Below are 112,266 nucleotides of genomic sequence, written 5' to 3' on the forward strand. Positions count from 1 at the left end.
GAGCGGCGGTACGTGGTCGCCAGCAGGAGGGCGGCGTCGTTGGCCTCGGTGCCGGAGGTGGTGAAGAAGACCCGGGCGTCGGGGATGCCGGACAGGGCGGCGACGCGTTCGGCCAGCTCGACCATGTGGCGGTCGAGGTAGAGGGTGGAGGTGTGCAGGATGCGCCCGGCCTGCTCGGCGACCGCCTTGGTGACCTCGGGCAGCGCGTGGGCGGTCATGGTGGTGAGGATGCCGCCGAAGAAGTCCAGGTAGCGGTTGCCTTCGGCGTCCCAGACGTGCCGGCCCTCGCCGTGGGTGATCTCCATCGGGCGGTCGTAGTAGAGGGCGAGCCAGTCCGGCATCACGGCCCGGTGCCGGTGGTGCAGGTCGCCCGCGGAGTGCAGGTCGCCCGCGGAGTGCACGTCGCTCACGGCTGCACCAGCCCGTCGTAGGCGTCCGGCCGCCGGTCGCGGTAGAAGGCCCACTGCTGCCGGACCTCGTCGATCATCGACATGTCCAGGTCGCGGACGACGAGTTCCTCCTCCTTGTCGCTGGCGACCTCGCCGACGAACTGGCCGCGCGGGTCGACGAAGTAGCTGGTGCCGTAGAAGTCGTTGTCGCCGTACTCCTCCTGACCGACGCGGTTGATGGCGGCGATGAAGTACTCGTTGGCGACCGCGGCGGCCGGCTGCTCCAGCTGCCACAGGTAGGCGGACAGGCCGCGGGAGGTGGCGGAGGGGTTGTAGACGAGCTGCGCCCCGGCCAGGCCGAGCGCGCGCCAGCCCTCCGGGAAGTGGCGGTCGTAGCAGATGTAGACGCCGACCTTGCCCACGGCCGTGTCGAAGACCGGCCAGCCGAGGTTGCCGGGCTTGAAGTAGTACTTCTCCCAGAAGCCCTTGACCTGCGGGATGTGGTGCTTGCGGTAGGTGCCGAGCACCGTGCCGTCGGCGTCGATGACGGCCGCGGTGTTGTAGTAGAAGCCCGACTGCTCGACCTCGAAGACCGGTACGACGATCACCATGCTCAGCTCGCGGGCGAGGTCCTGCATCCGCCGCACGGTCGGCCCGTCGGGTACCGGCTCCGCCCACTTGTAGTGCTCGGGGTCCTGCACCTGGCAGAAGTACGGCGCGTTGAAGACCTCCTGGAAGCCGATCACTCTCGCGCCCTGCCGGGCCGCCTCCCGTGCGTGCTGCTCGTGCTTGTCGATCATCGACTCGGTGTCGCCGGTCCAGGTGGCCTGTACGAGTGCGGCGCGCACGATGTCGGGCATGAGCTGCTCCTCGAGTCCGGGCGTAGGCGGTGGCCCCGCGGTACGAACACGCGGATCGACTCGCGTAGATCAGCGTGAGGATGCGACCGTAGATCCCGTCACCGACGGTGGCAAGGGCATCGACGCGAGGTCGCCGGAACGATCTTCCCGGTGTACGGCGTACGGAGCAGTTCGCACGCGAACAGGGGTGTGTGGTCCGTGCCCTGCGGCGGGCACGGACCACACACCCCTGGCGGTGCGGGCGCTACGCCTGGCGGCGCGTCACCGGTCCTGGCGCACCGGGTGGGGGACCATGGCGGAGCCGGCGCCGCGGCGCTCCGGCTCGGCGGCGGCCAGCCACTTGCCACGGCCCAGGCGCTCGATGCCGGTGGCGGCGCCGATCTCGCCGGTCTCCGCGAACAGGTGGCCCATGTCCTCCAGTTCGCCGCGCACGGAACTGTCGTACAGGTCCTTCTCCAGCAGCGTCTCCTCGGTGTTGCGCTGGGTGGCACGCGGCGCGGCGATGGCCTCGGGGAGGCTCATGTCGCGGTCGACGCGGTTGACCAGCGTCTGGAGCACCGTGGTGATGATGGTGGAGCCGCCCGGCGAGCCGAGGGCGAAGGCGGCCTTGCCGTCCTCCAGCACGATGGTGGGCGACATCGACGAGCGGGGCCGCTTGCCGGGGCCGGGGAGGTTCGGGTCGGGCACGTCCTCGGCGGCCGGGGCGAAGGAGAAGTCGGTCAGCTCGTTGTTGAGCAGGAAACCGCGGCCGGGCACGGTCATCGCGCTGCCGCCGATCTGCTCGATGGTGAGGGTGTACGACACGACGTTGCCCCACCGGTCGGCGGTCGTCAGGTGCGTGGTGCTGGTGCCCTCGTAGGTGAGCGGGGCGACCTGGTCGCCGCGCTCGCAGCCTGCCGGGTCGCGCGGGTCGCCGAAGGCGACGGGGCTCTGCATCGCCTTCTCGTCGTCGACGAGGCAGGCGCGGGCGTCGGCGAACTCCTGGGACAGCAGGCCCTCGACGGGCACGTCCTCGTAGGCCGCGTCGCCGAGCCACCGGCCGCGGTCGGCGTAGGCGAGCTTGCTGGCCTCCAGGTAGTGGTGCAGGAACTCCTTCTTCGACGCCTCGGAGAGGTCCTGGTTCTCCATGATGTTCAGCGCCTCGCCGACGGTGGTGCCGCCGGAGGACGACGGCGCCATGCCGTACACGTCCAGGCCGCGGTAGTCGACGTGCGTCGGGTCCTGGAACTTCACGTCGTACGCGCGCAGGTCGCGCGCCGTCATGTCGCCGGGCCGCACGACGCGTTCGGCGCCCTCGGCGACCTTCGGGTCCTGGACGGTGTCGGCGATGTCGCGCGCGAGCGGGCCCCGGTAGAAGGCGTCCACGCCCCGACGGCCGAGCTTGGTGTACGTGCGGGCCAGGTCCTTGTTGCGGATCGTGGAGCCGACCTCGGGGAGTTCGCCGCCGGGCAGGAACAGTTCGGCGCTGGCGGGGAAGTCTCGGAACCGCTCCTCGTTGTCGGCGACCTGCGAGCGGAAGGTCTCGTCGACGGTGAAGCCGCGGTGGGCGAGCTTCGCCGCGGGCCTGACGGCCTTGCGCAGCGACGTGGTGCCCCACGCGTCGAGGGCCGCGTCCCAGGTGGCGGGGGTGCCGGGGGTGCCGACGCTGAGGCCGCTGGTGACGGCCTCGTCGAACGGCAGCGGCTCGCCGTTCTCCAGGAACAGCGACTCGTCGGCGCTCAGCGGGGCGCGTTCGCGGCCGTCGAGGGTGTGGACGCGGCCGCTGTCGGCGTCGAAGTAGACGAAGTAGCCGCCGCCGCCGATTCCGGCGGAGAACGGCTCGGTGACACCGAGTGCGGCGGCGGTGGCCACGGCCGCGTCGACGGCGTTGCCGCCTCGTCTCAGGACGTCGACGCCGATGGCGGAGGCGTCGGGGTCGACGCTCGCCACGGCGCCGCCGTAGCCGACGGCGACCGGCTCCTTGGGCGGCGTCCCGCGGTCGGACGGCGGTGGTGCGGCCGGCGCGGCCGCGACGGACAGGGAACCCACTGCCGCCACTGCGGTGATCAGGGCCGACAGGCGGACGGAACGACGGCGCATCCGAGGAACCTCCAGTCACGTGCGTGCGCGCAGCGTAGACCCGCCTCCTTCCCGGCGTCTGCATCCCGGCCCGGACCCGCCGAAACTCGTGACATGTACGCTCCCGCCTCATGACAGATGACATGCGCGAGATCGTGCTCGGGATACTGGCCGCGGGCATCACGGCGGCTCTCGGCTGGTTCGCCCGCACGTACCTGTGGCGGCGCAGACTTCGCCGCAGACAGCGGTTCTACGGGCTGCTGCCGCACTCCGAGTGCCTGCTGATCGTCAACCGTGATCCGGCCGCGTCCTCCTGGTCGGTGGCGCGACGCGACGTGTTCGCCCTGCTGGAGCTCTCCGCCCTGATCAAGGACTGCGGGGCGCACGCCGACATCGTCACGCACGACACCGCGCTGCAGGGGTTCGGGGAGCGCACCGAGTTCTGCGTCGGCGGGCCCGCCTCCAACGCCCGCACGGCGGCGCACCTGCAGTCGCTCCTCCCCGGCGTCCTGGTGAACACCGATGCCGAACCGGGTCCCGGGCGGGCGGCGTTCACCGTCGGTGGCGAGCGGTACGTCATGGACAAGGGCGGTGCCGAACACGTGCTGCTGGCCCGGCTCACCGCCGGCGGCGGCGAAGAGACCCGGCCGGTGTTCCTCATCGCCGGGCAGACGGGCATCACGAACCAGGCGGCGGCCCGCTACCTGGCCCGTCACGAGACGCGGCTGATCCGCAAGTACGGGCGGAAGGGCACGTTCTGCCTGCTGCTGAAGGTGCTCAACTCGTCGGCCTACGGACCGGACGTGGTCGAGCTGGTCGGGGACGTGACGCGGGCGGCGACCACTCCGGCTCCCCGGCCGGCCGACGAGGATCCGGAGGAGGAGCGCGAGGCTCAGTCGTCGGAGAGTTCCGCGTAGAGCTGGGCGAGTTCGGGGGTGCCGGTGGCCGCCCACGCGCGGCCCTCCTCCAGCACGTCCACCTCGAGCCCGGACGGCAGCCGGACGACCGGCTGGCCGGTCTCCCACAACTGCCAGGAGGAGCCGGGCACGGTCCGCACCAGCACCGTGCCCAGGTAGAGGCCGGCGTCGCTGCCGAGCCAGTTCGCGGCTTCCGTGTCGTCGCGCCACAGCGGGAAGAGCTGGTCGAGGGCGGCCAGCGACTCGGCGGAGTCGTCCAGTTCGACGCCGGCGCGTTCAGCGTGGTCACGCAGCAGCTCGCACTCCGAGAGCAGCTCGGCGACGCCCTCGGGGTCGTCGGAGAGCGCGTTCGCGAAGCCCGTGCCGTGCGTGGTGTCGCCGTGCCGTCTGCGCCAGTGCTCGAGGAATGGAATGTGCATACCGCCAGCGTGTCACCCCGCGTGCGGTCTGCACCACAGGGCGCGCGGCCCGCGGCGCCCGCCGGTGTTCCCCTACCGCCCGCCCTCCCTCCGGGGCGGGCGGTCTCAGAGCTCCAGGTCCACGACGACCGGGGCGTGGTCGGACGGCCCCTTGCCCTTGCGGGCCTCCCGGTCGACGTAGGCGTCCCGTACGGCCGAGGTGAACGGCGCGTTGCCGTACACCAGGTCGATGCGCATGCCGCGGTTCTTGGGGAAGCACAGCTGCCGGTAGTCCCAGTAGGTGAACGGGTGGTCGTACTTCAGCGGCCGCGGGAAGACGTCGGACAGGCCGGCGTCGCGCAGCGCGGCCAGCGCCGCCCGCTCCTCCTCCGTGACGTGGGTGGAACCCTCGAAGGCGGCGACGTCGTAGACGTCGTCGTCGGTGGGGGCGACGTTGAAGTCGCCGAGCACGGCGTACGGCCGCGCACCGGCGGCGTCCGGCTCGGCGGCCTTGCGCAGCGCCTCCAGCCACTGGAGCTTGTAGGCGAAGTGCGGGTGGCCCACCTCGCGGCCGTTCGGCACGTACACCGAGGTCACGCGCACGCCGTCGCAGGTGGCGGTGAGGGCGCGGGCCTCCTGCCCGCCGTCGTACTCCGGGCCGCCGGGCAGCCCGGGCACCGCGTCGGTCAGGCCCACGCGGGAGAGCACGGCCACGCCGTTCCACCGTCCCGAGCACAGGGTGGCCGACTCGTAACCCCGCTCGCGCAGCTCCGCCTCCGGGAAGGCGTCGGTGTCGCACTTGAGCTCCTGGAGGCACACGACGTCCGGCGCGGCGGACTCGAGCCAGTCCAGCAGACGGGGAAGGCGGGCCCCGACGGAGTTCACGTTCCAGGTGGCGATGCGCATGCCCGCAAACCTACCGCCCGGCACTGACGACGACGGAGTCGCCCGGTTCCAGCCGCGTGTGTGCGGCGCCGCCGACACCGGGTCCGTCCGGGCCCAGCATCCGCCCGTAGACGCCGTGCGCCTGCTGCGAGAGGAGGCCGTCGTGCACGTCGTAGGCCAGCCGCGGCCGTACCTCGCGCAGGTAGTCGATGACCTCGGAGACCTTGCTCCACGGGGCGTGGACCGGCAGCAGCAGCGTGTCCACCGGACGGCCGGGCACGGTCAGGGCGTCTCCGGGATGGAAGACGGCGCCGTCGACGACGTAGCCCACGTTGGTGATGCGGGGGATGTCGGGATGGATGACCGCGTGCAGCTCGCCGTGCACCTCGACCTCGAACCCGGCGGCGTCGACCCGGTCGCCGTGGCCGACGGTGTGGACCCGGCCGGGGAAGGCGCCGGCGAGCTGCTCGGCGACGCTGCGGAGCGTCCAGATCTCGGCGGCGGGGTTGGCCTCCATCGCGGTGCGCAGCCGCCCGGGGTCGAAGTGGTCGGGGTGCTCGTGGGTGACCAGGACGGCGTCGGCGCCGAGCGCGGCGTCCTCCTCGGAGAAGCCGCCGGGGTCGACGACGAGGGTGCGGCCCTCCTTCGTCAGCCGTACGCAGGCGTGGCCCTTCTTCATCAGCTCCATGCGGGCCATTGTGTACCGCCCCGCACGTCCCGCACGCCGCGCAGGTCCCGTACGCCCCGCACGTCCCGCCGTCCCGCACGCCGCGCACGCCTCGTGGGACGTCGGGCGGTCTCAGGCGTCGTCCGGGTCGTCCTCGGGCGCGGTCTCCTCACGGACGACGTCCCGGGCGACGGCGAAGGCGGCCCGCGCGGCGGGAAGGCCGCAGTAGACGCCGGCGTGCAGCAGCACCTCGGTGATCTCCACCGGTGTCAGGCCGTTGCGCAGCGCGGCCCGTACGTGGAGGGCCAGCTCGTCGAGGTGGCCGCCGGCGGTGAGCGCGGTGAGGGTGACCACGGAGCGCGTGCGGCGGTCGATGCCCGGCCGGTCCCAGACCTCGCCCCAGGCGTAGCGGGTGGCGAAGTCCTCGAAGTCGCGCGTGACGTCGTCGGCCTCCGCCAGCGCGCGGTCCACGAAGCCGTCGCCGAGCACCTCGCGCCGCACCTTGAGCCCCGCCTCGTACGGGTCGCGGCGGATGCCTGCGGAGGCGCCCGCCTCCAGCTCGGCGACGGCCACGGGCGGCGGCGGAGGCATCACCGGCCGCACGGCCGGGGGCGCACCCACCGGCTGCGGCCGGCCGGTGCCGCGCTGCGGCTCGCCGGGCGTCTCGGCGCCGAGGTGGGTGACGAGCAGGTCGGTGACGGCGGCGGGCTGCTCGACCGGCACCAGGTGGGAGGCGCCGGGCACCAGGGCCAGACGCGCGTCCGGGATGCCGGCGACCAGGGCGCGGGCGTCGGAGGGCGGTGTGACGCGGTCGTCGGCCCCGGCCACCACCAGGGCGGGCACGCCGATGCGGGGCAGGGCGTCGCGGATGTCGAACGCGGCCAGCGCCTCGCAGGCCGCGATGTAGCAGCCCGGGTCGGTCGTGCGGACCATCTGCACGGCCCAGTCGACGATCGCGGGCTGCGCGGTGGCGAAGCCCGGCGTGAACCAGCGCTCCGGGGTGCTGCGGGCAACCGGGTCCAGCCCGTTCGTACGGATCACCACGCCGCGCTGCCGCCACGCGTCCGGGGTGCCGTAGCGCGGCGCGGAGGACAGCAGCGCGAGCGACGAGACGCGGTGCGGGTGGGCGAGGGCCAGTTCGGCGCCGACGGCGCCGCCGAGCGAACAGCCGGCGTAGGCGAAGCGCTCGACCCCGAGGGCGTCGAAGGTGACGATCAGCCGTTCTGCGAGTTCGGCGGCCGACAGGGCCGGGTGGGCGGGGGCGCCGCCGTGCCCGGGGAAGTCGAAGCGCAGTACCCGCCGGTGCCGGGTCAGCTCGGGTATCTGGCGGTCCCACATGTGCCACGTCGCGCCGAGGGCGGGACCGAGGACGATCAGCGGCGCGCCGTCGGGGCCGTCGGTCCGGTACTGGAGGGTCTTGGTCTCGCTCACCCGGGTCACGGTATCGACCGCGCGGCGTGCCCCGCGCCCCGGGTGGCGGAGCTTCCGGGACGCGGTGTCGGGGCCGGGTCAGAAGCCGACGGTGGAGACGACGTAGACGCGGGGGCGCTTGTCGGGCGTGGTGTCCACGGCGATGCGCAGGTCGGGCGCGGGCTCGGGCTGCTCGTGCACCACGCCCGCGTAGGTGCGGCCGTCGGCGCGCAGGTCCCAGCCGACCCGCTCGGCCTGTTCCCGGCTGATGGCGACCTCGCCCTCGCGCAGCGCCTCGCGGTCGGTGCCGACGTCGCGGAGGAAGCGTGCGAGGTTCTTCTGGGAGGTGCGGAACTGGACGTGCAGGCTGCTCTTCTCCCAGGCGTTGGACTCCCAATAGGCCACGTAGCTGGAGCCCTTGGGGATCGGCACCTCGTAGACGCGTCGCTGCACCTTGCTGGGCCATTCGTAGTGCAGGTTGCTCAGAGCGGCCTCACGCTGCTTGTTCTCGCCGCTGTCCCGGCTCACGAACGCGGACTGCACCAGGTAGCCGGCGGGGATCGCGATGAGCAGGACCACGACGCACAGCGCCAGCACGCGGTGCTTGGGGCGGTGCGGGGGCCGGTCGGCGGGCGGGACGGCGGGCGGGGCGGTGGTTCTCACTGGCCCACCGCCCGGCGGATGTTGTCGGCGGCGCGTTCGTAGCGTTCGTAGCGTTCCAGGCGGCGCCGGTTGGCGCGGCGGAAGCGGCGGGCGACGAGCCGGGCGAGGTCGGCGGCGCCGACCATGCCGGCCTCGGGGCCGAGCTGCGCCTTGACCAGTCGTGCCTCGGGGCGGTAGCCGCGTCCGGTGAGGTGGCGGCGGAAGGCGTCACGGGCGGGCCCGATCAGCAGGTCGTCGGCGGCGCTGACGCCGCCGCCGATGACGAAGCAGGACGGGTCGAGGGCGGCGGCGAGGTTGGCGATGCCGATGCCGAGCCAGTGGCCGATCTCCTGGAGCAGCTCGACGCACATGGCGTCGCCGCGCCGGGCCAGGTCGGTGATGAGCGGGCCGGTGATCTCCTCCACCCGGCCGCCGACCTCGTCGAGGATGCCGTAGGCGACCGGCGACTCGGCGGCGGCCAGTTCGCGGGCCTCGCGGACCAGGGCGTTGCCGGAGCTGTACTGCTCCCAGCAGCCGCGGTTCCCGCAGGGGCAGCGGTGGCCGGAGGGCACGACCTGCATGTGGCCGAACTCGCCGGCGACCCCGTACTTGCCGCGTTTGACCCGTCCGTCCTCCAGGATGGCGCCGCCGATCCCGGTGCCGAGGGTGATCATGACGAGGTGGTCCTCGCCGCGCCCGGCGCCGAAACGCCATTCGCCCCAGGCGGCGGTGTTGGCGTCGTTGTCGACCATCACCGGCACGGCGAGGCGGGAGGTGAGGGCGTCCTTGAGCGGCTCGTCGCGCCAGGCGAGGTGCGGGGCGAAGAGCACGCGGGAACGGTCGGCGTCCACCCAGCCTGCGGCGCCGATGCCGACGGCGTGCACGTCGTGCCGGTCGGAGAGGTCCAGCACGAGTTCCGCGATGGTGTCCTCGACGACCTTGGGGCTCTTGGACTTGTCGGGGGTCTCGGTGCGCACCCGTTCCAGGATCTGCCCGTCGGCGTCCACCACCCCCGCCATGACCTTGGTGCCGCCGATGTCGATGCCGACGGTGGGCACGCGGGGCGCGGAGTGCGGCGAGCGCCGTTCGCGGGTGCTGACCGTGCGCAGCGCGCTGGTGCCGGTGGTGGCACGCCGGTAGACGCGGTCGCCGCGGCTGCTCACGGCCCGGCCTCCGGACCGCCGGCGGTGCGGGGGCGAGGGCGGGGCCGGATGCGGCCCGGGCGGGGCGTGGTTGCGCGCACCTTCTCGTCTCGTCTCTGCCTGGTCACGGTGGTCTGTGGGCTGGGCGGACCGGCGCCCGGTCAGCGCCTCCCGTGGCGGGCGCGCCGGGACTCCGGGCGGACGGTGCCCGCGGAAACCGATTGTGTCACGAGCGCTCCAGTTCGTGGCTGAGCTGCTCCAGCTCGCTGCCGCCCGCCATCTGGCGGGTCAGCTCGTCCAGGCTGATCGCGTCCCGGGCGTGGCTGCCGGCCATCTCACCCCGCTTGAGCAGCACGAACCGGTCCCCCACCAGGTACGCGTGATGCGGGTTGTGGGTGATGAGGACCACGCCGAGGCCCTGGTCGCGGGCGGTGGCGACGTGCTTGAGCACCATCCCGGACTGCTTCACGCCGAGCGCGGCGGTGGGCTCGTCGAGGACGAGCACGCGGGCGCCGAAGTGCACCGCCCGGGCGATGGCGACGCACTGCCGCTCGCCGCCGGAGAGGGTGCCGATCGGCTGGTCGACGTCGCGCAGCGTGATGCCCAGGCGGGCCAGCGCGTCGCGGGTGGTGCGGCGCATGGCGTCGACGTCCAGCCGGGCGAGGGGCCCGCGGCCGCGCCGGGGCTCGGAGCCGAGGAAGAAGTTCCGCCAGACGGGCATCAGCGGGACGACGGCGAGGTCCTGGTAGACGGTGGCGATGCCGCGGTTCAGGGCCTCGCGGGGCGAGGCGAACCGGGTCTCCTCGCCGTCCACGAGCAGGGAACCCGCGTCGTGGCCGTGCAGCCCGGAGACGATCTTGATCAGGGTGGACTTGCCGGCGCCGTTGTCGCCGAGCACGCACGTGATCGCTCCCGCGCGGACCTGGAGCGAGACTCCGGTCAGGGCGGTCACGTTGCCGTACGCCTTGTCGACGTCCCGCAGCTCGATCAGGGGCTGGTTCTCGGTGGTCATGTCAGCTCGCCTCCGCCCGTTTGCGGATCCACGCGTTGAGCAGGGTGGCGAGCAGCAGCATCGCCCCCAGGAAGAACTTGAACCAGTCCGGGTCCCACTGGGCGTAGACGATGCCCTTACTGGTCATGCCGAAGATGAACGCGCCGACGGCGGCGCCCACCGCGGAGCCGTAGCCGCCGGTGAGCAGGCAGCCGCCGATGACGGCGGCGGCGATGTAGATCAGCTCGTTGCCGACGCCCTCGGAGGACTGGACGACGTCGTAGTTGAAGAGCAGGTGCTGTCCGGAGATCCAGGCGGCGAGGGCGACGCCGAGGTACAGGCCGATCTTCGTGCGGGACACGGGGACGCCGACCGCGCGGGCGGCGGGGGCGTTGCCGCCGACGGCGAAGACCCAGTTGCCGACGCGGGTGCGCAGCAGGATCCAGGTGGCGACGGCGACCAGCGCGAACCACCACAGGATGGTGATCGGGAAGTCCACGCCGAACAGGGTGAGCTGGGAGGCGAAGACGGCGTGCGCGGAGTCGAAGCCCTCCATGTCGGCGATGCTGCGGGTGGAGACGGTGCCGCTGATCAGTTTGGTGAGGCCCAGGTTGAGGCCGGTGAGCATGAGGAAGGTGCCCAGCGTGATGATGAAGCTGGGCAGCCTGGTGCGGGTCAGCGTCACGCCGTTGAAGGCGCCGAAGGCGAGGGTGACCAGCAGCGAGACGCCGGCGCCGACCCAGACGTTGGCCGTCATCTGGTAGCTGAACTGCGAGGACACCAGCGCGGAGGTGGCGACCATGACGCCCGCGGACAGGTCGAACTCGCCGCCGATCATCAGCAGCGCGACCGGCACGGCCATGATCCCGATGGTGGACGAGGCGTACAGCACGGTGGACAGGCTGGCCGCCCGCAGGAAGCTGTCGGCGACGAGGGCGAAGAACACGAAGACGGCGACCGCGCCCATCACCGCGCCCAGCTCCGGGCGGCTCATCAGGCGGCGCGGCAGCGAGCGGGCCCGCAGCGGGCCGTCCTCGTCCGTCTTGTCCGGAACGGGAAGCGGAGCAGCCGTCACCGGGTACCCCGCTTGGTGTACTTCTCCAGTTCGGGGGCGTCCTCGGGGGTGACGATCTGCGGGCCGGTGAGCACCGGGCGGCCGCCGCCGAGCACGTCGTCGTTGTAGAGCCGGAGCCACATCAGGTCGACCGCCTCGTAGCCCTGGAGGTAGGGCTGCTGGTCGACGGCGAAGCGGATCGTACCGTCCTTGAGGCCGTCGACGACCTGGGCGTTGAGGTCGAAGGTCGCGACCTCGGCCTTGCTGCCGGTCTGGTCGACGGACTTCGCGGCGGTGGCGGCGAACGGGGCCCCGAGGGCGACGACGGAGTCGATCTTCTCGTCCGACTGGAGCTTGGCGGAGATCGACGACTCCACCGACGGCATGTTGGTGCCCTCCACGTAGAGCCGGTCGATCTCGCCGTCGAAGGTGTTCTCGACGCCGGTGCACCGCTGGTCGAGTCCCACGTTGCCCTGCTCGTGGACCACGCACAGGGCCCGCTCGCGGCCGCGGGCGTTCAGCTCCTCGCCGACCGCCTCGCCCGCGACGACCTCGTCCTGGCCGATGTGGGTGAGGGCGCCGAACTCCTCGTACCGGTCCTGCCCGGAGTTGATGGTGATCACCGGTATGCCGGCCTTCGTGGCCCGGCGCACGACGTCCTTCATCGCCTCCGGTTTGGCGAGGGTGACGATCAGCCCGTCCACCTGCTTGTCGACCATGGACTTCACCAGCTGCGCCTGGCGGCCGGCGTCCTTGTCGTGGGCGTAGAGGAACTCGATGTTGTCCTTGCGGGCGGCCATCTCGGCGCCGTTCTGCACGATGTCCCAGAAGGTGTCGCCGTCACCGGAGTGGGTCACCATGGCGACCTTCCAGCGCGGCGTGTTCACCGCGGTCCCGCCGCCCTCCAGGGCCTGCTCCCGCCGTTCCTCCGCCTGCTTGCCGCCCGTGCTGCTGCACCCGGCGAGTCCGGCGACGACGACGGCCGCCATGGCCGCTCCGGCGACCCGGGCCCACCCGGCACGCCTGCGGCGGCGCTTCTCCACCCTGGACACGCGTAGATCCACCTCCTGTGACCTGGTCCGCGGGCCGTGGGGGCGCCCGGCGGACTTCCCGGCAAGTATCGGCCACCGGTGCCCGGCGGGCGGACACCGGGTCCCGCGCCCGTACACTCCAGCGGCAGCCGACCGTCCCGTCAATGGTCCGGGCGGGCCGGGCCCGGACCCGCCTGACCATGGAACGGCGCACCGGTGCCGGGGGCATCCGCGGCGTCGGGCGGCGCGGGCCCTCAGGCCGAGCGGCTCACGAGCTGGAAGAGGCGCGCCGTGTGCACGTAGGGGTCGCGGTCGGTGAGCGCCAGTTCGAGGGCTTCCAGACCGGCGTAGAAGCCGGGCTCCCGCTTGCGGTCGTCGTCGGTGATGTGGTCGGCGACCGTACGGATGCCGTAGTGGGCGGGCTCATGGTGGCCCAGTGTGCGCAGGACCGCGCGGACCTCTTCCGCGGTGTGCAGGACGACCGGGGCGTCGAAGGTCACCGTCCGGCCGCGGCGGTCGTCCAGCGCCTCGAGCGCCGCGGCCGGGTCGAGGTCGCGGACGGCGAGGGCGAGCGGCACGGAGTGGCGGTTGATGGCCATCAGGGACAGCAGCCCGCCGGGGCGCAGCGGGGCGGTGGCGGCGCGCAGCGCGGGTTCCACCTCGGTCACGTACTGCAGCAGGTTGTGGCACAGGACCGCGTCCCAGCCGCCGTCGCGCAGCGGCGCGGGGAGGTCGAAGACGTCGGTCTCGACGGTGGTGACCCGCTCGGCGACGCCGGCCGCGGCGGCACGCTCGCGGGCCGCGGCGAGCATGCCGGGCGAGTAGTCGGCGATCGTGACGCGGTGGCCGGCTCGGGCGAGCGGCACGGCGTCGCCGCCGTCGGCGCCGGCCAGGTCCAGGATGCGCAGGGGCTGCTGCCCGCCCGGCGCGGGCAGGTGGCGGGCGAGGTTGTGCGCGGCCAGGGTGTAGCGCAGCCGGCCCCACGGGCTGCGCTGCCAGTCCCGCCACTTCTCCAGTGCGCCGTCGAAGGTGTCCGCCGTGGTGACCATGGGCCGAACCTATCGCCCGGGGCGCCGGGTCCGGGACGGATCAGGTGGCGAGGTGCCCGAGTTCGAACCAGACCACGCAGCCCGCGCCCGGGCCGGCCCGGTCGACGCCCCACTCCTCGGCGAAGGTGTCGACGAGGAGCAGCCCGCGGCCGTGCTCGTCCTCCGGGGTCGCCCAGCAGGGCAGCGGATCGCGGGCGCCACTGCCGTCGTCCCGCACCTCCACCCGCAGTTGGCTGCCCCCCGCGCGCAGTACGCAGCTCACGCGCGAACTGTCCGTGTGCAGTACGGCGTTGGTGAAGAGTTCGGAGACGAGGAGCTGGGCGGTGTCGCAGACGTCCGCGGGGAAGGCCCAGCGGCGCAGCTGGCGCCGGACGCGGCGGCGGGCGTCCGCGACCGCGGTGCCCTCCGCGTCGAGTTCGAAGTCCGCGGCGAGGAAGCCCGGTCCGGCGTCGCCCGGGAGCGTCAGTACCGCTGTGCCACGAGATGGGGGCACGACACTTCCGCCTTCCGTCCGCAGGGGCGCGCGCCGTCCGCAGAGGCGCGCACGGCGCTGCCGCGCCGGGCCGTCGGTTCTCACTATCCATTCCCGGGAGTTGGGATGGCAAGACCCGTTCTGCAAATTGCAGAATAGCGAGGGCAGTCTGTTCGTTGCCCGGACGGCGTGTCACACTTTCCGGCAGCAGGGGCGGTTGAGGCGTTGGGGGACGCCGTGTGCCGGGCCGCCCGTCGAGGCGAGGGGAGGGTTCCGCCGTGCCGGAGACACGTTCGGCCCCCACGGTGGGGCAGATCGTTCTGGGTCTGCGGCTGCGTGACCTGCGCGAGAAGGCCGGGGTCAGCTTCGACCGGGCCGCGGAGGCGCTGCGCGTCAACCCGACCACGGTGCGCCGGATGGAGAAGGCCGAAGTCGGCCTGAAACCGGTGTACGTGGAGAAGCTGCTCCAGGTCTACGGCGTCGGCCACGCGGAGGGTCTCGCCTTCCTCTCCCTCGTCGAGGAGGCCAACAACCCCGGCTGGTGGCACCGGTTCCGCGACGTGCTGCCGAGCTGGTTCAGCCTGTACGTGAGCCTGGAGGAATCGGCGTCGGTCATCCGCGCCTACGAACCCCAGTGCGTTCCGGGGCTGTTGCAGACCGAGGACTACGCCCGGGCCCTGCTGCGCGTCGGCTTCCCCGGCGCCCCCGACGAGGAGCTGGACCGGCGCGTCGCGCTCCGCATGGCGCGGCAGTCGCTGCTGGCCCGGCGGAAGGACGTCCGGCTGTGGGCGGTACTCGACGAGACGGTGCTGCGGCGCCCGGTCGGCGGGGCCGCGGTGATGCGCGGGCAGATCGACCGGCTGGCCGAGGCGGCGGCCGCGCCGAACATCTCCCTCCAGATCCTGCCGTACGCCGCCGGGCCGCATCCCGGCATGTTCGGCCCCTTCCAGCTCTTCCGCTTCGACATTCCCGAACTCCCGGACATCGTCTACACCGAGAGCCTCACCGGCGCCGTCTACCACGACGAACGCGCCGACACCGTGGCCTACCTCGAGGCGCTGGACCGGATGGGCGCACAGGCCGCGCCCCTGGCGGACACCGGACGCATCCTCGGTGACCTGCGCAAGGAGCTCTGAACCACCCCCCATGGAACACCTGTCCCCCACCGAACACCGCCCCCGCAGGCAGGACGGCGCGCACGTCCGCAACGGCCCGCGCGTCTACAACGGCATGCCCGCCCGGGAGCTGGGCAGCGTCGGCTGGCGCAAGCCGTGGAGCGGCCCCAACGGCGGCAACTGCGTGGAGGCGCTGAAGCTGTCGGACGGCCGGGTGGCCCTGCGGCAGTCCAGCGATCCCGACGGACCGGCGCTCATCTACTCCCCCCACGAGATCGAGAGCTTCATCGCCGGAGCCAAGAACGGCGAAGCCGACTTCCTCCTGCCCACTTCGTGACCCGAGAGGCCGCCATGACCGGCAACCGCTACTCCGCCGACCGCATCGACACCACCGCCCCGCACTCCGCCCGGATGTACGACTACTGGCTCGGAGGGAAGACGCACTACGAGGCCGACGCGGAGGCCGCCGAGGCCGTCATGGCGCTGTGGCCCGGCGTACGCACCGGCGCGCAGGTGAACCGCTGGTTCATGCGGCGGGCCGCGCGCTGGCTCGCCGAGGAGGCCGGCATCCGGCAGTTCCTCGACGTCGGCGCGGGCATCCCCACCACCCCGAACCTGCACCAGGTCACCCAGGCCGTCGCCCCCGACTGCCGGGTGGTGTACGCGGACAACGACCCGATCGTGCTGACGTACTCCGAGGCGCTGCTGGAGAGCAGCCCGGAGGGCCGGACGGTCTACGTGCACGCCGACGTCACCGACCCGGCGAGCATCCTGGCCGCGCCGGCGCTGCGCGAGACGTTGGACCTCACCCGGCCGGTCGGCCTGTCGATGATGGCGCTGCTGCACTTCGTCACCGACGAGGGCAAGCCCTACGACCTGGTGCGCGAGCTGATGGAGGCGCTGCCGTCCGGCAGCTACCTGATGCTCTCCCACTGCACGCCGGAGCTGGACCCGCCGGCGTGGGAGCGGCTCTCGCAGCTCGCGGCGTCGCGCAGCGACATCACCGGCCAGGCGCGCAGCCACGCGGAGGTGTCCCGGTTCTTCGACGGGCTGGAGCTGGTGGAGCCCGGCGTGGTCGTGCCGCACCGCTGGCGCCCGGACGGCGACGAGTCCGTCGCCGACCTCACGGACGCGGAGGTGTCCCTGTACGCGGGGGTGGCGCGCAAGCCGTGACGGGCGCCGACCCCGGCCGCACCGGCCCCCCGCAGCGGGGCGGCCGGGGTCGGGGGTGGACGGAGGGCCGCGCTCAGGCGCCGCCGGGCGGTCCGAAGCATACGGGCAGCCGTACGGGCCCGCGCATCAGCATGCCCGTGCGCCACGGCAGCGTGTCCGGGTCCGCGTCCAGGGCGAGGTGGGGCGCACGCTCCAGCAGGCGCCCGATGGCGACGCGCGCCTCCAGCCGCGCGAGGGGGGCTCCCAGGCAGAAGTGCACGCCGTGGCCGAAGGCCAGGTGGCCCCGGGTACCGGCCGCTCCCCCGCCGTGTGCCGGCGCCTCACCGCGGCGGATGTCGAAGCGGTCCGGCTCGGGGAACCGCTGCGGGTCGCGGTCGCCGTCGGCGAGCACGGGCAGCACCACCTCGCCGCCGCCGGGGATCGTCACCCCACCGATCTCCACCGGCTCCACGGTGAAGCGGTACGTCGGCGTCTCCACCGGTCCGTCGTAGCGCAGCATCTCCTCGACGGCGGCGTCGATGAGCGCCGGGTCGGTGCGGAGCGCCGCGAGCTGGTCCGGGTGACGGAGCAGGGCGAGCACGCCGTTGGAGATCAGGTTGACCGTGGTCTCGTGCCCCGCGACGAGCAGCAGCCAGGTCATGCCCAGCAGTTCGTCGGGGGCGAGCCGGTCGCCGTCCTCGTCCGTGGTGCGGATCAGGCCGCTGAGCAGGTCGGTTCCGGGTTCGTCGCGTTTGCGGGCGATGAGCGCCTGGAGGTAGTCGGTGAGCGCGGCGACCGCGGCCCGCGTCTCCTCGTCCGAGGCGACGCCGACCACCGTGTTCGACCAGCGGCGGAACAGTTCCCGCTCCAGGCCGGGCACGCCCAGCAGTTCGCAGATGACGCCGATGGGGAGCGGGAACGACAGCGCCTCCACCAGGTCGCCGCGTCCGCCCGGTGCCGCGAGGAGCGCGTCCAGCAGCGCGTCGGTCATCTCCCGCACGCGGGGTGCGAGCGCCTCGACGCGACGCGAGGTGAACTCCCGCGCCACCAGCTTGCGCAGCCGGGTGTGGTCGGGCGGGTCGGACGCGAGCATGTGCCTGCCGGATGCCACGGACCGCATGCCCAGACGCGGCGACGCCCTGTCCCACTCCTTCGACAGCCGCGGGTCGTTGAGCGTGGCGCGGGCGGCGTCGTAGCCGACCACCAGCCAGGCCTCGAACCCCTCCGGGGTGCGCACCCGGTGCACCGGGCCCTGCGCACGGAGCTTCGCGTACACCGGGTACGGGTTCCGGGCGAACTCCTCGCCCAGCGCGCCCAGATCGACCAGGCGCTCCCGGTCTCCCCGGGCACCGTGCTCTTGCCCGTCCGCGTGCTCCCCGTGGTCTCCGTGCTCCCCGCCGTGAGCGGTGTCGTGCGCGTGCGTCGTCATGCTCCCCCTCGCGTTCCGGTCCCCTGGACCGATGCTAGGCCGCCGGGACGCACCGGTGCGAGAGGCGCATTTCGGCCACCTCCCCGCCCGGGTGAGCCGTCCCGCCGCGGTCAGCCGTAGAGGGAGAGCGCCCGGGCGAGGGCGGCCCGGGTGGGGAGGCCGTCGGTGTCACCGGGGGCCTGCACCGCGAGGGCGGCGACGCACGCGGCCTCCGCCAGGGCGCGTTCCGGGTCCAGCTCGCGCAGCCAGGCCGAGAGCCAGCCGGCGGTGAAGGCCTCCCCCGCGCCCGAGGGGTCGGTCACCTGGACGCCGAACGGCTCGTGCGTCCACTGCCCGTCCCGCGTGACGGCGAGGGTCGAGTGGTCCTGCCGCTTGACGACGACGGTCCGCGCGCGGCCCAGCTCCAGCAGGGCCTTGGCGGCCTGCTCGGCGCCGCCGCCGAGCAGCATCTCCAGCTCGTCCTCGCCGGCGACGACGAGGTCGGCCTCGCGCAGCAGCGGGCCGGCGATCCGCATCCAGTCGTGGTCGGTGCCCAGGCTGTGCTGCACGCTCGGGTCGAAGCTGACGGCGGCGCCGGACTGGCGGGCGAGCTCGATCAACCGGTGCACCGCCTGCGCGGCGCCCGGGGCGAGCATGGGCGTGACGCCGGAGACGTGCACCAGCCGTGCGCCGGCGACGGCCTCGGGCGGGAGGTCCTGGGCGGTGAGCCGGGAGCCGGCCGAGCCGGCACGGTAGGAGACGGCGTCCAGGGGGCGCTGCGGGTGGCTGTCTCTGAGCAGCAGCCCGGTGGGCGCGTCCGGGTCGGCGACCGCCCAGGAGACGTCCACGCCGTCGGCGCGCAGCTCACGCAGCACCGCCTCGCCGGCCGCGTCGGCGCCGACCCGGCCCAGCCACCGGGTGGGGTGGCCGAGCCGGGCCAGCGCCGCGGCGACGGTGGACTCCGCTCCGGCGACGGAACGGCGGAAGTGCACCGCGCGGTCGAGGGGTACGCCCGGCTCGGCGAGCATGAGCAGCATCGCCTCACCGCATGTCACGGCCTCCGGTCCGGTCGCCACGCCGCTCTCCCGCCTCTCCACTGCTGTCCTGTCCGGGCGAGGTTACCCGGTGCGGGCGGGCCGCCCCAGGGTGTCCTCTTCCCCCTCACCCCGGGGCGTGTGCCCGCCGCCGGCGGCGGGCACGGGCCGGGACGCGAAGTGCGGCCGTCAGCCGCCGAGTTCGCGGTGGCGCCGGCCCAGGCGCCCCGCACCCTCTTCGGTGAGGGAGCCGTGCAGCCGGAGCCGCGCGATACCGCCGTCGGGGAAGATGTCCAGCCGCACGTGCGTCACGGCGGGGGCGTCGTCGAGCAGGAAGCGGTGCACGCTGTCGGGCTGGAGCCGGGTGCGGGGCAGCAGTTCGCGCCACGCGCCGTCCTCGCCGTCACGGCCGACGAGCGCGGCCCAGCCGGCGGCGTTGCCCTTGAGGTAGCCGGTGTCGATCTCGACGGCGCGGATCACGGCCTGCGCGGTCAGCGCGTAGCGGATCCAGTCGTTGCCCCGGTCGCGGCGGCGGCGCGTCTCCCAGCCGTCGTCCATCTTCCGGCTGCGGCCGGGCTGGATGGTGTGGGCGGGCGGGGAGTAGAAGCGGTCGGAGGCGTCCTCGACGGCGCCGCCGTTCTCCTGTGCGACGACGTCGAACGTGCCGAGCGCCGCGAGCCACGCCGGGTCGGGGGCGACCTCGCCGTGCACCCGCAGCCGGGCGACGCCGCCGTCGGGGTGCTGCACCAGACGCACGTGGGTGAAGCGCTGTTCGGCGGTGACCTCGAAGCCGTTCGCGGCGTGGCCGCCGATCTCGGTGCGGGGCACGATCTCGGTCCACTTCACGTCCGGGCCGAGGAGGTCCGCGGGCGAGGGGGTGCCGGGGACGGACGCGGCCTGGACGGAGACGGCGCGCGGGTAGTTGCCGCGGAAGTGGGCGGTGTCGACGACGACGCCGCGGATGACGCCGGGGGCGCCGAGGCGCACCAGGGCCCAGTCGTGGTCGTCGGCCTCCGGGTGCGGCGTGTCCGCGCCGGTGCCGCGACGGCGGCGGGTCTCCCAGCCGTCCATGATCTTGCCCTTGTGGCCGAAACGCTCGGGGTCGAACGCGGCCGGTTCCGGCGTGAGGAGGTTCTCCCGCTCGGCGAAGAACTCGTCGTTGGCGGCGACGACTCCGGCGCCCAGCCGCCGGTCGGCCAGGTCGGCGAGGTGGGTGAAGGGCAGGTCGGCGTCGCGGTAGTCGGCGTACGGGTCGCCGCCGGGGTACGGGTTCGCGTCGCCGGTGTGGCGGGGGATCGCGGGGGTCGCCGCGCTCATGTGCTGCCTTCCTTTCGGTCAGCCGGCCCGGTGGGCGGTCGGACGGGCGATGAGCTGCCCTTTCCTTTCCAGGGGCCGGGAGTGGTCGGTGATCTGTTCGCCGCGCAGCCAGCTGGACCGGACCACGCCGTGCAGGGTGCGTCCGGCGTAGGCGGTGACCTGGTTGCGGTGGTGCAGCGCGGCGGGGTCGACGGTGAACGTCTCCTCGGGGGCGAGGACGGCGAAGTCGGCGTCGTGACCGGGGGCGACGGCGCCCTTGTGGGCGAGGCCGGCGAGCCGTGCGGGCCCGGCGGACATCCACCGCACGACGTCCTCCAGGGAGTGGCCGCGCTCGCGAGCGGCGGTCCACACGGCGGGCAGGCCGAGCTGGAGGGAGGAGATGCCTCCCCAGGCGTCGGCGAAGTCGGGGGTCTTGAGGTCGGTGGTGCAGGGCGAATGGTCGGAGACCACGCAGTCGAGGAGGCCGTCGGCGAGGCCCTGCCAGAGGGCGTCCTGGTTGGCGCGCTCCCGGATGGGCGGGCAGCACTTGAACTCGGTAGCGCCGTCGGGGACCTCCTCGGCGGTCAGGGTGAGGAAGTGCGGGCAGGTCTCGACGGTCAGCCGCACGCCGTCGCGGCGGGCGTCCGCGATCATCGGGAGGGCGTCGGCGGAGGAGAGGTGGAGGACGTGGACGCGGGCGTCCAGGCGGCGCGCGAGGTCGATGAGCAGGGCGATGGCGTCGTGTTCGGCCTCGCGGGGCCGGGAGGCGAGGAAGTCGGCGTAGCGGCCGCCGGCGCGCTGCGGGGCGGCGGTGAGCCGGCCGGGGTCCTCGGCGTGCACGATGAGCAGGCCGTCGAAGGAGGCGATCTCGGTGAGCGCGGCCTCCAGCTGCTCCGGGTCCAGCTCGGGGAACTCCTCGACGCCGGAGGGGGACAGGAAGCACTTGAAGCCGAACACGCCCGCCTCGTGCAGCGGCTTGAGGGCGGCGACGTTGCCGGGCACGGCGCCGCCCCAGAAGCCGGTGTCGATGTGCGCCTTCTCGCGGGCGACGTCCTGCTTGGTGCGCAGGTGGTCGACGCTGGTGGTGGGCGGCAGCGAGTTGAGCGGCATGTCCAGCAGCGTGGTGACACCGCCCGCGGCGGCGGCGCGGGTGGCGGTGTAGAAGCCCTCCCACGCGCTGCGGCCCGGGTCGTTGACGTGCACGTGGGTGTCCACCAGGCCGGGCAGCAGGGCGTCGTCGCCCAGTTCGGCCAGGCGCGCACCGTCGGGCACCGGGGCGTCGTGGGGCAGGACGGCGTCGATCCGGCCGTCCTGCCCGACGGCCACGGACGCCGCCCGGACGCCCTCCGGGGTGATCACACGGGTCGAACGCAGCACCAGCCGGACGTCGGCCACCTCGGTTCCTCCTCTGGGCCTCCGCCGGGGCGGAGATCGGTTCTTCCGCGAAGCGGAATTTCAACGTTCTGTTGAGAAGTCTTCCCGTCCGGGATGCGGGTCGTCAAGCCTCCACGGATTCCTGGAGGTTTCCACAAAATGGAAGACGGTTGCCGCATCCCGGTATGGACGTCCTGCCACTGGCGGCGCCCGGACACCCTCTTCGTACCCGCCCGCAGCCGTCGTGACCGGCGACGACGGGCCCCACGGGGCGGTACCCGCCGGGGCGGGGCCGGTAGCATGCGCCACACACCGCAGGAAAGGAACGCGACGTGCCGTCGTCCGCCGAGCGCAAACCCGCCACCCCGTCCGCCCCCGCCTCGAGTGGCGGGGTGCAGTCCCTGGAGCGCGCCTTCGACCTGCTGGAGCGGATGGCCGACGCCGGCGGCGAGGTCGGGCTGAGTGAACTGTCCGGCAGCAGCGGTCTGCCGCTCCCGACGATCCACCGGCTGATGCGCACCCTCGTCGCCTGCGGCTACGTGCGGCAGCAGCCCAACCGCCGGTACGCGCTCGGGCCCCGGCTGATACGGCTCGGCGAGAGCGCCTCCCGGCTGCTGGGCACCTGGGCGCGCCCCCACCTGGCCCGCCTCGTCGAGGAGACCGGAGAGACGGCGAACATGGCACTGCTGGACGGCGACGAGGTCGTCTACGTCGCCCAGGTGCCGTCCCGGCACTCGATGCGGATGTTCACCGAGGTCGGGCGGCGCGTGCTGCCGCACTCCACCGGAGTCGGCAAGGCGCTGCTGGCCGACGCGCCGCCGGAGGAGGTGCGGGCACTGCTCGCCCGCACCGGGATGCCGGCGGCCACCGAGAAGACCCTCACCACGCCCGAGGCGTTCCTCGAGGCGCTGGTCGACGTGCGGGAGTGCGGGTACGCCACGGACGACAACGAGCAGGAGATCGGGGTGCGGTGCATCGCGGTGACGGTCCCGGACGCACCGACGCCCGCGGCGATCTCCATCTCCGGACCCGCGGGCCGGGTGACGCAGGCGGCGACGGACACCTTCGTACCCCTGCTCCGGGAGGTGGCCCGGGACCTGTCCACCGCACTGGCCACCACGGCGAACGGCGGGTAGCCCGGCCCGTCCGGCCGGGCGGCGCGTTCGCCGGACGGCACCGGCAGCCGTGCGCCGTCCACGGCGCGCGGGAGGGCGCCCCGCCGCCCTCATCCGCCCCCCGCGGGCGCGGCGGACGGGCGGCGCCTCCCCGGGCCGGCCCGGCGGCAGGCAGGTCGCCGGACTACCCGGCGCCGGAGTGAGGGGGACGGGTACCGGAACCGAAGGCGTCGACGGCCTGGCGGAGTTCCTCCAGGGCGGCGCCGAGGGCGCTGACCGAGCCGAGGGCGGCGGCGACGAGGAGCAGCGAACCGCGCAACCGGGCGACGTCGGGCGGCTCACCGGCCGCCAGGACGCGGAGGCGGCCGAGTTCCTCCTCGGCGGCCCCCCGGTCGGAAAGCCGGGCGGGGTGGGCGGCGAGCTCCCGGCTCACGCGGTCCACGGCCGCACGGAGCGCACCCGCGGCTGCGGGCGCCGACTGCGTCACGGTCTCACTTCGCACGATGCTCCTCTCCCCCATGGGCAGCGCCGTCTGTCCCCTTCTCACCCGGTCGGGCCCGAAAGGTTCGCACAGTAAACGCCACTCTCCGCACAGCGCGCTACACGGAGGGCGAAATTCAGGCCGGTAATGTTATCGGCTCACCGCACACAGTCACCGGACGGGGAAAGCCGGGAGCACCATGGACCCGATGAACGACCGCACCGACCAGGACGTCGGGCACGGCAGGAAGATCACCGCCCTGCTGCTCGCAGCCGGGGGCGGACGCCGCCTGGGCGGGCGCCCCAAGGCACTCCTCTCGCACCACGGCCGCCCACTCGTCGAACACGCGGTCCGCACACTGCGGGACGGCGGCTGCGCACCGGACGTGCGCGTGGTGCTCGGCGCAGCGGCGGACGACGTGCGGGGGGCCGCGGACCTGTCCGGATGCGTACTGCTGGAGAACCCGGAGTGGGAGGCCGGCATGGGCACCTCGCTGCGTGCCGGACTCGACGCGCTGACGGGCTCGGGCACCGCCGCCACCCTGGTGTTCCTGGTGGACCAGCCGGGCGTCGGACCTCAGGCGGTGGCCCGGGTCCGGGCGGCGTACCGCTCCCCCGCCACGCTCGCCTCCGCCGCGTACGGCGGGCGGCGCGGCCATCCGGTGCTGCTGGGCGCGGACCACTGGGCCGGGGTCGCGGCAGCGGCCTCGGGTGACCGGGGCGCACGGGGGTACCTGACGCGGCACGAGGAGGAACTGCGGCTCGTGGAGTGCGGCGACGTCGCGGACCCGGCCGACATCGACACCCCGGAGGACCTCCCGCGGCTCTCACCCTGACCTGCGGGCGACGGCAGTGAGAAGTATCTCGACATCAACAAACCATTGAAGTTCCACGATAAGGAAACTAGCCTCCACTGATCAGAAGCGTCCGCTCCACCGGGCGCTCCTCCGCCACGACAGAGCACGCACCATCCGCAAGGAGTGACCAGCATGTCCGCACCAGCGCCGTCCCAGCCGGCCCGCGTCGACGCCGAGCACGTCGCACGTCAGGAGGAGGTCCTGACGGACGAGGCGCTCGCCTTCGTGGCCGAGCTGCACCGCCGGTTCACCCCGCGCCGGGACGCACTGCTGGCCGCGCGCGCCGAGCGGCGGGCCGAGATCGCCCGCACCACGACGCTGGACTTCCTGCCGGAGACCGCCCACGTCCGCGAGGGCGACTGGCGGGTCGCCGACTGCCCGGCGGCTCTGCAGGACCGGCGGGTGGAGATCACCGGTCCGACCGACCGCAAGATGACGGTCAACGCGCTCAACTCGGGCGCCCGGGTCTGGCTGGCCGACTTCGAGGACGCCTCCGCCCCCACCTGGGAGAACGTCATCGGCGGGCAGCTCAACCTGACCGACGCGTACGAGCGCCGTATCGACTTCACCGACGAGCGCGGGAAGGCGTACGCGCTGCGCCCGGCGGAGGAGCTGGCGACCGTGGTGATGCGGCCGCGGGGCTGGCACCTCGACGAACGGCACCTCACCGTCGAGGGGCGGCCCGTACCGGGCGCACTGGTCGACTTCGGCCTGTACTTCCTGCGCAACGCCCAGCGGCTGCTCGACCTCGGAAAGGGCCCGTACTTCTACCTGCCCAAGACCGAGTCGCACCTCGAGGCCCGCCTGTGGAACGAGGTCTTCGTCTTCGCCCAGGACTGGTGCGGCATCCCGCAGGGGACCGTCCGGGCCACGGTGCTCATCGAGACGATCACCGCCGCGTACGAGATGGACGAGATCCTCTACGAGCTGCGCGACCACGCCTCGGGGCTCAACGCGGGCCGCTGGGACTACCTGTTCTCCCTCGTGAAGAACTTCCGCGACGGCGGCGAGCGGTTCGTCCTCCCCGACCGGAACGCGGTGACGATGACCGCGCCCTTCATGCGGGCCTACACCGAGCTGCTCGTGCGCACCTGCCACAAGCGCGGCGCGCACGCCATCGGGGGCATGGCGGCGTTCATCCCGAACCGCCGCGACCCGGAGGCGAACGAGAAGGCCCTGGAGAAGGTCCGCAGCGACAAGGACCGCGAGGCGGGTGACGGCTTCGACGGCTCCTGGGTCGCCCACCCGGACCTGGTGCCGGTCGCGCAGACCTCGTTCGACGCGGTCCTCGGCGACCGCCCGCACCAGAAGGACAGGCTGCGCGAGGACGTCGACGTGAAGGCCGCCGACCTCCTCGCCGTCGACTCCCTCGAAGCCCGTCCGACCCGCGAGGGCCTGCGCAACGCCGTGCAGGTCGGCACCCGCTACATCGAGGCGTGGCTGCGCGGGCTCGGAGCGGTGGCGATCTTCGGGCTGATGGAGGACGCCGCCACGGCCGAGATCTCACGCTCGCAGATCTGGCAGTGGGTGAACGCAGGCGTGGTGCTCGACACCGGCGAGCGGGTCACCCCGGAGCTGGTGCGCGAGATCGCCGCGGAGGACCTGGCCGCGATCCGGGACGAGGCCGGCGAGGAGGCGTTCGCCGCCGGACGCTGGCAGCAGGCCCACGACCTGCTCCTCCGGGTGTCCCTGGACGAGGACTACGCGGCCTTCCTCACTCTCCCGGCCTACGAGCTGCTGGACTGACGGCTCCCCCGGCCCCCGGCGGGGAGGCGGGCCCGCCTGCGGGCGGGCGCTCCTCCCCGGCCGGAGCCCGGCCGGGGAGGAGCGGCCCGGAACGAAGCACCCTGGTCGCGAGCGGCGCGTGCCGGTGACACCCTTGTCCGCATGGACGCTCGAGGGGCGCCGCCGGGCGGCGGGCCGCCGCCCGTGCCCTGGCCCGCCGGGCCCGAAGAGGCCCTCGCCCTGAACCACACCGGGTCCTTCGACTGGGACCTGGACCGGGGAGTCGTGCACATGGACCCCTCGGCGCTGGCGCTGTTCGGGGTGGCGCCGGAGGAGTTCGACGGCGACCCCTCGATCCTCACCGCCCGCGTCCCGGCCGCGGAGGCGGCCCGCCTCGATCTGCTCGTCGCCCAGGCCCTGAAGGGCGGCCGCTCCTCCTACGGCGCGTACTTCCGGATGGACGCGCAGCACGGCACTCAGCGCTGGACCCACACCCAGGGCGCGATCCTGCGCACCCCCGACGGCCGTCCGTACCGGATCGTCGGCATCCTGCGCGACGCCACCGAGGAGCTCGGCCAGTCCTCCGAACGTCTCACCCTGGACGCCGAGCGCTCGCTGCACACCGACGTGGTCGACGCGACCACGGCGGGGCTCGCGCACGCCCGTACGGTCCGCGAGGTGCTGGACGCCCTCGGCAGTTCCCGCGGCCTGGACCAGCTCGGGGTGATCAGCGTCGTGGTGGGGCTGGTGCAGGACGGGCGGATGCAGCTGTACGGCGAGGGCGAGCTGAGCGGCATGCTGCCGATGAGCCGGCGGCGCCTGGACGAGCCGCTGCCGCTGCCGGAGGCCGTACGCACCCTGACCCCGCGCTACATCGCCTCCCGCGAGGAGTTCGCCCGGCGCTACCCGCCGCTGTGGTCGTGGGCGAAGGAGCTGGGCTGGAGCGCGGCCGCGTTCCTGCCGCTGATCGCCCAGGGCGAGGCGCTCGGCGCCATCGGGCTGGTCTACCGCGACAAGTACTCCTTCACCAGCGAGGAGCGGACCCTGCTCACCGCGCTGACCAGCAGTATCGCCCAGAGCCTGGAACGCGCCCGGCTGTTCGAGCAGGAACACGAACTGGCCGAGGGGCTGCAGCGCGCGATGCTGCCGCACTCGCTGCCCAGCATCCCCGGTGTGCACGCCGAGGTCCGCTACCGCGCGGCCCAGCAGGGACGGGACATCGGCGGCGACTGGTACGACGTGATCCCGCTGCCCGGAGGCAGGGTCGCCGCGGTGGTCGGCGACGTGCAGGGCCACGACACCGACGCGGCGGCCGTGATGGGACAGCTGCGCATCGTGCTCCGGGCGTACGCGGCCGAGGGCCACTCGGCGCCCACGGTGATGGCCCGCGCCTCGTCGTTCCTGCACGACCTGGACTCCGACCGGTTCGCGACCTGCCTGTACGTGGAGGCGGACCCCGCGACGGGCTGGCTGCGGATCGTCCGGGCCGGGCACCCGCTGCCGCTGCTGCGCCGGTCCGACGGGCGCTGCCGCCCCTTCCCCGTGATGGGGGCGCTGCCGCTGGGGTTGTCCACCCAGTTCGGGCAGCCGAAGTACCCGGTGACGACGATGGAGCTGGAGCACGGCGAGACGCTGGTGCTGTTCACCGACGGCCTGGTGGAGCAGCCCGGCGGCGACGTGGAGCAGGGCATCGAGGACCTCGCGGAGGCGGTGCGCACCGGCCCGGCCGAGATCGCGAAGCTCGCGGACCGGCTGTGCGAGGTGCCGGAGGCGTGGAACGGCACCGACGACCTGGCGCTGGTGCTGCTGCACCGCGAGGTCTCCGCCCCCACGCGGCCCGCCCGGCGGCTGCACCAGCACGTCGCTCCGCGCGACCCGGAGTCGCTGGCCACGGTCCGGCACATGGTGCACGCCGCGGCGCTGTCCTGGGGAGCCGGCGACCGGGCGGACGACCTGTCGCTGGTCACCGACGAACTGGTCGCCAACGCGCTGCTGCACACCGGCGGCGGGGCGGTGGTGACGGTGCACCCGCTCTCCGGGGCGCAGCGGCGCATCCGGGTCGAGGTGACGGACCGTTCCAGCACGGTGCCGCAGGTGATGCACCCGGGCGCGTCCAGCATCTCCGGCCGGGGCCTGCTGCTGGTGGACCATCTCGCCGACGTGTGGGGCGTGGAGGCGCGCGGCACGGGCAAGGCGATCTGGTGCGAGTTCGTGGCCGACGGCCGGTGAGCGCCGGCAGCGGGGGCCGGACGCCGCGGGGCGGGCGCGGCGTCAGGCGCGCAGCGGCTCCGGCTCGGTCCAGGACCCGTGCATCAGGTTGACCAGCCGCGCGACGGTCTCGGGGTGCTCGGCCGCGACGTCGTGCCGCTCACCGGGGTCGTCGCGCAGGTTGTAGAGCTCGACGTCCCACCGGTGGTCGGGCACGGTACGGTCCCGGCCGGGCGCGAACCGCACGGCCTTCCAGTCGCCGCGCCGAACGGCCTCGCACACCTGGAGCCCCCGGCCGCCGTCCGCGGCCTGCGAGGTCGGGGTGGCGAACGGGTCGTTGCGGTACCAGTACAGGTGCCGGTGGTCGCCGGGCGCGCGGACGCCGCCGACCAGACCGGCCAGGGAGAGCCCGTCGACGTGGTCCGGCGTGCGGGCCCCGGCGAGTTCGGTGAGGGTGGGCAGCACGTCGGTCAGCGGCGTCTGCCGCGAGGTCTCGGTGCCGGCGGCGACCCGGCCCGGGCCCCAGGCGAGGAGGGGGACGCGGATGCCGCCCTCGTACAGGTTGCGCTTGACGCCGCGCAGGGAGGAGGCGGCGTCGAAACGGGTCGGGTCGACGCGGCCCTCCTCGTGCGGCCCGTTGTCGCTGGTGACCAGGATGACGGTGTCGTCCGCGATGCCGCGGGCCCGCAGCAGGTCCACCATGGCGCCGACGGTGGTGTCGAGGTGGCTCACCTGCGCCGCGTGGCCCTTGTTGGCCTTGGTCCAGGGGCGGGAGGCGTAGCCGGCCTGTTCCAGCCGGCGACTCGGGGCATGGGGGACGTTCGGCGCGAAGTAGAGCAGAAAGGGGCGTTCCGTCGCGGCTGCGCCGCTCCCCGTGCCGGAGTCCTGCCCGTCGTCCGGGCGGCGGGCCCGCTGCTGCCGGTCGGCCTGGTCCTGGATGAACTCCAGGGCCCGGTCCCGGAACAGGTCGGGGGCGTAGGTGCCGCGCCGGCCGGCGACGTTGCCGGGAACCGGGACGCGCCGACCGTTCTCCCACAGCGCCGCCGGGTGGAAGTCGTGTGCGTGGTGGTGGCCGATGTAGCCGTAGAACGCGTCGAAGCCGCGGTTGTTGGGGTGGCTGGGCTGGTCGGGCTCCTCGGGTCCGAACCCCCACTTGCCGATGCAGGCGGTGCGGTAGCCCTGGTCGCGGAGGAGTTCGGCGAAGGTGGTGTCCTCGTCGCCGAGTGAGCCCTGCGGCCCGCCGAGCGGATTGGTGCGGACGGCGGCGTGGCCGACGTGCAGGCCGGTGAGCATGGAGCAGCGGGACGGCGCGCACACCGGCGCGGCGGCGTAGGCGCTGGTGAAGCGGAGCCCTTCGGCGGCGAGTTCGTCCAGGCGCGGGGTGAGGATGAGGTCCTGGCCGTAGGAGCCGAGCTCGCCGTAGCCGAGGTCGTCGGCGAGGACGACGATGACGTTCGGCCGGCGGGGCTCGGGGCGCGCGGCGGGCTTCGCGCGGCCCTCTCCGGCCAGTGCGGTCACGGCCACGGTGGTTCCGGCGAGACCGAGAGCGGCGGCCGATCCGGCGATGAAGCGGCGTCGGGTGGCGTGCACGGGGTCGGGGCTCCTTCTTCACGTACTGAAGGATCATCTTGAACCAGCACGCGAGGCGGCCGTGACCAGGTTCCCGCCGTGCGGGGCCTGTTGGGTGTGACGCGCGGCACGCCCCGGGGACTGCGCCGCAGGTCGCGGCGGCGCGGAGGGTCCGGGGCGGGCACCCGATCCGATATGGATTCGGTATGCACGCGATGCGGTGCACGCGGGCGTGCGGCCTGCACCCGCGCACGCCGCTCGCCCGCGGCCGGGTGTCCGGTCGCGGGCGGTCGCGGGAGGTGCGGCGGGCGCGGGCGTCAGCCGCCGGCCCGGGACGCCTCCGTGGCGGCGGTGCCGTCCCGTTCGGCTTCTCGCGCCGGCGGGACGGAGGACGCGGCGGCCGGGTCGGCGCCCGGCTCCATGGGGTGGGCGACGGTCTCCTCGTCCCGGCGTCCGCCGAAGTGGTTGAAGAGCAGGTTGAGCACGATGGCGGCGATGCAGCCGGTGGAGATGCCGGAGTCCAGCACGATCCGCGCGCTCTCCGGGAAGGCGTGGTAAAAGCCCTCGGCGGTGATGGGGATGATGCCGACGGCCAGCGAGACGGCGACGATCACGACGTTGTTGTCCTTCTCCAGCCCGCCCTTCACCAGCGTCTGGATGCCGCTGGCGGCGACCGACCCGAAGAGCACCACACCGGCTCCGCCGAGCACCGGCAGGGGAACGGTGGCGATGAGGGCGGCAGCGACGGGACACAGCCCCATCAGCACGAGGATGCCGCCGCCGGCCGCGACGACGAAGCGGCTGCGGATGCGGGTCATGGCGACCAGCCCGATGTTCTGGGCGAAGGCGCTGCACGTGAAGCCGTTGAAGAAGGGACTGACGAACGACCCCAGGGTGTCGGCGCGCAGCCCGGCGGCGATGGTGCGTTCGTCCGCCGGCCGGTCCACGATCTCGCCGAGGGCGAGCATGTCCGCCGTGGACTCGGTCATGGACACGATCATGACGATGCACAGGGAGAGGATGGCCGCGAGGGAGAACTGCGGGGCGCCGAAGTGGAAGGGCGTCGGGAAGCCGACCACGTCGGCCGCGCCCAGGGCGGCGAAGTCGGTGAGCCCGAGCGGGATCGCGAGCAGCGTCCCGGCGACCAGGCCGATCAGGACCGCGATCTGCTTCACGAAGCCGCGGGTGAAGCGGCGCAGCACCAGCACGATCGCCAGCGTGGCGGCGGCCATCGCCAGGTTGCGTGCGGAACCGAAGTCGGCGGCCTCGGGGTCGCCGCCCTGCGCCCAGTCGAACGACACCGGGAGCAGCGAGATGCCGATGAGGGTGATGACGGTGCCGGTGACGACGGGCGGGAAGAAGCGGACCAGCTTGCTGAAGTAGGGCGCGAGGAGGAAGCCGACGGCGCCGGCGACCATCACCGCCCCGAAGATCACCGGAAGGGCGTCCTCCTTCGCCTCGCTGCCGACGATGGCCAGCATGGGGGCGACGCCGGCGAAGGTGACGCCGTTGACGAAGGGCAGCCGGGCGCCGATGCGCCAGATGCCGAGCGTCTGCAGCAGGGTGGCTATGCCGGCGGTGAAGAGGCTGGCCCCCATCAGGAAGGTCAGTTCGGTGGGCGTGAGTCCGACGGCGACGCCGACGACGAGCGGCGGGGCGACCACTCCGGCGTACATGGCGGCGACGTGCTGGAGTCCGGTGGTGAGGAGTTTGAGGGGAGGCAGCGAGCGGTCGACCGGGTGCTTGCCGGCCCCTTCCGTCTCGTCCTTCGGCGGCTTCCCGCCGCCCTCGTCCGTGTTGCTCTGCGCGGTGAACCCGGGCGTCTCGGCCACGGCGGTTCCTCCTGTCGGTTGAACGAGTGCCGCCGAACGGCACGCGGTTTCAGGGAGGTGATGCGTCCTGTTGGTGGTTGCTCGCTGTGCGAGGGGGTGTCCGTCGCGCCCGGGCCCGGGTGTGGGCCGTCCGTTCCCGGGACGCGAGCGTGCCGCGTCCCGGGAACGGTGTGTCTGAGCATCCCGCTCGGCTGCTCAGACCCGGCCGGGAGCCGTCCCTCCCGGCCGGAGTCGTGGTGGCCGCCGCGGGGGCGGCCGCGGGTCAGCCCGCGTCGGCGGCGATGCGCGCGAGCCGGCGCGCCTCGTCGCGGGTGGTACGGGCGACGGCGTCCTCGTCGACCGTGGTCAGGCGGCCCTGATCGACGACCGGGCGGCCGTCGATCAGGGAGAGCGTCACGGGGGCGGCCGCGCCGAGGACGAGTGCGGCGACCGGGTCGGCGATGGAGGAGTGGCCAAGGCCGTCCACCTTCCACAGCACCAGGTCGGCCAGCTTCCCGGCCTCGAGCGAGCCGATCTCGGCGGTGCGGCCGAGTACCTGCGCGCCGCCGTAGGTGCCCAGGCGGAGCGCCTGCCGGGCGTTCAGCGCCTTCTCGCGGTGCGCGCCGAGGCGGTTGACCAGCAGCGCGTTGCGCAGCTCGGTGTGGAGTTCGCCGGACTCGTTGGAGGCGGTGCCGTCCACGCCGAGGCCGACCGGGACCCCGGAGGCGAGCATGTCGGGGACGCGCGCGATGCCGGCTCCGAGGCGGGCGTTGGAGGAGGGGCAGTGGGCCACACCGGTGCCGGTGCGGGCGAAGGCGGCGACGTCGGAGTCGTTCATGTGGACGCAGTGCGCCATCCACACGTCCTCACCGAGCCAGCCGGTGGACTCCAGGTAGTCGGTGGGGCCCTTGCCGAAGAGTTCGTGGCAGAACTTCTCCTCCTCCACGGTCTCCGACCCGTGGGTGTGCAGCCGTACGCCCTTGCGGCGGGCCAGTTCGGCGGCCCGGCTGAGGAGTTCGGTGGAGACCGAGAAGGGCGAGCAGGGAGCGACGGCGATGTGCAGCATCGACCCGAAGGAGGAGTCGTGGTGCCGGTCCACGGCCTCCTCGGTGGCGCGCAGCGCGTCCTCGGTGGTCTCGACGGCGAAGTCCGGGGGCAGACCTCCGTCGGACTCGCCGCGGTCCATGGAGCCCCGGGCGGCGGTGAAGCGGACGCCCATGTCGCGGGCGGCGCGGATCTCGGCACCGAGCAGGTCGCCGGAGCCGCGCGGGAAGACGTAGTGGTGGTCCATGGCGGTGGTGACGCCGCCGCGGGCCATCATCGCCAGCGAGCCCTGCGCCGCCGCGTGCACCATGTCCTCGTCGATGCGGGCCCAGGTCGGGTAGAGGGAGACCAGCCAGTCGAAGAGGTTGCAGTCCTGCGCCAGGCCGCGGGTGATCCACTGGTAGAAGTGGTGGTGGGTGTTGACCAGTCCGGGGGTGGCCAGGTGGCCGGTGCCGTCGACCCTGCGGACGACACCCGAAAGCCCTTCGGGAGCCGGGCCGGCACCGACGGACTCGATGACGTTCCCGGCGATGACGAGGTGCCCGGAGGCGTACTCCGTGTCGTCGGCGTCGACGGTCGCGATCGCGCAGTTCTCGATGACGAGGCGTTCTGCGCTCGGGGCTCGCTCTGTCATTCGGTGTTCCTCGTTCTCTTCTCGGCTGGGGCGCGGCAAGGGCCCGGGGATTTGAGTGCCGGAGCCGGCGGGGCGGCTGACAGTTACCGCCCCACCGTGCCCGCTCCGGGTGCCGATGCGTCGCCTCCGCGACCGGTTCGCGGTCGGGGGCGGCGCGGTCAGAGGTTGGTCATGTCGACCGGGATGCGCGGTTCGGCTCCGTCCCGCAGCACGGTGGCCTCGATCAGTCCGTACGGGCGGTCGGCCGCGTAGTACACGGCGCCGTCGGCGGCGTCGTTCTTCAGACCGAAGGGCTCCAGGTCCACCCGGAAGTGGTGCTTGTTGGGCATGGAGAAGCGGATCTCCTCGATCTCCGCGCGGCTGTTGATCACGCGGGCGCCCATCTGGTACAGGGTCTGCTGGAGGGACAGCGAGTAGGTCTCGGCGAAGGCCTGGAGCATGTGCTTCTTCGTCTCCGCGTAGGACCTGTCCCACCGCGGCATGCGCTGCTCGTCGGTGCTCCAGGTGTGCCGCCACACGGCCGCGACCTCGGTGGCGAGGATGCGGTCGTAGTCCTCCTTGAGGGTGGTGTAGCGGTCCTTGACGTAGCCCCAGAACTCGCTGTTGGTCGAGTTCATCACGGTGAGGCCCTTCAGGCCGGACAGCACCTCGAAGTGCTCGCCGTCGTAGGTGACCTGGGCGGTGCGGGTCTCCTGGCCGGTGCGGACGAAGGAGTGCTGCACCTCGTCGGCGCCGATGAAGCGGGAGTTGGCGTCCGAGGTGGCGATGCGGTCCCAGGAGTACTCCTCGATCCGGATGCGCGCGCGGTGTATGCCTTCCTGGCTCTCCACGAAGTGGCGGGCGAGGTGGACGCCGAACTGTTCCGCCGAGGAGATGCCGTGTTCCTTGGCGAAGGCGAACACCGTGTTCTTGGTGGTGTCGGTGGGCAGGACGTTGCTGTTGGACCCGGAGTAGTGCACGTCGTCCATGGCGCCGGACAGGGCGACGGAGACGTTGAGATCCTTGATGTGGTGGGTGTCCCCGTCGCGGGTGATCTTGACGACGCGGTTCTCCGCCTTGCCGTACTGGTTCTGGCCGAGAACCACCGGGCGGGCCGGGCGGGACGTTGCGGTCATGGGGTGTCAGCTCCCTCGGTACACGGAGTAGCCGTACGGGTTGAGCAGCAGCGGTACGTGGTAGTGCTCGCCCGGGTCGACCGCGAAGGTGAGGACGACCTCGGGGAAGAACGGGCCACGCGTCCTGGTGTCAGGGCCGCTGTCCCTTGCGCGGGGGGCGTCCTGCTGTTCCTCGGCGTTGTCAGGTGTGTCGGGTGTGTCGGGTGTGTGGTCTGCGGTGCGTGCGAAGTAGGGCGCCACCTCGAAGCGGAGCCGTACCTGCGCGGTGCCCTCCGGAAGGTCCGGAAGGTTCTTGCAGCGCCCGTCCGCGTCGGTGCTCGACGCGCCGTGCGGGATCCAGGCGCCGCCGTCCCCGTCGCGTACGGACAGCTGCACGGCGACGCCCCCGGCGGGGCGTCCCCGGCTGGTGTCCAGGATGTGCGTGGACACCGAGGTGCGGTGCGGTGCGGCGGCCGGGGAGGATGCGGCGGTCATCGCGAGTCGTCTCCTTCGTGCGCGAGGCGGGTGAGCCGGATGCGGTTGATCTTCACCAGCTCGTTGCGGACGTTCTCCCGTTCGCGTTCCGGCGTGTTGCCGAGACGCGCGAGGACCGCGTCCCGCATCTGCTCGCCGGTCAGGCCGGTGGCGCAGATCAGGAAGACGTGCCCGAACTTCTCCTGGTAGTCCAGGTTCAGTTCGAGCATCCGCGCCCTGAGCTCCTCCGGTGCGCCGGCCATGCCGCGCTGTTCGCGGGCGGAGGCCGGGTCGCCGGGCTTGGGGCGGCCGATCGGGGGGTGCCCCGCCATCGCCTCGGCCAGGTCCGCCGCGGTCAGCTCGGCCATGGCGGCGTCGCTGGCGGCGAACAGTGCGGCGGCATCGGCGTACGGGCGCCGGGCGAGCACACGGCTCGCCCAGGCGTCCGAGGCGCACACCTCGGTCAGCGCGGTCCGCGCCGCACCTTCCTCGGTGGTGTTCAACCAGGTCAGACCTGGTTTCGGACTCGACGTCACGGGGGCCTCCGAAGCCGTGGTGCTGTTCGGGCTGACGTACAGCTAAGCCCCCGGGACACCGAACGTCAACACTTTGTTGAACTTTTTGCGCCGCACGCACCCGTCGCACGGCCCGGCCCGGCTATTCGGTGGCGCGGGCCGCGTTCTCCCTGTTCAGGTAGTTGTAGACGGTGAAGCGGCTGACACCCAGTGCACCGGCCACCGTCTCGACGCCGTGCCGCACCGAGAAGGCGCCGCGGGTCTCCAGGATGCGCACGACGGACTGTTTCGTCCTGCGGTCCAGCTCCGCCAGCGGCATCCCGTGCCGGCGTTCCAGCTCGGCCAGGATGTGGTCCAGCGAGTCGGACAGGTGCGGCAGCCGTACGGCCAGGACGTCCCGGCCCTCCCAGGCGAGCACGACGTCGTCGCCGGCCGCCTCGTCCGGAGTGACCATCTCGCCGCCCATGGCGTCGACCAGCGGCTTCACCGCCGCCACGAACGGGTGCTCCTGCGGGACGCTCACCGGGCGTCCCCGCTCTCGCCGTCCACGACGTTGACCTGGAGGGACACCCGCGTGGCACCCGCGCCGAGGGCCCGGCGCAGCATCTCGCCGACCGCCGCCAGGACTTCCTCCGTTCCGCCCTCGGCGGTGTTGCCGAACGGCCCGACGTCGACCGCGTCCAGCGGCGCGGCCTGCAGGGTCTCCCGGGCCACGACCGCGTGCTGCGGGGGCTCGTCGAGGTCGAAGGGCTCCGTCGTGAACTCCACTTTCAATCGCACGGGATCAGCGTAAGCGCGGTGGACGGCACTTGACAGCCGACGGGAGACGGTTGCACTCTTCCAACAAGCAGAATTTGACTTCCGCATCGTGAAATCTCGATCGATCCTCACGCGGACCGCTCACGGAAGGGAGCACGATCGACGTGGCCCCCCTCGCAGAAATCGGCAGCAGCGACCACCGGTTCACGGTCAACCTGTCGATCCTCTTCACCGAACTGCCGCTCCTGGAGCGTCCCGCCGCCGCCGCGGCCGCGGGCTTCCGGGCCGTGGAGCTGTGGTGGCCCTGGGTCGACGCGCCCGTACCGCCGCAGTCCGACCTGGACGCCCTGCGCGACGCCCTGCGCGACGCCGGGACGCAGCTGACCGGCCTGAACTTCTACGCCGGGCGGCTCCCCGGCCCCGACCGCGGCGCGCTGTCCGTGCCCGGCGAGGAGTCGGAGCGCTTCCGCGCCAACGTCGACGTCGCGGCCGGGTTCGCCGAGTCCCTCGGCTGCACGGCACTCAACGCCCTCTACGGCAATCGCGTCGAGGGCGTGAGCGACGAGGAGCAGGACGCGCTCGCCCTGGCGAACCTCCAGCTCGCCGCCCGCGCGGCCGACCGGATCGGCGCGGTGGTGCTGATCGAGGCGCTGAACGCGCCCGAGTCCCCCCGGTGCCCGGTCGTCAGCGCACCCCGGGCCGTCGAGGTCGTCGAGCAGGTCAACGCGGCCACCGGGCTGGACAACGCCCGCTTCCTGATGGACCTGTACCACCTGTCGATGAACGGCGAGGACCTCGCGGGAGTGATCGAGCGGTACGCCGGCGTCACCGGACACGTGCAGATCGCCGACAACCCGGGCCGGGGCGCCCCCGGCACCGGCGACCTGGACTTCACCGACCTGCTCGGACGTCTCCGCAAGCACGGCTACGACGGGTGGGTCGGCCTGGAGTACAAGCCGGGCGACGGCCCCAGCGCCGGGTCCTTCGGCTGGCTCCCCGCACCGCTGCGCGGCGCGCGCTGACGCGGCGCCTCCCCGAACGCCCCCGCGCGGACTGACCCGCGCCGCCGCCACCCGACCGACCGACCGAAAGGCAGCGTCACCCTCATGAGCAAGCTCCCGAAGATCGCCTGGATCGGCCTCGGCATCATGGGCTCCCCCATGGCCGAGAACCTGATCAAGGCCGGCTACGACGTCACCGGCTTCACCCTCGAGCAGGACAAGCTGGACCGGCTCGCGAAGAACGGCGGCAGCGCCGCCGCCTCCGTCGCCGAGGCGGTCCGCGACGCCGACGTCGTGATCACCATGGTCCCGGCCGACCCGCAGGTGAAGGCCGTCATCCTCGGCGAGGACGGCGTACTCGCCCGCGCCAGGCGCGGCGCCACGGTGATCGACATGTCGTCCATCACTCCGCAGACCTCGGTCGCGGTCGCGGAGGCGGCGGCCGCGCTGGACAAGGACCTCAGCGTCCTGGACGCCCCCGTCTCCGGCGGCGAGGCCGGTGCGATCGAGGCCGTGCTGTCCATCATGGTCGGCGGCGAGCAGGCCGTCTTCGACCGGTCGAAGCCGATCCTGGACGCGCTGGGCAAGACCGTCATCCTCTGCGGCCCGCACGGCTCCGGACAGACCGTCAAGGCCGCCAACCAGCTGATCGTGGCGGTCAACATCCAGGCCTGCGCCGAGGCCGTGGTCTTCCTGGAGAAGTCCGGCGTCGACCTCGACGCCGCCCTCGACGTCCTGGCCGGCGGCCTCGCCGGCTCCACCGTGCTGGCGCGCAAGAAGGACAACTTCAAGAAGCGCGACTTCCAGCCGGGCTTCCGCATCGACCTCCACCACAAGGACATGGGCATCGTCTCCGACGCCGCCCGCAGCGTCGGCGCGGCCCTGCCGGTCGGCGCCGTGGTCGCGAACCTGGTCGCCTCCCTGCGTGCGCAGGGCGACGGCGGCCTGGACCACTCCGCGCTGCTGCGGGGCGTCGAGCGCCTGTCCGGCGTCCCCTCCCAGGGCTGACCGGCCCTGCCCAGAACGTCCGGACGGCGGCGCCGACACCTGTCCTGTCGCGCCCAGGCGCCGCCGTCCGGATACCCACTCCTCCCACCGACCTGGAGCACCCATGCCTCGTATGACCGCCGCACGGGCGGCAGTCGAAATCCTCAAGCGGGAAGGGGTGGACACCGCCTTCGGCGTGCCGGGAGCGGCGATCAACCCCTTCTACGCCGCCCTCAAGGCGAGCGGCGGCATCGACCACACGCTCGCCCGGCACGTCGAGGGCGCGTCGCACATGGCCGAGGGCTACACGCGCGCCAAGGCCGGCAACATCGGCGTCTGCATCGGCACGTCGGGACCGGCGGGCACCGACATGATCACCGGCCTGTACTCCGCGAGCGGCGACTCCATCCCGATCCTGACCATCACCGGCCAGGCGCCGACCCACCTCCTGCACAAGGAGGACTTCCAGGCCGTCGACATCGAGGCCATCGCCGCGCCGGTCACCAAGAAGGCCACCACCGTGCTGGAGGCGGCCCAGGTGCCGGGCGTCTTCCAGGAGGCCTTCCACCTGATGCGCTCCGGCCGTCCCGGACCGGTGCACGTCGACCTGCCGATCGACGTCCAGCAGACCGAGATCGAGTTCGACCCGGACTTCTACGAACCGCTCCCGGTGCACAAGCCCGCCGCGAGCCGCCGGCAGATCGAGAAGGCGCTCACCATGCTCGGCGCGTCGGAGCGCCCGCTGATCGTCGCGGGGGGCGGCATCGTCAACGCCGACGCCTGCGACCTGCTGGTCGAGTTCGCCGAGCTCACCGGCATCCCGGTGGTGCCGACCCTGATGGGCTGGGGCGTCCTGCCCGACGACCACGCGCTCAACGCCGGCATGGTCGGCCAGCAGACCGGCCACCGCTACGGCAACGCGACCTTCCTGGAGTCCGACTTCGTCCTGGGCATCGGCAACCGCTGGGCCAACCGCCACACCGGCTACCGGATGGACGTCTACACCGAGGGCCGGACCTTCGTCCACGTCGACATCGAGCCGACCCAGATCGGCAGGATCTTCGCGCCCGACTACGGCATCGTCTCCGATGCCGGGGCCGCGCTCGAACTCTTCGTCGAGGTGGCGAAGGAGCTCAAGGCAGACGGACGGCTGCCGGACCGCTCGGCGTGGGCGGCCGCCGCACAGGAGCGGAAGGCCACGCTCCAGCGCCGGACGCACTTCGACGACGTGCCGCTCAAGCCGCAGCGCGTCTACGAGGAGATGAACCGCGCGTTCGGCCGGGACACGGTCTACGTGTCGACCATCGGCCTGTCGCAGATCGCCGGCGCCCAGTTCCTGCACGTCTACAAGCCGCGGCACTGGATCAACTGCGGCCAGGCCGGGCCGCTCGGATGGACCGTCCCGGCCGCGCTCGGCGTCGCCACCGCGGCCCCGGACGCGACGGTCGTCGCCCTGTCCGGCGACTACGACTTCCAGTTCATGATCGAGGAACTGGCGGTCGGCGCGCAGCACCGGATCCCGTACGTCCACGTCCTGGTGAACAACTCCTACCTGGGCCTGATCCGCCAGGCCCAGATCGGCCTGGACATCAACTTCCAGGTCAACCTGGAGTTCGAGAACATCAACACCCCCGAGCTGGGCGTGTACGGCGTCGACCACGTCAAGGTGGCAGAGGGCCTGGGCTGCAAGGCGCTGCGCGTGACCGAGCCGGACGACCTGCTGCCCGCCTTCGAACGGGCCAGGAAGCTGGCGGCCGAGCACCGGGTGCCGGTGGTCGTCGAGGCCATCCTCGAGCGCATCACCAACATCTCGATGAGCCCCACGGCGGACATCAGCGCCGTCAAGGAGTTCGAGGACCTCGCCACCGAGCCGGGCCACGCCCCCACCGCGATCAGGACCCTCGCGCCCTGACCGCAGCGGTGCGCGCCCCGTGTCCCACGTCGCCCACCCAGGCGACTTCAACAAACTGTTGACGATGCCGCGCGCCGTCCCTACGCTCCCAGGATGCGGAAACCGTCTTCCGCGCGCCCGCCCCGCGGCGCACCTCTCCCAGAAGGGTCACCATGACGCAGCCCCAGCCGACGGCGGGGACTCTCACCACGGAGTCCGGCGCCCCCGTCGCAGACAACCAGAACTCCGCCACGGCCGGCGCCGGCGGTCCGCTCCTCCTCCAGGACCAGTACCTGCTGGAGAAGCTGGCCCGGTTCAACCGCGAACGCGTCCCGGAGCGCGTGGTGCACGCCCGCGGCTCGGGCGCCTACGGCCACTTCGAGGTCACCGACGACGTCTCGGCGTACACCGGCGCCCACTTCCTGGGCGAGGTCGGCCGCCGCACGGAGACCTTCCTGCGTTTCTCCACCGTGGCCGACAGCCTCGGCGGCCCGGACGCCGCACGCGACCCGCGCGGCTTCGCACTCAAGTTCTACACCGAGGAGGGCAACTACGACCTCGTCGGCAACAACACCCCGGTGTTCTTCATCAAGGACCCGCTGAAGTTCCCGGACTTCATCCACTCCCAGAAGCGCGACCCGTTCACCGGCCGCCAGGAGCCGGACAACGTCTGGGACTTCTGGGCCCACTCCCCCGAAGCCACCCACCAGGTGACCTGGCTGATGGGCGGCCGCGGAATCCCCGCCTCCTACCGCCACATGAACGGCTACGGCTCGCACACCTACCAGTGGACGAACGCCTCGGGCGAGACCTTCTTCGTCAAGTACCACTTCAAGACCAACCAGGGCGTCCGCTGCCTGAGCAGCGAGCAGGGCGCGGAGCTGTCCGGCACCGACCCGAACAGCCACCAGACCGACCTGCTCCAGTCCATCGAGCGGGGCGTTTACCCGTCGTGGACGCTGTACGTCCAGGTGATGCCCGCGGACGAGGCGGCCGACTACCGCTTCAACCCCTTCGACCTCACGAAGGTGTGGCCGCACGCGGACTACCCGCTGCAGCGGGTGGGCCGTCTTGTGCTGGACCGCAACCCGGACAACGTCTTCGCCGAGGTCGAGCAGTCCGCGTTCTCGCCGAACAACTTCGTGCCCGGCATCGGCCCGTCGCCGGACAAGATGCTCCAGGGACGGCTCTTCGCCTACGCCGACGCCCACCGCTACCGGCTGGGCGTCAACCACACCCAGCTCGCCGTCAACGCGCCGCGGGCCGCCGCCTCGAACCACGGCCGGGACGGCCTGATGGCGGTCAACCCGCAGGGCCGGTACGCGCGCAACTACGAGCCCAACTCCTACGGCGGACCGGTGGAGACCGGCCGTCCGCTGTCCGCGCCCCTCCCCGTGTCCGGCTGGACCGGCACCCACCAGGCGCCCCAGCACACCAAGGACGACGACTTCTTCCAGGCCGGCGAGCTGTACCGGCTGATGTCGGAGGACGAGAAGGCACGCCTGGTCGCGAACATCGCCGGAGGTCTCTCCCAGGTCTCCCGCGAGGACGTGATCGAGAAGAACCTCGCGCACTTCCACGCTGCCGATCCGCACTACGGCAAGCGAGTCGAGGAAGCCGTGCGCGAGCTGCGCGAAGGGTGACGACCGGGGAGAGGTCTGCCTGAAGCGCGTCCCGTCGCCGGCCGGTCCATGCAGGAGGGGTGACCGGCCCGGCGGCGGGGCATTCGCGTCCCCGGCCGCGCCGTCGCCGCCCACCCACGTCACCGGGCAGCACGTCATCCGGCCGCAGACCGTCCGGCGCGTGCTGCCCGCACCGGGCGCCCACGGGATCTCCGGACTCGCGCATCTCGCCGCGGAAAACTCTTCGCCGAACGGCGTCGATCAGGGACGATGGGAACCTACCCGGCCGTACCCCGGCGCGGGTGACCGCACCATCCGCCGCCGTTCGCCACGTCATCCCGCTGGAGCCGCCGAGTGGCCGAGAGCGTGACCGTACGCTGCCCCGACTGCCGTCGCGAGCACGCGTACGCCCCGCCGACCTATCCGTGCGCGTGCGGGCAGCCCGTGACGCTGCCGCTGCTGGCCGGCGGGGTCCCGGTGCGGGTGGAGCACCGGACCTGGGCGTCCTCCTGGGTCGCGGTGCGTTGCCGGGCGTGCGGGCGCAGCGACGAGTGGCCGCAGCCGGAGTTCGGCTGCCCGTGCGGCACGACCGTGCGGGTGCCCACGGCAACACCCCCGCCGCGGCCGCACACCGAGCTGGGGCCGCTGCCCTCCGGCGACGGCCTGGAGACGGGCCCGGAGCCCGGGTCGGCCGTGCGGCAGCGGCCGGCACGCACCCGCCCCGGCAGGCCGCCGACCCGGCGCCCCGCGTTCCGGCCGGTGACCATCCGCACCGCGCAGGACGCCAAGACGGCCGCCGCGCACTACCTGCGCTGGCTCGGCTTCCACGACGTGCGGGTCGCCGGCAACCGCCCCGCGTCCGGCGTGGACCTGCGGGGACCGGCACTGGTCGCGCACGTCGACCCCACGACGACGCCGACGCCGCTGCGGGAGATCGAGACGCTGTGGCTGAACGGGCTCAACGAGTCCGCGACGGCCGCCTGCTTCTCCCTCGCGGGCTACTCCCACGACGCCCGCGTCCGCGCGGACGAACTGGCGCTGCCGCTGTTCGTGCTGGACCTCACGGGCACCCCACAGGCCGTCAACGACGCCGCCGACGAACTGATCCGCACCACGGCCTGACCGTCTCCCCGCCCCGACCGATGCCGCCCCCCGGCCGGCTCCGGGCACTCAGCCGTGACCGGTGAGGGCCGCGAGCCCCCGCTGCGCGTCCTCGACGTTCATCGCGGGCTGGATCGAGACCTCCGCGTCGTACTCCATGAAGAACGGCTCGGTGATGCGCGGCAGCTCCCAGGAGTCCTCCATGTCGAAGAAGATCAGCGCGCACCGCTTCCCCTCGTCGGGCACGAAGTAGGCGGCCTCCGGCTTCAGGTCCTCCAGGAGGGCCAGCAGCGTCTTCTCCATCTCCCCGCTCTGTATCGCCCGGTTGCCCTGCTCGGTGCGCAGGCGGGCCTTCAGCAGCATCCGCATCGCCCTCACCTCGTTCCGGCGACCGGGCCGCGCGCACCGTCGCGCTCGGGCGGACCCGGTCACGCGTCTTCCTCCATCGTCACCCCGAGGGTGCGCCACGGCAACGCACGCGCCCCGCCCGTCCCCGGGCGCGCCGGTCACTCCGGCGGCCGCAGCCGTACCTCCAGCAGGCCGCTCTTGACGCGCGTCTCGAAGGCGGGCTGCGTACCGGTCGCCGGGCCGGTGGCGTTCCAGCCGTCGGTGAGCCGGAAGGTGCTGCCGTGCCAGGGGCAGCGCAAGCAGCCGTCGACGAGATCGCCCTCGGACAGGGGGCCGCCCAGGTGGCAGCACTGCTCGGCCAGCGCGTACCACCGGTCGTCGGCGTCCCGCACGACGACCACGTCGGTGTCGGCGTCCTCCAGGCGACACCGCACGGGCTCGTCCACCGGGATCTCGGCCACCCGGCCGACCGTGTGCCAGTCGCTGCCGACCCGGCTCTCCACCTGGTCGGCGTGGTTCACCCCGGCGCCCTGCCGGTACGCCAGGTGCCCGCCGAGCGCTCCACCCGCGGCGACAGCCGTGAGCCCGGCGAAGCCGAGGGCCTTGCCCGCGCTCTCCCGGCCGCGCAGCCGGGCGGCCAGGGAGCCGGTGTAGAGGGCGACCGCGGTGGCGTTGAGGACCGAGTGGACCAGCCCGACGCGCAGCTGCGGCTTCTTCAGCTCGCCCCAGTCCGCCCATCCGGCGAGCGCCGTGGGCCCTGCGGACAGCAGACCGACGCCGACCAGCGTCCGGGCCGCGCGGCGGCCGCCTCCGAGCACGTCCAGCACGGCGGCAGAGGTCCAGGCGCCGATCGGCACCTGGGCGGACATGGGGTGCACCGGATGCCCCAGCCAGCGGCCGTGCAGCACATCGCGCACCGGACCCGTCGGCACCGCCCGCACGACCCTGCGTACGGACATCACCAGGTCGTCGTAGGCCTCGGTGTGTTCGAGCCTCTCCACCGCGCGCATGACCGCGCCCGGGCGCGGCCGGTTCGGCGCGACGCCCTCCAGCAGGGCACGGACGCCGCGGTGTCCGTTCCGTTCCGTGGTCCTCGTCATCCGTCCGGAGTTTCCCGCCTCGCCCCGGGGAAACCGGCCACCTCCCCGGCGGGGCCCTCACGCGTTCCGATCCCCTGGGCACAGCCGTGAGAGCGCGACCAAGCGTTGACAGGTGCATCGCAGGTTCATAACGTGACGGCGCGCCGGCGGCGGGACGGGGGGCCTCGAACCGTGAGGCGACACCCGGGCCTCCGCGGGTGCACCGGAACCCCGACCCCACGAGAGGACCACCGGTGCGCACTGTCAGAACCCTCGCGGCCGCCTGCACGGCCGCCGCCGCAGCACTCGCCCTCGCCGCCCCCGGGCAGGCGGCCCCCGCCCCCACACCCGCCGACACGCCGTCCGAACGGATGCTGCACGTCGAGTACTTCGGCGAGGACGGCCACCCGCGCCACACCGAGGTACCGGCCGCGGCGCCCGACCGGCTGGCCCGCGACGGCTCCCACACCCCCGGCGCGACAGCCGGCGACGGCGACGTCACCACGATCGTGCAGAACGGGTCGACCGCCGAGAAGCTGGACATCGCCGTCATCGGCGACGGCTACACCGCCGCCGAACTCGACCACTTCCACACCGACGCGCGCGAGAGCTGGGACGCGCTGCTCGGCGTCGAGCCGTACACCGCGCACGCGGACCTGTTCAACGTCTGGGCGATCGACGCCGTCTCCGCCGAGTCCGGCGTCTCCGGCGACCCGGACCAGGGCGTCGTCCGTGACACCGCACTCGACTCCTTCTTCTGGTGCAACGGCACCGAGCGCCTGCTGTGCGTGGACACCAACAAGGTGGAGGACTACGCGGCCTTCGCGCCCGAGGCGGACCTGGTCGTCGTCATCGCCAACAGCAGCAAGTACGGCGGGGCCGGCTACAACCAGGTGAGTTCCGGCCTCGGTTACGACGGGATCGCCACCCACTCCGGCGACAACGCGCAGTCCGGCCTGGTCGCCGTGCACGAGACCGGTCACTCGCTGGGCAAGCTGGCCGACGAGTACGCCTACACCGACCAGACGTACACCGGCCCGGAGACCGCCGACTCCAACACGAGCGTGTACACGGAAGCCGAGATGGCGAGCCGCCAGACCAAGTGGCACCGGTGGCTGGGAGAGCCCACCCCGGACGGCGGCGTCATCGGCACCTTCGAGGGCGCGGCGTACCACACCCGCGGCATCCACCGCCCGAGCGAGAACTCGCTGATGCGGTCGCTGAGCAGCACGGAGTTCAACCTCGTCGGCCGTGAGGCCATGGTCGCCGGCTTCTACCGGCACGCCTCCGTGCTGGCCTCGGACACCGCCCGCACGGCGACGCTGACGCGCGCGGACGAGGTGTCCGTCCGCGTGCCGGACCTGACCGGCGGCGCATCGGTCGACGTCCGCTGGTACCTGGACAGCGAGGAGCTGCGGAAACTGCGCGGGGAGACGACCGTGAAGGTCGCCCGCGCCCTGGCCGCCGCCGACGGCGGCCCGCACCGCCTGCGCGCCCGCGCCACGGTCCGCACCGACGCCGTCCGTGACCCTGCGCTGCGCGGTGACCTCACCGACCAGCGCACCTGGCGCGTGGAGAAGTGACGCACCGTCGACTCGACGGGTGACGCGCTCACCCTGCGTCTTGTCGGCATGGCGGGAGCCGCCCCGGCGTTCTCGCCATGCCGACAAGGGACTTCCCTCCCGGCCCCCGCGCGTACGCCGGAACCTTCAGGGGTGAAAATTTCCTCCGGGCCCCGTGGTCCCACCGCCCCGGCAGAGGTCCGGACCACCGGCGGTGGACGGAACGTCTTTACACGACCGCGCAGAGCAGCTTCGCTTTGACGTGCTCGCGTCATTCCTCGTTCCCTCGCTGCCCCGGAGGCCCGCATGCACCCGCACAGAGCCCGCTCCCCCCGGCGTCGTCTGCACCGCACCGCCCTGGCCGGAGCCGCCGCTCTCGCCCTGATGCTGGGTACGGCAGGCGCCGCCACCGCGGCCCCCGAGAGCACTGGCGACCACGCGATCGAGGAGGGCCACGCCTACATGGGCGTGGGCCAGGAGATCCACGGAGCCCCCGAAGCGACCCCGCCGCCGGGCCTCGGCATCAAGGGCTCCGGGGGCGGCGTCCAGGGCATCGACGTCTCGCACCACCAGGGAGGCATCAACTGGGGCGCCGTGCGCAACTCCGGCATCCAGTTCGCGTGGATCAAGGCCACCGAGGGCACCAGCTTCGAGGACCCCCGGTTCAACACCAACTACACCGGCGCCTACAACGCCGGCGTCATCCGCGGCGCCTACCACTTCGCGCGCCCGAACGTCTCCAGCGGCTCCGCCCAGGCCAACTTCTTCGCCTCCAACGGAGGCGCGTGGTCGCGCGACAACCGCACCCTGCCCGGCGTCCTGGACATCGAGCACAACCCGTACGGCGCCATGTGCTACGGCAAGTCCACCTCACAGATGCGCAGCTGGATCTCCGCGTTCTACAACACCTACAAGTCGCGCACGGGCCGGGACGTGGTGATCTACACCACGGCGAGCTGGTGGAACACCTGCACCGGCCGCTGGGCGGGCATGGGCAACAAGAGCCCGCTGTGGGCCGCCCACTGGACGAGCAGCCCCTCCCCCACCATCCCCGCCGGCTTCCCCACCTGGACGGCCTGGCAGTACACCAGCACCGGCAGCGTCAACGGCGTCTCCGGAAACGTGGACCGCAACAAGTTCAACGGCAGCCGCTCGCGCCTGCTCGCCCTCGCCAACAACACCTGACCCGGCACCCCTCGGGACGGCGCAACGGGGACGGGCGTCCGGCGGTAGCCGGCTCCGCCCCCGTTGCGCGCGCAGGCCGCGTACGGCAGACCCGCGCCCTTCCGGCGACGGCGCCGGGGACGCAGCGCCGGCCCCGCAGTCACGTCATCTTGTCGTGTCCACTACCATCCTGGCCGACCGCTGCACGCCTGCCGAAGAAGGTGTCCTCGTGACCGGCCTCCGACGCTGGGCCGCACGCGCTGCGGCGCTGGCCCTCACCACCGCGCTGATCGGCGCCGGCACGGAGCTGACCGGGGACGGGCCGGCCCTCGACCACGCGGGGCCCGCTCCCGGCCCCACCTCCCCCGAGTCTCCCGAGCCGGACGGGCGGACGCGGCTGCTGGGAGACGGCTCCACCGCCGCGACCGGCCCGCAGCCGCACCAGCCGACTCCGGCCAGGCTCGAACCCGGCACGAAGCCACCGCAGTTCGTGGTCTTCTCCTGGGACGGCGCCGGAGAGGACGGCAACCGCCTCTTCTCCCGCTTCCGCAAGCTGGCGAAGAAGCACGACGCCTCCATGACCTACTTCCTCAGCGGCCTGTACGTGCTGCCCGAGGAGCAACGCGCGCGCTACCACCCGCCCCGACACTCGGTGGGCGCGTCGGACATCTCCTTCCTGTCGGACGGTCACATCCGCGCCACACTCCGGGAACTCCGCCTCGCCTGGCTCGACGGAAGCGAGGTCGGCACCCACTTCAACGGGCACTTCTGCGGACGCGGCGGAATCCGCGACTGGACGACCGCCGACTGGCACAGCGAGATCGGGCAGTCCAAGTACTTCGTCCAGCACTGGAAGACCACCACCGGCTGGAAGGGGATGCCCCCGCTGCCCTTCGACTACGACAAGGAGCTGATCGGCGGCCGCACCCCCTGCCTCGAAGGCCGTGACAACCTGCTCCCCGCAGCCAGGGACATGGGGTTCCGCTACGACTCCAGCGGCAACGGCACCCAGGTGTGGCCCGGCAAGGAGGAAGGGCTGTGGGACCTGCCCCTGCAGCAGATCCCCATGCCCGGGCGTGCGTTCGAGACCCTGTCGATGGACTACAACTTCCTCGCCAACCAGTCCGGCACGGTCAAGGGCGACCCCGCCAGGCGGGCGTACTGGGAGCGCCAGTGGCACGACGGGCTCCTGCAGGGCTTCCGCCGCGCCCACGAGGGCAACCGCGCCCCGATGATCATCGGCAACCACTTCGAACAGTGGAACGCCGGCATCTACATGGACGGCCTCGCCGAAGTCATCAAGACGGTGTGCCCGCTGGAGGACGTGCGCTGCGTCTCCTTCAAGCAGCTCGTCGACTGGCTCGACGTCCAGGACCCGCGCGTGCTGGCGAAGCTCCGCACACTGGGCGTCGGCGAGAAGCCGAAGGACGGCTGGAACACGTTCCTCCGGTGACACGGAGGGACCCGCTGCCCCGCGAACCCGAGCGATGGCTGCGGCGGCCCGGTCACTCCCGGTACTCCGTGCCCGGGGCGTCCGCGGCGTGGGCGCGGAGTTCGACGCGGCGGATCTTGCCGGAGATGGTCTTCGGCAGCTCGGCGAACTCCAGCACGCGGAGGCGCTTGTACGGCGCGAGCGTGGCGCGGGAGTGCTCGAAGAGCGCCTTCGCGGTCGCCTCGCCCGGCTCCCAGCCCTCCGCCAGGACGACGTACGCCTTGGGCACCGCCAGCCGTACCGGGTCCGGCGAGGGGACGACGGCTGCCTCCGCCACGGCCTCGTGCTCCAGCAGCGCGCTCTCCAGCTCGAACGGGCTGATCTTGTAGTCGCTGGCCTTGAACACGTCGTCGCTGCGCCCGACGTACGTCAGGTAGCCGTCCGCGTCACGGGAGGCGATGTCGCCGGTGCGGTAGAAGCCCCCGGCCATCGCCTCGGCGGTGCGTCCGGGGTCGCCGTGGTAGGCGGTGAGCAGGCCGACGGGGCGGCCCTCGGGTCCGTCGAGGCGAAGGCAGATCTCGCCCTCGTCGGCCGGTTCGCCGGTCGCCGGGTCGAGGAGCACCACGTCGAAGCCGGGCGTCGGCCGCCCCATGGACCCGGTCTTCAGCGGCTGCCCGGGGGTGTTGGCGACCTGCACGGCCGTCTCGGTCTGGCCGAAGCCGTCCCGGACGGTGACGTCCCACGCGCGCCGCACGTATTCGATGACCTCGGGGTTGAGCGGCTCTCCCGCCGCGACGACCTCACGCGGCACGTGGCGGAGCGTGCTCAGGTCGGCCTGGATGAGCATCCGCCACACCGTGGGCGGTGCGCAGAAGCTGGTCACACCCGCGCGGTCCATCTCGGCGAGCAGGCGCCCGGCGTCGAAGCGCGTGTAGTTGTGGAGGAAGATCGTCGCCTCGGCGTTCCACGGGGCGAAGAAGTTGGACCAGGCGTGCTTCGCCCAGCCGGGCGAGGAGATGTTGAGGTGCACGTCTCCGGGGCGCAGGCCGATCCAGTACATGGTGGCCAGGTGCCCCGCCGGGTAGGACAGGTGGCTGTGCTCGACCAGCTTGGGCTGCGCGGTGGTCCCAGAGGTGAAGTACAGCAGCAGCGTCTCGTCCGAGCGGGTCGGCCCGTCCGGCTCGAAGTCCGGCGAGGCGTCGTACGCCTCGGTGTAGTCGAGCCACTCGTGGTCGCCGCCGCCGACCGAGATGTGGCTGTAGCGGCCGGAGACGTCGGTGAACTTGGCCGTGTCCTGCGCCCGCACGATCACGTGCCGCGCCTGGCCCCGGGTGATGCGGTCCTGGAGGTCGGCGGGGCCGAGCAGCGGCGTGGCGGGGATGACGACCGCCCGCAGCTTCATGGAGGCGAGCAGCGTCTCCCAGAGTTCGACCTGGTTGCCGAGCATCAGCAGGATGCGGTCTCCGGGCCGGACGCCGGCGGTGCGACGCAGCCAGTTGGCGACCCGGTCGGACCGTTCGCGCATGCCGGCGAAGGTCACCTTCGTCTCGGCGCCGTCCTCCTCGACGATGTGCAGGGCGGTGCGCGCGTTGCCGTCCGCGATCACGTCGAACCAGTCGAGGGCCCAGTTGAAGTGCTCCGGCCGGGGCCAGGAGAACGCCGCCCGCGCCGCGTCGTAGTCCTCCCGGTGGCGGAGCAGCACGTCCCTGGCGCTGCGGAAGGCTTCGGTGGCGCCGGTCTGCGTCATGGCTTCTCTCCCTGCCTCTGCCTGCGTACGGACCCTCGCGGCCATCATCACCACGGCGCCCGGCGAGGCGCCAGCCTGCCGCGCCGAGGGTGGTGGGAGGCGGGACCGGGGACGGGTGTCAGTGGCTCGACCTAGTGTCGTTCCCGTCGCCAACGGTCCGACTTCTCGGCCCTGTTGGGCGCGTCGTCGTGTTCCTCCGTGCTGCCTCCCGGGAAGAGTGAGCCATGCCTGCTGTCGCCGATTCGACCACGTATTTGGAGCTTTCCGAAGAAGGCGCCGGTGCGCACAAGTTCTACGAGGTGCGGCACCTCGGCAGCGAGGTCACCGTCAGCTACGGACGCATCGGCGACCGTGGGCAGGTCCGCACGACGCGGTTCGCCACGCCGGAGAAGGCGGCGGCCGCCGCGTCCCGCAAGGTCGCGGAGAAGGTTCGCAAGGGGTACGCGCCCGCGGTGCGCGGGGTGCGGCAGCGCAGGCCGGTGACCCGCCGGGAGATCGTCAGCACCCGGTCGACCGCACGCCAGGCGCCGGTGCTGTGGCGGTTCCGCTCGGGCGCGCCCGCGTTCGGCGTGTTCGTCGGCGAGGACCGCGCCTGGGTGGGGAACCAGGCGGGAGACGTGTACACGCTCACCCACGACGGCGACGTCACGAGCCGGTTCGGGTTGCCGGACGGCGTGAAGTGCATCGTCGCCGACGACTTCTGGATCTACGCGGGCTGCGACGACGGCCGGGTCTACGACCTGAGCGGCAAGGTCCCGCACGTGGCGTACGAGATAGCCGAGGACGTCGACATCTACTGGCTGGACATCCACGACGGCGGGCTGGGCGTCTCCGACGCGCGGGGCGGTGTCACCCTCATCGACCACGAGGACGAGTACCAGTGGCGCCGCTCGGGGCGGGGCAGCAGCGCCTGGATGGTGCGCTGCGACGACGACGGGGTGTTCCACGGCGACTCGTACGGCGTGTCGATGTACGGCGCCGACGACGGAACGCCCGTCTGGTCGGCGCACACCGACGGCGCGGTGCTGTTCGGCTGGCAGGAGGCGGACGAGGTCTTCGCCGGTACGAGCCGGGGCTGGGTCCACCGGCTGGCCAAGGCGGACGGTACGTCGCGGGGCCGCTACCGCTGCGACGCGCCCGTCTTCTCGTGCGCCACCTCCCCGGACGGCCGGTACGTCTTCGCCGGGGACAACCACTCCTCCGTCTACTGCTTCGCCGCCGACGGCACCCGGCTGTGGAAGCTGGGCACCGGCTGCGGTTCCGCGTACTCCATGCAGTACCGGGACGAGCGGCTCTACCTGGTGACCACGGACGGCTCGCTGGCCTGCGTCGACGCGAGCGAGAGCGCCGTGCGGGACGCGGAGGGCGGCCACCTGCCGCAGACCGCGGACGTCAAGGCGGGCAGTCTGGAACGCGTCACGCCGCGGACGAGCGCCGAGGCGGTGCCGGTGTCCGCCGCCGTCCCGGCCGACGGCGTGGTGGTGGAGTGCGTCCAGGACGGTGCGCGGACCCGGGTACGGGTCGTGTCGCCGGGCTACGACGCGGCGTGGCACGTGCAGTTCCCCAAGGACATCCGCGTCCCCGGCGCCCGGTACGTCGTGACCGAGGTGCGGGAGTCCGGCCGCGGCGGGTTCTACCGTGCCCGCGGCGACATCCGCCGCCTGGTGTGAGCGCGGTGGCCGGGCGGCCGGGACGCCCCTTCACGGGCGGGGCGCGGGCGGACCGGCGGCCCCAGGGGCCTTCTCCGCGGCGAGCGCGAGGACGGCCGGCGTCGGCCCGCCGTCCTCGGCGAGCCGGGAGACGGCGAGCCCGGCGTCCACCAGCGTGTTGATCAGCTCCGGCAGCGGCCGGTGGAACGCGCCCGCCCGCGCGCGGACACCGTCGCCGCCCGTGGTGCGCTCCGTGCGGTGTCGCGCCAGATAGCCGGGGCGGAGCACGACCGCTTCGGGGTCGGTCCGGTCGGCGAACGCGCCGAAGAAGCAGGGGTGCAGGCCGATGTGCACGAACGAACCGCCCGGCCGCAGCACACGGGCTGCCTCGCGCAGCACGGCGGCGTAGTCGGGCATGTCGGTGTGCACCATGACCGCGACGGCGGCGTCCACGGAACCGTCCGCGAGCGGCAGCCGGGCCGCGTCGGCGTGCAGCACCGGCAGCCGGCCCCGGGCGTGCCGCAGCATCCCGGCCGAGACGTCGACCCCGAGCGGGGTCCTCCCGAGGCCGCGCAGCGTCGCGGCGTGCACGCCGGTGCCGCAGCCGATCTCCAGGCAGACCCCCTCGCCCTCTCCGAGCAGTGCGCGCAGGAGCGGCCCGTGGCTCCGGGGGTGCCCCGGCACGGGTTCGCGGCGGAGGAAGTCGTGCTCGTACCAGTCCGCGATGCCGTCGTAGGCCGCCGCCGTCGCCGTCATCCGTTCCGCCTCTCGCCGTTCCCGCCCGGTCACGGAGGACCGTGCCCGCGCCGGCCGGGTGCCGTGCGGAATTCCGCTGTGGACGGAACCGGGCTGCTGCGTGGCTGCGGCGACCCGACTGCCGCAGCCACGCACGGGCACGCCGTCACCGCCGGCCGGCCATGTCGAGGAGCAGCTTCGCCGCGGCCTCCGCCCCGTCGGAGCGGACCGTGCCGGCGACCTCGGCGGCCCGGTCGCGGGTGCCGGGGGCGAGGGCGGTGTCCAGGGCGGCCGACAGCGTCGGGCACGTCGGCGTCGGACCGTCGTGTGCCGCCCCGATGCCCAGCGCGGCGACCCGCCCCGCCCAGTACGGCTGGTCCGCCAGTTGCGGCACCACCACCTGCGGTACGCCGGCCCGGGCGGCGGTCGTGGTGGTGCCGGCGCCGCCGTGGTGGACCACCGCGGCCACCCGCCGGAAGAGCGCCTGGTGGTTGACCTCGCCCACGACGAGGCAGTCGTCCCGGTCGTCGATCGCGGACAGGTCGGCCCAGCCGCGGGAGACGAGGGCGCGGCAACCCTGCGCGCGTACCGCTTCGATGGCGGCCCGGGCCACGTCCCCCGCGCCGTGCAGGGGCATGCTGCCGAAGCCGACGTACACCGGAGGAGTGCCCGCGTCCAGGAACGCGAGCAGTTCGGGCGCGAGGGGGGTGGTGTCGGGCAGGACCCAGGCGCCGGTCTGGACGACGTCGAGCTCCGGCACGCCCTGCCAGGGGTCCAGCGCGGGGTCGGTGGCCAGCCAGGGGCGGGAGCCGATGACCCAGTCGCGGACGGCGTCCACCGGCGGCAGGCCGTACGCCGCCCGGTTGGTGTTCAGCGCCTCGCCGAAGAGGGCGTCGACGTTCTCCGCGTCCAGGTCCCACAGTGCCCGGTTGTCGGTCACGTCGGGCGGGAGCGGGCGGCCCGGGTAGGCCAGCGGCGGGCGGTGCGGCGAGGGCAGGGTGAGCTGCTGGAAGGTGGCGGACACCGCGGGGACGCCCCGCTTCTCGGCGATCGACAGCGCCCCGGCGGCCGTCGGCAGCATGCCGGTCGCCACCATCAGGTCGCACCCCTCGGCGGCCGGGAGGATCGTTTCGAACTGACCGGCGATCAGCTGGGCGGCGCGCTCCGGGACGGTCGTGCGCGCCTTCGGCGCGGACCTCGTCAGTTCGCGTGCCGACGGGCCGACCGGCACCAGCGGCACGCCGGCTCCGGCGAGCCGCCGCGCGAAGTCCTCGTCCGGCGGGGCGCACACCCGCACCTCCGCCCCCCGGTCCCGCAGCCGCACCGCGAGCCCCAGCATCGGTTCGACGTCCCCTCGCGACCCGTACGTCGACAGCAACACGCGCATGGCGCTCCCCGTTTCTCCCGTCCCGGCCTGTTCCGGCTACGGCGGGTGATTCTGCGGCACCACCGGGGCCTTGCCGCAAGGCCCCCCGTGCGCTATACCTTGAGAGTGGCAAGGAGCGGCAGGATCTCCTTGCCTTTCTTGTTGCCCTTCTCGCCCCGGCCGTGTCGCCCTGGTCCGAGAGGGGAAACTCCGTCGCGTGCGAGGGCCGCGCGGGGCTAGCGTGCCCGCATGAGCGCCTTGGAGACGATGCACGACGTGCCCGTGCTGGTGTGCGACGCGGAGGGTGCGCCCGTCGCGTGCGTACAGGACGCGCTGGATCTGATCGGCGACGGCGGCTACCAGGGTGCCCGCTGGGTCGTCGTGCCCGTCGAGAGGTTCGACGAGGCGTTCTTCCGGCTGCGCACGCGGCTCGCCGGTGAGATCGTGCAGAAGTTCGCCCAGTACGCCATGGGCCTGGTCGTCCTCGGAGACGTCTCCGGCCACACGGAGGCGAGCGACGCTCTGCGCGACTTCGTCCGGGAGTGCGACCGCGGCCACCAGGTCTGGTTCGCCGCGACGCGCGAGGAGTTGGCGGAGAGGTTCGCAGCCCGAGCCTCGTGAGAACCGCCCCGGCGGCGCGTGAGGCCGGGGGAGACGCCCGAGCCCGCCGGGCCGGGCACGGCACCGGCAGGTCGGGGGCGTCCGGGAGGAGCCGAAGCCGTCAGGAGGTCGGCTTGTCGTCGGCCTTGATGTCGAAGTTGATCTGGGTGCCTTCGACGGAGGTCACGGTGACGGTCACGCCGATGGTGCTGCCGTCGGCGGCGGTCAGGGTGCAGCGGGTCTTCGTGCCGACCTCGCCCGCGAGGTCCTCGGGGCAGGTGACGTCCGGCTCGGGCCGGCCGGTGGCCTCGGCGAGCTTCTGGGCGACGGTGTCGGCCAGCGTGCCGGAGTCCAGCGTCGGCGTGCCCGAGCAGCCGGTCAGCAGCGCGCCTGCGGCCACCGTGGCGAGGACGGAGCCGGCGGCGTGCAACGTGCGTGTGCGCATGGAGAGTTCCCCCGTGTGGAAGATCAGCAGATGAAATACCCGGGGAGCTTACCGGCACGGCGCACGGCCTCGGCACGGGCCGGGTCTCCCGCCTCCCGGTCGACGGTCCGCCGCGTCCGTTCCCGGGCGGGCGATGATTTTCACGGCCGGCGGGAGTCGGTACGGGCAGGACTTGCGAGGAGGACGGTCATGCCCGAGAACACCACGCCCGAGAACGCCACGCCCCGCAGCGGCGCGCCCGACGGCGGCGCCGGAGCCGCCGCGCCGCGACCCGACCTCCGCGACGCCGCCGACCGGGTCGCGGCGCTGGTCGCGGAGATCCGCGACGACGAGCTGGGCGGCCCCACACCGTGCGAGGACATGAGCGTGGGGGCGCTGCTGGACCACTTGATGGGCCTGACGCTGGCCTTCCGCCTGGCGGCGGAGAAGGTGTCCGCACCGCGGGGGGAGGACGGCGCCCCGCCGCCGGGGCCAGGTGAGCCGTCGGCCGACCGCCTGGACCCGGCGTGGCGCAGCGAGCTGCCGGCCCGGCTGGACGCGCTGGTGACCGCCTGGCGGAGCCCTGCGGCGTGGGAGGGCGAGGCGGAGGCCGGCGGCGTGGTGATGCCCGCCGAGGTGATGGGGCTGGTCGCGATGAACGAGCTGGTCGTCCACGGCTGGGACGTCGCCCGCGCGACCGGGCGGCCGTACGCGTGCGCCCCGGAGACCGTCGACGGGATTCTCGTGTTCCTCCGTCGGACGGCGGAGGAGACCGGTGGCCAGGGTGCCCCCGGCCTGTTCGGCCCGGTCGTCCCGGTCCCCGGGGACGCCCCGCCGCTGGACCGGGCCGTCGGCCTCGCGGGCCGCGACCCCGCCTGGCGGCCGTGACCGGGCAGGCGTGACGGGACGGGCCGCGACCGGCCGGGCTCAGGCGAGGGTCTGGGTGATCTCGCTGCGCGTCGGCGTGTGGACGACGTGGGCGAGTGCGCCGTTGACGAGCGGGAGGTACGGCGGGACGTGGCCGCAGTCGACGTCGGCGAGGATCGGCACGCCCAGCGGTCCGAGCGCGTCCAGCACCGCCTCGTGCTGGGTGAGGGTGTCCGTGTCGGGGGCCGCCGTGCGGCCGACGAGGACGGCGTTCGCGCCCTCGAAGAACCCGGCGAGCCGCATGCCGTGCAGGTTGCGGCAGATGGAGAACGCGTTGTCCTCGCACGCCTCCACGTAGACCAGCAGACCGTCCTCGGACGCGGCGCGGGCGAAGGCCGTGGTGTCGGCGTACGGGGTGCCGGAGAGGTTGCAGAGCGTCTCGATGCAGCCGCCGAGGAGGCGCCCCCGCACGTCGAGATCGGCGTCGGAGTCGAGCCGCTTCCAGCGGCCGGGGGTGTCGAGCGTGTACGTGTGCGCCTCCGGGTCGCCCACCCAGTCGTCCCAGCCCGAGGCGCGGTGCCGGCCGGGGGGTGTCTGGGTGAAGCGGCTGCCGGGCGCGAGGGTGACGATGTCCAGCCAGCCGAGCAGCCCTTCGGGCACCCGATAGGGGGTGTCCATCAGGTTGTTGCCGTGCAGGGTGGCCATGCCGGAGACGAGGGTGAGCGGCGTGAGCAGGGTGGAGACGTCGGAGAAGCCGACCACCCAGGTCGGTTGGGCGTCCCGCAGCCGCGCGAAGTCGAGGTGCGGTATCACGTCGATGCCGGTCTCCCCGCCCCACGGCGGCACGACGGCACGGATGGCCGGGTCGAGCAGCATCTCCGTCAGTTCGCGGGCGCGTTCGGGCGCGGGGGCGCTGAGGTGCGTGGTGCCGTCGAGGCAGTCGCCGACGACGACCTCGAAGCCGCGGGCCTCGATGGTGCGGACGGCGACGTCGAGGCGGGCCCGCAGTTCCTTGGGCACGCCGCTGGAGGGGGCGGTGACGCCGACGCGGTCACCGGGGACGAGGGGGCGGGGGAAACGGATCGACATGTCGGGATGCTGGCACGCCCGCGCCCGCTCCGCACCGGGATTTCCGCCGCTCACCGGCTCGTGGCGGCCAGGTGCCGGGCGAGGGCGGTGCGCAGCCAGGTGTCGCAGTCGCCCGGGGTGGGCTCGGCCGGGCCCTGGAGGTCGGAGACGAGCTGCCAGTAGCGGTCGATGCGGGGTTCCGCGTCGAGCAGGCCGCCCAGGCGGCTCCGGTAGGCGGGGGTGTCGCGGGTGCCGTGCCCGTCGGCGTGGGCGGCGACGAAGCGGTCCAGGGCTTCGCCGTCGCCGGGCGGCCGCCCGGCACGCAGGGACGGTGACGTGAGGTCGAACGCCTCGATCAGTCCCGCGTACAGCACGTCCGGGCGCCCGCCGCCGGGCCGGTGCGCGGCGGGCTGGGCCGACGGCTTGCCGGGGCGGGCGTCGCGGACGAGGGCGTGCAGCCGGGCGAAGGCCAGCACGTGTGCCGGGGCCGGGTCGGCGGGCGGTTGCGGCACACACCGGTCCACGACCTCGGCGCGCAGCGACGCCGGGAGCCTCGGCGGCAGCCAGAGCCGCCAGAAGCGGGCGAGCGCGGCGGTGTCGGGCGGGGTGGTGGCGGTGCCGATCAGGCGCAGCCGGTCGGCGCGTTCTCCGGGCGGGGCGTCGTGGAGGAGCTGGAGGGCGGCTTCCCGCCAGCGCAGCGCGGTCAGCCGGGTGCCGACCTCCCGCAGTCGTGCGGCGACGACGTCCTCCAGCGCCGGCGCGCTGTCGAGGACGCGCCCCACGTCCGGCACGGGCAGGTCGAGGGCGCGCAGGGAGCGGATGAGACGGAGACGGTCCAGCGCCTCGGGCCCGTAACGCCGGTGACCGCCCGCACTGCGGGACGCCTCGGGCAGCAGCCCGCGGTCCGAGTAGAAGCGCACGGTCTTGACGGTGACCCCGGCCTCCGCGGCGAGTTCGCCGATGGTGCGCAGGCCGCCGGCGGTGCCGGGGTGCGGGGCGCGGGTGGTCCCGGACGCGGGCGCGTCGTCGGAGGGACCGTTCTCGGCGGGCACGTCTTGAACCTCCCTCAGGGGGAGTTCCTACGGTACCGGCGGCCGGGAGCGGCCTGACGAGGACGAGGTGAAGGCGGGGCGATGACGACGTACGTGCTGGTGCCGGGGATGCACACCGGCGGCTGGGTGTGGGACGCGGTGGGTGCGCGCCTGCGCGAGTCGGGGGCGGCGGTGCACGCGGTGACTCCGGCGGGGGCGGGACTGGCGGCGGTGGAGCTGGAGACGCATGTCGAGCAGGTCGCCCGGCTGCTGGACGAGGTGGACGGCAGGGACGTGGTGCTCGTCGCCCACGGGTACGGCGTGCTCCCGATGCTGGGTGCGGCGGCGCGCAGGCCCGACCGGGTGGCGCGCCTGGTGTACGTGGACACCCCGCCGCCCGGGGAGGGCACCACGGCGGCGGGGCTGCTGCCGGGCGTGGACGTGCCGGAGGACGGCGGTCCGCTGCCGCCGCCCGCACCGGAGGACTGGGCGCGCCTCGGCAGTACGTCGGGCGTGCCGGAGGAGGCGCTGGCCCGCCTGTCGTGCCGCGCCCGCGCGCAGCCGTACGCGACGCTCACGCGGCCGCTGCGGCTCGGCGGCCCACTGCCCGAGGTGCCCACGACGGGCGTGCTGTGCACCGCGAACGGCGCGGGCGTCGCCGCCGTGCAGGCTCTGGTGGACATGGGCGACCCCGGGCTGCGGGCGCTGGCGCGGCCGGACGTGGGCTTCTTCGAACTGGACACCGGCCACTGGCCGATGCTCTCCACGCCCGGCGCGCTGGCGGACGTGCTGCTGCGGGCCGCCCGCGACGAGGGCCGCCGACTCACCGTTCCCGACGGTGACCTCCCGCCCCACCTGCGGCCGTTCCTGCTGGAGGTGTCGGAACGGCCGCGGGAGCGGGACGGCCGGGTCGACCTGTACCCGCCCGACGCCGGCACGCCGCGACCGGGGGTGCTGTTCGTCCACGGCGGCCCGGTGCCGCAGGGCGCACGGCCCACGCCGCGCGACTGGCCGGCGCTCGTCGGGTACGCCCGGTACGCGGCGGAACTCGGCGCCGTCGGCGCGACGGTCGACCACGGTCTGCACGACGTCGCGGACTACGCCCGCGCCGCCGAGGACGTCGCCGCGGCCGTCGCACGCGTACGGGCGGACCCGCGCGTGGACGGGAGCCGGGTCGCGCTGTGGTTCTTCTCCGGCGGCGGCCTGCTCGCGGCGGACCGGCTGGCCGCTCCTGCGCCGTGGCTGCGCTGCGTCGCGGCGACGTACCCGGTGCTCGCGCCGCTGCCGAACTGGGGCCTGGCCGGCTCCCGCTTCCGCCCGGCAGACGCGGTGCGCGGCGCGGGCCGACTGCCGCTGGTGCTCACGCGGGTGGAGCGCGAACGGCCCGAGATCGCCGCGACGGTCGCCGCGTTCGTCACCGCGGCGAGGGAGTGCGGGGCGGACCTGGAGGTGATCGACGTGCCGGGCGGCCACCACGGGTTCGAGACCGTCGACCACACGGAGGAGGCGCGCCGGGCGGTGCGGCACGCGATGCGTTCCGTGCTGGGACACCTCGGCCTCAGGTGCTGAGCTCCGCCCACACCGTCTTCAGCGGGAACGGCCCGGTGCGGACGCCCCACCGGTCGGCCAGCGCCTCGACCAGCAGCATGCCGCGTCCCGACTCGGCGTCGTCGGCCGGTGGCCGCCGCCCGCCGGTGGGCAGGCGCTCGCACCGCGTGTCGGTGACCTCGATACGCAGGCCCGCCGCCTCCAGCGTGAGCGTCAGCCGGAAGTCACGGCCGCCGACCCGCCCGTGCAGGACGGCGTTCGCCGCGAGTTCGGCGACGAGCAGGGCGGCGGTGTGGGAGAGGTCGGAGCCGTACGGCAGCCCCCACGTGTCGAGTTGGTGAGCCGTGAACCGGCGCGCGAGACGCGCACCCCGGCGCGTCGAGCTGAACAGCTGCGTGAACGTGCGAGCGGGAACGGTGGGTCGTGGAAGTGCTGCGGTCATGCGGCCGAGCGTCGCCGGGGCGGGGGCGCGCACCCAGGTTCTGCACTGGTACAAGCGGTTTTGGGTGGGTGCACTCAGTGGACAGGGTGGGATACGTACGGTGACGATGTGTCAGTTGGTGTTCGGTCAGGGGCACGTGGGAGGTCACCGGACATGCTGGACGGCAAGTCGGGATTCGAAGGGGAACCGGAGACGTCGGAGAGCCTGCGCACCTTCGGTGCGGTGCTCAAGGCGCTGCGCGAGGAAGCGGGTCTGACGCAGGAGGAGTTCGCGCCGCGGGTGGAGTACTCCGTGCACTACGTGGCGAAGATCGAGCAGGGCAAACGGTTCCCGCCGCCACGGTTCATCGAACGGGCCGGCGCGGCACTGGAGTGCCCCCGCGTGCTGCGGGCCGCCGGACGCCACCTGTCCCGTCGGCCGGGCCTCGCCTCGTGGTTCCACCAGTGGGCGGGCATCGAGGAGGAGGCGATCTCCCTCTACGCCTACGAATGCCGGGCCATCCCTGGCCTGCTGCAACCCGAGCCGTACATTCGCGCCATCTTCGACGGGCGATTGCCCCCACTGACCGACGAGCAGATCGAACGTCAGGTCGCTGCGCGTCTGGCCAGGCAGAGTCTTCTCCACGAGCGGCCGAACACCGCGTTCAGCTTCGTCATCGAGCAGGCGTTGATCAGCAGATGTGTTGGAGGCGTCGAGGTCACAACTCGACTCATCGACCACCTGCTGCGCCAGAGTCGCCTGAACAACGTGGAGGTACAGATCATGCCGCTCCGGCAAGAGAATCACGGAGGCGTGGACGGTTTGATGTACCTCGCAGAAACCGGCCACAATCACTGGGTCGGCTACTCAGAAGGCCAACAGTCGAGCATCCTCATCACCGAAGCGGATGATGTGAGCGCGATGCTCCAGCGCTATGGCAAGCTGCGTTCACAGGCCCTCGATCCCAGGGCCTCGGCGAACTTGCTGGAACAGATGCGAGGAGCGCTATGACCACCGAGTTGATCTGGACCAAGAGCAGCTACAGCGGCAGCTCGGGCGACAACTGCGTCGAGGTGGCCGCGTGTGCGGACACCGTGCACGTGCGGGACTCCAAGGTCACCGCCGGACCGCAGCTCGCCGTGGCGCCCGTCGCGTGGGCCTCGTTCGTCGGCTACGCCGCGCACGCACAGCGCTGAGGTGGACCCGGGCCCCCGCGTGGATGCGGCAGCGATGTTGCCGTATCCACGCACGGGGCGTACGGCGGTGAAGGGCTGCGCATTCCGTGACCGCCGGACGTGCGGCGCATCGCCGAGCCCGGCCCGCACCCGCGCGCCGCGTGCCGCGCGCTCAGGAGTCCGGCGCGCCCTGCGCGCCGTCGACGAGGCGGGAGACGACCGTCTCTCCGATCTCGGCGAAGGCGTCGATCTGCTCGCTGGTCAGCAGGTGGATGAAGTGCCGCCGGACCGACGCCACATGGGGTGGGGCGGCCGTCTCGATGGTCCGTACCCCCTCGGGCGTGAGGACGGCGTTCGCGCCGCGACCGTCCGTCTGGCACTCCTCGCGGACGACGAGGCCGCGCTTCTGCATGCGCGCGAGATGGTGGGACATCCGGCTCCGCGACCAGAGCATGCGGTCGGCGAGCTCGGTGACGCGCCGCCGGTGCCCGGGGCTGGACCCCAGAACCGACAGCACGTCGTAGTCGGGTTCGGAGAGGCCGCTGTCCCGCGCGAGATCCCGCGCGAGTCGTGAGTTGAGCAGCAGGAACATCCGTCGGTACGCCTGCCACGCGCGCTGTTCGCGCTCGGTGAGCCACTGCGGTTCCTCGCTCATGCCGCGATCCTACTCCACTTTGGTTGACGCATCACCTACTTCCGTGCACAGTAGTAGATGACACGTCAACCAAAAGGAGGGCGGGGTGACAGCAGAAGCCACGGAGTCGCAGGGCGGCGTCTCCCTGCTCCGCAGGCTCGTCCGCCTGTATTCCGGGCTCGTGCTGTTCGGGGTGAGCATCGCCGCGCTGGTCGCGGCGGCGCTGGGGCTGCCCTCCTGGGACGTGTTGCACGAGGGGGTGGCGCGCAGCACCGGAGTCCCGTTCGGGGGCGTCGTGGTCGCGACGGGGGCTCTGGTGCTGCTCGCCTGGCTGCCGCTGCGGGTACGCCCCGGCCTGGGCACGCTCAGCAACGTGGTGGTCGTCGGGCTCGTCGCGGAGGTCGCGCTCGCGGTGCTCCCCCGCCCGGAGACGCTCGCCGTCCGGGTGCCGCTCCTGGTGGGGGCCGTCGTCCTCAACGGCTTCGCCACCGGCCTCTACATCGGTGCCGGCTTCGGCCCCGGGCCGCGGGACGGGCTGATGACCGGCCTGGCGCGCCGAGGCGTGTCGGTCCGCGCGGCGCGCTCGGCCATCGAAGTCGTCGTCCTGGTCTCCGGCTGGCTGCTGGGCGGCACGGTCGGCTTCGGCACGGTGCTGTTCGCGGTGGCCATCGGCCCCCTCGCGCAGTTCTTCCTCCGACGGCTCCACCTCACCGAAAGGGATGTGCCACCGTGCACCGTCTCCTCGTCCTCTCCGCCAGCACACGTAGTGTCTCCGCCGGCCGCCCCCTCGCCGTCTGGCTCGCCGGACTCGCCGGGCGGCGCCCGGAGTTCGACACCTCCCTCGTCGACCTGCGAAGCGTGGCCCTGCCCTTCCTCGACGAGCCCGAGCACCCCGCCGAAGGCCGGTACGTGCACCGGCACACCAAGGAGTGGAGCGCCGTCGTCGGGGCCGCGGACTGCTTCGTCTTCGTGATGCCGATGTACAACGGAGGCTTCAGCGCCCCGCTGAAGAACGCGATCGACCACCTGCACGCCGAGTGGCGGGGGAAGCCGGTGGGCCTCGTCAGCTACAGCGCGGGAACGTCCGGAGGGGCACCCGCCATCGAGATGCTCCGGCCCGTACTGGGCCGTGTCGGCCTTCTCCCGGCGGAGGAGACGTTGTCGGTGCCCGGCATCGAAGAGCGGATCGGTCCGGACGGCACGTTCCGGGCGACGCCCGCGTGCGCCGGGGCCGCCGGGTCCGTCCTCGACGCGGTCGCCGCGCTCACCCGTGCGGCAGGTCCGGCCGACGAACCGAGCGGCGAGCAGAGCGCACGGCAGCCCGTCTAGGCACCGGAATCGTTCACTGTGCTTGCAGGCGTGCCAGGTCCTCGGCCGACAGACGGATCGCCCCGACCGCCAGGTTGGCGATCAGGTGGCGCGGGTTCGCCGTGCCGGGGACGGCCAGCACGTGGTCTCCCTGGTGCAGCGTCCAGGCGAGGCGGATCTGCGCCGGGCTGACGTCGTGCTCCCGGGCGACCGCGAGCAGCCGGTCCTCGTACTCTCCCGTCGCACCCGCGTCGCCGCCCTCGCGGGCGATCGCGTAGTACGGGACGAACGCGATGCCCTGCTCGCCGCAGGCCCGCAGCACCTCGTGGCGGTCCGGCGTGGACCCCAGCCCGAAGGCGTTCTGCACGCAGACCACCGGTGCGAGGGTCTGCGCCTCGGCGAGCTGGTCCACCGTGACGTTGGAGACGCCGAGGTGGCGGATCAGCCCGGCCTCCCGCAGCTCCGCGAGGGCGCCGAAGTGCTCGGCGAGGGAACGGTCGGAGGCGCTGCCCGGCAGCCGGAGGTTCACCAGGTCGAGGTGGTCCCGTCCGAGCTGCCGCAGGTTGTCCTCGACCTGGCCCCGCAGTTGGGCCGGATCGGCCCACCACCACTCCCCCGCCGCGTCCCGGCCCGGCCACACCTTGGTGGCGACGACCAGGTCCTCGCGGTAGGGGGCCAGCGCTTCGCGGATCAGCGCGTTGGCGGAGCACTCGGGGGAGGAGAAGTAGAAGGCGGCGGTGTCGATGTGGTTGACGCCCAGTTCCACGGCACGGCGCAGCAGAGAGATCATCGCGTCCCGGTCGGTCGGCGGGCCGTCGAATCCTCCGCACAGGCGCAGTGCGCCGTAGCCGAGACGGTTGACGGTGCGGTCGCCGAGGGTCCAGGTCCCCGCCGCCGAAGCGGTGATCATCTCAAGAGCCATGGCCGGGAGTGTGCCACCAGTCGGGCGGTCCGCCCAGTGAACGTCGTGTGAGGCTTCCGGAACGTGACGGGCGAGCGGACCGGCGGTGACGGCCTGCCCGCACGGAGACGTTGGGCTGCACGGGTGAAGGGTGAGCGGGTGCCGGGCCGGCCCCGGGCCCGGGAAGCGTGCGGGTGGTGTGCGCGACATGCGACGGACGGGGGGGGATGTCCGCACCTCGGGGCCGTGATGGGGCACCATCGGCATGTGCAGCCGGGGGCAGACGACTACGAGTACCGGGGCGCGCCGCCGCCCGAGCTGCGGGGCGCGCCGGACCCGCCACCCGCACCGCGCGACGCCCACGCGGCGGCACGGCGCGCCGCCAGACGTCGGCGGCGGCGGGTGTGGGCGTGGCTGGCGGTGCTGTTCCTGCTGCCGTTCTCGGTGCCCCTGGTCTTCCGCGGCCTCGATCTCGACGGGCCGTCACCCGTGCCGCAGATGCTGGCGTTCCTGCCGTGGTTCCTGGCTCCGGCGTGGCTCGGGCTGGTCGCGGCGGTGCTCGCGCGCCGGGTGCTGCCGGTGGTGTGGGCGGTCGCGGTGCTGGTCGCCACGGGATGGTTCCTCCAGCCGTACGGGCCGGACGCTCCGGCCGGGACGTCCGATCCGCCGGGAAACCGGTTCCGCGTGCTGACCGCGAACCTGCACCACGGCGACGCCCTGCCCGCGCTGCGTGAACTGCTGCGCGACGAACGGCCGCAGCTGGTCGCCGTGCAGGAGTGCGACCCGGCCTGCGCGGCGGCGCTGCGGGCGGACGAGGTGCGGGACCTGTATCCGCACCGGGTGATCGTCGAAGGCGGGTCGGCGGAGGGCTCGGCGCTGCTCAGCGCGTACCCGCTGCGCAGCGCGCCGCCCGTGCCGGGGATGCTGGCCATGCCGGGGGCCGTGGTGGACGTCGGGGACCGGTCGCTGAGGTTGCAGCTCGCGCATCCGATGCCGCCGCTGCTGGAGACGATCGGGCCGTGGGAGCGCGAGCTGGGGCGGCTCGCGGACTTCGCGGACGAGCGGGCGGGCGAACCGCTGGTCATGGCGGGCGACTTCAACGCCACGCAGGACCACGCGGCGTTCCGCGCGGTGCTGGACGCGGGGCTGGGCGACGTGGCCCGCCTGGAGGGGCGGTCGCGTACGCCGACCTGGCCGACGCAGACGGCGCCGCCGCTGGGGGCGCAGATCGACCACGTGCTGGTGAGCGACGACTTCGACACCCACGGGGTGACCTTCTTCGACCTCCCGGGCTCGGACCACCGCGCGGTGCTGGCGGACATCGCCCTGCGATAGTCGGCCGGATGCCGGCCGGGTCGGCCGGAGACGGGCTGGGCGCCACGACCCGCCGTGCCCGTCGCGGTATCCGGACAGGCCGAACGGATGTGCCCCGCCCTCTTCTCGCATGTCCTTTCCGGACGCCCACGGAGATCTGGTGCAATTCCTCTCTCGTGCGCCCAGAAAGGACTTCTCACATGAGGATCGGAACGCGCATCAAGCCCGCAGCTCGCGCAGGTGTCGTGGCGGCAGCCGTCATCGGCAGCCTGGCGGCGACGGTCGCTCCCGCGGGGGCGGCTCCCGCCCGGCCCTACGGCACGGTGGTCACTCCGGCGGGGCTCAGCATCCGCGAATACCCCAGCACCGACTCCTCCGTCACCGGCGGCCTCGGCTACCGGGCACAGGTGGGACTGCGGTGCAAGGTCCGCGCGCAGAACATCGACGGCAACACGCTCTGGTACCAGCTGCGCAGCAGCGGCGACTGGGTCACCGCACGGTACGTCGACAACACCGGGTTCGTGCCCTACTGCAAGGACGTGTAACGCGGCGGCTCGACAGGACCCGAGGCACCCGCCGCTCGCAGCCCGGGCGGCGCGTGCCGTCTGCGTAGCGCCGACGGCAGCACGTCGTCCGACGCCGTCGGCACGGCGCTCAGACGGTGAGCGGCACCTCGTGGATGTGGGCGGCGGGGTGGCCGGTGCGTTCGTGGACGCGTTGCACGGCCTCGCGGGACGGGGCTTCGGACAGGCAGTAGACGACGCCGGACTCCGGGTCGGCCCAGGCGCGCTCGAAGTGCACGTTCTCCTCACCTTCGATGGCCAGGTCGGCCGCGTGGGCTTCCCTGAGTTCGTCTGCGGTGATGCCCTTCATCCCCTCGTGGACGTCCATGTAGCGGGCCATCGTGATGCACCTCCGGGGGTGGTTCCCCCCTGCGTGGGGTCGTCTCCATTCTCCTCCCGGGCGGCGGTCCGTCGCCAGCCCGCCGGGGGGCCGGCCCGATCACGCCAGACGGGCGGCGCGTACGAGCAGGTAGCGCCGCTCGGGGTCGCTCAGCGTCCGGCGTGCGGCCTCGCGGTAGGCCGCACGCGCGGCCTCGCGGTCGCCGGCCATGTCCAGCAGGTGGCCGCGGGCGGCGGCGAGACGGTGGCCGCGGGCCAGGTACGGGTCGTCGCGGAGCGTGTCCAGCAGTGCGAGGCCGAACTCGGGCCCGCGCACCATGGCGACCGCGACGGCGTGGTTGAGCCGGACGACCGGGCTGGGCCAGGTGCGGTCGAGTACGTCGTAGAGGGCGAGGATCTGCGGCCAGTCGGTGGTGTCGGCGTCGGCGGCCTCGTCGTGGAGGGCCGCGATGGCGGCCTGCACCTGGTAGGGGCCGGGGCGGGTGTGCCGCAGGGCGTACTCGACCAGCGCGGTGCCCTCCTCGATCTGCGCCGTGTCCCAGCGGGCCCGGTCCTGCTCGGCCAGCGGCACCAGCTCGCCGGAGGGACCCGTGCGGGCGGCGCGGCGGGCGTCGGTGAGCAGCATCAGCGCGAGCAGCCCGGCGACCTCGCCGTCCTCGGGGAGCAGGCTGCGCAGCAGCCGGGTGAGGCGGACGGCCTCGGCGGCGAGGTCGTCGCGCAGCAGTTCCGTCCCGGAGGAGGCGGTGTAGCCCTCGTTGAAGATCAGGTAGAGGACCTGGAGGACGACGGCGAGCCGGTCCTGCCGCTCCTCCTCGGGCGGGGTGCGGAAGTGGGCGCCGGAGGCCCTGATCCGCTGCTTGGCGCGGTTGATCCGCTGCGCCATGGTCGCCTCGGGCACCAGGTGGGCGCGGGCGATCTCCGCCGTGGTGAGGCCGCCGACGGCGCGGAGGGTCAGGGCGACCTGCGCGGACGGTGTGAGCTCCGGGTGGCAGCACAGGAAGAGCAGGCTGAGCGTGTCGTCGTCGGACGGGGCGGCGTCCTCACCGGGTGGCGGGACGACGAGCGCGTCCGGCGGGGCCAGGGCGGCGTCCGCCTCCTCGCGGCGGCGGCGTGCGGAGTCGCTGCGGAGCTGGTCGGTGAGGCGGCGGGAGGCGACGCGGATGAGCCAGCCGCGCGGGTTCTCGGGCCGGCCCTCGGCCGGCCACTGCACGGCGGCGGCGAGCAGCGCCTCCTAGACGGCGTCCTCGGCTGCGTCGAAGTGGCCGTAGCGGCGGACCAGCGCGCCGAGGACCTGCGGCGCGTGGCGGCGCAGCAGGTCCTCGATGCGGGGGTCGGTGGTCACGCCTGGTCCGGCGGCCCGTCCGGGACGGGGCGGACGACGACCGCCGGCTCCGGGTCGGAGCCCTCCGGAACGGGGCAGGAGTAGGCACGGGCGGCGATCTCGTAGGCGCGCTCCGGGGTCTCCACGTCCACGATCCAGTAGCCCGCGAGCACCTCCTTGGTCTCGCCGAAGGGCCCGTCGGAGACCACGGGGCGGCCGTCCTTGTCTGCGGTGACCAGACGGGTCTGGGACGGCTCCGCCAGTCCCTGGGCGTCGACCCATTCACCGGACGCGACGAGGTCCTGGTTGAGCTTCTCCATGTGCTGGAACATGGCCTTGAGCTCGGACTCCGACCAGGCGGGGGCTCCCGGGGAGGGGTTTCCGCTCATGGCGTCGTAGTACTTCTGGGCTGACATCAGCATCAGCATGTACTTCATGGTCTGACTCCTTCGTCGGGGGCTCCCCTGCGGGTGCCTCTCACCGGAGACGTCGGAGCGGTGCGGCGTGTCTCGACGTCGCGGGGGAAGAAATCCCGGAAGAACTTCGGGCACCGCTCTCGACCGGATCACGGCCCGGTCACGGGCCCATTATCGCGGCCCGGCGCCCACCGCGCCCGGTAACACGCGGTTTCCCCGGAGCGAGCGGTACCCCAGCCCACGGCCACTGCGACCGCCGTCCTGCACAGGTCGCGCGCGAGGGCGGGACGCACGGGCGGAAGGGCGTCGCGCGTGCGTCACCGTGGACGGAGGTGACAGGCAAAACAGGCAAGTCCGACATGCACCCTCTCCACGCTTCCCTCGCACGACCAACACCGCTCCACGGCAGGAGAGCTGGAAATAGGTGGATATAAGGAACACCCCAAGTCCCTTGTGGCGGGACTCACATCGCGCCATGGCCGATCTTGGGAACCGGGACGCCCCAGGATGCGTCGCGCGGCCAAATCGCCTGCGGTGCCTGACGATTAGGAAATCCCGGGGATTCACCGCTCTCACGCTCGGAAAATGCTTCATCGCAAAGCGTCGAGGAACACCGGCCGGTAAAGATCGCAGACGCGAAGGTCACCTTTTCCCGCAGCTTGTCTCCGCCGAATCGGCTGTGGTCCTATGTGCTCGCTTCCGCACGTCATGGCGGAGGTTCCCGCGCCGGGACGCCGAATCCTGCCGACCGGCACCAGGGAAAAGCGCAGTAGTCAGCAACGGCAGGAGCGGGGGAACCAGGTAAGCGCCGCGCCGCACGACGGCCGGCTTGGGGTGAAGCCATGCCTCATCGCGCCCCCACGCGACGGGACATGGCCGGGCAACTCTTCTCGCCCGAATCCGACAGCTCACCTCGCAGGCGTAGGAGAGGATTCACCACCATGTCCCGTGGCCGTCACCGCCGCCCGCGTCATCTGTTCAACGCCCGCAAGGTCTCCCGCCTTTCCGTCGCGCTCGCCGCCGGCGGCGCCGTCGCCGCGCCGATCGCCGCAGCGGGCACCGCCCAGGCCGCCCCCGCCTCCGCGCCGGCCGCCGCCAACGTGAAGACCGTCAAGGCCGGCGCCAAGGCGGAGCAGACCGCCGCCGCCGAGAGCTACACCGTCGCCTCCGGCGACACCCTCTTCAAGATCGCCAACGCGCACGACGTGAAGGGCGGCTGGCAGACCGTCTACGAGGCCAACAAGGAGACGGTCGGCGGGAACCCGGACCTGATCCACCCCGGTCAGGAGCTGACCCTCGAGGCCGCGTCGGCCCAGAAGGGCGGCGAGGCCCAGCAGTCCTCCACCGAGACCTCCGGCGAGTCGGCCGACCAGGCCACCTACCCGGACAACCTGGACGGCTGGATCCGCGAGGCGCTGGCCATCATGGAGCAGGAGGGCATCCCGGGCTCCTACGACGGCATCCACCGCAACATCATCCGTGAGTCCGGCGGTGACCCGAGCGCCATCAACAACTGGGACATCAACGCCCAGAACGGCACGCCGTCCATCGGCCTGCTCCAGGTCATCAAGCCCACCTTCGACGCCTACCACGTCGAGGGCACGGCCTACGACCAGTACGACCCGGTCGCCAACATCGTCGCCGCCTGCAACTACGCGGCCGACCGCTACGGCAGCATCGACAACGTCAACGGCCCCTACTGAGCCTGACGTTCGAGGGTCACTCGACGGCCGCCTCCCACCGGCGTGCAGGTGGGAGGCGGCTTTCGTCGTGCCCGGGGGCGGCGCGCGGCAGCGGTCGGGAGCCGTCGCGGCAGCCGGGCTGCGCCGCCGAGTTCAGGCGACGGAGCCGATCGGCCGGGCCCCGCCGCGGGCCCCGGGACCATCGTGGTGGATCGGGGTGTGGGCCCCGGTCAGCGGCAGCCCGGAGCCGCCGCGGCGGCTGGCGACGATCTCCGCGGCGATGGACACCGCCGTCTCCTCGGGTGTGCGCGCGCCCAGGTCCAGGCCGATGGGCGAGCACAGCCGGGCGAGTTCGAGTTCGGTGACGCCCGCCGCGCGCAGCCGGGCGAGACGGTCCTCGTGGGTGCGGCGCGAGCCCATCGCCCCCACGTAGGCGACCGGCAGCCGCAGGGCACGCTCCAGCAGCGGGATGTCGAACTTGGCGTCGTGGGTGAGGACGCACACCACCGTGCGGGCGTCGACCTCGGTGGCGTCCAGGTAGTCGTGCGGCCAGTCGACGACCACCTCGTCCGCGTCCGGGAAGCGCGCCGCCGTGGCGAACACCGGACGGGCGTCGCAGACCGTGACGCGGTAGCCGAGGAACCTCCCCGCCCGGACCAGCGCCGCGGCGAAGTCGATCGCGCCGAACACCAGCATGCGCGGCGCCGGCACGCTCGACTCCACCAGCAGGGTGAGGGGTGCGCCGCAGCGGCTCCCCTCCGCCCCGATGCCGAGGGTGGCGGTGCGCCCGGCGTCCAGCAGGGCGCGCGCCTCGGCGGCGGCCGTACGGTCCAGGCCGGGGTGCCCGCCGAGGGTTCCCGCGGCACCGGACGCGCCGTCGCCGTGACCGGGCCCCTGACCGTCGCCGTGACCCTCACCGCTGTCGTCGTCCGGGCGGACGAGAAGCGCCCGCCCCAGGAGCTCCGGCGGACCGGCCACCACACGGGCGAGGGCCGCGGAGCCGCCGCGCGTCGCCGCGGCCGCGGCCGCCGCGTACGTCTCCCGCCACGGCGCGTCCGCGCGCACCGGCACGACCAGCACGTCGATGACGCCGCCGCAGGTCAGACCCACGGCGAAGGCGTCGTCGTCGCTGTAGCCGAAGCGCTCCGTGACGGGCCGGCCGTCCCGGAGCGCCTCGGCGCACAGCTCGTAGACCGCGCCCTCGACGCAGCCGCCGGACACGCTGCCGACCGCGGTGCCCCCGGCGTCCACGGCGAGCGCCGCGCCGGGCTGCCGGGGCGCGCTGCCGCTGACGGCCACCACCGTGGCCACGGCGAAGTCGCGGCCCTCCTCGCACCACTGGTGCAGTTCGGCGGCGATGTCCAGCACGGGGGAACCTCCAGGGTCGGTGCGGTGCGGTGCGGTGGGGCGGTGCGTCCGCTCCGGCTACTTCACTCCGAGCCAGGCCTCGATGGGCCCGAGCGAGAAGTAGACGAAGAAGACCAGTGCCAGTACCCACATCAGCCATCCCGGCTCCCGCCACCGGCCCTGCACGGCGCGGATCAGCACGTAGGAGATGACGCCCGCGGCGATACCGGCGGTGATGGAGTAGGTGAACGGCATCAGGACGGTGGTGAGGAACACCGGGACGGACGTCGCCGGGTCGTTCCAGTCGATGTGCTTGGCGTTCGTCATCATCATCGAGCCGATGACGACCAGCGCGGCGGCGGCCACCTGTGTCGGGATCACCTGGGCGAGCGGCGTGAAGAACAGGCACAGGGTGAAGGCCAGGCCGGTGACGACGCTGGCGAACCCGGTGCGTGCGCCGTCGCCGACGCCCGCCGTCGACTCCACGAACACCGTCTGACCGGAGGCGCCCGCGACGCCGCCGACGATGCCGCCGGCGCCGTCGATCGCCAGGGCCTTGCTGAGGCCGGGCATCTTGCCATCCCGGTCGGCGAGGTCGGCCTGCTGGCCGATCCCGATGATCGTGCCCATGGCGTCAAAGAACCCGGCCAGCACGAGGGTGAAGACGATCACGCCCACGGTGATCGTGCCGACGTCGGCCATGCCGGTGAAGGAGACCTGGCCGAACAGGCCGAAGTCCGGTGCGCTGACGATCGACCCGGTCAGTTCCGGGGCGTTCAGCCCGCCCCAGTCCTGCACGGACAGGCCGGCCACGGCGTGCACCAGCGCGGCGAAGAGGGTGCCGCCGACGATGCCGATGAGGATCGCGCCGGGCACCCGCCGCACGTGGAGCAGGAAGATCAGCAGCAGCGTCACCGCGAAGCACAGCACCGGCCAGCCGGTGAGCTGGTCCTGGACGCCGAGCTGGATCGGCTTCGCCCCGGCGACACCGCCGGGACCGCCCATGCTCGTCACGAACCCGGCCTGGACCAGGCCGATCAGCGCCACGAACAGGCCGATGCCCATGGTGATGGCGTGCTTCATCGCCAGCGGGATCGCGTTCATGATCAGCTCCCGCAGGCCGGTGACGACCAGCAGGATGATCACGGCGCCGTAGATGACGCACATGGCGAACGCGTTCCCCCACGTCATCTCCGGCGCGACCTGGAAGGCCACGACGGCGGAGACGCTGAGTCCCGCGGCCAGCGCGAGGGGGACGTTGCCGAGGATGCCCATCGCCAGCGTCGTCGCCGCGGCGGCGAACGCGGTGGCGGTGGTGAGCTGGGCGGGGTCGAGCCGGGCACCCGTGGCGTCCGGAACGGACAGGATCACGGGGTTGAGGAGGATGATGTACGCCATCGCCATGAAGGTGGTGACGCCGCCGCGCACCTCACGGGCGAGCGTGGATCCTCTGTCGGACATGTGGAAGTACCGGTCGAGCCAGGACCGTCCTGCCGGGGGGCGGGAGCCGTTCCCCGCCTCCTCGGGCGAGGTCGTGGGCTCCACGTGCGACTGGGTCATCTTGTGCCTTCTCCCAAGGTTCACAGGGGCACCCGCCCCGGCGCGTCGTGACGCGCCGTCGTTCGGCGGGATTTGGGATATGCACGACGCGGGGGACGGCCCTCGCCGCGTTCTGTGGGGGTGTGCCGGGCACGGTTCCGCTCGCGCGGGCCGCGCCGACGTGGGGCCACGCCGGCAGAGGTGCTCCGGAGAACCGGTGCACCCTGCGGGCTGCCCCCGGACAGCAGGGCCGCGGTGCGGTCGGCACCGCCGGGCTCCACCGTGTGCGGCCGGTCGTCGCAGCGACGGGAGCGAGCGTCCCGCCGCGGCGCGGCCCGGCCGGGCACCGGGACCGATGGCCCCCGGCGCGTCGGCCGTACGGAGGGTGACACCGTGCGGTCGCGGTGCAGTCGGCACCGTCCGGCACGGTCGGGCCCCGCAGCGGCGGCAGACCGCCGCCGCGGCGGGAACGAGGTTGCTGCCGGGGTCCGGCCGGTCCGGGAGCCGGAGCCGGTGACCTCCGGCGCGTCGGGACGACGGCGCCGTTCCGTGGTGGCGGTGCGGTCGGCACCGTGGGGACCGGCCGCAGCGGCTGGCCGCCGTCGCGGCGGGAGCGGATCGCCCGGAGCGGACGGGCGGTCCGCCCGCCGGCCGAGGCCTGCCCGGCACCGCCGGCACCGCCCGCAGAGCCGGTCGCCGTCGCGGCGGCGGGGCATGCCACCGCGAGGACGAGGCACCACGACGGTGAGGGTTCGGCGGAATGCGCGTGCACGGCGACCACCACGTTCGGCTCGTTCCGGCTGTGCCGGCTACGTGCCCGTGAGGTGCTCGGGACGGACCGGCACCCGGTTGAGCGCCAGGCCCGTCGCGGCACGGATCGCGGACAGGACGGCGGGCGTGGAGGACAGGGTCGGCGCCTCTCCCACGCCCCGCAGGCCGTACGGCGCGTGCTCGTCGGCCAGTTCCAGCACGTCGACGGGGATGGTCGGCGTGTCGAGGATCGTCGGGATCAGGTAGTCCGTGAAGGAGGGGTTGCGGACCTTGCCGTCCTCCCCCACCACGATCTCCTCCATCACCGCGAGGCCCAGACCCTGCGTCGTACCGCCCTGGATCTGGCCGATCACGGACTGCGGGTTGAGCGCCTTGCCGACGTCCTGCGCGCAGGCCAGCTCCACGACCTTGACCAGACCGAGTTCGGTGTCGACCTCGACCACCGCGCGGTGCGCGGCGAACGAGTACTGGACGTGGCCGAAGCCCTGCCCGGTGCGCAGGTCGAACGGTTCGGTCGGCCGGTGGCGCCACTCGCTCTCGATGTCGACGGCCTCGTCCTCCAGGACGTCCGTGAGCGGGGCGAGCACCTCGCCGCCGTCGGTGACGACCTTGCCGCCCTCCAGCAGCAGTTCGGCCGTGGCCCACGCCGGGTGGTAGGTGCCGAACTTGGCACGGCCGATCTCCAGGACCTTCTCCCGGACCAGCTCACAGGTGTTCTTCACCGCGCCGCCGGTCACGTACGTCTGGCGGGACGCGGACGTGGAGCCGGCGGAGCCCACCTGCGTGTCGGCAGGGTGGATGGTGACGTCGGTGACGCCCAGCTCGGTGCGGGCGATCTGCGCGTGCACGGTGACGCCGCCCTGCCCGACCTCGGCCATCGCGGTGTGCACCATGGCCACCGGCTTGCCGCCGACGACCTCCAGCCGCACCCGGGCGGTGGAGTAGTCGTCGAAGCCCTCGGAGAAGCCGACGTTCTTGATGCCGACCGCGTAGCCGACGCCGCGCACCACGCCTTCGCCGTGGGTGGTGTTGGACAGGCCGCCGGGCAGCGCCCGTACGTCGACGCCGGTGCCGGCGACGGCGCCGGTGCCCTCCGCGGACTCCCACTGCCGCTCGGGGGGCAGCGGCATGGACTTCACGCGGCGCAGGATCTCCGCGACGGGCGCCGGGGAGTCGACCTCCTGCCCGGTGGGCATGACGGTGCCCTGCGACATGGCGTTGAGCTGCCGGAACTCGACGGCGTCCATGCCGAGTTCGGCGGCCAGCTTGTCCATCTGCGCCTCGTAGGCGAAGCACGCCTGGACCGCGCCGAAGCCGCGCATCGCGCCGCACGGCGGGTTGTTGGTGTAGAGGGCGATCGCCTCGATGTCGACGTCGTCGACGACGTAGGGGCCGACCGAGAGGGACGAGGCGTTGCCGACGACGGCCGGGGAGGCGGAGGCGTAGGCGCCGCCGTCCAGCACGATCCGGCACTTCATGTGCGTGATCCGGCCGTCCCGGGTGGCGCCGTGCTCGTACCAGAGCTTCGCCGGGTGGCGGTGGACGTGGCCGAAGAACGACTCGAACCGGTTGTAGACGATCTTGACGGGCTTGCCGGTGCGCAGCGCCAGCAGGCAGGCGTGGATCTGCATGGACAGGTCCTCGCGGCCGCCGAACGCACCGCCGACACCGGACAGCGTCATGCGGACCCTGTCCTCCGGCAGCCCCAGCACGGGGGCGATCTGCCGCAGGTCGGAGTGCAGCCACTGGGTGGCGATGTAGAGGTCGACGCCGCCGTCCTCGGCGGGCACGGCGAGGCCGGACTCCGGGCCGAGGAAGGCCTGGTCCTGCATGCCGACCTCGTAGGTGCCGGAGACGATCACGTCGGCGCGGGCCCGGGCCGCCTCGGCGTCGCCGCGCACGATGGGCTGGCGGTGCACGATGTTGGGGTGCGGCACGTGCGAGGCGTGGTGGTCGTCCCGGCCGGGGTGCAGCAGCGGGGCGTCCTCGGCGGTGGCGCTCGCCTCGTCGTGGACGACGGGCAGCGGCGCGTAGTCCACGACGATCTTCGCCGCCGCGCGGCGCGCCGTCTCCGGGTGGTCGGCGGCGACGAGCGCGACCGGCTCGCCGTGGTGCCGGACCCTCCCGTGCGCGAGGACGGGGGTGTCCTGGATCTCCAGGCCGTAGTTCTTCACCTCGGTGGGGAGGTCGTCGTAGGTGAGGACGGCGTACACGCCGGCCTGCTTCCAAGCCTCGGAGGTGTCGATGGAGCGGATCTCGGCGTGCGCGTGCGGGCTGCGCAGGGTGAAGCCCCACAGCATGTCCTCGTGCCACATGTCCGAGGAGTAGGCGAACTCGCCGGTGACCTTCAGCGTGCCGTCGGGGCGGAGGGTGGACTCGCCGATGCCGCCCCGGGTCTGGCTGCCCTGGCTCAGGGAGGTGGGAGTGCGTGTGACGCCCATGGTGGTCAGGCCCCCGTTCCCGCGGTCTGGGTCTCCTCGCGGGCGGCCGCGAGACGGACCGCGTCGAGGATCTTCTCGTAACCCGTGCAGCGGCACAGGTTGCCGGACAGCGCCTCGCGGATGTCCGCGTCGGACGGCTCCGGGTTGCGCTCGATCAGTTCGTCGGCGGCGACGAGCAGACCGGGTGTGCAGAAGCCGCACTGCACGGCGCCGGCGTCGATGAACGCCTGCTGCACCGTGGAGAGTTCGGCTGCCTCACCGGTCTGCGAGTCGGCCGGGCGGGCCTCCCAGCGCTGCGCCGCGTCCACCGAGGTGCCGGTGCTCTTCGCGTCGCCGCAGGCGCCGGAGGCGCAGCCTCCGGCCGCGCGCTGCCGGGCGTAGTCCGCCAGGCCCTCGACGGTGACCACATCGCGGCCCTCGACCTGGCCAGCGGCGACCAGGCAGGCGCACACCGGGTCGCCGTCCAGGCGGACCGTGCAGGAGCCGCACTCGCCCTGCTCGCAGGCGTTCTTGGAACCGGGCAGGCCCATCCGCTCACGCAGCACGTAGAGCAGCGACTCGCCCTCCCAGACGTCGTCGGCCTCGTAGGGGCGGCCGTTGACCGTGAAATTCACGCGCACTGTGCGCCTCCTTCGGTGGTGCTGCGGCCCGCGCGGTAGGACTCCCAGGTCCAGCCGAGGGTGCGGCGGGCCATGACGCCGACCGCGTGCCGGCGGTACTTGGCGCTGCCGCGTACGTCGTCGATGGGGTTGCAGGCGCCGGAGGCCAGCTCGGCGAACTGCCGGGCGACCGAGGGGGTGATCCGGGCGCCGCTGTCCCAGAACCCGCCCTCCTCCAGGGCGGCGTTCAGGAAGTCCTCCGCTTCACGGGCGCGGACCGGGGTCGGCGCGGCCGATCCGATGCCGGTGCGGACCGTGCGGGTCTCCGGGTGCAGGGCCAGGCCGAAGGCGCAGACCGCGATGACCATGGCGTTCCGGGTGCCGACCTTGGAGAACTGCTGCGGGCCGTCCGCCTTCTTGATGTGCACGGCACGGATCAGCTCGTCGTCGGCAAGGGCGTTCCGCTTCACGCCGGTGAAGAACTCCTCCACCGGGATGCGGCGCGTGCCGCGCACGGACTCGGCCTCCACCTCCGCTCCGGCGGCCAGCAGGGCGGGGTGGGAGTCTCCGGCCGGAGAGGCCGCGCCCAGGTTGCCGCCGACGCTGCCGCGGTTGCGGATCTGGGGAGACCCGACGGTGTGGCCGGCCAGCGCCAGGCCGGGGAGTTCGGCGCGCAGGTGCTCGATGATGCGGGTGTAGGACACGGACGCTCCGAGACGTACCGTGTCCTCGCCGACCTCCCACTCGTACAGGTCGGCGATGCGGTTGAGGTCGAGCAGGTGCTCGGGCCGGCGGTGGTCGAAGTTCAGCTCGACCATCACGTCCGTGCCGCCCGCGATGGGTACAGCTGTCGGGTGCTCGGCCTTCGCGGCGAGCGCCTCCTCCCAGCTGGCGGGGCGCAGGAACTCCATGGGTGTCTCTTCTCAGGTCGCTTGCGCGGCTGTGGCGGACCGGCTCCGGGAGCGGGGGCCGGAGCGGTTCATCTTGCGTTCATCTGGTGTGTGACCCAGTACACCGACGCGCGGCGGGAGCGGTGCAGTCACCGAAACCATGAACCGACTGGCTGGCCGACGACGCCCTCTTGTAGATTCGAACAAGACCCGGGCGCAGCTCAGCGCACGGTGATCACGGCAGTACTCATCGCGACGAACGGCGGGCGACGACATGCGGCTGCGCGCACTCCTGGAGACCGAGTCGCTCGGGCTGCGGCTGCTGTGCGGCGACGACGAGCTCGACCGCACGGTGCGCGGCGTCATGACCACCGACCTGCGCGACCCCAGCCGGTACCTCGCGGGCGGCGAGCTGGTGCTGACCGGCCTGGCCTGGCGGCACTCCGCCGAGGACTCCGAGCCCTTCGCGCGCCTCCTCACCGGGGCGGGCGTCGCCGGACTCGCGGCCGGTGAGGCCGAGCTGGGCTCGGTGCCGGACGACCTGGTCGCGGCCTGCGCACGGCACCGGCTGCCGCTGTTCGCCGTCGACGAGGACGTCGCCTTCGCGACGATCACCGAGCACGTGGTGCGGCAGGTGTCCGCGGGGCGGGCCGGGGACCTCGCCGCCGTGGTCGACCGGCACCGCCGGCTGATGTCCTCCGGACCGGCGGGCGGCGGCCCGGACGCGGTGCTGGAACTGCTCGTCTCCGACCTGGACCTGCGGGCGTGGGTGCTGGCCTCGACGGGGCGTCAGGTCGCGGGCTCCTCCCCCGGCGAGGCACTGCGGCTGCCGTCCGCGGTGCGGGCCCGGCTGGCCGGCGAGCACCTCGCCGCGGTCCGGGCCGGGCGCCGCGGGCCGCACCGGGTGCGGGTGGACGGCGTCGTGTACGCGCTGTTCCGGGTGGGCGGCGGCGCGGACGCCCCGGGCGGGGCCCCGGCCGACCCGCGGCGCACGGTGCTCTCCGACTGGCTGCTTGCGGTGGAGGCCGACACCGGCGACTGGCCGGCCGAACGGCTCGACCTGCTGCACGGCGTCACCCAGCTCATCGCCGTGGAGCGCGAACGCCGGGACGCGGCGCGGACCGTACGGCGGCGGCTGGCGCAGGAGGTCCTGGAGCTGGTGCTCTCCGGCGCGCCGCCCGCGGAGATCGCCGCGCGGCTGCGGCTGACCGCGCCGGTGCTGCTGCCGGGGCTGGGCAGCGCTCCGCGCTGGCAGGTCGTCACCGCCGCCGTGGACTGGTCCGGGGAGGGCGCCGACGCCCTCGAGGGCGGGCCGGTGGCGCAGACGCTCCTGGAGGAACTGCTGGTCGACGTGGAGACGCCGGGGGGCGAGGCCGCGGACCGGATCGCCGTCGCGCACACCGGCGACGAGGCGGTGGCGCTGGTGCCGCTGCCCGCCCCTGCGGGCGACGAGCCGGGCGAGGGGGGTGCGGCAGCGGCGGCGCCCGAGCTGGAGGCGGACGCCCTCTGCGCGGCGGTACGGGCACCGATGGAGCGCGGTCTCGCCGACGACGGGCGGCTCACCCTCGGCGTGAGCGCGGCGGTGCACTCGGCGGAGGGGCTGCGCGGGGCGCTGGAGGAGGCGCGCCACGCGCGGCGCGTCGCCGCGGCGCGGCCCGGCGCGGTGTGCGCGGCGGGCCACGCGGAGCTGGCCTCGCACGTCCTGCTGCTGCCGTTCGTGCCGGACGACGTGCGGCGCGCGTTCACGGCGCGCCTGCTGGACCCGTTGCGGGAGTACGACCGGCGGCACCGGGCGGAGCTGGTTCCGACACTGGACGCCTTCCTCTCCGCCGACGGCTCCTGGACGCGGTGCGCGTCCCGGCTCCACCTGCACGTCAACACCCTGCGGTACCGGGTGGGCCGCATCGAGCAGCTGACCGGCCGCGACCTCAGCCGCCTCGAGGACAAGCTCGACTTCTTCCTCGCCCTCCGCATGAGCTGACGCCCGGGGGCGGCCGCGCGTCTGCCGGATCCCGCCTCCCGGCCTGCCAGACTGGCGCCATGAGCGAGCCCGGGACGATCGACGCGTACCTTGAGGGCTTCACCGGGCAGGCCCGCGCACTGCTCGAGCAGCTGCGCGCCCTGGCACGTGAGGCCGTGCCGGAGGCGGACGAGGCCGTCAAGTGGCGCCATCCGGCGTGGGTGCATCCGTCGGGAACGATCCTGTTCATGATCAGCGGCCACGCGCAGCATGCGAACGTCGCGTTCACGCCCAGCACCCGCGAAGCCTTCGCCGCCGAACTCACCGGTTTCGGAACCGGCAAGGGGACGGTCAGGCTCCCTTACGGCGACCCGGTGCCGTCCGCCCTCCTCCGCCGCATGATCGCGTACCGCGTCCGCGAGCACGAGGACGACGGCGTGCTGTGGAGGTGAGTCAGGTGGTGGTGAGGCTCCGGCGGAGGCGGTGCAGACCGCGGCGGGTGTGACTCTTCACCGTGCCGAGCGCCAGGCCCGTCCGCTCGGCGATCTGCACCTGCGTCAGGTCGTCGTAGAAGGCGAGGCACAGCACCCGTCGCTGAGGGGCCGGCAGCGTGGCCAGTTCGTGCGCCACGAGGACGCGGTCCAGCACGGCGTCCGCCTCCGCGGGAACGCGTCCGTCCGCCGCCGGGGCCTGACGCGCGGCGGCCTTGTCGTAGAGGTCCCGGCGCCGGGTGCGTGCGGAGAGCGCGTCGGCGATCTTGCGGCGGGTGATCCCGACGAGCCACCCGGCCAGCGACCCCCGCTCCGGCCGGTAGCCGTGCCTGCCGCGCCACGCGGCGAGGAACACCTGCTGGGTGACGTCCTCCGCCTCGTCGCGGTCTCCCAGAGCGCGCGAGGCGAGGGTGAAGACGAGGGCGGACCAGCGCCGGTGGACGGCCGCGAGGGCGAGTTCGTCGCCGCGCACGAACGCCGCGGCGAGTTCCGTGTCGGCACGGGCTTCGTCGGCCACGGCTTCGTCGGCACGGGCTTCTTCGGCGAGGGACTCCCGGGCCGCGAGGGTCCGGTCGTCGTCGTGCTGTGCTGCCGTACGGCCGTCCGCCCCGGACGCCAACCGGATACCGGGGCCCACGACGCGCAGGGGGCTGACCTTCATGGGCTTTCCTCCCGCCGAGCGCTGCGCCGGCCGTGACGACCGGTACGACCGAGTCTTGGCGAACGATGCATCCCGGACAACTTGCATTGATTCTGCGTCGTCTCGGCGACGTATCGTGGGCGCATGGACGCGTCCCGCCCGGAGCACACCGCAGGGCTGACCACGGGTGCGGTGGCCCGGCGGATCGGAGTGTCGCCGACCACCCTGCGCTCGTGGGACCGGCGCTACGGCCTGGGCCCGTCCCTCCGGGAACAGGGCAGACACCGCAGGTGGACGCCGGGCGACATCGCCGTGCTGGAGGAGATGTGCCGGCTGACCTCGGCGGGCGTCCCGCCCGCCGAGGCGGCGAAGGCGGCGCTCGGCGCGACCGGGCCGTCCGCACCGGTCGGCGCCGAAACGATGCAGGATGCGGAGAAGGCGCCCGCGCCGCCGACCGGTGGCGGCGGCCTGCCGCTGGGCGACGTACGCCAGGAGTGCCGCGGCCTGGCGCGTGCGGCCGTACGGCTGGACGCCACGGCGGTCCAGGCGGGGCTGACGACGGCGATCGGCGAGTACGGCCTGGTGTCGGCGTGGGAGGAGGTCATGATGCCCGCGCTGCGCGCCGTCGGCCTCAAGTGGTCGAGCTCCGGGGACCGGTACGTGGAGGTGGAGCACCTGCTGTCGTGGCACGTGTCGGCGACGCTGCGGGCGGCGGCGGCCGCCGCGCCCGGAGACGTCCCGGGCACGGCCCCCGCCCGGCACGGGAGGAGCGGCCGCGGCGGACCCGTGGTGCTGGCCTGCGTGCCGGGCGAGCTGCACGCGCTGCCGCTGGAGGCGCTGGCCGCGGGCCTGGCCCGGCGCGGGCTCCCGGTGCTGATGTTCGGCGCCGCGGTGCCCGTGCCGGCGCTGGAGGAGGCCGTGCGACGGGCCGGGCCGTCGGCGGTGGTCCTGTGGGCGCAGACGTCGTCGGCGGCGGACTGGCCGCTGGCCCGGCACGTCGGCGCGATGGGGTGGGGTGTGCGGGGAGCGCGCCGCCGCCCGGCCGTGGTCGCCGCCGGGCCGGGCTGGGCGTCACCCCACCTGCCGCTGCCCGGAGCCCACCGGCCCCACGGCCTGCGCGACGCGCTGTCCCTGCTGGAGAACCTGTCTGCCGCGTAGCAGCCGGACGGTCAGCCCGGACGGCGGTGTGCACGGTGGTGGCCGTGAGGAGCCGGGGCGAACGGATGCACGTTCGGACCAGGCCGCGCGGCAGGTAGCGCCTCCGGACGCCGTCCCGGCGGCTGACGCGGGCGACCTGAGAGGCAGTCACCCGCGTCCGCACACCGCCGCCGTCGCTCTTCCCGCACCTGGTCCCCGCAGGCTGCCGGGGCGTCAGAAACCGCTGTGTGCGGCGCTTCAGCGCAGGTCGTCGGGGTGCGCGGACCCGGTCTCTTCGCCATGCCCACGGCAGTCCGTCACCTCGTCAGTTCCGCGTCACGGCACGGGCTTCGGCCTGCCCCGCCCCCACCGGGGGACACCCCTGAGGGCGGCGGCCCTCTCCGGGGGCGCGGGCCTGAGCAGCACTGCGCCGTGCGGGGGACCACGTCCCCGTTCGGTCCATCAGCGCGCATTCCAGTACGTCATATGACGATCCCTCTGATTACGGTCACTGTGAGGCACAACCATCGGGGCACCCCCCGGATTGGAGTCACCATGTCCCACCGACGGCTGGTGCTCACGGGCACCTGCATCGGAGCGGTCACCGCAGGGCTGCTGGTCGCCACGACGACCACCACCCCGGAGAACGCCCCGCGCGACGCGCAGGCACTCAGCGCCGTGCAGAGACCCCCCGACCAGGCCCCGGCGGGAGGACCCGCGCCCGTGGGCGGAGGGAGCGCCGGCCGGGCGGACCCCGGGGACGACGAGCCGGGCGAGGAGGAGGACGGTCTCGACCTGCCGGACTTCGGGGCCTTCCTCGGATCCGGACCGGAGGGCGTCCGCCGCATCGAGAAGATGGAGAAGTGGCTGGACGGGCGCGAGCCCACCGTCGGCCACACCTATCTTCCGGGCGACCTCTGGGTGAACATCGAGGGCAAGCGCCGGTTCCTCGAGCCCTGGGCGGAGTGGACGCGGGAGAAGGACGACCGCATGTTCGTCCTCAACGTCCCGATGCTGGAGCGGAACGAGGGCGACCTGCCCGACGAGGCCGTCGACCACCTGCTCCGGGCCGGCGCACGCGGCCACTTCGACCACCACTTCCGCCGGCTCGGCGAACGGCTGGTGGACCTCGGTGTCGAGGAGACGGTCGTCGTCCTCGGCTGGGAGATGAACGGCACCACCTACACCAGCCGCTGCGCACCGAACCCCGAGGCGTGGAAGACGTACTGGCGCAACATCGTCTCGGCCATGCGGTCCGTACCCGGCCAGGACTTCGAGTTCGACTTCGCCCCTGCGCGCGGTGAGGACGCCATCCCGTGGACGCAGTGCTACCCGGGCGACCGGTACGTGGACATCATCGGCATGGACTCCTACGACCAGCCCCCCGGCACCAGCTTCCGGGAGCAGGTGAACCAGCCGTACGGGCTGAAGAAGCAGGTCGAGTTCGCCAGGGAGCACGACAAGGAGATCTCCTACCCCGAGTGGGGGCTCTTCCGCGACGGCGACAACCCGGAGTACATGCGGAAGATGCTGGAGTGGATCCGCCGCCACGACCCCGAGTACCACACCATCACGGACTACTGCCCGCACGGGGTGATGCAGTGCGGGACCAACCCGGAGGCCTCGGACGTGTTCCGTGAGCTGATGACGGACGTCGCCGAACTGCCGGACCCGTTCCCCACGCCGCCCACGGAACCGGAGCAGGAGCCGGACGTCCCCTGGTGGAAGCCGGAGCCCGTCGAGTTCTGCGTCGACCTCGGCGACTGGATCCAGGACCTGCTGGACACGGAGCCGCTGTGCTTCAAGTTCGACGGGGACCTGGGGCTGTAGCCGCCGTACCCCGCCCCGCCGCCGGCACGGCGGCGGGGCGGGATGCCGGGCGGGGGCCCGGCGTGACGTCAGTTCCGCTCCCCCGCCCGGACGCCGCGCAGCACGGCGCGGACACCGCCGCTGCGCGCCTCGTCCAGCCGGGACCGCCACTCCAGCAGCGCGGGCACCCGTTCGCGTGCCTCCCGCACGGCCGCCGCGCGCGCGGTGCGCAGCCCCGCGTACGCGGCGAGCACCGGGCGCAGCTCGCGACGGGCCATCAGCAACCGCTGGTTGCCGACCTCGACCGGTCGCCAGCGCAGCTTGTACGGCTCCGCGCCCCGCAGCATGCTGAACGTGCTGCGGCCGGTGGCCGCCGTGTGCCGGGCGCTCTCGCGCAGCAGCATCGACGTGATGTCGGTCTTCGCCCGCAGCTCCGGGTGGACGCCGTCCAGGTAGCCGCCCGCCAGATCGGCCGACAGCAGGGTCATGTCGGAGGCCATCACCTCGCCCCCGACCAGGTACTCGCAGATCCGGGCGTGGCCGGTGCGGGCCATCCGGGAGACGGCACGCGTCAGGTGCTCCGCGAAGCGGGGCCGCACGTGTTCCGGCGTCACTCCGCGGCCCTCCCACTGCAGTCCGTGCAGCCGGATCATGGTGGCGACCGCGGTGGGCACCTTCTCCACCGGGACGTCACGGTGCTCGACGCCCAGCGCGTCGAGCTTACGGAGCTTGGCCCGGCGCCGTTTGGCGCTGGTCGCCGGCATGCGACGGAACAGTTCCTCGATGGGCACACCGGGCAGGTCCAGGCACACCGAGTCGCGCCGGTGCCGCCGTGGCCCCTCCCACTGCGCGAACAGCCGTTCCGCCGCCGCGCCCGGCCGCACCTCGCGCAGGTCGAGCACGGCGCCGCGCATGGCCCGGTGCAGGCCGCGCACGAGCGCCGTGGTCACCTCCGCGACGTGACCGGCGTCCACCAGCACGTCGAAGAAGTCGGAGATGTGGCCGCCGAGCGGCACCAGGACCGGAAAGGGCCGGTGCGCCAGCATCAGCGGCGCCGCGCCGACCAGCACGCCGCCGCGCCGCACGAGCACCAGCCGCAGGCGGCCGGGCGTGCCGTAGGACAGCCACCACGAGTGCAGCCAGGCGTGGGTCTGGAACGGCGTGGCGGTGGGGCACCGTTCGAACAGCGCGTCCCATTCCGGTGCCAGGCGGGCGAACTGCTCGGGGTCCCGGCACAGCGTCACCGCGATGCCGGTGCCGCCGCCGGACGCCGTGCGGGCCCGGATGGGGGCGGGGGTGATCGCCGTCATCGCACGGTCTCCTCTCCGTCGGGCGCCGCCGCGTCGCGGCGCGGGCGTACCAGCAGCACGAGCGCGCCGACCAGCACGCCCGCCGAGCCGCCGACGGCGGTGGCCAGCACCGGCGACGGGCTGCTCGCCTCGCGCGGGGCGCGGGCCCGGGAGAACGCGGTGAGTTCCACGCCGGTGTCCTTCGCGGACTCCCCGGCGACGTCGGCCAGCGAACGGGCGACCGCGTTGGCCATCTCCGCCGCCTCGCCCGCGCTGGGCGCACTGCCGGTGATCTCGATCATCGGCGCGTCCGGAGAGGTCACCGCCTCCACACCGTCCTGGAGCGCCGCGACGGGCACCCCGCCGTCCTGCTGGGCCTTCGCGAGCACGGCCGTGTCGGTGGCGATCCGGCCGTACGCCTGCGCGAAACCGAGGGCGGTCACCGGGTCGCCCCCCTTGCCCGGCACGACCGCGACGTAGCTGGTCGCGGTGTACCGGGCGGGCGACAGCGCGCCGTACGCGGCGCCGGCGAGCACCCCGGCGAGCACGCACGCGGCGGCGGGCGCCGCCCCGCGGGGCCGCCGCCGCCAGGTGCGGCGCGCCCGCTGGGCACCCGCACCGGTGGCGCGCCGGACGGCGGGCCACACGCGGGGCGCCTTCGCCGTGTCCGTCGAGGCCGCTTCACCGGCCCCCTCCTCGGAGCGCGCCGGCCGGGACGGCCGATCGGCCCGGGGGGCGAGGTGCGTCGTGCAGGCCGCCTCCTCGGTGCGCCCGACGGTGGCGCCGCCGTTCCCGCCGCGGCGGGGCACCGCCGACCGCCGCTGAGCGCTCGCCCTGGCCACGTGCGCGGCGAGCAGCCCACCCGTCCCGCCGCCGGGACCCGCGTCCGGCACGTCGGACCGTCCGGTAGCGCCCGTCGCCCTCCTCTCAGGCGAATTGGGCGCCACGGTGCCCGGCAGTGCCGCCTTGGCGAGGATCGCCTTCACGGGGAGGCCGGCGGCGGACACCTTCCCGACGCCCACCAGCGCAGCTTCCGTCCGGGGAGCCGCCGGTTCCGTCGGGACGACGGTGCCGGTGGTTGAGGCCGCCTCACCCGACGCACCCGCCCCGGCGGTGCGGGAAGCCGTCGGCGCCCGCCCCGCGGCGGAGCCGCCACTCCCTTCAGGCGCGGCGCCCGTGTCGGCGGACCGTGCACGGGACGCGCGGGGCCGACCCGCGGGGGAACCGACGGGGGACGTCCGGGACGCCGCATCGGCAGGCCCCCCGGCACCCTCGCGCGAGCCCGGCCCGGCGGTGCGGGCGCTCGCCGCGGTGCCCTTCCGGGCGGAGGCGCGGTCGGGCGCCGCCGAGGGACGGGCTCCAGAGGACTGCGGCGGCGTCGGCCGGTGCGCCGCCCGCGACGCCACGCCGTCCGGCCCATCGTGAACCTCCCCGACGGCGTCCTCCGCGGCGGCGTCCTTCGCGGCGGAACCGTCCCCCGGCGACGAGCCGTCCGTGCGGGCCCCGGCCCCCGCCGACCGCCGCGCAGCGGCAGGCGTGTCGCCCCGCTGCGACGCAGTCGCAGCGGGGCGGGAGCCCGAGCCCTCGGGCTTCGGAGCGGTGCCGGCCTCCGCCGGGTGACCGTCTGCGGGGGCGGCGGTGTCCCTCTCCGGGCGCGAGTCGGCGTCGGCGGGCTGCGCAGCCCCCTCGAGTGCACCCGCCGGGTCGGCGGGCTGCGGGTCGGGGGTCATGGGAGCGGACGGGTTGCGGGACTGGGGGCGTTGGCGGTGTTCGGCGCGGGGGCGTCGCTTGCGGCCGGGCTGGCGCGCGGCCTTGGGGGCGGTCTCCGTCATGGTGACTCCTCGTGGCGGTCGGGGCGGGCGCGGGCGGTCACGGCGCGCCGCGTCTTCGGTTCACGCCTGCGGCGTGCGGCGGGACGGAGGCGCCGGGGATCCAGGCGGCGAGGCGTCCGGTGTCCGGCCGGGCGGGAGGGGGGACGGGCTCCGCCGGGGCGGTCCCGGTGAGGCCGGCGTACACGCCGGTGAGCCGTTCGGCGGCGCGCGCGATGTCGTAGCGCCGCACGACGGGCGGCACCGGCAGGCGGCCGTGTCCGGCGGCGAGGTGTACGCGGAGGGCCGCAGTGAGGCGTTCCGTCTCCGCGCCGACGCGGTAGGCGCCCGGCGCCTCGGAGCCGGGCACGTCGTCCACGGCGGGACAGGTGACGTGGAGCACCGGCAGCCCCGCCGCCAGCGCCTCCAGCACCGACAGGCCGAACGCCTCCTCCGTGGACGGCGAGACGAACAGGTCCATGGCGGCCAGCAGGTGCGGAAGCGGCGGCAGTCCCGCGGCGACCTCCTCGGCAGCCGTCACCGGGGCGACCGCGCCGCCGCACTCGCCGGGGAGCAGGACGCGGTCCGCCGCACCGAGTGCCCGCGCGAGGTGCAGCAGCCGTGCCCGTTCCGGGCCGTCGCCGACCAGCAGCAGCCGTACGTCCGGCTGCGCCGCGCAGGCGCGGACCAGGCGGTCGTACCGCTTGCCCGGCACCAGGCGGCCCACGCCGCCGACCACCGTCGCGTCGGCGGGGAGCCCGAGGCGGGTCCGTGCGGCGGCACGCGCGGCGGGGTCGTAACGGAACCGGACGGCGTCGATGCCGTTGGGCACCACGTGGATGCGGTCCGCGGGCACGCCCCAGGCGCGGAGCCGGTCGGCGACGGTGACCGACACGGCGACCGTCGCGCCGCCCAGCCGCTCGGTCGCCAGGTACAGGCCGCGCGTGCCCGTGCCGAGGGGGCGGCCCTCGATCGCCGCGTCGCCCAGCGAGTGTTCGGTGGCCACGACGTGCCGCACCCCCGCCATCCGCGCCGCGAGACGCCCGTACACGCAGGCCCGGTAGAGGTGGGTGTGCACCAGGTCGTAGCCGCCGTCGCGGATCAGCCGGACCAGCCGCGGCAGCGCCGCCAGATCGCGGTTGCCCCGCATCCCCAGGTGCCCCACGCGCACGCCGTCGGCGCGCAGGCCGTCGGCGACGGCGCCGGGGTTGGTGAGGGTGACGACGTCGCTGCGGACGGGGAGGTGGCGGAGCATCAGCCGCAGCTGCTGCTCCGCGCCGCCGACGCCGAGGCCGGTGATGACGTGCAGGACCCGCGAGGGCAGGCTCACCGGAGCGTCGCCTCCTCCGGCACCGGCCTGCGGCGCCAGGGGTGCAGGCGGCGCTTGAGGTGCAGGCGCAGCGCGTTGTCCTGCTCGCCGATGTGGACGCGCGGCAGGGCGTGGAGGCCGGTCAGGCGGCCGGGGTCGATGGCGCAGGCGTAGGCGTAGCCGGCTGCGCGCACCGCGTGCACCGCACGGGCGTCCACGGTGCCGTAGGGGTAGCAGAAGCCGGCCGGGGGTCTGCCCGTGAGGCGGGTCAGCAGTTCGCGGCTGCCGGCGGTCTCCTCGTGCAGCCCGGCGTCGTCGAGGGCGGGGAGTTCGCGGTGCAGCATGCCGTGCGAGCCGATCTCCATGCCGGCGCCCACGGCGGCCAGCACGCCCTCGGCGGTGAGCAGCGGCTTGCGCGGGCCCAGCGGGTCCCACACGTTGCTGCCGCCGAGACGGCCGGGCAGCACGAAGACGGTGGCGGTGCAGTCGTGCCGGTGCAGCAGGGGCACGGCCTCGTCGAGGAAGTCCTGGTAGCCGTCGTCGAAGGTGAGGCCGACGAGGTCGCGGCCGCGTCCGGCGGCGCGTTCCCGGAGGAGTTCGGCGATGCCGACGCCGCGCAGACCCCGGGCGGTGAGCCATTCGAGCTGGCGGCGCAGCCGGTGCGGAGAGACGGTGACGTGGTACGGGTCCTCGCTGCTGTCGGCGACGGAGTGGTACATCAGCAGCCAAGGGGCGGCGGACCGGGGCCGTTCGGCGGCCGGAGCACGCTCCGGTGCCGGTGCCGGTGCGGGCGCGGGCGCCGGTGCGGGTGCGGGTGCGGGGGCGGGGGCGGCCGCCCGCGGGCGCGGCCGTGCGGTGTCGGTGGGTTCAGCGGTCATGACGGAGCCTTCGTTCGACGGCGGACACGAGTTGCGGGATCTCCCCCGCCCCGAGGACGTAGCCGGTGACGAGGAAGACGGCGGAGACGACCAGGGCGCCGGCGGAGGCGGCGAGGAGCGCGGGCCCGCACAGCTGCGCCACCGCGCAGCCCGCCGCGGCGGCGAGCGCGGCGGCGGCCAGCAGCCGGACCAGCCCGCCGAGTACGCGGGGCAGGTCGACGGCCACGGCGACGTGCCGGCGGGAGCGGCTGCCGGTACCGGCGAGCAGCAGGATCGCGGTCAGGGTGATGCCGGCGGCGTTGGCGGCGGCGATGCCGTGCGTGCCCCACAGCCGGCTGAGCGCGACGCCGCCGGCGATGGTGACCAGGAGACCGGCGACCATCGTGCACGCCGGGTACCAGGTGGGACGGCCGGTGGAGAAGAAGGGGCGGACGACCGCGCCGACCATGCTGTGGCCGAGGAGTCCGAGGGCGTAGACGCGCATCACGGACGCGGTGGCCTCGGTGTCCTGCGCGCTGAACGCACCGCGCTGGAAGAGGAGTTCGATGATCTGCGGGGCGCAGGCGAAGACGTAGGCGGCACCGAGGAGGACCACGAGCGCGGCGCCCGCCAGGTCGCGTTCCACCCGGCGCCGCACCGTCTCCGCCTCGCCGTCGGCGAGGGCGCGGGCGACCAGCGGGAAGGTGACGGTGCAGATCATCAGGGACAGCGCCATCGGGATCTGCGCCACCTTCTGCGCGTAGTTGAGGTGGGAGATCGCTCCGGCGGGCAGCGAGGAGGCCAGGTAGCGCTCCACCAGCACCTGCGACTGGCGGCCGAGGGTGAACAGCGCGATGGGCAGCAGCACTCCGGCGCCGACCATCATGGTGGCGCGGCCGGTGCCCGGAGCACCCTCGGGCCGCCCTCCGCGGCGCTCCCGGCGCCCGGCTCGGAGCCGGGCCCGGCGTCCGGCCTTTCCGCGCGGCATCACGCGCAGGAAGAACGGCAGTTGGACGAGCACCATCAGCGCGCCTCCGACGGCCACCCCCAGTGCTGCGGCGCGTACACCCCACAGCGCGTGAAGCACCAGCACGGTGGCGACGATGCCCAGGTTGTAGGCGACGTAGATGGCGGCCGGAGGCACGAAGCGGCCGTGTGCGCGCAGACCGGCGCTGAGGTAGCCCGCGGTGCCGAAGGTGAGCAGGGTGACGGCGGTGAGCCGGGTGCACTGCACGGCCAGCTCCGGGTCGGCCAGGCCCGGTGCGAGGGTCCCGACGAGCCCGGGGGCGACGGCCATGAGGAGCCCGGAGGCGCAGGCCAGGGCCAGCAGCAGGCGGGGCAGGGAGCGGGTGAGCAGCGCGCGGACCGGGTCCGGGCCGCCGCCGTCGGCCTCCCCCGCCGCGCGGGCGGCCCGGGTGGCGCGCAGCGCGGCACGGCGGGACAGGGCCAGGCTGAAGGCGGGGATCAGCACCAGTGCCATGGCGTCCTCGATGAGGAGCGTCGCGGCGATCTCCGGGACGGTCCAGGAGACGAGGAACGCGTCGGTGGCGGCTCCGGCCCCGTAGAGGTGAGCGATGGTCTGGTCGCGGACCAGGCCCATCAGAGCTCCGGCGACGGTGAGCGCGGCGGTGGCCGCCGCGGCGCGGGCGATGAACCGGCCCTGCCGGCCACCGTCCGCGACCGCGTCGTCCGACGCGGCGCCGGCTGCCGACGGGACGTCGGGGAGCGAGCGGGTCCCGGGAGGCTCCGGCGCGTCCGGGGGACGTTCGGTGGGGCCGGAGGGCGCGGGGGGTGGTCCGCCGGGCGCCTCACGGCTCGCGCCGTCGCGGAGCGGACGGGCGCCGGGCCCGGTCCCGGTCCCGGTGTGGGCCACTTCGGTCACCGGCGGCCCTCCCCCGGACGCAGGGCCGCCGGAGAGAGCGCCCACCAGGCGGCGATGCCGAAGAGCACGGCGGTCAGCACGGTGGAGGGCCCGCCGATGTCGGCGTAGAGGAAGTCGACGAGCTGCCACACCAGCAGCCCGACGGCGGCCAGCCCGCAGTCCGTGCCGTCCGGTGGCCGGGCCCCGCCGGGGCCACGACGGGCCGCGGAAGGCGGGCGGCGGAGACGCCGGAGCCGCACCAGCGCGCACCCCAGCAGGGCGAGCCAGCTGCCCGCGACGAGCGTCAGCCCGATCAGGCCCTGTTCGCCGAGGATCAGCAGGTACATGTTGTGCGGGGAGAGCAGTGGCTCCCGGTGGAACTCCACGCCCGCGCCCGCGGTGTCGCTTCCGGAGGAGAGGGCGAGGGAGGCGTGCCCGTCGCGGTGGTCGGGGAAGCCCTTGAGCCCGACGCCGGTCGCCGGGTTCTCGCGCCACATGCTCACCGCGGCGGCCCACATGGCGTACCGGTCGGTGACGGACTGGTCGGGACTGCTGGCGACCTGGGTGATGCTGGCCAGCCGCGCGCCGATCATCTCCGTGCCGACGCCGGCGCCACCGACGAGCACCACACCCGCGGCGAGCAGCAGGGTGAGCGTGCGGGCGGCGAGCCGTGCACCGGCCAGGAGCAGCATCACGCCGCCGGCGCAGACGGTGGCGATCCAGGCTCCGCGGCTGAACGACACGGTCAGCGGGACCACGAGGGCCGCCGCGGTGCCCAGCGCGGCGGGACGGAGCCAGCGCGGCGCGGACGGGGGCGGGGCGAGACCGACGGCGAGCAGCAGCAGGAGGCCGTAGGACACGACGGTCGCCATGCCCATCACGTCGAGCGGGCCGAAGGTGCCGACCGCCCGTACCGTGCGGCCCTGGTAGGACGCGCCGGTCGCGGTGAGGTACTGGTGGACGCCGACCGCCCCCTGCACCACGGCCACGGCGACGATCGCGCCCGCCGCGTGGCGCAGGTCCTCGCGGGTGCGCAGCAGCAGCACCACGGCCGCGGGCACCAGCACGAACACCTGGAGGTAGCGGACCAGTCCGAGCAGCGCCTCGGCGGGCTGCGGCGCGGTGGCGGCGGCCACGGCGAACGCGACGGCCGGAGCGGCGAGAACGACCGCGGCCGGTGCGGTCAGCGGGCGGCGGCGTTCGCGCACCAGCGTCACCGCGCACCAGAGGACCAGCAGGGCGGAGGCGACGTCGGCCGGTGCGACATGGGTGGTCGCGGCGGTGTCGGCCGGCCCCCCGGGAACGCACAGCAGCAGCACGGTGGCCGCCACCGGCAGCACCCGGACGTACCGCGACCGCCCGGCGAACCGGAGCGCCACGGCTGCCGGGACGCGGGGGGAGACCGCCGCGGTCGCCGTCGCGGGATGCCCGGTGGTCACCTCAACTGCCTCCCAGGCGGAAGACGGACCCGGCGGTGCGCAGCAGGATCTGGACGTCCTGCCAGAACGACCAGGTCTCGATGTAGTGGTTGTCGAACCGGGCGCGGTCCTCGATGGAGGTGTCGCCGCGCAGGCCGTGGATCTGGGCGAGGCCGGTGATGCCGACGGGCATCCGGTCGCGGGCCGCGTATCCGGGATGTGCCGTGCTGAACTGCTGGACGAAGTACGGGCGTTCGGGGCGCGGTCCGACCAGGCTCATATCCCCGCGCAGCACGTTCCACAGCTGCGGGAGTTCGTCGAGCGAGGTGCGGCGGAGGAAGCGGCCGACGCCGCTCATGCGCCGGTCGTGGGCGACGTTCCAGCGAGTGGCCGACTCGTGCGCGTTCGCGGGCCGCAGGGTGCGGAACTTCAGCATCACGAACGGCCGCCCGTGGGCGCCGACGCGTTCCTGCCGGAAGAGGACGCCGGGCCCGTCGGAGTACCGGACGGCGAGCCCGCACGCCGCCAGCACGGGGGCGGAGACGACCAGCGCCAGCACGGCGACGACCAGGTCGAGTCCGCGTTTGGCGACGCGTGCCGCGCTCCGCCGGGGCGGCGGGTCCAGCCGGGCGCAGGGGAACCCCCACACGTGGCCCGTCTCCGCCGTCCGCCACGCGACACCGCCCGGGACCGTCTCGCCGTCGACGACCCACACCGTGCAGCCGAGGGTGCGGAAGAGCCGCACCAGCGCGGCGGTGTCGGGGTCGGCCTGCGCGGGGCGGGTGAACACCGCGTCGCACACCGCGTTCTGGATGACGGCGCGCGTGACGTCCTCCGCGGCTGTCAGCACCGGAACGGGAAGGCCGGAGCCGTGGACGCCGGGGGGCGTGAGCGCCTGCGCCGCGGAGGGGGGCACCACCAGGCCGACGGGCCACATGCCGTACTCGGGATGCTCGTGCAGGACGGCGGCGACCCGGTGCCCGGCGGACTCGGGGCCGACGACCAGGGCGGAGCGCGGGTTGTGCCGCTGCCGCCGCCGACGCCAGGCGTACAGCGCGCCGCGCAGCAGAGCCGCCAGGGCGACGTGCACGGCCACGAGGGACGCCAGCCGCGTCCAGCCGAGGGTCAGTTCGGGACGCACGGCCGCCACCACGGTGGTGGCGGCGCTCCAGGCGAGGGCGGCCCGCCAGAGCAGGGCGGGGAGTTCGCCGAGCGCGGTGCGGTGCGGTGCGCAGCGGTACAGCCCGCCCTGCTGGTGCAACGCGATCAGCGTGAGCACGACGGGAGCGAGGTCCAGGACGGCGGCGCGCGTGCCGCCGCCGGCGAGCAGGGCGGCGGCGGTCGCGGCGAGGCAGTCGGCGGTGACCAGGGCCACGGGTTCGCCCCGCCCGCGCGGGGCGGCGCCGCCCGGCAGTTGGGGGCCGCTGCGGGGCTCGGGGATGCCGGGGCCCCGACGGGCCGGTTCCGCGGCGCGCGTCTTCTTCGGGTGCCCGTCGCGTCTCTCGAGGTCGGCGGGCAGGGCGTCGGCCCCGGTGCTCTCCATCGTCATCGGCTGATCAGTTCCTCGCGGTCGCGGTCGCGGTGCGCCTGGCCGGTCAGTTCGCGGTAGAGGGCCTCGACGGCGGCGGTCGTCGCCGTGACGTCGCGGGTCGCGCGTACGTGGCGGGCGGCCTGCTCGCCGAGGGAGGTGCGCAGGGCCGGGTCGGCCAGCAGCCGGACGAGCCCGGCTCCGAGCGCGTCCGGGTCCTCGGGCGGGACCAGGCAGGAGGCGTCGTGCCCCGGGGGCAGGGATTCGCGGGCCCCGGCGACGTCGGTGAGCAGCACCGGGCGGCCGCAGGCCATGGCCTCCAGCGGTGCGAGGGCCATTCCCTCCCAGCGGGACGGCTGCACGACGAGATCGGCCGCCGCGTACCAGGGGGCCGGGTCCGGGCCGGCTCCGGCGAACAGCACCCCCGCGGGGGCGACGGCGCGCAGCCGCTCACGGTCGGGGCCGTCGCCGACGAGGATCAGACGGGCGCCGGGCGACCGCGAGGTGACGGCGGGCCAGGCCCGGAGCAGCAGGTCCTGGCCTTTCTGGCGGCAGAGCCGGCCGACGCACACCACCAGGGGCGCGCGGGAGGGGTCGGAGACGCCGCCCGTACCGACCGCGCACGGCGGCAGGCGGAGCCGGGCGCGCGCCGCCTCGCGCGGGGCGACGGGCGTGAACCGTGCGGTGTCGACCCCGTTGGGGATCACCGTCCAGCGGGCGTCGATTCCGGCGGAGCGGCCGCGTCGCAGCTCCGCCTCGCTGACGCAGATCACGCGGGCGGCCCAGCGCGCCGCGCGGCGCTCCCAGTGCAGGGCGAGGCGTGCCGGGAGGCCGGTGACGGCCTCGAACGACCAGGCGTGCGGCTGGAAGACGGTGGGCAGCCGGCCGCGCAGTGCCAGACGTACGGCCAGCCCGGCCTTGGCGCTGTGCGCGTGGACCAGGTCGGGGGCGGTGCGCCGGAGGATGCGGGCGAACTCTGCCGTCTCCCGGGGCAGCGCCGCGCCGGGTTCGCGGCCGGCCTCCCAGGAGTGCACCTCGGCTCCGTGCGCGGCGAGTGTGGTGGCGAGTCCGCCCTGCGGCGGGCAGGCGACGACGACGCGGAGACCGGTGGCGAGCTGGGCGCGAGCCAGGTCCGTCACCACGCGGGCGACGCCGCCGTCGACGGGCTGGACGACGTGCAGGACGGTGCACGGCCTGTCCTTGGGCTGCTGTTCCTGCACGCGCACCTCTCCCAGACGGTCGGGTCGGTCACGGCCCTGCTGCCGGACGTCCGGCGAGCGGCCGCACGCGGCCGCCTCCACGGGCCACATCCGGCACGGCAGCCCCGCACGGCCCGGGCAAATCGGTCTAAACCGTGCCAGAAGGAAGACTGAAAATCACGCAGGACGCGCGAAGTGTGCAGAAAGGGTGGAGAACCTCGCACCGTAGGCTCGTCGGACCGTCGGACGACCCCCACGCGACGTCACTCCGCCCCCCGCGCGCCACTGGGCAGAGCGAGCCGCCGAGTAAAACTTTGTGAATCGCTTCACACTTTCTCTTGGCTGCGCGCTCGGTTCGTGCTGAGATGCGGTCACATCCGGCTCGAGGGCGCGCTTGGGAGGCACAGTGGCGGAGTCCGCCATGGCACGTGCGGTACGTCGACAGGAAGAACTTCCGTCACCGGCGGCCGCCTACGGCGGCGACTCCCCGGGCGAACGGGCCGTCTGGCGGCTGCGCTCCCGCGGCTGCTGGGACGACGCGGCGGCGCTGCTCGAACCCTACGTACCGGGCTCGCCCTCGACCGCGCTGCGCCGGGCCTCCCTCCTGGTCGAGCGGTGCATGTTCACCGGAAGCGGCTGGGAGGCCGCCGAGGACGCACTGCGACTGGCGGAGGCCGCCGCCCGCGACGACGACGCCCGGGGCGCCGCGGCCAGCGAACGCGGCCATCTCGCGTACGTGGCCACCGTGCTGGGCGTCCGCGACCGCTCCGACGAGGCGCGTGCCGCGCTCGGGCGGGCCGCCGCGCTACTGGATCAGGCATCGCCCGCGCGGGCGATGCTGGACTACCGGCGCGGACTGGTCGCCGAACACGTGAGCGGCAACACGGAGGCGGCGCAGGCCGCCTACCGGCGCGCACACACCGGCGCAACGGCGCACGGCGACGCTCTGCTGTGCTCCTTCACCTGGCGGCACCTGGCCGGCCTGGCCCTGCGCGAGGGCGAACTCGCCGAAGCACGGCACGGTTTCACGGAGTCGCTGCTGCTGCGGGAGAGGCTCGGCTTCCTGGTGGGCATGGCCCCGGCACTGGTCGCGTTGGCGGACGTACAGGAGAAGCACGAGGCCACCCGGCTGCTGGAGGAGGCGACCCGGCTGTTCCGCCTGCTCGGCGGCGTGCCGACCTGGCTCGCGTCCCGACTCGAAGCCGCCTGAGCCCGGCCCGGGGCGGCGGGGAGACCTTCCTGTCGGCAGGCCGCCGGAACTGCCGGAAACCCGGACCGGACGCGGCTCGCAGGCGGTCGGCACGCCCGCGCGGTATCCGGAACGCGTACTTCCGAAACCGCAGAACGGGCACGGCCCGTTCACACGGCAGGGTGAATTTCTGCCTTCCCCATGGCTCTTGTGACCCTCTCGTGGAGCTGTCGATACTCCCCACGTCACCGGAAATCTCCGACCTGCCCTCCACCCCCCACCGGGCCGGGAACCGGGGACGCGGACCGAACGGCACTCCAGCCGTCCGGTTCGCCCCCACAGAACCCCACACATGGAGGAACGCGTGAAGGTCAGACCCCCTGTCTCGACGCGGACCGTCAAGCGCGGCACGGGCATAGCCGCCCTCGCGACCGGTCTCGTCGCCGCAGTCGTCCTGACATCGCCCACCGCCACCGCGGCCCCCGCCCCGGCTCTGTCCGAGCGGGCGACCCCCGAGGCCGCCATGGCCGTCGCCGACACCCTGGGTTCGGCCCAGACCGGCGGCGCCTACAAGGCGGACTCCGGCCGGATGGTCGTCACCATCACCGACAAGGCCGACGCCGCCAAGGTCGAGAAGGCCGGCGCGGTGGCGAAGGTCGTCGAGCACAGCCAGGCCGAACTCGCACGGGCCGCCAAGGCCATCGAGCACCAGGCCGACGTCAAGGGCACCGCCTGGTCCGTCGACCCGGTCTCCAACACGCTGTCCGTCGCCGCCGACAGCACGGTGGACGCCAAGGAGATGGCCACGCTCCGCAAGGTCGCGGCCGGCTTCGACGGCGCCGTCACCATCGAGCGGACCAAGGGCGAGTTCACCAAGCTGATCCGCGGCGGCGACGCCATCTACATGTCGTCCGGCGGCCGGTGCTCGGCGGGCTTCAACGCCCGCATCGGCAGCACCTACTACGTCATCACCGCCGGTCACTGCACCGAGGGTTACCCCAACTTCTCGGGCATCGGCCCGACGGCGGCGTCCAGCTTCCCCGGTGACGACTACGGCGTCATCCGCAACGACTCCAGCTCCACCCCGGGCGTGGTGAACCTCTACAACGGCAGCACCCGCGACATCACCGGCGTCGGCAACGCCTACGTCAACCAGTACGTGCAGCGCAGCGGCAGCACCACCGGCCTGCACAGCGGATACGTCACCGGCCTGAACGCCACCGTCAACTACGGCGGCGGCGACGTCGTCTACGGCATGATCCGCACCAACGTGTGCGCCGAGCCCGGCGACAGCGGCGGCTCGCTCTTCGCCGGCAACACCGCGCTGGGCATGACCTCCGGCGGCAGCGGCAACTGCTCCTCCGGCGGTACCACGTTCTTCCAGCCGGTCACCGAGGTGACCAACCGGTACGGGCTGGTCGTCTACTGACCCACGCCCCTCCTCCGACGGCGGCGCCTCGACGGGCCGCCGTCAACCGGAACGCACGGAACCGGCGGTCCCGGCCCACGCGGCCGGGGCCGCCGCCGTGTGCGGCGCCCCTGCCGCGTGCGGCGCGAGATGGGCGCGCAGGATACGTTCGGCGGCAGGCAGGTCCCGGGCCAGCAACGCCTCGACCAGCGCGACGTGTTCGGCCGCCGCGGACACCAGTCCGGGGGTGGGCGCGCCAGGGGTGACCGGAGGTGCCGGGGCGCGACGGTGCACGTCCTCGGCGAACTCCACCAGCCGCCGGTTGCCGGCCGGTTCCAGCAGCGCGCGGTGGAAATCCCGGTCGGCCTCGGCGTAGGCCGCGCGGTCGCCTCGTGCGGCGGCGGTGACGGTCCGCTCGGCGAGCGGGCGCACCGCCTCCCAGGTCCGCCGCCCCTGCGTGGCCCCGAGGCGCAGCACCACCGGCACTTCCAGCAGCAGGCGGACCTCGGCGAGTTCGGCCGCGTCGCGGGGGCTGTGCTCGACGACGCGGAAGCCGCGGTTCGGGACCGTCTCCACCAGCCCCTCGCCCGCGAGCTGCTGCATGGCCTCGCGCACCGGCGTCGGCGACACGCCGTGGGCCTCTGCGAGCGCGGGCGCGGAGTAGACGCGGCCCGGTTCCAGCTCGCCGGTGGCGAGGGCCCGGCGCAGGGCGGCGAGGACCTGTCCCCGGACGGAGTGCCGGCGGGGCAGCCGCGGGGGCGCCGGAAGCGCGTCGTCCGCGAGGACGTGCGCGCCGCGCGCGGGTGATGCGGGTGGGACGCACGCGTCGCGGGCGGGTGACGCGGGTAGAGGTCCGGGCCGGGCCCCTATGGGGGTCTCCGTTCGGGTCTGCTCCATCTGTCCCTCCTCGCGTCGACCAGCACCCTAGGCGGACGGGCCGCGAGATCAAACCCCGGGGATTCGAGTAAGGTAAGGCTTACCTGTAATCGATCAATCGAGTTCGGTGGTCCCCGCATGGCCGTGCCCGCGTCCGCATCCGCCGCCGCGCCCGTCGCCGCCGCCGTGGCGACGCCTGCGACCTCGCCGTTCACGGCCGCCTACGACCGGCTCTCCGCCGTGTTCCCGTCGCTCCGGGTCACCGAGACGCCGGTGCTGCCGGACGGCGAGGGCTGGGTGGCCGCCGCGGACCTCGCCGGGGGCGGTCCCGCACTGGACGCCTTCCTCGCCTTCGACGCCGAGCAGGTCCGCCGCGACTACGGCCAGGAGGCCCGTCCGGACGTGATCGCCAGCTTCGGCCTGCACCGCTACGCGTGGCCGGCCTGCCTGCTGGTCACCCTGCCCTGGTTCCTGCACCGGCGCGTCCCCCGCATCCCGGTCGGCGCGGTCGCGCTCCAGCGGACCCTGGGGCGGCTGGCCGTGCACATCGAGGAGTTCGCCTGCCTCCCCGGCGACCCGGCCGCCCGGCTTCCCGGTGCCGTCGTCGTGCCGGACGAGGAGGCGCTGCGGGCCGAGGTCCGCGCGGCCGTCGCCGACCACCTGGGGCCGGTGCTGGACGGCTTCCGCCCCCGCATGCGGCGCGGCTCCCGCGCCCTGTGGGGCATGGCGACCGACGAGATCGCCGAGGGCCTGTGGTACCTCGGGCACCTGCTGGGCGAGGAGGACCGCGCGCTGGAGGAGGTCGGACGCCTGCTCCCCGGCGGCACCCGCCCCTACCCGGGCGGGGCGTCGTTCCGCGAGCTGACCGGGCCCGGCGGCGAGGCGCTGACCACCCGCGACCGGGCGTCGTGCTGCCTCTTCTACACCCTCCGCCCGCAGGACACCTGCGTCACCTGCCCCCGCACCTGCGACGCCGACCGGATCGCACGCCTGTCCGCAACCGGCTGACACGTTCGAATCCTGACGTCCCTCTCCGACCCTGCCACCGCCCTTTGGCGTGCTCTTGCGCGGAATCCGGGCGCCGGGCGCGCCCGCTGGTTCAGGATGCTCCGCGACGCACACCGCAACCGCAACGAGCCGTGAGGGACGCGAGGGCACCCGATGACACTGACCGACATGACGCTGAACTGGGTGCTGGCGTGCTCGGTGCTCCTCGTCGGCGCCCTGATCGCCGTCTTCCTGCTGGCGCGCGGGCGCAAGAAGGCGGACGAAGGCGCCGGCGTCCAGGCCGACTCCTGGGAGCGGATGGAGGAACGCCGCCGCCGCAAGGAGACCGTGTACGCCACGGCGTCGTACCTGCTGCTGTTCTGCTGCGCCGCGGTGGCGGCGGCCCTGTCGTTCCACGGCCTGGTCGGCTTCGGCCGCCAGAACCTCAACCTGTCCGGCGGCTGGGAGTACCTGGTCCCGTTCGGGCTGGACGGCGCCGCGATGTTCTCCGCCGTGATCGCCGTGCGCGAGGCCAGCCACGGAGACGCCTCGCTCGGCTCCCGGCTGCTGGTGTGGACGTTCGCCGGGGCGGCCGCGTGGTTCAACTGGGTGCACGCCCCGCGCGGTGACGAACACGCGGGCGCGCCGCAGTTCTTCGCCGGCATGTCGCTGTCCGCCGCCATCCTCTTCGACCGGGCGCTGAAGCAGACCCGCCGCGCGGCGCTGCGCGAACAGGGCCTGGTGCCGCGCCCGTTGCCGCAGATCCGGGTGGTGCGGTGGCTGCGGGCGCCCCGGGAGACGTTCGGCGCCTGGTCCCTGATGCTGCTGGAGGGCGTGCGGACCCTGGACGAGGCCGTCGACGAGGTCCGTGACGACCGGCGGCGCCAGGAGGAGGAACGCACCCGGCGCAAGGAGCAGGGCCGGCTGGAGAAGGCTCGGCTCAAGGCGCTGAACCGGCAGCACAGGCTGTGGCACCGGAGCGGCGCACCCGGCACGGCGCCGGTGGAGGTGGAGATCGGCGCGCCGAGCGCGGCCGGTCAGCCGCGGGCGGCGCTGCAGCCGGCGGCGGTGGACGTGGAGGTCGAGGACGCCCCGGCGACCTCCCCGCCGCGGCCGCGGAGTTCCCAAGACGTGCCGGACACGGGCGACGAGGAACCGCTGAGCACGGCGGCCAACCCCCGGCTGGACTCCCTGGAGGAGAAGCTGCGCGACATCGAGCGATCCTTCCACTGACGCCGGCCCGCCCACCGGAGGGGCACGACGGGCTCAGCCGGTGGGGACCTGCCAGACGGCGACCGCCGTGCGGTCGTCGCCGTAGGCCGGAGCCGGCTCCTGGACGTCGGTGAGGAACGTCGCCGGTGCCGGCGGCTCGTCCGCGCCCGCCCACCGGGAGGCCAGCGTGTCCGCGAAGGCCGGGTCCCCGCGCAGCGGCACGGCGAGCCCGGCACTGCACAGCAGCAGCGCGTCGCCCGGCTCGGTGGCGACCACCCGGAAGCGGAACGGGGGCGGGAGCGCCCGCCCGGCGGCGCCGTCGCCCTGCTCCGCCCCGTCCTCCTCATCACCCTCGCCCCGCGGCAGCCGCGGGTCGGGCAGCTGGACCGCGCTTCGGCGCGGCGGGGGCGGGGCGTGCTCCTCGACCGGCTCCAGATCCGTCCACTCCCCGTCGCGCAGGCGGAAGAGACCCCCGCTGCCGGTGCCGAAGACGACCCGGGTCGCGCAGTCCGGATCGGCCGGCAACAGCAGGCAGCGCAGGTCCGCGCGGTACGCGTCGGGCGCGAGGGAGAGCGCCGCGGCCTGGGCGCGCAGCCGCCCGTAGCAGCGGTCGGTGAGCCGTTTCAGGCCGCTGGACAGCGTGGCGCGGCGGTCCGTGACGATGTCCTCCACCAGGCGGGCGCGGCTGCGGCCGACGGCCTCGCCGATCGTCTGGCAGAGTTCGCGCGCCGCGCGGCGGCCGGCGGGCACGGAGCCCGTGCCTCCCCCGTCGGCCACGCCCCCGTTGCCGGGAGGGCCGCCCTTCGCCACGGCGACGAAGAGCAGCGCCTCGCGGCCGGTGCCGAAGCAGGCGGTGAGCAGCGCGTCGCCGCGCGGTTCGCCCCGCTGGCGGGCGGAGCCGCCGCGGGCGGACACGGCGCGCAGCACCAGGGAGGCGTGGCGGGCGCCGTCCAGCACCGTGTCCGGCACCAGGTCGGACAGGGCCCCGGGGTCGGCGTCGGCCAGCACGCCCGGCTCGGGAGGCTGGAGCAGCCGGCGCGGCGCCGCAGCGTAACCGGGCGGCCGTACGGCCGGCCCGAAGGCCCCGCGCATGCCGCGCCACCGGGTGCGACCGGCGGGACGCGGGGAGGGCGGCGGGGCGGGTGCCCGGCGCGGGCGGCCCACCGACTCGCGGGGCGGTGCGTCGCCGGGCACCGCGTCGTCGGTCGCGGGGTCGGCCGCCTCGACGGCGTCCACCGGGGCAGCCGGGTCCACCGCCTCGGGCAGGCCCGCGTCGCCCAGCGGGTCCACGGCCTCGACGGGGTCCGGCGAAGCGGATGACGGCGCGGGAGTGCGTGGCGGCGCGGAGCCGGGCGGCGGCGTCGGGGCGGGTGGCGGCGCGGGGGCGGGAGCCTCCGGAGCCGGGGCGGGTGAGGGGGCCGGGGCGCCGTCGACCAGGCCCGGGGCGTCCTCTTCGGGAGGGGCCGGGGCCAAGGATCCCGTCGTGGAGGCGCCTACCGCGCGGGCGGAGGCGAACCGGTCGTCGATGGTGTCGGCCGCGCCGGAGCCGCCGGTGTCCGGCGCGTCCGGGTCGTACAGCCTGCCCCACCAGGTGTCGCCCCCGACACCGCGTTCCCGCTCCGGACGGGCGCCGGTTGCGGGCACGTCGGCCGGGCGGGGCCGGTCCGCCTCCCCCTGATCGCTCATCCGTCCATTGTGGTCGTGCGGCGGCGGACCGGAAGACCTCGGACGGAAGGACCACCCGACCGGAGGCGAACGGCGGACCGCTCATACGACCGGCTGCCGATGCGCGAGGGCGGACGGCGTGTGAGGCTGGCGGCATGACGGACACATCGGGGCGCGCGCCGGAGCCGTTGACCGGGGCCGAGCGCGACTACCTGGCCTCGCAGCGGCTCGGCCGGCTCGCGACCGTCGACGGGCACGGGCAGCCGCAGGCCAATCCCGTCGGCTTCTTCCCGCAGGAGGACGGCACCGTGCTGATCGGCGGCCGGGCGATGGGCGACACGAAGAAGTGGCGCAACCTGCTGCGGAACCCGAAGCTCTCCCTCGTCGTGGACGACCTGGTGAGCGTACGGCCGTGGCGGGTGCGGGGCGTGGAGATCCGGGGCGAGGCGGAGCTGCTGACCGGGCCGCACGAGCTGGGGCCGTTCTTCAGCGACGAGGTCATCCGCATCCACCCGCGCTGGGTGCACAGTTGGGGACTGGAGGACTGAGGCGTCCCCCGGCCCCCGGCCCCCGTCCCCCGCGCCTGTGCCTCACAGCGGGGCGGGCAGCGCTCCCTCCAGGGTGAGCAGCGTGCGCTTGCGGTCCAGGCCGCCCGCGAAGCCGGTGAGCGTGCCGTTCGCCCCGACCACCCGGTGGCAGGGGTGTACGACGGTCAGCGGGTTGGAGCCCACGGCGCCGCCCACCGCCCGCACCGCCCTCCGGTCGACGCCGGCCATCTCGGCGAGTGCGCCGTAGGTGACGGTCGAGCCGTACGGGATCTCGTCCAGGGCCGCCCAGACGCGCTCGCGGAAGACGGTGCCGGTGGTGGCGTGGGCCAGGTCGAACTCCTTGAGGTCGCCCGCGAAGTAGGCGTCGAACTGTTCCTGCGCGTCGCGGAACGCCTCGTCGTCGCGCCGCCAGCCGGTGCCGACGACGGCGCCGCCCTTCTGGCCGGGCATGGAGATCCAGGCGAGCACACCGCGCTCGGGGCCGGCGAGCAGCAGGTCGCCCAGGGGCGTGGGGTGGGTGGTGTACAGCATCAGGTGTTCTCCTCAAGGGCGCGGGGACGTGCGGCGTTCCAGAGGTGGTGCAGGGCGTAGCTGCGCCAGGGGCGCCAGCGGTCGGCGGCGGCGGGCGCGGCGCCGACGGCGGCGAGGCCGTGCCGCACGCCGACGTCGCCGGGCAGGAAGACGTCGGGGTCGCCGAGCGCCCGCATGCGGACGTAGTCGGCGGTCCACGGGCCGATGCCGGGGAGGGCGAGCAGGGCACGGACGGCCTCCTCGCGGTCGGCGCCGGGCGCGAGGACGACCGGGCCCCGCCCTCCCGCGCCCGCCACCCCCTCGGCGCCGGGGGGACGTCCGCCGGCCAGCGCGGCGGAGAGCGTGCGCAGGGTGCGCTTGCGGCTGCCGGGCATGCCCAGTTCGTCCAGCGGCGCGTCGGCCAGCGCACCGGGCTCGGGGAAGAGGTGGGTGAGCGCACCGTCCGGCACGGGCAGCGGCTTGCCGTGCGCGGCGACGAGCCGTCCGGCGAGCGTACGGGCGGCGGCGACCGTGACCTGCTGGCCGAGCACCGCGCGGACGGCGATCTCGTCGCCGTCGGCCGCGCCGGGCGACCGCAGACCGGGGTCCGCCGCGAGCAGCGGGCCGAGGGCCGGGTCGCCGCCGAGGCGTTCGGCGACGGCGTACGGGTCGGCGTCCAGGTCGAACAGCCGGCGCACGCGCTGCACGGCCGTGGTCAGGTCGCGCAGGTCGGTGAGGCGCAGCCGGGCGTCCAGCCAGCCGTGCCGTCCCGAGGCGGTGCCCCCGGTGCGCTCGTCGACTTCGACCACACCGGTGCCGTGGGCGAGGGCGAGGGTGCGCCGGTAGGTGCGTGCGGGGGCCTCGCCGCGCACCTCCTCGATGCCGGGGACGGCGCGGCGGGCGAGGAAGTCGAGGAGGCGGCCGGCGGCGTACGGCCCCCGGTACGCGAGCCGCAGCGGGACCCCGGCGTACGGTCCCGCGCCCGTCGCCGCTGCGCCGTCGTCCCCGGCGGCGGGCGCCGGACCGGCGGAGCCGAGGCCGCCGCGCCGTGCGGCGCGGAGGCCGCTCGGCGTCGCGTCGTAGATCTCCCGGATCGTGTCGTTGAACTGCCGCACGCTCGCGAACCCGGCGGCGAACGCGATCTCCGTCACCGGCAGGGTCGTGGTCTGGAGGAGCACGCGGGCGGTGTGGGCGCGCTGGGCGCGGGCCAGTGCGACGGGTCCGGCGCCGAGTTCGGCGGTGAGCTGCCGCTGCACCTGCCGGGCGCTGTACCCGAGGCGGGCGGCGAGCCCGGCGACCCCCTCCCGGTCCACCACGCCGTCGCCGATCATCCGCATGGCCCGGCCGACGACGTCGGCGCGCACGTCCCACTCCGGCGAGCCGGGCACGGCGTCCGGCCGGCAGCGGCGGCAGGCTCGGAAACCGGCGCCCTGCGCGGACGCGGCGGTGGGGTGGAACCGGACGTTCTCCCGTTTCGGGGTGACGGCCGGGCAGCTCGGGCGGCAGTAGATCCCGGTGCTCGTGACGCCCAGGAAGAACACTCCGTCGAACCGCGCGTCACGGCTGCGTACCGCTTCGTACCTGCTGTCTTCTGTGGTCACGGGCTCCAGTGTGCGCGCCCGGGAACCCCCTGCACTAGCGGGAATCGGACGTGACCGTGCCCGCCGCGCGCACGGATACGCGGACCGACGGGCCCGCTCATGAGACGGTGCGGGGGCGCACGGCGTCGGCGGACCGGGAGAGGCCGAGGAGCAGGGCGACGGCCAGCGGCGGAAGGGCCGCGGCGGCGATGAGCGGGCCGGGCGGCGACCAGGTGGAGCCGAAGCCGTACGCGGCGAAGACGAGGATCGCCATCACCTCGGAGCCGAAGCCCGCCATCGAGCCGACCGTGGCCCGGGCCCGGTCGGAGATCCGGGCCTGGAGGCGCGCCTCGGCGGCCGTGGCGGACCAGCGGGCGACTCCGTAGGCGACGGCGATCAGCGCCATGCCGGCCGGGTGGGCACTGAGTCCGCCGAGCGCCAGCAGCACGCCGGAGACGACCAGGCCGGGAACGAGCAGCCGGTGGCCTCGGTGCGCGAACCACTCCCCGACCGCCGCGCCCGCCGAGACGAGCAGCACCAGCAGCGGCACCGTCGCGTCGGCCACTCCGGTGGAGGCGGCGAAGAGGGAGAGGAACTCGTCGTACGCCAGCGAGCCGGTCAGCACCGCGACCAGCAGTACGGCGCGGCGTGCCGCACGCGAGTGGCGGATCTCGGCGACCCCGTGGCGGAGGACGGCGCGGAAGGACTCCTCGGCCTCCTCTGCCGCCGCGGCCCCCTCTGCCGCCGCAGGCGCCCTCCCCTTATCGGGTACCGGAACGCCGGACGCCACGTCGGCGGGGGCGGCCGGCGTCCCGCCGACGCGGGTGCGGTGCTCGGGGAAGGTGCGGGCGACGAGCACGCCCGCCGCGCAGGCGAGCACACTGGCGACGCCGACCGCCTGGTAGCCGCCTGCCGCGAGGACCGGTGCGGCCGCCGCGGTGGCCGCCACCTCGGCGCAGGTACCCACGGCCCGCGAACGGCCGATCCGGCGGGCGTAGCGGTCCGACGCGCCGCAGCGGGCCAGTTCCTCGTAGACCAGGGCCTCCAGCGTGCCCGACCGCAGCGCGCTGCCCGCACCCCACAGCACGAAGCCCGCCGCGAAGGCGGCGTAGGAGGGGGCGAAGGTCCACAGTGCGAATCCCGCGCCGGACAACGCGGGCGCGAGCATCAGGAGGCGTCGCCGGGAGAACCGGTCGGCCCAGACGCCGGAGGGGATCTCCAGGGCGAGGCCGGTCACCGACCAGAGCACGAACAGCGAGGAGATCTCGGCGCCGGAAAGCCCGGTCCGCGAGAACAGCAGCGCGTAGACCGGGTACAGGAGGACGCAGTCCTCCAGGAAGGCCGAGGCGTACAGCGTGCGGACGAGCCGCTGCTCGGACGCCGGGACCGCGGGGGCGGAGGAAACTCAATGTCGTCGTCGGTTCATGCGCCTCAGCGTACGCCGCCCGCGTTCCGGGCGGGAGTGGTTTTCGGCAGGCGCTGAAGCAGGCCCCAGCAGAACTCGGCGGTCACCGCGTGGCGTTCCCCGGCGGCGTCCGGGACGGTGAGGTCGAGCCCCCAGCGGGTCGGGGCGGAGCCCTCCCGCGGACGGGCGGGCGGAAACGCGCGCGCCGCCTCGTCCACGGTGCAGGACCAGGGCTCCAGGTCCTCCAGCGTGCGCAGCCGGGGCGGCGGCGCGCCGGGAGCCCGGACCAGCCACTCGTTCCACACCGCCCCGCGGGCGGCGGCAAGCACCTCGAACCGCAGGTCGGGCCAGAGCGGCACCGGCCAGGTCAGCGCCTCGCAGTCGAGGTCGCCGATCCTGCGGCGGACGACGGCCTCGGGCGGGCCGAGGACGGAGCGGTAGCGGGTCAGGGTGCCGCGGGCGCGCGGAGAGCGGATCATGGCCTGCCAGCGGCGGTTGGCCTCCCGCATCTCCGCACGCCCGACGTCCAGCCGGGTCAGCGCCGCCTCGACCCGCACGGCCTGGAAGTCGGCCATCCGCCGCAGCAGGACGAGCTGGAACTCCAGCGGCCCGAAGGCGGCCCCGGCAGCACGCCCGGACGTGCGGCCCGGCGTGCTGCCGGGCGTGCGCCCGGGTGTGGGGCGGCCGGCGGGGCGGTGCGGGTCGGGCATGCGGCGGACGCTACCAGCCGGAGCCGCCGCCCCCGCCGCGCCGCGAACGGCCCCCCGCGGGGCCGCGTTTGCGTTCCATCATGTGTCGCCCGGTCGCCTGACGCTGCTTGAACCGCTGCCGCTGCTCGGCGCGCAGCCGGGCGTCCGTGCGGGCGGCCAGCCGTTCGTTCTCGCGGAGCAGCTTGCGGTAGCTGTCCAGGCGGCGTTCGGGGAGGGAGCCGTCGGCGATGGCGGCGAGGACCGCGCAGCCGGGCTCGGAGTGGTGGCCGCAGTCGTGGAAGCGGCACTGCGCGGCCAGCTCCTCGATCTCCGCGAACGCCTGCTCCAGCCCTTCGCCCGCGTCCCAGAGTCCGACGCCCCGCAGCCCCGGGGTGTCGATGAGGACGCCGCCGTCCGGGAGGGGGATCAGATCGCGGGCGGTGGTGGTGTGGCGGCCCTTGCCGTCGCTGTCGCGGATCGTGTTGACCTGCTGCACCTCCCGCCCGACGAGGGTGTTCGTCAGCGTGGACTTCCCGGCGCCGGAGACGCCGAGCAGCACGGTGCTGCCCCCGGTCAGGAGCGCCCGCAGCAGGTCGACGCCCTCTCCGGTCCGGGAGCTGACGGGCAGGACACGCACGCCGGGGGCGACGGTCTCCGTGTCGGCGACGAGGTGCGCGAGGGTGTCGGGGTCCGGCACCAGGTCGGTCTTGGTCAGCAGGACCAGCGGCTGCGCACCGCTGGTCCAGGCGAGCGAGACGAAGCGCTCGATGCGGCCGAGGTCGAGTTCGGCGGCGAGCGACACGGCGACGACGGCATGGTCGACGTTGGCCGCGAGCACCTGGCCCTCGGACCGCTTGGAGGAGGTGGAGCGGAGGAACGCGGTGCGGCGGGGCAGGATCGCCTTCACCTCGGGCCGGCCCTGCGCGTCGTCGCCGATCGCGGCCCAGTCGCCGGTGGTGAGCCACCGGGTGGGGTCGTGGGTGGCGACGGGTTCGATGCCCGCGTGGACGGTGCCGTGCGGGGTGATCGCCTCGCAGCGGCCACGGTCCACGCGGGCGATGCGTGCGGGGAGCAGCCCTGCGGCCGCGTGCGGGACGAAGGCGTCGGCGACCTCGTCGTTCCAGCCGAAGCGGGCGAGACCGTGCCGGGCGTGGGGGTCGTGCGGGGCGTGGGGGTCGTGCGGGACGTCGTTCAAGACGGGATGCCCTTCGGAAGGGGTGATCCCGGGGCGGGCGGCGGCGTGCCGCCTGCGGGGCGCCGCGTCAGAGGCGGCGGGAGAAGTCCGGGATCACGGGGAGGGAGGGGGTCGGCGGATGCGTGTGGGCGCGGCCCACGGCGGCGGCAGTCGTCGTCACGGTCCTCACCTCCCTGTCCTTCGCTCGTCGGTCCGGCGTCGCGGACCCGGGTGTCCTCGGGCCCGGGCAGCGTACGTCCGGACGCACCGGCGGTGCCACGGGTTTTCGCGCGGGACGTCAGTCCCGGCCCCGCATGTCGCCCGGCCCGGTGCCGTTCCCCGGGCCGGGCCCGGCGCGGTGCCCGCCGCCGTCGCCGTTCGCGTGCCGGTCGCCGTGGTGATCGTCGTGGTGAGCGTCGTGAGTGCCGCCGTGAGGACCGCGGGTGCGCAGCCGGGACCGCACGTCGCCGGGCGGCAGGAACCTGGTCCAGCGCTCGGGGAACTCGGCGGGCGGGTTCTGGTCGCCGTCGCCCTCCCCCTCGGCGTCGCGCATGGCGCGGCGCGCCTCGGCGGCGCGGATCATCTCGGCGGCGGCCTGCTCCCTGGCGTCCTCGGTCTCGCGGCGGGCCGCGGCGGTGGCGACGGACGGCCAGACCCGGTCGATGGCGGCGTTGACGGCGGCGCCGACCAGCACGGCGAAGGCGGAGACGCCGATCCACAGCAGGACGGCGACCGGTGCGGCGAGGGAGCCGTACAGGGTGGGGCCCTCGACGGTGTTGGTGAGGTAGAGGCGCAGCAGGGCGCTGCCGAGCACCCACATCACCAGGGCGACCAGCGCGCCGGGGATGTCCTCGCGCCAGGGCGAGCGGACCGGGACCGACACGTGGTAGAGGGTGGTGAGGAAGACGATGGACAGCAGCAGCACGACCGGCCAGTAGAAGACCCTGACCAGCCACTCGGTCTGCGGCACCAGGTGCATGACCGCGTCCGGCCCCGCGACCATCAGCGGCAGCGCGACCATGCCGATGACGAGGGCGACCAGGTAGAGCACGAAGGCGAGCAGCCGGGTCTTGACGATGCCGCGGTGCCCGTCCAGGCCGTACATGACGGTGATGGTGTCGATGAAGACGTTGACGGCGCGGGATCCGGACCACAGGGCGAGGGCGAAGCCGATCGAGATCACGTCGGGGCGCCCGCCGCGGATGACGTCGTCGATCAGTGGCCGGGCCACCTGGTCGACGCCGCGGTCGGAGAGGACCGCCTCGGCGGCGGTGAGGAAGTTGTCCCGGATGGAGTCGATGGTGTCGGTGTCGAACCAGCCGTCGAGGTAGCCGATGAGCCCGATGAGGCCGAGGAGCAGCGGGGGGATGGAGATGAGGGTGAAGAACGCCGCCTCGGCGGCGAGCCCGAGGACCCGGTACTCGATGCAGGAGTTGACGGTGTCCTTCAGCAGCAGCCACGCCATCTTCCGCTTCGGGACGTTGCGGTAGACGGCACGGGCTCTGCGCAGTGCTCCCGTGGAGCGCTCGGGGGGTTCTTCGGCGTGCACCTGCTTAACGTATCCGGCCGCCGGCCCCCGGGCTGACCCGGAATGGTGCAATGGCCGCATGGACACGGTCGCCGTCACCACCTGGTCGCTGGAGCAGACCTCGCCCGAGGACCTGACGCCTTCTCGTATCCCGGACGAGGCGTCCGGGATACGGACGGTGCGGGCCGAGGTGCCGAGTCCGGAGTTCAGCCGCTTCCTCTACACCGCCGTGGGAGGCGACGTGACCTGGACGGACCGGTTGCCGTGGCCGCGCTCCCGCTGGGCGGAGTTCCTGGAGCGTCCGGGGGTGGAGACCTGGGTGGCGTGGCAGCGCGGCACGCCGGCCGGTTTCGTGGAGCTGGACGGGCAGGCGGACGGCGTGGTCGAGATCAGTTACTTCGGGCTCCTGCCCGCGTTCCGCGGCCGGGGCGTCGGCGGGCACCTGCTGTCGTACGGCACGGCGCGGGCCTGGGATCTCGCCTCCCGCTGGCAGGAACGCCGGCCGACGCGGCGGGTGTGGGTGCACACCTGCAGCAAGGACGGCCCCTACGCCCTGCAGAACTACCGGCGCCGCGGCTTCCGGCTCTTCGACACCCGCACGGAGCAGGAACCCGCACACGAGGCGCCCGGCCCGTGGCCGGGCGCCTGACCCCCCGCTCGGGCACCGCATCATTCCGGCTCCCGGTGTGACGCCGGTCACGATTCCCGGGATGCGAGACGCCGGTGTCCACACTTCGGAAGGCAGTGGACGCGCCTCGCGGCGCATGTCACGCTTTTCGGCATGTCCCGAGCTGGAATCGCCCTGGTGAGTCGACGCCACGTCGACCTCGGCCGCATGTCCAGCGCCATCTGTCCGGCGGGCTGACAGTCCCAGCACCGCCGATCGCCGAGCACCGCGCCCCCATCGTCGCGAGCGCGTGCCCGTCACCCCTGTAGCAGCCTTCCGCGCGCCCGCGTGCGCTCATCACGCGTGCCTGCGCGCCGGTCGCGCGCGCTCCGGCACCCCGAGCCGCGGCGCGCGCGACGCATCCGAACGTCAGTGAAGCAGCCGGAGGACATACCGTCATGGCCGACACCCCTCAGCGCCCCGCCGCCGCACGGCCCCGCCGCAAGGCCGGCCGTCACCGCGGCGAAGGCCAGTGGGCAGCCGGGCACTTCACCCCGCTCAACGGCAACGAGCAGACCAAGAAGGACGACGACGGTCTCCATGTGCGCCGGCGCATCGAGACGATCTACGCGCACCGCGGCTTCGAATCCATCGACGGCGCCGACCTGCGCGGACGGATGCGCTGGTGGGGGCTGTACACCCAGCGGAAGCCCGGCATCAGCGGTGGCAAGACCGCCGTCCTGGCGCCGGAGGAGCTGGACGACGAGTACTTCATGCTCCGCGTCCGCATCGACGGCGGCCGGCTCACCACCGCGCAGCTGCGCGTCGTCGGCGAGGTGTCCCAGGAGTTCGCCCGCGGCACCGCGGACATCACCGACCGGCAGAACGTCCAGTTCCACTGGATCCGGGTGGAGGACATGCCGGAGATCTGGCGGCGACTGGAGTCCGTGGGACTGTCCACCACCGAGGCCTGCGGCGACACGCCGCGCGTGATCCTCGGGTCGCCCGTGGCCGGTATCGCGAAGGACGAGATCATCGACGGCACCCCGGCGCTGGAGGAGATCGCCCGCCGCGTGGTCGGCAACCCGGCGTACTCGAACCTGCCGCGCAAGTTCAAGTCCGCCGTGTCCGGTTCGCCCGTGCTGGACGTGGTGCACGAGATCAACGACGTGTCGTTCGTCGGCGTGGAGCACCCCGAGCTGGGCCCGGGCTTCGACGTGTGGGTCGGCGGCGGCCTGTCCACCAATCCGAAGCTTGGCGTCCGCCTGGGCGCCTGGGTGCCCATCGAGGACGTCGCGGACGTCCACGAGGGCGTCGTCTCGATCTTCCGCGACTACGGCTACCGGCGGCTGCGCAACCGTGCCCGGCTGAAGTACCTGGTCGCCGACTGGGGCCCGGAAAAGTTCCGGCAGGTCCTGGAGGACGAGTACCTGCTGCGCACGATGGCCGACGGCCCGGCCCCCGCCCAGCCGGTGCAGCGCTGGCGCGACCACGTCGGCGTCCACGAGCAGCGGGACGGCCGGTACTACGTCGGTTTCGCGCCACGCGTCGGCCGGGTGGACGGCGCCACCCTCGGCAAGATCGCCGACCTCGCGGAGGCGCACGGCTCCGGCCGGGTCCGCACCACCGTCGAACAGAAGATGATCATCCTGGACGTGGAGCAGGAGCAGGTCCCCTCGCTGACCGAGGCGCTGGAGGCCCTGGACCTGACCACCACCCCGTCGGTCTTCCGGCGCGGCACGATGGCCTGCACCGGCATCGAGTTCTGCAAGCTGGCCATCGTCGAGACCAAGGGCCGCGGCGCCCGCCTCATCGACGAGCTGGAACAGCGGCTGCCGGACTTCGACGAGCCCGTCACCATCAACCTCAACGGCTGCCCCAACTCCTGCGCCCGCATCCAGGTCGCGGACATCGGCCTCAAGGGACAGCTGGTCACCGACGCGGACGGCAACCAGGTCGAGGGCTACCAGGTGCACCTGGGCGGCTCGCTGGGACTGGAACCCGGCTTCGGGCGCAAGGTCCGCGGCCTGAAGGTGACCGCCGACGAACTGCCCGACTACATCGAGCGTGTGCTGCGCGCGTACGCCGAGCAGCGCGAGGACGGCGAACGATTCGCCCAGTGGGCGGCCCGCGCCGACGAGGGGGTGCTCGCATGAGCGAGCGAGCGGCGCCCTACTACTGCCCGTACTGCGGAGACGAGGACCTGCGGCCCTCCGAGGGCCGTCCCGGCACGCCGCGCGGGGCCGGAGCGGCGGGACACGCCTGGGAATGCCGCTCCTGCAACCGCGCCTTCACGCTCTCTTTCCTCGGACTGCTGGCCTCCGGCCTGCGGCCCGACGACGGCCCGGAAGGGGACCAGACCTCATGACCACCGCCCAGGAGCCCGTACGCGAGTCCCTGCCGGCCCAACGCCACAGCAAGGCCGAACTGCGCCGGCTCGCCCTGGAGGCGGGCCGCGCCCTGGAGGACGCGGACGCGCTGGACGTGATGCGCTGGGCCGCGGACACATTCGGTCACCGGTTCTGCGTGACCTCCTCGATGGAGGACGCCGTCGTCGCGCACCTCGCCTCGCGCGCGCTGCCCGGCGTCCACGTCGTGTTCCTCGACACCGGCTACCACTTCCCGGAGACGATCGGCACCCGGGACGCGGTGGCCGCCGTGATGGACGTGGAGGTGATCACCGTCACACCCCGGCAGTCGGTGGCCGAGCAGGACGCGCGCCAGGGCGCCCGGCTGCACGACCGCGACCCGGACCTGTGCTGCGCGCTGCGCAAGGTGCTCCCGCTGGAGGAGTCCCTGCGTGGCTACGACGCCTGGGCCACCGGACTGCGGCGCGAGGAGTCGCCGCTGCGCTCCCTCACGCCCGTGGTCGGCTGGGACGACCGGCGGAAAAAGGTCAAGATCTCCCCGATCGCCCGTTGGTCACAACAGGACGTGGACCGTTACGTTGCGGAGCACGGAGTTCTCACCAACCCGCTGCTGTCCGACGGCTACGCCTCGATCGGCTGCGCGCCCTGCACCCGCCGGGTCCAGGACGGCGAGGACGCCCGCGCCGGGCGCTGGTCCGGCT

At 73.9% G+C, this 112,266-nt stretch carries 102 protein-coding genes, 2 pseudogenes and 1 riboswitch (2 of these 105 running past the window's edge); of the genes and pseudogenes, 41 read left to right on the plus strand and 63 right to left on the minus strand.

Annotation, left to right across the window (positions count from 1 at the left end; genetic code table 11):
* The 3 genes from RM572_RS16470 to ggt all read right to left on the minus strand — a co-directional run.
* Positions 1-341 carry the start of an aspartate aminotransferase family protein gene (locus RM572_RS16470; protein WP_051307681.1) on the minus strand. It extends 940 nt beyond the left edge of the window, so the window shows 341 of its 1,281 coding nt (coding positions 1-341); its start codon is at positions 339-341; its stop codon lies beyond the left edge, outside the window.
* Positions 342-406: 65 nt separating this feature from the next.
* Positions 407-1,249, minus strand: a complete 843-nt coding sequence (locus RM572_RS16475) for a nitrilase-related carbon-nitrogen hydrolase (RefSeq protein ID WP_136181711.1) — start codon at positions 1,247-1,249, stop codon at positions 407-409.
* A 261-nt stretch (positions 1,250-1,510) separates the two neighbouring features.
* On the minus strand, positions 1,511-3,328 hold the full coding sequence (gene ggt, locus RM572_RS16480; protein ID WP_311674113.1) for a gamma-glutamyltransferase: 1,818 nt from the start codon (positions 3,326-3,328) through the stop codon (positions 1,511-1,513).
* A 110-nt stretch (positions 3,329-3,438) separates the two neighbouring features.
* On the opposite strand from ggt, the gene RM572_RS16485 reads away from it, so the two are divergent.
* Positions 3,439-4,224 carry a hypothetical protein gene (locus RM572_RS16485; RefSeq protein ID WP_311674114.1) on the plus strand — a complete coding sequence of 262 codons (786 nt, stop codon included), beginning with the start codon at positions 3,439-3,441 and terminating at the stop codon, positions 4,222-4,224.
* Here the strand turns inward: RM572_RS16485 and RM572_RS16490 are convergent.
* From RM572_RS16490 to RM572_RS16540, 11 genes are all read right to left on the minus strand, one after another.
* Entirely contained in the window at positions 4,200-4,643 is a 444-nt protein-coding gene (locus tag RM572_RS16490; RefSeq protein ID WP_311674115.1) for a DUF6278 family protein, read from the minus strand. The two genes, RM572_RS16485 and RM572_RS16490, sit on opposite strands and share 25 nt — an antisense overlap.
* A gap of 105 nt (positions 4,644-4,748) precedes the next feature.
* Positions 4,749-5,528: an exodeoxyribonuclease III gene (locus tag RM572_RS16495; protein WP_311674116.1), complete on the minus strand. Its 780-nt coding sequence runs from the start codon at positions 5,526-5,528 to the stop codon at positions 4,749-4,751.
* 10 nt (positions 5,529-5,538) lie between these two features.
* Positions 5,539-6,195: an MBL fold metallo-hydrolase gene (locus RM572_RS16500; RefSeq protein WP_311674117.1), complete on the minus strand. Its 657-nt coding sequence runs from the start codon at positions 6,193-6,195 to the stop codon at positions 5,539-5,541.
* 111 nt (positions 6,196-6,306) lie between these two features.
* Positions 6,307-7,605, minus strand: coding sequence for a bifunctional 3-oxoadipate enol-lactonase/4-carboxymuconolactone decarboxylase PcaDC (gene pcaDC / locus RM572_RS16505; RefSeq protein ID WP_311674118.1), 1,299 nt, complete (start codon positions 7,603-7,605; stop codon positions 6,307-6,309).
* A 78-nt stretch (positions 7,606-7,683) separates the two neighbouring features.
* Positions 7,684-8,247 carry a hypothetical protein gene (locus RM572_RS16510; protein ID WP_311674119.1) on the minus strand — a complete coding sequence of 188 codons (564 nt, stop codon included), beginning with the start codon at positions 8,245-8,247 and terminating at the stop codon, positions 7,684-7,686.
* Positions 8,244-9,389, minus strand: a complete 1,146-nt coding sequence (locus RM572_RS16515) for an ROK family glucokinase (RefSeq protein WP_027762077.1) — start codon at positions 9,387-9,389, stop codon at positions 8,244-8,246. Before RM572_RS16515 ends, RM572_RS16510 begins: the two co-directional genes overlap by 4 nt.
* Positions 9,390-9,594: 205 nt before the next feature.
* Positions 9,595-10,380 (minus strand): ATP-binding cassette domain-containing protein, encoded by a 786-nt coding sequence (locus RM572_RS16520; RefSeq protein ID WP_311674120.1) that lies wholly within the window; start codon positions 10,378-10,380, stop codon positions 9,595-9,597.
* A gap of 1 nt (position 10,381) precedes the next feature.
* Positions 10,382-11,353 (minus strand): ABC transporter permease, encoded by a 972-nt coding sequence (locus RM572_RS16525; RefSeq protein WP_311674202.1) that lies wholly within the window; start codon positions 11,351-11,353, stop codon positions 10,382-10,384.
* A gap of 77 nt (positions 11,354-11,430) precedes the next feature.
* Complete coding sequence (locus RM572_RS16530; protein WP_311674203.1) at positions 11,431-12,402, minus strand: sugar ABC transporter substrate-binding protein; 972 nt, start codon at positions 12,400-12,402, stop codon at positions 11,431-11,433.
* Between the two features lie 296 nt (positions 12,403-12,698).
* Positions 12,699-13,493 (minus strand): class I SAM-dependent methyltransferase, encoded by a 795-nt coding sequence (locus RM572_RS16535; RefSeq protein WP_311674121.1) that lies wholly within the window; start codon positions 13,491-13,493, stop codon positions 12,699-12,701.
* Positions 13,494-13,533: 40 nt separating this feature from the next.
* The gene (locus RM572_RS16540; protein WP_311674122.1) at positions 13,534-13,986 is read right to left on the minus strand and encodes an ATP-binding protein; all 453 of its coding nucleotides are present in this window, start codon (positions 13,984-13,986) and stop codon (positions 13,534-13,536) included.
* A 257-nt stretch (positions 13,987-14,243) separates the two neighbouring features.
* Between RM572_RS16540 and RM572_RS16545 the strand changes: the two genes are divergently transcribed.
* From RM572_RS16545 to RM572_RS16555, 3 genes are read left to right on the plus strand one after another with little or no spacing between them, the layout of a single operon-like run.
* The gene (locus RM572_RS16545; protein ID WP_311674123.1) at positions 14,244-15,101 is read left to right on the plus strand and encodes a helix-turn-helix domain-containing protein; all 858 of its coding nucleotides are present in this window, start codon (positions 14,244-14,246) and stop codon (positions 15,099-15,101) included.
* A 10-nt stretch (positions 15,102-15,111) separates the two neighbouring features.
* On the plus strand, positions 15,112-15,417 hold the full coding sequence (locus tag RM572_RS16550) for a DUF397 domain-containing protein (RefSeq protein WP_311674124.1): 306 nt from the start codon (positions 15,112-15,114) through the stop codon (positions 15,415-15,417).
* Between the two features lie 14 nt (positions 15,418-15,431).
* The gene (locus RM572_RS16555) at positions 15,432-16,253 is read left to right on the plus strand and encodes an SAM-dependent methyltransferase (RefSeq protein WP_311674125.1); all 822 of its coding nucleotides are present in this window, start codon (positions 15,432-15,434) and stop codon (positions 16,251-16,253) included.
* A gap of 73 nt (positions 16,254-16,326) precedes the next feature.
* On the opposite strand, the gene RM572_RS16560 is transcribed toward RM572_RS16555, so the two are convergent.
* The 4 genes from RM572_RS16560 to allB all read right to left on the minus strand — a co-directional run bounded on the left by RM572_RS16560 (position 16,327) and on the right by allB (position 21,365).
* Positions 16,327-17,661, minus strand: a complete 1,335-nt coding sequence (locus RM572_RS16560; protein ID WP_311674126.1) for a cytochrome P450 family protein — start codon at positions 17,659-17,661, stop codon at positions 16,327-16,329.
* A gap of 110 nt (positions 17,662-17,771) precedes the next feature.
* On the minus strand, positions 17,772-18,716 hold the full coding sequence (locus RM572_RS16565; protein WP_311674127.1) for a sugar kinase: 945 nt from the start codon (positions 18,714-18,716) through the stop codon (positions 17,772-17,774).
* 147 nt (positions 18,717-18,863) lie between these two features.
* Positions 18,864-19,991, minus strand: a complete 1,128-nt coding sequence (alc, locus tag RM572_RS16570; protein ID WP_311674128.1) for an allantoicase — start codon at positions 19,989-19,991, stop codon at positions 18,864-18,866.
* Between the two features lie 18 nt (positions 19,992-20,009).
* The gene (allB, locus tag RM572_RS16575) at positions 20,010-21,365 is read right to left on the minus strand and encodes an allantoinase AllB (protein WP_311674129.1); all 1,356 of its coding nucleotides are present in this window, start codon (positions 21,363-21,365) and stop codon (positions 20,010-20,012) included.
* 311 nt (positions 21,366-21,676) lie between these two features.
* Here allB and RM572_RS16580 point away from each other — a divergent pair, with 311 nt between their 5' ends.
* Positions 21,677-22,480, plus strand: a complete 804-nt coding sequence (locus tag RM572_RS16580) for an IclR family transcriptional regulator (RefSeq protein ID WP_311674130.1) — start codon at positions 21,677-21,679, stop codon at positions 22,478-22,480.
* Positions 22,481-22,643: 163 nt separating this feature from the next.
* Here RM572_RS16580 and RM572_RS16585 read toward each other — a convergent pair whose 3' ends face one another.
* A complete protein-coding gene (locus RM572_RS16585) occupies positions 22,644-22,961 on the minus strand; it encodes a DUF5955 family protein (protein WP_311674131.1) in 318 nt (105 codons plus the stop codon).
* 187 nt (positions 22,962-23,148) lie between these two features.
* On the opposite strand from RM572_RS16585, the gene RM572_RS16590 reads away from it, so the two are divergent.
* From RM572_RS16590 to RM572_RS16600, 3 genes are all read left to right on the plus strand, one after another.
* Positions 23,149-23,775, plus strand: a complete 627-nt coding sequence (locus RM572_RS16590; RefSeq protein WP_311674132.1) for a nucleotidyltransferase family protein — start codon at positions 23,149-23,151, stop codon at positions 23,773-23,775.
* A 153-nt stretch (positions 23,776-23,928) separates the two neighbouring features.
* The gene (aceB, locus tag RM572_RS16595) at positions 23,929-25,542 is read left to right on the plus strand and encodes a malate synthase A (RefSeq protein ID WP_311674133.1); all 1,614 of its coding nucleotides are present in this window, start codon (positions 23,929-23,931) and stop codon (positions 25,540-25,542) included.
* A 141-nt stretch (positions 25,543-25,683) separates the two neighbouring features.
* A complete protein-coding gene (locus tag RM572_RS16600) occupies positions 25,684-27,750 on the plus strand; it encodes a SpoIIE family protein phosphatase (RefSeq protein ID WP_311674134.1) in 2,067 nt (688 codons plus the stop codon).
* A 42-nt stretch (positions 27,751-27,792) separates the two neighbouring features.
* Here the strand turns inward: RM572_RS16600 and RM572_RS16605 are convergent, their stop codons facing one another.
* The 8 genes from RM572_RS16605 to RM572_RS16640 all read right to left on the minus strand — a co-directional run bounded on the left by RM572_RS16605 (position 27,793) and on the right by RM572_RS16640 (position 35,650).
* Positions 27,793-29,319 (minus strand): arylsulfatase, encoded by a 1,527-nt coding sequence (locus tag RM572_RS16605; RefSeq protein ID WP_311674135.1) that lies wholly within the window; start codon positions 29,317-29,319, stop codon positions 27,793-27,795.
* A 296-nt stretch (positions 29,320-29,615) separates the two neighbouring features.
* Positions 29,616-31,022: a nucleobase:cation symporter-2 family protein gene (locus RM572_RS16610; RefSeq protein ID WP_311674204.1), complete on the minus strand. Its 1,407-nt coding sequence runs from the start codon at positions 31,020-31,022 to the stop codon at positions 29,616-29,618.
* A 370-nt stretch (positions 31,023-31,392) separates the two neighbouring features.
* Positions 31,393-32,787 (minus strand): 8-oxoguanine deaminase, encoded by a 1,395-nt coding sequence (locus RM572_RS16615; RefSeq protein ID WP_311674136.1) that lies wholly within the window; start codon positions 32,785-32,787, stop codon positions 31,393-31,395.
* A 158-nt stretch (positions 32,788-32,945) separates the two neighbouring features.
* Entirely contained in the window at positions 32,946-33,902 is a 957-nt protein-coding gene (pucL, locus tag RM572_RS16620) for a factor-independent urate hydroxylase (protein WP_311674137.1), read from the minus strand.
* A 6-nt stretch (positions 33,903-33,908) separates the two neighbouring features.
* A complete protein-coding gene (locus tag RM572_RS16625; protein ID WP_311674138.1) occupies positions 33,909-34,376 on the minus strand; it encodes a hydroxyisourate hydrolase in 468 nt (155 codons plus the stop codon).
* Positions 34,373-34,891 carry a 2-oxo-4-hydroxy-4-carboxy-5-ureidoimidazoline decarboxylase gene (gene uraD, locus RM572_RS16630; RefSeq protein WP_311674139.1) on the minus strand — a complete coding sequence of 173 codons (519 nt, stop codon included), beginning with the start codon at positions 34,889-34,891 and terminating at the stop codon, positions 34,373-34,375. Before uraD ends, RM572_RS16625 begins: the two co-directional genes overlap by 4 nt.
* Before the next feature lie 121 nt (positions 34,892-35,012).
* Positions 35,013-35,336, minus strand: coding sequence for a helix-turn-helix domain-containing protein (locus RM572_RS16635; RefSeq protein ID WP_394813626.1), 324 nt, complete (start codon positions 35,334-35,336; stop codon positions 35,013-35,015).
* Positions 35,337-35,389: 53 nt separating this feature from the next.
* Positions 35,390-35,650 (minus strand): hypothetical protein, encoded by a 261-nt coding sequence (locus RM572_RS16640; RefSeq protein WP_311674141.1) that lies wholly within the window; start codon positions 35,648-35,650, stop codon positions 35,390-35,392.
* A gap of 161 nt (positions 35,651-35,811) precedes the next feature.
* Between RM572_RS16640 and RM572_RS16645 the strand changes: the two genes are divergently transcribed.
* The 5 genes from RM572_RS16645 to RM572_RS16665 all read left to right on the plus strand — a co-directional run bounded on the left by RM572_RS16645 (position 35,812) and on the right by RM572_RS16665 (position 42,252).
* On the plus strand, positions 35,812-36,651 hold the full coding sequence (locus RM572_RS16645; RefSeq protein WP_311674205.1) for a TIM barrel protein: 840 nt from the start codon (positions 35,812-35,814) through the stop codon (positions 36,649-36,651).
* A gap of 84 nt (positions 36,652-36,735) precedes the next feature.
* Complete coding sequence (locus RM572_RS16650) at positions 36,736-37,638, plus strand: 2-hydroxy-3-oxopropionate reductase (RefSeq protein ID WP_311674142.1); 903 nt, start codon at positions 36,736-36,738, stop codon at positions 37,636-37,638.
* A 103-nt stretch (positions 37,639-37,741) separates the two neighbouring features.
* On the plus strand, positions 37,742-39,529 hold the full coding sequence (gcl, locus tag RM572_RS16655) for a glyoxylate carboligase (RefSeq protein WP_311674143.1): 1,788 nt from the start codon (positions 37,742-37,744) through the stop codon (positions 39,527-39,529).
* Between the two features lie 152 nt (positions 39,530-39,681).
* A complete protein-coding gene (locus tag RM572_RS16660; protein ID WP_311674144.1) occupies positions 39,682-41,151 on the plus strand; it encodes a catalase in 1,470 nt (489 codons plus the stop codon).
* Positions 41,152-41,484: 333 nt separating this feature from the next.
* Positions 41,485-42,252, plus strand: coding sequence for a hypothetical protein (locus tag RM572_RS16665; RefSeq protein ID WP_311674145.1), 768 nt, complete (start codon positions 41,485-41,487; stop codon positions 42,250-42,252).
* A 48-nt stretch (positions 42,253-42,300) separates the two neighbouring features.
* Here RM572_RS16665 and RM572_RS16670 read toward each other — a convergent pair whose 3' ends face one another.
* Positions 42,301-42,600, minus strand: coding sequence for a hypothetical protein (locus tag RM572_RS16670; RefSeq protein WP_027762051.1), 300 nt, complete (start codon positions 42,598-42,600; stop codon positions 42,301-42,303).
* A 137-nt stretch (positions 42,601-42,737) separates the two neighbouring features.
* Positions 42,738-43,679, minus strand: coding sequence for a Rieske (2Fe-2S) protein (locus RM572_RS16675; RefSeq protein WP_311674146.1), 942 nt, complete (start codon positions 43,677-43,679; stop codon positions 42,738-42,740).
* Positions 43,680-43,912: 233 nt separating this feature from the next.
* Between RM572_RS16675 and RM572_RS16680 the strand changes: the two genes are divergently transcribed.
* From RM572_RS16680 to RM572_RS16690, 3 genes are all read left to right on the plus strand, one after another.
* Entirely contained in the window at positions 43,913-45,241 is a 1,329-nt protein-coding gene (locus RM572_RS16680) for a M64 family metallopeptidase (RefSeq protein WP_311674148.1), read from the plus strand.
* Between the two features lie 285 nt (positions 45,242-45,526).
* A complete protein-coding gene (locus RM572_RS16685; protein WP_311674149.1) occupies positions 45,527-46,405 on the plus strand; it encodes a lysozyme in 879 nt (292 codons plus the stop codon).
* A 208-nt stretch (positions 46,406-46,613) separates the two neighbouring features.
* Positions 46,614-47,837 (plus strand): polysaccharide deacetylase family protein, encoded by a 1,224-nt coding sequence (locus RM572_RS16690; protein ID WP_311674150.1) that lies wholly within the window; start codon positions 46,614-46,616, stop codon positions 47,835-47,837.
* 52 nt (positions 47,838-47,889) lie between these two features.
* Here RM572_RS16690 and RM572_RS16695 read toward each other — a convergent pair whose 3' ends face one another.
* A complete protein-coding gene (locus RM572_RS16695) occupies positions 47,890-49,563 on the minus strand; it encodes an AMP-binding protein (RefSeq protein ID WP_311674151.1) in 1,674 nt (557 codons plus the stop codon).
* Between the two features lie 224 nt (positions 49,564-49,787).
* Here RM572_RS16695 and RM572_RS16700 point away from each other — a divergent pair, with 224 nt between their 5' ends.
* Positions 49,788-51,233: a WGR domain-containing protein gene (locus RM572_RS16700; protein WP_311674152.1), complete on the plus strand. Its 1,446-nt coding sequence runs from the start codon at positions 49,788-49,790 to the stop codon at positions 51,231-51,233.
* A gap of 30 nt (positions 51,234-51,263) precedes the next feature.
* On the opposite strand, the gene RM572_RS16705 is transcribed toward RM572_RS16700, so the two are convergent.
* Positions 51,264-51,968: a class I SAM-dependent methyltransferase gene (locus RM572_RS16705; RefSeq protein ID WP_311674153.1), complete on the minus strand. Its 705-nt coding sequence runs from the start codon at positions 51,966-51,968 to the stop codon at positions 51,264-51,266.
* 145 nt (positions 51,969-52,113) lie between these two features.
* The gene (locus RM572_RS16710; RefSeq protein WP_311674154.1) at positions 52,114-53,334 is read right to left on the minus strand and encodes a glycosyltransferase; all 1,221 of its coding nucleotides are present in this window, start codon (positions 53,332-53,334) and stop codon (positions 52,114-52,116) included.
* A gap of 228 nt (positions 53,335-53,562) precedes the next feature.
* On the opposite strand from RM572_RS16710, the gene RM572_RS16715 reads away from it, so the two are divergent.
* Complete coding sequence (locus RM572_RS16715; RefSeq protein WP_311674155.1) at positions 53,563-53,934, plus strand: DUF4180 domain-containing protein; 372 nt, start codon at positions 53,563-53,565, stop codon at positions 53,932-53,934.
* Between the two features lie 100 nt (positions 53,935-54,034).
* Here the strand turns inward: RM572_RS16715 and RM572_RS16720 are convergent, their stop codons facing one another.
* A complete protein-coding gene (locus tag RM572_RS16720) occupies positions 54,035-54,358 on the minus strand; it encodes a DUF4333 domain-containing protein (protein ID WP_311674156.1) in 324 nt (107 codons plus the stop codon).
* A 189-nt stretch (positions 54,359-54,547) separates the two neighbouring features.
* Here RM572_RS16720 and RM572_RS16725 point away from each other — a divergent pair, with 189 nt between their 5' ends.
* A complete protein-coding gene (locus RM572_RS16725) occupies positions 54,548-55,225 on the plus strand; it encodes a TIGR03086 family metal-binding protein (protein ID WP_311674157.1) in 678 nt (225 codons plus the stop codon).
* A 39-nt stretch (positions 55,226-55,264) separates the two neighbouring features.
* Here the strand turns inward: RM572_RS16725 and RM572_RS16730 are convergent, their stop codons facing one another.
* Together RM572_RS16730 and RM572_RS16735 are read right to left on the minus strand one after the other, a co-directional pair.
* On the minus strand, positions 55,265-56,293 hold the full coding sequence (locus RM572_RS16730; protein ID WP_311674158.1) for a S66 family peptidase: 1,029 nt from the start codon (positions 56,291-56,293) through the stop codon (positions 55,265-55,267).
* 50 nt (positions 56,294-56,343) lie between these two features.
* The gene (locus RM572_RS16735; protein ID WP_311674206.1) at positions 56,344-57,243 is read right to left on the minus strand and encodes a MerR family transcriptional regulator; all 900 of its coding nucleotides are present in this window, start codon (positions 57,241-57,243) and stop codon (positions 56,344-56,346) included.
* A 162-nt stretch (positions 57,244-57,405) separates the two neighbouring features.
* On the opposite strand from RM572_RS16735, the gene RM572_RS16740 reads away from it, so the two are divergent.
* Positions 57,406-58,872 (plus strand): alpha/beta hydrolase, encoded by a 1,467-nt coding sequence (locus RM572_RS16740; RefSeq protein ID WP_311674159.1) that lies wholly within the window; start codon positions 57,406-57,408, stop codon positions 58,870-58,872.
* On the opposite strand, the gene RM572_RS16745 is transcribed toward RM572_RS16740, so the two are convergent.
* On the minus strand, positions 58,862-59,293 hold the full coding sequence (locus RM572_RS16745; RefSeq protein ID WP_311674160.1) for an ATP-binding protein: 432 nt from the start codon (positions 59,291-59,293) through the stop codon (positions 58,862-58,864). The two genes, RM572_RS16740 and RM572_RS16745, sit on opposite strands and share 11 nt — an antisense overlap.
* Before the next feature lie 153 nt (positions 59,294-59,446).
* On the opposite strand from RM572_RS16745, the gene RM572_RS16750 reads away from it, so the two are divergent.
* Positions 59,447-60,283, plus strand: a complete 837-nt coding sequence (locus RM572_RS16750; RefSeq protein ID WP_311674161.1) for a helix-turn-helix domain-containing protein — start codon at positions 59,447-59,449, stop codon at positions 60,281-60,283.
* On the plus strand, positions 60,280-60,468 hold the full coding sequence (locus tag RM572_RS16755; RefSeq protein WP_311674162.1) for a DUF397 domain-containing protein: 189 nt from the start codon (positions 60,280-60,282) through the stop codon (positions 60,466-60,468). The genes RM572_RS16750 and RM572_RS16755 overlap by 4 nt, the downstream gene beginning before the upstream one ends.
* Positions 60,469-60,619: 151 nt before the next feature.
* Here the strand turns inward: RM572_RS16755 and RM572_RS16760 are convergent, their stop codons facing one another.
* Positions 60,620-61,102: a MarR family winged helix-turn-helix transcriptional regulator gene (locus tag RM572_RS16760; RefSeq protein WP_311674163.1), complete on the minus strand. Its 483-nt coding sequence runs from the start codon at positions 61,100-61,102 to the stop codon at positions 60,620-60,622.
* An 85-nt stretch (positions 61,103-61,187) separates the two neighbouring features.
* Between RM572_RS16760 and yczE the strand changes: the two are divergent.
* Both yczE and RM572_RS16770 read left to right on the plus strand, forming a co-directional pair.
* Positions 61,188-61,892: pseudogene (yczE, locus tag RM572_RS16765) on the plus strand (membrane protein YczE); the annotation flags it as partial.
* A complete protein-coding gene (locus RM572_RS16770; protein WP_311674164.1) occupies positions 61,811-62,410 on the plus strand; it encodes an NADPH-dependent FMN reductase in 600 nt (199 codons plus the stop codon). The pseudogene yczE and the gene RM572_RS16770, both read left to right, overlap by 82 nt.
* A 13-nt stretch (positions 62,411-62,423) precedes the next feature.
* Here RM572_RS16770 and RM572_RS16775 read toward each other — a convergent pair whose 3' ends face one another.
* Entirely contained in the window at positions 62,424-63,311 is an 888-nt protein-coding gene (locus RM572_RS16775; RefSeq protein ID WP_311674165.1) for an aldo/keto reductase, read from the minus strand.
* A gap of 246 nt (positions 63,312-63,557) precedes the next feature.
* Between RM572_RS16775 and RM572_RS16780 the strand changes: the two genes are divergently transcribed.
* Positions 63,558-64,625: an endonuclease/exonuclease/phosphatase family protein gene (locus RM572_RS16780; RefSeq protein WP_311674166.1), complete on the plus strand. Its 1,068-nt coding sequence runs from the start codon at positions 63,558-63,560 to the stop codon at positions 64,623-64,625.
* A 179-nt stretch (positions 64,626-64,804) separates the two neighbouring features.
* Complete coding sequence (locus RM572_RS16785; RefSeq protein WP_311674167.1) at positions 64,805-65,149, plus strand: SH3 domain-containing protein; 345 nt, start codon at positions 64,805-64,807, stop codon at positions 65,147-65,149.
* A 109-nt stretch (positions 65,150-65,258) separates the two neighbouring features.
* Here RM572_RS16785 and RM572_RS16790 read toward each other — a convergent pair whose 3' ends face one another.
* The 3 genes and pseudogenes from RM572_RS16790 to RM572_RS16800 all read right to left on the minus strand — a co-directional run bounded on the left by RM572_RS16790 (position 65,259) and on the right by RM572_RS16800 (position 67,264).
* Positions 65,259-65,507: an SCO4226 family nickel-binding protein gene (locus RM572_RS16790; RefSeq protein ID WP_311674168.1), complete on the minus strand. Its 249-nt coding sequence runs from the start codon at positions 65,505-65,507 to the stop codon at positions 65,259-65,261.
* Between the two features lie 99 nt (positions 65,508-65,606).
* Positions 65,607-66,848, minus strand: a pseudogene (locus RM572_RS16795) (RNA polymerase sigma factor).
* The gene (locus RM572_RS16800) at positions 66,845-67,264 is read right to left on the minus strand and encodes a YciI family protein (RefSeq protein ID WP_311674169.1); all 420 of its coding nucleotides are present in this window, start codon (positions 67,262-67,264) and stop codon (positions 66,845-66,847) included. Before RM572_RS16800 ends, RM572_RS16795 begins: the two are co-directional and overlap by 4 nt.
* 734 nt (positions 67,265-67,998) lie before the next feature.
* Positions 67,999-68,180: riboswitch (cyclic di-AMP (ydaO/yuaA leader) on the plus strand.
* 4 nt (positions 68,181-68,184) lie between these two features.
* On the opposite strand from RM572_RS16800, the gene RM572_RS16805 reads away from it, so the two are divergent.
* Positions 68,185-68,946 (plus strand): transglycosylase SLT domain-containing protein, encoded by a 762-nt coding sequence (locus RM572_RS16805; RefSeq protein ID WP_311674170.1) that lies wholly within the window; start codon positions 68,185-68,187, stop codon positions 68,944-68,946.
* A 132-nt stretch (positions 68,947-69,078) separates the two neighbouring features.
* Here RM572_RS16805 and RM572_RS16810 read toward each other — a convergent pair whose 3' ends face one another.
* The 5 genes from RM572_RS16810 to RM572_RS16830 form a co-directional block, all read right to left on the minus strand.
* Positions 69,079-70,293, minus strand: coding sequence for an XdhC family protein (locus RM572_RS16810; RefSeq protein ID WP_311674171.1), 1,215 nt, complete (start codon positions 70,291-70,293; stop codon positions 69,079-69,081).
* A 57-nt stretch (positions 70,294-70,350) separates the two neighbouring features.
* Positions 70,351-71,832, minus strand: coding sequence for an NCS2 family permease (locus RM572_RS16815; protein WP_311674172.1), 1,482 nt, complete (start codon positions 71,830-71,832; stop codon positions 70,351-70,353).
* 788 nt (positions 71,833-72,620) lie between these two features.
* Complete coding sequence (pucD, locus tag RM572_RS16820) at positions 72,621-75,023, minus strand: xanthine dehydrogenase subunit D (protein WP_311674173.1); 2,403 nt, start codon at positions 75,021-75,023, stop codon at positions 72,621-72,623.
* 5 nt (positions 75,024-75,028) lie between these two features.
* Positions 75,029-75,643, minus strand: coding sequence for a (2Fe-2S)-binding protein (locus tag RM572_RS16825; protein ID WP_311674174.1), 615 nt, complete (start codon positions 75,641-75,643; stop codon positions 75,029-75,031).
* Positions 75,634-76,533, minus strand: coding sequence for an FAD binding domain-containing protein (locus RM572_RS16830; RefSeq protein ID WP_311674175.1), 900 nt, complete (start codon positions 76,531-76,533; stop codon positions 75,634-75,636). The genes RM572_RS16825 and RM572_RS16830 overlap by 10 nt, the downstream gene beginning before the upstream one ends.
* A gap of 253 nt (positions 76,534-76,786) precedes the next feature.
* On the opposite strand from RM572_RS16830, the gene RM572_RS16835 reads away from it, so the two are divergent.
* Together RM572_RS16835 and RM572_RS16840 are read left to right on the plus strand one after the other, a co-directional pair.
* Positions 76,787-78,493, plus strand: coding sequence for a PucR family transcriptional regulator (locus RM572_RS16835; protein WP_311674176.1), 1,707 nt, complete (start codon positions 76,787-76,789; stop codon positions 78,491-78,493).
* A gap of 59 nt (positions 78,494-78,552) precedes the next feature.
* The gene (locus RM572_RS16840; RefSeq protein ID WP_311674177.1) at positions 78,553-78,924 is read left to right on the plus strand and encodes an iron chaperone; all 372 of its coding nucleotides are present in this window, start codon (positions 78,553-78,555) and stop codon (positions 78,922-78,924) included.
* A 1-nt stretch (position 78,925) separates the two neighbouring features.
* On the opposite strand, the gene RM572_RS16845 is transcribed toward RM572_RS16840, so the two are convergent.
* Positions 78,926-79,624, minus strand: a complete 699-nt coding sequence (locus RM572_RS16845) for a sigma-70 family RNA polymerase sigma factor (protein WP_311674178.1) — start codon at positions 79,622-79,624, stop codon at positions 78,926-78,928.
* A 123-nt stretch (positions 79,625-79,747) separates the two neighbouring features.
* Between RM572_RS16845 and RM572_RS16850 the strand changes: the two genes are divergently transcribed.
* A complete protein-coding gene (locus RM572_RS16850; RefSeq protein WP_311674179.1) occupies positions 79,748-80,761 on the plus strand; it encodes a MerR family transcriptional regulator in 1,014 nt (337 codons plus the stop codon).
* Between the two features lie 534 nt (positions 80,762-81,295).
* Positions 81,296-82,570, plus strand: coding sequence for a glycoside hydrolase family 26 protein (locus RM572_RS16855; RefSeq protein ID WP_311674180.1), 1,275 nt, complete (start codon positions 81,296-81,298; stop codon positions 82,568-82,570).
* A gap of 68 nt (positions 82,571-82,638) precedes the next feature.
* Here the strand turns inward: RM572_RS16855 and RM572_RS16860 are convergent, their stop codons facing one another.
* The 8 genes from RM572_RS16860 to RM572_RS16895 all read right to left on the minus strand — a co-directional run bounded on the left by RM572_RS16860 (position 82,639) and on the right by RM572_RS16895 (position 93,839).
* The gene (locus RM572_RS16860; protein ID WP_311674181.1) at positions 82,639-83,859 is read right to left on the minus strand and encodes a GNAT family N-acetyltransferase; all 1,221 of its coding nucleotides are present in this window, start codon (positions 83,857-83,859) and stop codon (positions 82,639-82,641) included.
* Positions 83,856-84,860 carry a YveK family protein gene (locus tag RM572_RS16865; RefSeq protein WP_311674182.1) on the minus strand — a complete coding sequence of 335 codons (1,005 nt, stop codon included), beginning with the start codon at positions 84,858-84,860 and terminating at the stop codon, positions 83,856-83,858. Before RM572_RS16865 ends, RM572_RS16860 begins: the two co-directional genes overlap by 4 nt.
* An 847-nt stretch (positions 84,861-85,707) precedes the next feature.
* Positions 85,708-86,976, minus strand: a complete 1,269-nt coding sequence (locus tag RM572_RS16870; protein WP_311674183.1) for a glycosyltransferase — start codon at positions 86,974-86,976, stop codon at positions 85,708-85,710.
* Complete coding sequence (locus tag RM572_RS16875) at positions 86,973-87,833, minus strand: polysaccharide deacetylase family protein (protein ID WP_394813621.1); 861 nt, start codon at positions 87,831-87,833, stop codon at positions 86,973-86,975. Before RM572_RS16875 ends, RM572_RS16870 begins: the two co-directional genes overlap by 4 nt.
* On the minus strand, positions 87,823-89,694 hold the full coding sequence (locus RM572_RS16880; RefSeq protein WP_394813622.1) for a lipid II flippase MurJ: 1,872 nt from the start codon (positions 89,692-89,694) through the stop codon (positions 87,823-87,825). The genes RM572_RS16875 and RM572_RS16880 overlap by 11 nt, the downstream gene beginning before the upstream one ends.
* A complete protein-coding gene (locus RM572_RS16885) occupies positions 89,691-91,112 on the minus strand; it encodes an O-antigen ligase family protein (RefSeq protein WP_394813623.1) in 1,422 nt (473 codons plus the stop codon). The genes RM572_RS16880 and RM572_RS16885 overlap by 4 nt, the downstream gene beginning before the upstream one ends.
* A 1-nt stretch (position 91,113) precedes the next feature.
* Positions 91,114-92,640: an exopolysaccharide biosynthesis polyprenyl glycosylphosphotransferase gene (locus tag RM572_RS16890; RefSeq protein WP_311674184.1), complete on the minus strand. Its 1,527-nt coding sequence runs from the start codon at positions 92,638-92,640 to the stop codon at positions 91,114-91,116.
* Positions 92,637-93,839, minus strand: coding sequence for a glycosyltransferase family 4 protein (locus RM572_RS16895; RefSeq protein WP_311674185.1), 1,203 nt, complete (start codon positions 93,837-93,839; stop codon positions 92,637-92,639). Before RM572_RS16895 ends, RM572_RS16890 begins: the two co-directional genes overlap by 4 nt.
* Positions 93,840-94,239: 400 nt before the next feature.
* Here RM572_RS16895 and RM572_RS16900 point away from each other — a divergent pair, with 400 nt between their 5' ends.
* Both RM572_RS16900 and RM572_RS16905 read left to right on the plus strand, forming a co-directional pair.
* Positions 94,240-95,028 carry a hypothetical protein gene (locus RM572_RS16900; protein ID WP_311674186.1) on the plus strand — a complete coding sequence of 263 codons (789 nt, stop codon included), beginning with the start codon at positions 94,240-94,242 and terminating at the stop codon, positions 95,026-95,028.
* 343 nt (positions 95,029-95,371) lie between these two features.
* Complete coding sequence (locus RM572_RS16905) at positions 95,372-96,436, plus strand: S1 family peptidase (protein WP_311674187.1); 1,065 nt, start codon at positions 95,372-95,374, stop codon at positions 96,434-96,436.
* 42 nt (positions 96,437-96,478) lie between these two features.
* Here RM572_RS16905 and RM572_RS16910 read toward each other — a convergent pair whose 3' ends face one another.
* Positions 96,479-97,312, minus strand: a complete 834-nt coding sequence (locus tag RM572_RS16910) for a GntR family transcriptional regulator (protein ID WP_311674189.1) — start codon at positions 97,310-97,312, stop codon at positions 96,479-96,481.
* Positions 97,313-97,429: 117 nt separating this feature from the next.
* Here RM572_RS16910 and RM572_RS16915 point away from each other — a divergent pair, with 117 nt between their 5' ends.
* Positions 97,430-98,299 carry a (2Fe-2S)-binding protein gene (locus RM572_RS16915; protein WP_311674190.1) on the plus strand — a complete coding sequence of 290 codons (870 nt, stop codon included), beginning with the start codon at positions 97,430-97,432 and terminating at the stop codon, positions 98,297-98,299.
* A gap of 153 nt (positions 98,300-98,452) precedes the next feature.
* The gene (locus RM572_RS16920) at positions 98,453-99,511 is read left to right on the plus strand and encodes a DUF2637 domain-containing protein (RefSeq protein WP_311674191.1); all 1,059 of its coding nucleotides are present in this window, start codon (positions 98,453-98,455) and stop codon (positions 99,509-99,511) included.
* Between the two features lie 33 nt (positions 99,512-99,544).
* On the opposite strand, the gene RM572_RS16925 is transcribed toward RM572_RS16920, so the two are convergent.
* Positions 99,545-101,176 (minus strand): protein phosphatase 2C domain-containing protein, encoded by a 1,632-nt coding sequence (locus RM572_RS16925; protein ID WP_311674192.1) that lies wholly within the window; start codon positions 101,174-101,176, stop codon positions 99,545-99,547.
* Positions 101,177-101,310: 134 nt separating this feature from the next.
* Here RM572_RS16925 and RM572_RS16930 point away from each other — a divergent pair, with 134 nt between their 5' ends.
* A complete protein-coding gene (locus RM572_RS16930) occupies positions 101,311-101,703 on the plus strand; it encodes a PPOX class F420-dependent oxidoreductase (RefSeq protein WP_051308578.1) in 393 nt (130 codons plus the stop codon).
* Positions 101,704-101,745: 42 nt separating this feature from the next.
* Here RM572_RS16930 and RM572_RS16935 read toward each other — a convergent pair whose 3' ends face one another.
* The 6 genes from RM572_RS16935 to RM572_RS16960 form a co-directional block, all read right to left on the minus strand.
* Positions 101,746-102,234, minus strand: a complete 489-nt coding sequence (locus RM572_RS16935; protein ID WP_311674193.1) for a methylated-DNA--[protein]-cysteine S-methyltransferase — start codon at positions 102,232-102,234, stop codon at positions 101,746-101,748.
* Entirely contained in the window at positions 102,234-103,814 is a 1,581-nt protein-coding gene (locus RM572_RS16940; RefSeq protein WP_311674194.1) for a DNA-3-methyladenine glycosylase 2 family protein, read from the minus strand. The genes RM572_RS16935 and RM572_RS16940 overlap by 1 nt, the downstream gene beginning before the upstream one ends.
* 97 nt (positions 103,815-103,911) lie before the next feature.
* Positions 103,912-105,147, minus strand: coding sequence for an MFS transporter (locus RM572_RS16945; protein ID WP_311674210.1), 1,236 nt, complete (start codon positions 105,145-105,147; stop codon positions 103,912-103,914).
* Between the two features lie 77 nt (positions 105,148-105,224).
* Positions 105,225-105,908 (minus strand): hypothetical protein, encoded by a 684-nt coding sequence (locus tag RM572_RS16950; RefSeq protein ID WP_311674195.1) that lies wholly within the window; start codon positions 105,906-105,908, stop codon positions 105,225-105,227.
* Between the two features lie 10 nt (positions 105,909-105,918).
* Complete coding sequence (gene rsgA / locus RM572_RS16955; protein ID WP_311674196.1) at positions 105,919-107,082, minus strand: ribosome small subunit-dependent GTPase A; 1,164 nt, start codon at positions 107,080-107,082, stop codon at positions 105,919-105,921.
* Positions 107,083-107,359: 277 nt separating this feature from the next.
* A complete protein-coding gene (locus RM572_RS16960) occupies positions 107,360-108,610 on the minus strand; it encodes a YihY/virulence factor BrkB family protein (protein WP_394813624.1) in 1,251 nt (416 codons plus the stop codon).
* 58 nt (positions 108,611-108,668) lie between these two features.
* Here RM572_RS16960 and RM572_RS16965 point away from each other — a divergent pair, with 58 nt between their 5' ends.
* The 5 genes from RM572_RS16965 to RM572_RS16980 form a co-directional block, all read left to right on the plus strand.
* Complete coding sequence (locus tag RM572_RS16965) at positions 108,669-109,238, plus strand: GNAT family N-acetyltransferase (protein ID WP_311674197.1); 570 nt, start codon at positions 108,669-108,671, stop codon at positions 109,236-109,238.
* Positions 109,239-109,370: 132 nt separating this feature from the next.
* On the plus strand, positions 109,371-109,454 hold the full coding sequence (locus RM572_RS29780; RefSeq protein ID WP_309471194.1) for a putative leader peptide: 84 nt from the start codon (positions 109,371-109,373) through the stop codon (positions 109,452-109,454).
* Positions 109,455-109,654: 200 nt separating this feature from the next.
* A complete protein-coding gene (locus tag RM572_RS16970) occupies positions 109,655-111,352 on the plus strand; it encodes a nitrite/sulfite reductase (RefSeq protein ID WP_311674198.1) in 1,698 nt (565 codons plus the stop codon).
* On the plus strand, positions 111,349-111,564 hold the full coding sequence (locus RM572_RS16975; protein WP_311674199.1) for a hypothetical protein: 216 nt from the start codon (positions 111,349-111,351) through the stop codon (positions 111,562-111,564). Before RM572_RS16970 ends, RM572_RS16975 begins: the two co-directional genes overlap by 4 nt.
* On the plus strand, positions 111,561-112,266 hold the 5' portion of the coding sequence (locus RM572_RS16980) for a phosphoadenylyl-sulfate reductase (RefSeq protein ID WP_311674200.1). Its footprint extends 32 nt past the window's final position; 706 of the gene's 738 nt are visible here — the first part of the coding sequence; its start codon is at positions 111,561-111,563; the stop codon falls past the right edge of the window. The genes RM572_RS16975 and RM572_RS16980 overlap by 4 nt, the downstream gene beginning before the upstream one ends.

Source organism: Streptomyces hazeniae (assembly GCF_031845485.1).
Lineage (GTDB): Bacteria > Actinomycetota > Actinomycetes > Streptomycetales > Streptomycetaceae > Streptomyces > Streptomyces hazeniae.

What these genes read in the sequence shown, in the direction of transcription:
- RM572_RS16475 (WP_136181711.1), bottom strand. Translation starts at nt 1,249, where the DNA reads ATGCCCGACATCGTGCGCGCCGCACTCGTACAGGCCACCTGGACCGGC.
- ggt (WP_311674113.1), bottom strand. Translation starts at nt 3,328, where the DNA reads ATGCGCCGTCGTTCCGTCCGCCTGTCGGCCCTGATCACCGCAGTGGCG.
- RM572_RS16485 (WP_311674114.1), top strand. Translation starts at nt 3,439, where the DNA reads ATGACAGATGACATGCGCGAGATCGTGCTCGGGATACTGGCCGCGGGC.
- RM572_RS16490 (WP_311674115.1), bottom strand. Translation starts at nt 4,643, where the DNA reads ATGCACATTCCATTCCTCGAGCACTGGCGCAGACGGCACGGCGACACC.
- RM572_RS16495 (WP_311674116.1), bottom strand. Translation starts at nt 5,528, where the DNA reads ATGCGCATCGCCACCTGGAACGTGAACTCCGTCGGGGCCCGCCTTCCC.
- RM572_RS16500 (WP_311674117.1), bottom strand. Translation starts at nt 6,195, where the DNA reads ATGGAGCTGATGAAGAAGGGCCACGCCTGCGTACGGCTGACGAAGGAG.
- RM572_RS16520 (WP_311674120.1), bottom strand. Translation starts at nt 10,380, where the DNA reads ATGACCACCGAGAACCAGCCCCTGATCGAGCTGCGGGACGTCGACAAG.
- RM572_RS16525 (WP_311674202.1), bottom strand. Translation starts at nt 11,353, where the DNA reads ATGAGCCGCCCGGAGCTGGGCGCGGTGATGGGCGCGGTCGCCGTCTTC.
- RM572_RS16530 (WP_311674203.1), bottom strand. Translation starts at nt 12,402, where the DNA reads ATGGCGGCCGTCGTCGTCGCCGGACTCGCCGGGTGCAGCAGCACGGGC.
- RM572_RS16535 (WP_311674121.1), bottom strand. Translation starts at nt 13,493, where the DNA reads ATGGTCACCACGGCGGACACCTTCGACGGCGCACTGGAGAAGTGGCGG.
- RM572_RS16550 (WP_311674124.1), top strand. Translation starts at nt 15,112, where the DNA reads ATGGAACACCTGTCCCCCACCGAACACCGCCCCCGCAGGCAGGACGGC.
- RM572_RS16555 (WP_311674125.1), top strand. Translation starts at nt 15,432, where the DNA reads ATGACCGGCAACCGCTACTCCGCCGACCGCATCGACACCACCGCCCCG.
- RM572_RS16560 (WP_311674126.1), bottom strand. Translation starts at nt 17,661, where the DNA reads ATGACGACGCACGCGCACGACACCGCTCACGGCGGGGAGCACGGAGAC.
- alc (WP_311674128.1), bottom strand. Translation starts at nt 19,991, where the DNA reads ATGAGCGCGGCGACCCCCGCGATCCCCCGCCACACCGGCGACGCGAAC.
- RM572_RS16590 (WP_311674132.1), top strand. Translation starts at nt 23,149, where the DNA reads ATGAACGACCGCACCGACCAGGACGTCGGGCACGGCAGGAAGATCACC.
- aceB (WP_311674133.1), top strand. Translation starts at nt 23,929, where the DNA reads ATGTCCGCACCAGCGCCGTCCCAGCCGGCCCGCGTCGACGCCGAGCAC.
- RM572_RS16600 (WP_311674134.1), top strand. Translation starts at nt 25,684, where the DNA reads ATGGACGCTCGAGGGGCGCCGCCGGGCGGCGGGCCGCCGCCCGTGCCC.
- RM572_RS16615 (WP_311674136.1), bottom strand. Translation starts at nt 32,787, where the DNA reads ATGACAGAGCGAGCCCCGAGCGCAGAACGCCTCGTCATCGAGAACTGC.
- pucL (WP_311674137.1), bottom strand. Translation starts at nt 33,902, where the DNA reads ATGACCGCAACGTCCCGCCCGGCCCGCCCGGTGGTTCTCGGCCAGAAC.
- RM572_RS16625 (WP_311674138.1), bottom strand. Translation starts at nt 34,376, where the DNA reads ATGACCGCCGCATCCTCCCCGGCCGCCGCACCGCACCGCACCTCGGTG.
- RM572_RS16635 (WP_394813626.1), bottom strand. Translation starts at nt 35,336, where the DNA reads ATGGGCGGCGAGATGGTCACTCCGGACGAGGCGGCCGGCGACGACGTC.
- RM572_RS16650 (WP_311674142.1), top strand. Translation starts at nt 36,736, where the DNA reads ATGAGCAAGCTCCCGAAGATCGCCTGGATCGGCCTCGGCATCATGGGC.
- gcl (WP_311674143.1), top strand. Translation starts at nt 37,742, where the DNA reads ATGCCTCGTATGACCGCCGCACGGGCGGCAGTCGAAATCCTCAAGCGG.
- RM572_RS16660 (WP_311674144.1), top strand. Translation starts at nt 39,682, where the DNA reads ATGACGCAGCCCCAGCCGACGGCGGGGACTCTCACCACGGAGTCCGGC.
- RM572_RS16670 (WP_027762051.1), bottom strand. Translation starts at nt 42,600, where the DNA reads ATGCGGATGCTGCTGAAGGCCCGCCTGCGCACCGAGCAGGGCAACCGG.
- RM572_RS16675 (WP_311674146.1), bottom strand. Translation starts at nt 43,679, where the DNA reads ATGACGAGGACCACGGAACGGAACGGACACCGCGGCGTCCGTGCCCTG.
- RM572_RS16685 (WP_311674149.1), top strand. Translation starts at nt 45,527, where the DNA reads ATGCACCCGCACAGAGCCCGCTCCCCCCGGCGTCGTCTGCACCGCACC.
- RM572_RS16695 (WP_311674151.1), bottom strand. Translation starts at nt 49,563, where the DNA reads ATGACGCAGACCGGCGCCACCGAAGCCTTCCGCAGCGCCAGGGACGTG.
- RM572_RS16700 (WP_311674152.1), top strand. Translation starts at nt 49,788, where the DNA reads ATGCCTGCTGTCGCCGATTCGACCACGTATTTGGAGCTTTCCGAAGAA.
- RM572_RS16705 (WP_311674153.1), bottom strand. Translation starts at nt 51,968, where the DNA reads ATGACGGCGACGGCGGCGGCCTACGACGGCATCGCGGACTGGTACGAG.
- RM572_RS16710 (WP_311674154.1), bottom strand. Translation starts at nt 53,334, where the DNA reads ATGCGCGTGTTGCTGTCGACGTACGGGTCGCGAGGGGACGTCGAACCG.
- RM572_RS16715 (WP_311674155.1), top strand. Translation starts at nt 53,563, where the DNA reads ATGAGCGCCTTGGAGACGATGCACGACGTGCCCGTGCTGGTGTGCGAC.
- RM572_RS16720 (WP_311674156.1), bottom strand. Translation starts at nt 54,358, where the DNA reads ATGCGCACACGCACGTTGCACGCCGCCGGCTCCGTCCTCGCCACGGTG.
- RM572_RS16725 (WP_311674157.1), top strand. Translation starts at nt 54,548, where the DNA reads ATGCCCGAGAACACCACGCCCGAGAACGCCACGCCCCGCAGCGGCGCG.
- RM572_RS16730 (WP_311674158.1), bottom strand. Translation starts at nt 56,293, where the DNA reads ATGTCGATCCGTTTCCCCCGCCCCCTCGTCCCCGGTGACCGCGTCGGC.
- RM572_RS16740 (WP_311674159.1), top strand. Translation starts at nt 57,406, where the DNA reads ATGACGACGTACGTGCTGGTGCCGGGGATGCACACCGGCGGCTGGGTG.
- RM572_RS16745 (WP_311674160.1), bottom strand. Translation starts at nt 59,293, where the DNA reads ATGACCGCAGCACTTCCACGACCCACCGTTCCCGCTCGCACGTTCACG.
- RM572_RS16750 (WP_311674161.1), top strand. Translation starts at nt 59,447, where the DNA reads ATGCTGGACGGCAAGTCGGGATTCGAAGGGGAACCGGAGACGTCGGAG.
- RM572_RS16755 (WP_311674162.1), top strand. Translation starts at nt 60,280, where the DNA reads ATGACCACCGAGTTGATCTGGACCAAGAGCAGCTACAGCGGCAGCTCG.
- RM572_RS16760 (WP_311674163.1), bottom strand. Translation starts at nt 61,102, where the DNA reads ATGAGCGAGGAACCGCAGTGGCTCACCGAGCGCGAACAGCGCGCGTGG.
- RM572_RS16775 (WP_311674165.1), bottom strand. Translation starts at nt 63,311, where the DNA reads ATGGCTCTTGAGATGATCACCGCTTCGGCGGCGGGGACCTGGACCCTC.
- RM572_RS16785 (WP_311674167.1), top strand. Translation starts at nt 64,805, where the DNA reads ATGAGGATCGGAACGCGCATCAAGCCCGCAGCTCGCGCAGGTGTCGTG.
- RM572_RS16790 (WP_311674168.1), bottom strand. Translation starts at nt 65,507, where the DNA reads ATGGCCCGCTACATGGACGTCCACGAGGGGATGAAGGGCATCACCGCA.
- RM572_RS16800 (WP_311674169.1), bottom strand. Translation starts at nt 67,264, where the DNA reads ATGAAGTACATGCTGATGCTGATGTCAGCCCAGAAGTACTACGACGCC.
- RM572_RS16805 (WP_311674170.1), top strand. Translation starts at nt 68,185, where the DNA reads ATGTCCCGTGGCCGTCACCGCCGCCCGCGTCATCTGTTCAACGCCCGC.
- RM572_RS16815 (WP_311674172.1), bottom strand. Translation starts at nt 71,832, where the DNA reads ATGACCCAGTCGCACGTGGAGCCCACGACCTCGCCCGAGGAGGCGGGG.
- pucD (WP_311674173.1), bottom strand. Translation starts at nt 75,023, where the DNA reads ATGGGCGTCACACGCACTCCCACCTCCCTGAGCCAGGGCAGCCAGACC.
- RM572_RS16830 (WP_311674175.1), bottom strand. Translation starts at nt 76,533, where the DNA reads ATGGAGTTCCTGCGCCCCGCCAGCTGGGAGGAGGCGCTCGCCGCGAAG.
- RM572_RS16835 (WP_311674176.1), top strand. Translation starts at nt 76,787, where the DNA reads ATGCGGCTGCGCGCACTCCTGGAGACCGAGTCGCTCGGGCTGCGGCTG.
- RM572_RS16840 (WP_311674177.1), top strand. Translation starts at nt 78,553, where the DNA reads ATGAGCGAGCCCGGGACGATCGACGCGTACCTTGAGGGCTTCACCGGG.
- RM572_RS16845 (WP_311674178.1), bottom strand. Translation starts at nt 79,624, where the DNA reads ATGAAGGTCAGCCCCCTGCGCGTCGTGGGCCCCGGTATCCGGTTGGCG.
- RM572_RS16850 (WP_311674179.1), top strand. Translation starts at nt 79,748, where the DNA reads ATGGACGCGTCCCGCCCGGAGCACACCGCAGGGCTGACCACGGGTGCG.
- RM572_RS16855 (WP_311674180.1), top strand. Translation starts at nt 81,296, where the DNA reads ATGTCCCACCGACGGCTGGTGCTCACGGGCACCTGCATCGGAGCGGTC.
- RM572_RS16860 (WP_311674181.1), bottom strand. Translation starts at nt 83,859, where the DNA reads ATGACGGCGATCACCCCCGCCCCCATCCGGGCCCGCACGGCGTCCGGC.
- RM572_RS16875 (WP_394813621.1), bottom strand. Translation starts at nt 87,833, where the DNA reads ATGACCGCTGAACCCACCGACACCGCACGGCCGCGCCCGCGGGCGGCC.
- RM572_RS16890 (WP_311674184.1), bottom strand. Translation starts at nt 92,640, where the DNA reads ATGACGATGGAGAGCACCGGGGCCGACGCCCTGCCCGCCGACCTCGAG.
- RM572_RS16900 (WP_311674186.1), top strand. Translation starts at nt 94,240, where the DNA reads ATGGCACGTGCGGTACGTCGACAGGAAGAACTTCCGTCACCGGCGGCC.
- RM572_RS16910 (WP_311674189.1), bottom strand. Translation starts at nt 97,312, where the DNA reads ATGGAGCAGACCCGAACGGAGACCCCCATAGGGGCCCGGCCCGGACCT.
- RM572_RS16915 (WP_311674190.1), top strand. Translation starts at nt 97,430, where the DNA reads ATGGCCGTGCCCGCGTCCGCATCCGCCGCCGCGCCCGTCGCCGCCGCC.
- RM572_RS16920 (WP_311674191.1), top strand. Translation starts at nt 98,453, where the DNA reads ATGACACTGACCGACATGACGCTGAACTGGGTGCTGGCGTGCTCGGTG.
- RM572_RS16925 (WP_311674192.1), bottom strand. Translation starts at nt 101,176, where the DNA reads ATGAGCGATCAGGGGGAGGCGGACCGGCCCCGCCCGGCCGACGTGCCC.
- RM572_RS16930 (WP_051308578.1), top strand. Translation starts at nt 101,311, where the DNA reads ATGACGGACACATCGGGGCGCGCGCCGGAGCCGTTGACCGGGGCCGAG.
- RM572_RS16935 (WP_311674193.1), bottom strand. Translation starts at nt 102,234, where the DNA reads ATGCTGTACACCACCCACCCCACGCCCCTGGGCGACCTGCTGCTCGCC.
- RM572_RS16950 (WP_311674195.1), bottom strand. Translation starts at nt 105,908, where the DNA reads ATGCCCGACCCGCACCGCCCCGCCGGCCGCCCCACACCCGGGCGCACG.
- RM572_RS16965 (WP_311674197.1), top strand. Translation starts at nt 108,669, where the DNA reads ATGGACACGGTCGCCGTCACCACCTGGTCGCTGGAGCAGACCTCGCCC.
- RM572_RS29780 (WP_309471194.1), top strand. Translation starts at nt 109,371, where the DNA reads ATGTCCCGAGCTGGAATCGCCCTGGTGAGTCGACGCCACGTCGACCTC.
- RM572_RS16970 (WP_311674198.1), top strand. Translation starts at nt 109,655, where the DNA reads ATGGCCGACACCCCTCAGCGCCCCGCCGCCGCACGGCCCCGCCGCAAG.
- RM572_RS16975 (WP_311674199.1), top strand. Translation starts at nt 111,349, where the DNA reads ATGAGCGAGCGAGCGGCGCCCTACTACTGCCCGTACTGCGGAGACGAG.